Origin of the sequence: Nocardia sp. GTS18, from assembly GCF_013839555.1 — a bacterium.
Classification (GTDB): Bacteria; Actinomycetota; Actinomycetes; order Mycobacteriales; family Mycobacteriaceae; genus Nocardia; species Nocardia rosealba.
In genome coordinates this window covers 1-113,014 of record NZ_JACBIU010000004.1, presented here as the reverse complement: position 1 = coordinate 113,014, position 113,014 = coordinate 1, and the positions used below count along the sequence as shown (strand labels likewise).

Annotated in this window: 113 protein-coding genes and 1 pseudogene (1 of these 114 cut by a window edge); 51 read left to right on the top strand and 63 right to left on the bottom strand. The window is 67.5% G+C overall.

The window, feature by feature from the left end:
• Positions 1–1,267, bottom strand: partial view of a peroxidase family protein gene (locus tag HYG95_RS06780; RefSeq protein WP_181697132.1) — the 5' portion only. The gene continues 545 nt to the left of window position 1, outside the view; only the first 1,267 of its 1,812 coding nucleotides appear in the window; its start codon is at positions 1,265–1,267; its stop codon lies off the left edge, out of view.
• A 219-nt stretch (positions 1,268–1,486) separates the two neighbouring features.
• Between HYG95_RS06780 and HYG95_RS06775 the strand changes: the two genes are divergently transcribed.
• Positions 1,487–2,227 carry a hypothetical protein gene (locus HYG95_RS06775; protein WP_181697131.1) on the top strand — a complete coding sequence of 247 codons (741 nt, stop codon included), beginning with the start codon at positions 1,487–1,489 and terminating at the stop codon, positions 2,225–2,227.
• Positions 2,228–2,365: 138 nt separating this feature from the next.
• On the opposite strand, the gene HYG95_RS06770 is transcribed toward HYG95_RS06775, so the two are convergent.
• On the bottom strand, positions 2,366–2,770 hold the full coding sequence (locus tag HYG95_RS06770; protein ID WP_181697130.1) for a hypothetical protein: 405 nt from the start codon (positions 2,768–2,770) through the stop codon (positions 2,366–2,368).
• 209 nt (positions 2,771–2,979) lie between these two features.
• Here HYG95_RS06770 and HYG95_RS06765 point away from each other — a divergent pair, with 209 nt between their 5' ends.
• Positions 2,980–3,843 carry a caspase family protein gene (locus HYG95_RS06765; protein ID WP_181697129.1) on the top strand — a complete coding sequence of 288 codons (864 nt, stop codon included), beginning with the start codon at positions 2,980–2,982 and terminating at the stop codon, positions 3,841–3,843.
• Between the two features lie 35 nt (positions 3,844–3,878).
• Here HYG95_RS06765 and HYG95_RS06760 read toward each other — a convergent pair whose 3' ends face one another.
• The 8 genes from HYG95_RS06760 to HYG95_RS06725 all read right to left on the bottom strand — a co-directional run bounded on the left by HYG95_RS06760 (position 3,879) and on the right by HYG95_RS06725 (position 17,882).
• Positions 3,879–7,322 (bottom strand): hypothetical protein, encoded by a 3,444-nt coding sequence (locus HYG95_RS06760; RefSeq protein WP_181697128.1) that lies wholly within the window; start codon positions 7,320–7,322, stop codon positions 3,879–3,881.
• Entirely contained in the window at positions 7,315–9,402 is a 2,088-nt protein-coding gene (locus HYG95_RS06755) for a WD40 repeat domain-containing protein (protein WP_181697127.1), read from the bottom strand. Before HYG95_RS06755 ends, HYG95_RS06760 begins: the two co-directional genes overlap by 8 nt.
• The gene (locus tag HYG95_RS06750; RefSeq protein WP_181697126.1) at positions 9,399–12,269 is read right to left on the bottom strand and encodes a hypothetical protein; all 2,871 of its coding nucleotides are present in this window, start codon (positions 12,267–12,269) and stop codon (positions 9,399–9,401) included. The genes HYG95_RS06755 and HYG95_RS06750 overlap by 4 nt, the downstream gene beginning before the upstream one ends.
• A 26-nt stretch (positions 12,270–12,295) precedes the next feature.
• A complete protein-coding gene (locus HYG95_RS06745) occupies positions 12,296–13,519 on the bottom strand; it encodes a peptidoglycan DD-metalloendopeptidase family protein (protein ID WP_181697125.1) in 1,224 nt (407 codons plus the stop codon).
• 22 nt (positions 13,520–13,541) lie between these two features.
• On the bottom strand, positions 13,542–15,506 hold the full coding sequence (locus HYG95_RS06740) for a serine protease (protein ID WP_255495032.1): 1,965 nt from the start codon (positions 15,504–15,506) through the stop codon (positions 13,542–13,544).
• 105 nt (positions 15,507–15,611) lie between these two features.
• Positions 15,612–16,391 carry a M12 family metallopeptidase gene (locus HYG95_RS06735; protein ID WP_181697124.1) on the bottom strand — a complete coding sequence of 260 codons (780 nt, stop codon included), beginning with the start codon at positions 16,389–16,391 and terminating at the stop codon, positions 15,612–15,614.
• Positions 16,392–16,490: 99 nt separating this feature from the next.
• The gene (locus HYG95_RS06730; protein ID WP_067489596.1) at positions 16,491–17,066 is read right to left on the bottom strand and encodes a TerD family protein; all 576 of its coding nucleotides are present in this window, start codon (positions 17,064–17,066) and stop codon (positions 16,491–16,493) included.
• A gap of 132 nt (positions 17,067–17,198) precedes the next feature.
• Positions 17,199–17,882 (bottom strand): PAS and ANTAR domain-containing protein, encoded by a 684-nt coding sequence (locus tag HYG95_RS06725; RefSeq protein ID WP_181697123.1) that lies wholly within the window; start codon positions 17,880–17,882, stop codon positions 17,199–17,201.
• A gap of 116 nt (positions 17,883–17,998) precedes the next feature.
• Between HYG95_RS06725 and HYG95_RS06720 the strand changes: the two genes are divergently transcribed.
• The gene (locus tag HYG95_RS06720; RefSeq protein WP_220139154.1) at positions 17,999–19,363 is read left to right on the top strand and encodes an MFS transporter; all 1,365 of its coding nucleotides are present in this window, start codon (positions 17,999–18,001) and stop codon (positions 19,361–19,363) included.
• 123 nt (positions 19,364–19,486) lie between these two features.
• Positions 19,487–20,371 (top strand): bile acid:sodium symporter family protein, encoded by an 885-nt coding sequence (locus HYG95_RS06715; RefSeq protein ID WP_181697122.1) that lies wholly within the window; start codon positions 19,487–19,489, stop codon positions 20,369–20,371.
• On the opposite strand, the gene HYG95_RS06710 is transcribed toward HYG95_RS06715, so the two are convergent.
• From HYG95_RS06710 to HYG95_RS06695, 4 genes are all read right to left on the bottom strand, one after another.
• Positions 20,372–21,850, bottom strand: a complete 1,479-nt coding sequence (locus HYG95_RS06710; protein WP_370465703.1) for a sensor histidine kinase — start codon at positions 21,848–21,850, stop codon at positions 20,372–20,374.
• Positions 21,847–22,548, bottom strand: coding sequence for a response regulator transcription factor (locus HYG95_RS06705; protein ID WP_181697121.1), 702 nt, complete (start codon positions 22,546–22,548; stop codon positions 21,847–21,849). The genes HYG95_RS06710 and HYG95_RS06705 overlap by 4 nt, the downstream gene beginning before the upstream one ends.
• Positions 22,549–22,616: 68 nt before the next feature.
• Positions 22,617–24,650: a glycosyltransferase family 39 protein gene (locus HYG95_RS06700; protein WP_181697120.1), complete on the bottom strand. Its 2,034-nt coding sequence runs from the start codon at positions 24,648–24,650 to the stop codon at positions 22,617–22,619.
• Positions 24,647–25,873 (bottom strand): glycosyltransferase, encoded by a 1,227-nt coding sequence (locus tag HYG95_RS06695; RefSeq protein ID WP_181697119.1) that lies wholly within the window; start codon positions 25,871–25,873, stop codon positions 24,647–24,649. Before HYG95_RS06695 ends, HYG95_RS06700 begins: the two co-directional genes overlap by 4 nt.
• A gap of 209 nt (positions 25,874–26,082) precedes the next feature.
• On the opposite strand from HYG95_RS06695, the gene HYG95_RS06690 reads away from it, so the two are divergent.
• Positions 26,083–26,343 carry a hypothetical protein gene (locus HYG95_RS06690; protein ID WP_181697118.1) on the top strand — a complete coding sequence of 87 codons (261 nt, stop codon included), beginning with the start codon at positions 26,083–26,085 and terminating at the stop codon, positions 26,341–26,343.
• Positions 26,344–26,347: 4 nt separating this feature from the next.
• Here HYG95_RS06690 and HYG95_RS06685 read toward each other — a convergent pair whose 3' ends face one another.
• Positions 26,348–26,968 (bottom strand): hypothetical protein, encoded by a 621-nt coding sequence (locus tag HYG95_RS06685; RefSeq protein ID WP_181697117.1) that lies wholly within the window; start codon positions 26,966–26,968, stop codon positions 26,348–26,350.
• A 141-nt stretch (positions 26,969–27,109) separates the two neighbouring features.
• Positions 27,110–27,448, bottom strand: a complete 339-nt coding sequence (locus HYG95_RS06680; RefSeq protein ID WP_067489573.1) for an LGFP repeat-containing protein — start codon at positions 27,446–27,448, stop codon at positions 27,110–27,112.
• Between the two features lie 138 nt (positions 27,449–27,586).
• On the opposite strand from HYG95_RS06680, the gene HYG95_RS06675 reads away from it, so the two are divergent.
• The 3 genes from HYG95_RS06675 (at position 27,587) to HYG95_RS06665 (ending at position 30,507) form a co-directional block, all read left to right on the top strand.
• Positions 27,587–27,790, top strand: coding sequence for a hypothetical protein (locus HYG95_RS06675; RefSeq protein WP_181697116.1), 204 nt, complete (start codon positions 27,587–27,589; stop codon positions 27,788–27,790).
• Positions 27,791–27,978: 188 nt separating this feature from the next.
• On the top strand, positions 27,979–29,163 hold the full coding sequence (locus HYG95_RS06670) for a glycoside hydrolase family 76 protein (protein ID WP_370465702.1): 1,185 nt from the start codon (positions 27,979–27,981) through the stop codon (positions 29,161–29,163).
• A 72-nt stretch (positions 29,164–29,235) separates the two neighbouring features.
• Positions 29,236–30,507 carry a lipopolysaccharide assembly protein LapB gene (locus HYG95_RS06665; protein ID WP_220139153.1) on the top strand — a complete coding sequence of 424 codons (1,272 nt, stop codon included), beginning with the start codon at positions 29,236–29,238 and terminating at the stop codon, positions 30,505–30,507.
• Between the two features lie 4 nt (positions 30,508–30,511).
• Here the strand turns inward: HYG95_RS06665 and HYG95_RS06660 are convergent, their stop codons facing one another.
• Positions 30,512–31,114 (bottom strand): hypothetical protein, encoded by a 603-nt coding sequence (locus HYG95_RS06660; protein WP_181697113.1) that lies wholly within the window; start codon positions 31,112–31,114, stop codon positions 30,512–30,514.
• A gap of 92 nt (positions 31,115–31,206) precedes the next feature.
• Here HYG95_RS06660 and HYG95_RS06655 point away from each other — a divergent pair, with 92 nt between their 5' ends.
• On the top strand, positions 31,207–31,575 hold the full coding sequence (locus HYG95_RS06655) for a cupin domain-containing protein (protein ID WP_181697112.1): 369 nt from the start codon (positions 31,207–31,209) through the stop codon (positions 31,573–31,575).
• Positions 31,576–31,579: 4 nt separating this feature from the next.
• On the opposite strand, the gene HYG95_RS06650 is transcribed toward HYG95_RS06655, so the two are convergent.
• The 5 genes and pseudogenes from HYG95_RS06650 to HYG95_RS06630 all read right to left on the bottom strand — a co-directional run bounded on the left by HYG95_RS06650 (position 31,580) and on the right by HYG95_RS06630 (position 35,848).
• Positions 31,580–31,741 (bottom strand): hypothetical protein, encoded by a 162-nt coding sequence (locus HYG95_RS06650; RefSeq protein ID WP_181697111.1) that lies wholly within the window; start codon positions 31,739–31,741, stop codon positions 31,580–31,582.
• A 162-nt stretch (positions 31,742–31,903) separates the two neighbouring features.
• Entirely contained in the window at positions 31,904–33,451 is a 1,548-nt protein-coding gene (locus HYG95_RS06645) for an MFS transporter (RefSeq protein WP_370465701.1), read from the bottom strand.
• A gap of 50 nt (positions 33,452–33,501) precedes the next feature.
• Positions 33,502–34,398, bottom strand: a complete 897-nt coding sequence (locus tag HYG95_RS06640) for a D-alanyl-D-alanine carboxypeptidase family protein (protein WP_181697110.1) — start codon at positions 34,396–34,398, stop codon at positions 33,502–33,504.
• 77 nt (positions 34,399–34,475) lie between these two features.
• A pseudogene (locus tag HYG95_RS06635) lies at positions 34,476–34,702 on the bottom strand (DUF6480 family protein).
• A 60-nt stretch (positions 34,703–34,762) separates the two neighbouring features.
• Positions 34,763–35,848 (bottom strand): trans-acting enoyl reductase family protein, encoded by a 1,086-nt coding sequence (locus HYG95_RS06630; protein ID WP_181697109.1) that lies wholly within the window; start codon positions 35,846–35,848, stop codon positions 34,763–34,765.
• A gap of 111 nt (positions 35,849–35,959) precedes the next feature.
• Here HYG95_RS06630 and HYG95_RS06625 point away from each other — a divergent pair, with 111 nt between their 5' ends.
• From HYG95_RS06625 to HYG95_RS06605, 5 genes are all read left to right on the top strand, one after another.
• Positions 35,960–37,138: an NAD(P)/FAD-dependent oxidoreductase gene (locus tag HYG95_RS06625; RefSeq protein ID WP_181697108.1), complete on the top strand. Its 1,179-nt coding sequence runs from the start codon at positions 35,960–35,962 to the stop codon at positions 37,136–37,138.
• A gap of 10 nt (positions 37,139–37,148) precedes the next feature.
• Positions 37,149–38,087, top strand: coding sequence for a sigma-70 family RNA polymerase sigma factor (locus tag HYG95_RS06620; RefSeq protein WP_181697107.1), 939 nt, complete (start codon positions 37,149–37,151; stop codon positions 38,085–38,087).
• A gap of 87 nt (positions 38,088–38,174) precedes the next feature.
• Positions 38,175–39,356 (top strand): NAD(P)/FAD-dependent oxidoreductase, encoded by a 1,182-nt coding sequence (locus HYG95_RS06615; RefSeq protein ID WP_181697106.1) that lies wholly within the window; start codon positions 38,175–38,177, stop codon positions 39,354–39,356.
• 22 nt (positions 39,357–39,378) lie between these two features.
• Positions 39,379–40,269: an RNA polymerase sigma-70 factor gene (locus HYG95_RS06610; RefSeq protein WP_181697105.1), complete on the top strand. Its 891-nt coding sequence runs from the start codon at positions 39,379–39,381 to the stop codon at positions 40,267–40,269.
• Positions 40,270–40,468: 199 nt separating this feature from the next.
• Positions 40,469–40,849, top strand: coding sequence for a hypothetical protein (locus HYG95_RS06605; RefSeq protein WP_181697104.1), 381 nt, complete (start codon positions 40,469–40,471; stop codon positions 40,847–40,849).
• Here the strand turns inward: HYG95_RS06605 and HYG95_RS06600 are convergent.
• Complete coding sequence (locus HYG95_RS06600; protein WP_181697103.1) at positions 40,825–41,613, bottom strand: SDR family oxidoreductase; 789 nt, start codon at positions 41,611–41,613, stop codon at positions 40,825–40,827. The genes HYG95_RS06605 and HYG95_RS06600 overlap by 25 nt on opposite strands.
• A 60-nt stretch (positions 41,614–41,673) precedes the next feature.
• Between HYG95_RS06600 and HYG95_RS06595 the strand changes: the two genes are divergently transcribed.
• Positions 41,674–42,120: a hypothetical protein gene (locus HYG95_RS06595; RefSeq protein ID WP_181697102.1), complete on the top strand. Its 447-nt coding sequence runs from the start codon at positions 41,674–41,676 to the stop codon at positions 42,118–42,120.
• An 88-nt stretch (positions 42,121–42,208) separates the two neighbouring features.
• Here the strand turns inward: HYG95_RS06595 and HYG95_RS06590 are convergent, their stop codons facing one another.
• The 11 genes from HYG95_RS06590 to HYG95_RS06540 all read right to left on the bottom strand — a co-directional run bounded on the left by HYG95_RS06590 (position 42,209) and on the right by HYG95_RS06540 (position 51,172).
• Positions 42,209–42,589 (bottom strand): DUF4440 domain-containing protein, encoded by a 381-nt coding sequence (locus tag HYG95_RS06590; protein ID WP_370465700.1) that lies wholly within the window; start codon positions 42,587–42,589, stop codon positions 42,209–42,211.
• A gap of 77 nt (positions 42,590–42,666) precedes the next feature.
• A complete protein-coding gene (locus HYG95_RS06585; RefSeq protein WP_181697101.1) occupies positions 42,667–43,212 on the bottom strand; it encodes an HAD domain-containing protein in 546 nt (181 codons plus the stop codon).
• Between the two features lie 47 nt (positions 43,213–43,259).
• Positions 43,260–43,415, bottom strand: coding sequence for a hypothetical protein (locus HYG95_RS06580; RefSeq protein WP_181697100.1), 156 nt, complete (start codon positions 43,413–43,415; stop codon positions 43,260–43,262).
• Between the two features lie 59 nt (positions 43,416–43,474).
• Positions 43,475–44,548 (bottom strand): acyl-CoA dehydrogenase family protein, encoded by a 1,074-nt coding sequence (locus HYG95_RS06575; protein WP_181697099.1) that lies wholly within the window; start codon positions 44,546–44,548, stop codon positions 43,475–43,477.
• Complete coding sequence (locus HYG95_RS06570) at positions 44,545–45,723, bottom strand: acyl-CoA dehydrogenase family protein (RefSeq protein WP_181697098.1); 1,179 nt, start codon at positions 45,721–45,723, stop codon at positions 44,545–44,547. Before HYG95_RS06570 ends, HYG95_RS06575 begins: the two co-directional genes overlap by 4 nt.
• Positions 45,720–46,943: an acyl-CoA dehydrogenase family protein gene (locus tag HYG95_RS06565; RefSeq protein ID WP_181697097.1), complete on the bottom strand. Its 1,224-nt coding sequence runs from the start codon at positions 46,941–46,943 to the stop codon at positions 45,720–45,722. Before HYG95_RS06565 ends, HYG95_RS06570 begins: the two co-directional genes overlap by 4 nt.
• A complete protein-coding gene (locus tag HYG95_RS06560; protein WP_181697096.1) occupies positions 46,943–47,962 on the bottom strand; it encodes a phosphotransferase family protein in 1,020 nt (339 codons plus the stop codon). Before HYG95_RS06560 ends, HYG95_RS06565 begins: the two co-directional genes overlap by 1 nt.
• Positions 47,959–48,414, bottom strand: a complete 456-nt coding sequence (locus HYG95_RS06555) for a MaoC family dehydratase (protein WP_181697095.1) — start codon at positions 48,412–48,414, stop codon at positions 47,959–47,961. The genes HYG95_RS06560 and HYG95_RS06555 overlap by 4 nt, the downstream gene beginning before the upstream one ends.
• The gene (locus HYG95_RS06550; RefSeq protein ID WP_181697094.1) at positions 48,411–49,166 is read right to left on the bottom strand and encodes an SDR family oxidoreductase; all 756 of its coding nucleotides are present in this window, start codon (positions 49,164–49,166) and stop codon (positions 48,411–48,413) included. The genes HYG95_RS06555 and HYG95_RS06550 overlap by 4 nt, the downstream gene beginning before the upstream one ends.
• A 33-nt stretch (positions 49,167–49,199) precedes the next feature.
• Entirely contained in the window at positions 49,200–49,955 is a 756-nt protein-coding gene (locus HYG95_RS06545) for an SDR family oxidoreductase (RefSeq protein ID WP_181697093.1), read from the bottom strand.
• Positions 49,952–51,172: an acetyl-CoA C-acetyltransferase gene (locus HYG95_RS06540; RefSeq protein ID WP_181697092.1), complete on the bottom strand. Its 1,221-nt coding sequence runs from the start codon at positions 51,170–51,172 to the stop codon at positions 49,952–49,954. Before HYG95_RS06540 ends, HYG95_RS06545 begins: the two co-directional genes overlap by 4 nt.
• 154 nt (positions 51,173–51,326) lie before the next feature.
• Between HYG95_RS06540 and HYG95_RS06535 the strand changes: the two genes are divergently transcribed.
• Positions 51,327–51,920, top strand: a complete 594-nt coding sequence (locus HYG95_RS06535) for a TetR/AcrR family transcriptional regulator (RefSeq protein ID WP_181697091.1) — start codon at positions 51,327–51,329, stop codon at positions 51,918–51,920.
• Positions 51,921–52,127: 207 nt separating this feature from the next.
• On the opposite strand, the gene HYG95_RS06530 is transcribed toward HYG95_RS06535, so the two are convergent.
• The 3 genes from HYG95_RS06530 to HYG95_RS06520 form a co-directional block, all read right to left on the bottom strand.
• The gene (locus HYG95_RS06530; RefSeq protein ID WP_181697090.1) at positions 52,128–52,424 is read right to left on the bottom strand and encodes an MmcQ/YjbR family DNA-binding protein; all 297 of its coding nucleotides are present in this window, start codon (positions 52,422–52,424) and stop codon (positions 52,128–52,130) included.
• Positions 52,421–54,112, bottom strand: coding sequence for a dihydroxy-acid dehydratase (gene ilvD, locus HYG95_RS06525; protein WP_181697089.1), 1,692 nt, complete (start codon positions 54,110–54,112; stop codon positions 52,421–52,423). Before ilvD ends, HYG95_RS06530 begins: the two co-directional genes overlap by 4 nt.
• 78 nt (positions 54,113–54,190) lie before the next feature.
• On the bottom strand, positions 54,191–55,501 hold the full coding sequence (locus HYG95_RS06520; RefSeq protein ID WP_255495030.1) for a TerD family protein: 1,311 nt from the start codon (positions 55,499–55,501) through the stop codon (positions 54,191–54,193).
• A 176-nt stretch (positions 55,502–55,677) separates the two neighbouring features.
• Between HYG95_RS06520 and HYG95_RS06515 the strand changes: the two genes are divergently transcribed.
• Positions 55,678–56,559 carry a glucosyl-3-phosphoglycerate synthase gene (locus HYG95_RS06515; protein ID WP_181697088.1) on the top strand — a complete coding sequence of 294 codons (882 nt, stop codon included), beginning with the start codon at positions 55,678–55,680 and terminating at the stop codon, positions 56,557–56,559.
• Between the two features lie 50 nt (positions 56,560–56,609).
• Here HYG95_RS06515 and HYG95_RS06510 read toward each other — a convergent pair whose 3' ends face one another.
• From HYG95_RS06510 to HYG95_RS06480, 7 genes are all read right to left on the bottom strand, one after another.
• Complete coding sequence (locus tag HYG95_RS06510) at positions 56,610–58,454, bottom strand: ATP-binding cassette domain-containing protein (RefSeq protein ID WP_181697087.1); 1,845 nt, start codon at positions 58,452–58,454, stop codon at positions 56,610–56,612.
• Between the two features lie 9 nt (positions 58,455–58,463).
• On the bottom strand, positions 58,464–59,657 hold the full coding sequence (locus HYG95_RS06505) for a type III polyketide synthase (protein ID WP_370465699.1): 1,194 nt from the start codon (positions 59,655–59,657) through the stop codon (positions 58,464–58,466).
• Between the two features lie 45 nt (positions 59,658–59,702).
• A complete protein-coding gene (locus HYG95_RS06500; protein WP_181697086.1) occupies positions 59,703–61,169 on the bottom strand; it encodes a fatty acid desaturase in 1,467 nt (488 codons plus the stop codon).
• Between the two features lie 214 nt (positions 61,170–61,383).
• Positions 61,384–62,175, bottom strand: a complete 792-nt coding sequence (locus tag HYG95_RS06495) for an LppX_LprAFG lipoprotein (protein ID WP_181697261.1) — start codon at positions 62,173–62,175, stop codon at positions 61,384–61,386.
• A gap of 225 nt (positions 62,176–62,400) precedes the next feature.
• On the bottom strand, positions 62,401–62,799 hold the full coding sequence (locus HYG95_RS06490) for a hypothetical protein (RefSeq protein ID WP_067638695.1): 399 nt from the start codon (positions 62,797–62,799) through the stop codon (positions 62,401–62,403).
• A 391-nt stretch (positions 62,800–63,190) separates the two neighbouring features.
• The gene (locus HYG95_RS06485) at positions 63,191–64,000 is read right to left on the bottom strand and encodes an inositol monophosphatase family protein (RefSeq protein WP_181697085.1); all 810 of its coding nucleotides are present in this window, start codon (positions 63,998–64,000) and stop codon (positions 63,191–63,193) included.
• A complete protein-coding gene (locus tag HYG95_RS06480; protein ID WP_181697084.1) occupies positions 63,972–64,847 on the bottom strand; it encodes a DUF5919 domain-containing protein in 876 nt (291 codons plus the stop codon). Before HYG95_RS06480 ends, HYG95_RS06485 begins: the two co-directional genes overlap by 29 nt.
• Before the next feature lie 231 nt (positions 64,848–65,078).
• Between HYG95_RS06480 and HYG95_RS06475 the strand changes: the two genes are divergently transcribed.
• The 3 genes from HYG95_RS06475 (at position 65,079) to HYG95_RS06465 (ending at position 67,241) form a co-directional block, all read left to right on the top strand.
• Positions 65,079–65,372, top strand: a complete 294-nt coding sequence (locus HYG95_RS06475; protein WP_181697083.1) for a hypothetical protein — start codon at positions 65,079–65,081, stop codon at positions 65,370–65,372.
• Entirely contained in the window at positions 65,369–65,548 is a 180-nt protein-coding gene (locus tag HYG95_RS06470; protein WP_181697082.1) for a hypothetical protein, read from the top strand. Before HYG95_RS06475 ends, HYG95_RS06470 begins: the two co-directional genes overlap by 4 nt.
• Positions 65,549–66,419: 871 nt before the next feature.
• Positions 66,420–67,241, top strand: coding sequence for an SAM-dependent methyltransferase (locus HYG95_RS06465; RefSeq protein ID WP_181697081.1), 822 nt, complete (start codon positions 66,420–66,422; stop codon positions 67,239–67,241).
• Positions 67,242–67,362: 121 nt separating this feature from the next.
• On the opposite strand, the gene HYG95_RS06460 is transcribed toward HYG95_RS06465, so the two are convergent.
• The gene (locus HYG95_RS06460) at positions 67,363–67,701 is read right to left on the bottom strand and encodes a hypothetical protein (protein WP_181697080.1); all 339 of its coding nucleotides are present in this window, start codon (positions 67,699–67,701) and stop codon (positions 67,363–67,365) included.
• Positions 67,702–68,062: 361 nt separating this feature from the next.
• Between HYG95_RS06460 and HYG95_RS06455 the strand changes: the two genes are divergently transcribed.
• Together HYG95_RS06455 and HYG95_RS06450 are read left to right on the top strand one after the other, a co-directional pair.
• Positions 68,063–68,473, top strand: a complete 411-nt coding sequence (locus HYG95_RS06455) for a DUF4189 domain-containing protein (protein ID WP_181697079.1) — start codon at positions 68,063–68,065, stop codon at positions 68,471–68,473.
• Positions 68,474–68,662: 189 nt separating this feature from the next.
• Positions 68,663–69,025 (top strand): hypothetical protein, encoded by a 363-nt coding sequence (locus HYG95_RS06450; protein ID WP_181697078.1) that lies wholly within the window; start codon positions 68,663–68,665, stop codon positions 69,023–69,025.
• Here HYG95_RS06450 and HYG95_RS06445 read toward each other — a convergent pair.
• Complete coding sequence (locus HYG95_RS06445) at positions 69,019–69,327, bottom strand: hypothetical protein (protein ID WP_181697077.1); 309 nt, start codon at positions 69,325–69,327, stop codon at positions 69,019–69,021. The two genes, HYG95_RS06450 and HYG95_RS06445, sit on opposite strands and share 7 nt — an antisense overlap.
• A gap of 623 nt (positions 69,328–69,950) precedes the next feature.
• Between HYG95_RS06445 and HYG95_RS06440 the strand changes: the two genes are divergently transcribed.
• Together HYG95_RS06440 and HYG95_RS06435 are read left to right on the top strand one after the other, a co-directional pair.
• Positions 69,951–70,280 (top strand): hypothetical protein, encoded by a 330-nt coding sequence (locus HYG95_RS06440; RefSeq protein ID WP_181697076.1) that lies wholly within the window; start codon positions 69,951–69,953, stop codon positions 70,278–70,280.
• Positions 70,277–71,068, top strand: a complete 792-nt coding sequence (locus HYG95_RS06435) for a hypothetical protein (protein WP_181697075.1) — start codon at positions 70,277–70,279, stop codon at positions 71,066–71,068. The genes HYG95_RS06440 and HYG95_RS06435 overlap by 4 nt, the downstream gene beginning before the upstream one ends.
• 84 nt (positions 71,069–71,152) lie before the next feature.
• On the opposite strand, the gene HYG95_RS06430 is transcribed toward HYG95_RS06435, so the two are convergent.
• From HYG95_RS06430 to HYG95_RS25105, 4 genes are all read right to left on the bottom strand, one after another.
• Positions 71,153–71,425: a hypothetical protein gene (locus HYG95_RS06430; RefSeq protein WP_220139149.1), complete on the bottom strand. Its 273-nt coding sequence runs from the start codon at positions 71,423–71,425 to the stop codon at positions 71,153–71,155.
• 222 nt (positions 71,426–71,647) lie between these two features.
• On the bottom strand, positions 71,648–72,214 hold the full coding sequence (locus tag HYG95_RS06425) for a hypothetical protein (RefSeq protein ID WP_181697074.1): 567 nt from the start codon (positions 72,212–72,214) through the stop codon (positions 71,648–71,650).
• A gap of 195 nt (positions 72,215–72,409) precedes the next feature.
• Positions 72,410–72,757: a hypothetical protein gene (locus HYG95_RS06420; RefSeq protein ID WP_220139148.1), complete on the bottom strand. Its 348-nt coding sequence runs from the start codon at positions 72,755–72,757 to the stop codon at positions 72,410–72,412.
• A gap of 1,140 nt (positions 72,758–73,897) precedes the next feature.
• On the bottom strand, positions 73,898–74,593 hold the full coding sequence (locus HYG95_RS25105; RefSeq protein ID WP_220139147.1) for a TetR/AcrR family transcriptional regulator: 696 nt from the start codon (positions 74,591–74,593) through the stop codon (positions 73,898–73,900).
• 80 nt (positions 74,594–74,673) lie between these two features.
• On the opposite strand from HYG95_RS25105, the gene HYG95_RS06410 reads away from it, so the two are divergent.
• The 4 genes from HYG95_RS06410 to HYG95_RS06395 all read left to right on the top strand — a co-directional run bounded on the left by HYG95_RS06410 (position 74,674) and on the right by HYG95_RS06395 (position 77,918).
• Positions 74,674–75,579, top strand: coding sequence for an alpha/beta fold hydrolase (locus HYG95_RS06410; RefSeq protein WP_181697073.1), 906 nt, complete (start codon positions 74,674–74,676; stop codon positions 75,577–75,579).
• Positions 75,580–75,800: 221 nt separating this feature from the next.
• On the top strand, positions 75,801–76,580 hold the full coding sequence (locus HYG95_RS06405) for an aspartate/glutamate racemase family protein (protein WP_255495029.1): 780 nt from the start codon (positions 75,801–75,803) through the stop codon (positions 76,578–76,580).
• A 550-nt stretch (positions 76,581–77,130) separates the two neighbouring features.
• Positions 77,131–77,673, top strand: a complete 543-nt coding sequence (locus HYG95_RS06400; RefSeq protein WP_181697072.1) for a hypothetical protein — start codon at positions 77,131–77,133, stop codon at positions 77,671–77,673.
• Positions 77,673–77,918, top strand: coding sequence for a hypothetical protein (locus HYG95_RS06395; RefSeq protein WP_181697071.1), 246 nt, complete (start codon positions 77,673–77,675; stop codon positions 77,916–77,918). Before HYG95_RS06400 ends, HYG95_RS06395 begins: the two co-directional genes overlap by 1 nt.
• Before the next feature lie 356 nt (positions 77,919–78,274).
• Here HYG95_RS06395 and HYG95_RS06390 read toward each other — a convergent pair whose 3' ends face one another.
• A complete protein-coding gene (locus HYG95_RS06390) occupies positions 78,275–79,105 on the bottom strand; it encodes an SAM-dependent methyltransferase (protein ID WP_181697070.1) in 831 nt (276 codons plus the stop codon).
• A gap of 148 nt (positions 79,106–79,253) precedes the next feature.
• Here HYG95_RS06390 and HYG95_RS06385 point away from each other — a divergent pair, with 148 nt between their 5' ends.
• Positions 79,254–80,834: a serine/threonine-protein kinase gene (locus HYG95_RS06385; protein ID WP_181697069.1), complete on the top strand. Its 1,581-nt coding sequence runs from the start codon at positions 79,254–79,256 to the stop codon at positions 80,832–80,834.
• Positions 80,831–82,030: a hypothetical protein gene (locus tag HYG95_RS06380; RefSeq protein WP_181697068.1), complete on the top strand. Its 1,200-nt coding sequence runs from the start codon at positions 80,831–80,833 to the stop codon at positions 82,028–82,030. The genes HYG95_RS06385 and HYG95_RS06380 overlap by 4 nt, the downstream gene beginning before the upstream one ends.
• A gap of 1 nt (position 82,031) precedes the next feature.
• Here the strand turns inward: HYG95_RS06380 and HYG95_RS06375 are convergent, their stop codons facing one another.
• A complete protein-coding gene (locus HYG95_RS06375) occupies positions 82,032–82,523 on the bottom strand; it encodes a glutathione peroxidase (RefSeq protein WP_356982984.1) in 492 nt (163 codons plus the stop codon).
• A 162-nt stretch (positions 82,524–82,685) separates the two neighbouring features.
• Here HYG95_RS06375 and HYG95_RS06370 point away from each other — a divergent pair, with 162 nt between their 5' ends.
• A complete protein-coding gene (locus HYG95_RS06370; protein ID WP_181697066.1) occupies positions 82,686–84,173 on the top strand; it encodes an FAD-dependent oxidoreductase in 1,488 nt (495 codons plus the stop codon).
• Between the two features lie 144 nt (positions 84,174–84,317).
• Entirely contained in the window at positions 84,318–85,907 is a 1,590-nt protein-coding gene (locus HYG95_RS06365) for a GMC family oxidoreductase N-terminal domain-containing protein (protein WP_181697065.1), read from the top strand.
• 43 nt (positions 85,908–85,950) lie between these two features.
• On the opposite strand, the gene HYG95_RS06360 is transcribed toward HYG95_RS06365, so the two are convergent.
• The gene (locus HYG95_RS06360) at positions 85,951–86,295 is read right to left on the bottom strand and encodes a DoxX family protein (RefSeq protein ID WP_181697064.1); all 345 of its coding nucleotides are present in this window, start codon (positions 86,293–86,295) and stop codon (positions 85,951–85,953) included.
• 112 nt (positions 86,296–86,407) lie between these two features.
• Between HYG95_RS06360 and HYG95_RS06355 the strand changes: the two genes are divergently transcribed.
• The gene (locus HYG95_RS06355; RefSeq protein ID WP_181697063.1) at positions 86,408–87,262 is read left to right on the top strand and encodes a sigma-70 family RNA polymerase sigma factor; all 855 of its coding nucleotides are present in this window, start codon (positions 86,408–86,410) and stop codon (positions 87,260–87,262) included.
• 54 nt (positions 87,263–87,316) lie between these two features.
• On the opposite strand, the gene HYG95_RS06350 is transcribed toward HYG95_RS06355, so the two are convergent.
• On the bottom strand, positions 87,317–87,793 hold the full coding sequence (locus tag HYG95_RS06350; RefSeq protein WP_181697062.1) for an HAD-IIIC family phosphatase: 477 nt from the start codon (positions 87,791–87,793) through the stop codon (positions 87,317–87,319).
• 212 nt (positions 87,794–88,005) lie between these two features.
• On the opposite strand from HYG95_RS06350, the gene HYG95_RS06345 reads away from it, so the two are divergent.
• Positions 88,006–89,229 (top strand): CdaR family transcriptional regulator, encoded by a 1,224-nt coding sequence (locus tag HYG95_RS06345; protein ID WP_181697061.1) that lies wholly within the window; start codon positions 88,006–88,008, stop codon positions 89,227–89,229.
• A 60-nt stretch (positions 89,230–89,289) separates the two neighbouring features.
• Here the strand turns inward: HYG95_RS06345 and HYG95_RS06340 are convergent, their stop codons facing one another.
• The gene (locus tag HYG95_RS06340; RefSeq protein WP_067489443.1) at positions 89,290–90,465 is read right to left on the bottom strand and encodes a triacylglycerol lipase; all 1,176 of its coding nucleotides are present in this window, start codon (positions 90,463–90,465) and stop codon (positions 89,290–89,292) included.
• Positions 90,466–90,771: 306 nt separating this feature from the next.
• Entirely contained in the window at positions 90,772–92,115 is a 1,344-nt protein-coding gene (locus HYG95_RS06335; protein ID WP_181697060.1) for a lipase family protein, read from the bottom strand.
• Positions 92,116–92,453: 338 nt separating this feature from the next.
• Between HYG95_RS06335 and HYG95_RS06330 the strand changes: the two genes are divergently transcribed.
• The 4 genes from HYG95_RS06330 to HYG95_RS06315 all read left to right on the top strand — a co-directional run bounded on the left by HYG95_RS06330 (position 92,454) and on the right by HYG95_RS06315 (position 94,530).
• Positions 92,454–92,705, top strand: a complete 252-nt coding sequence (locus tag HYG95_RS06330) for a hypothetical protein (protein ID WP_067638753.1) — start codon at positions 92,454–92,456, stop codon at positions 92,703–92,705.
• Positions 92,706–92,772: 67 nt separating this feature from the next.
• The gene (locus tag HYG95_RS06325) at positions 92,773–93,252 is read left to right on the top strand and encodes a DUF2599 domain-containing protein (protein WP_181697059.1); all 480 of its coding nucleotides are present in this window, start codon (positions 92,773–92,775) and stop codon (positions 93,250–93,252) included.
• 33 nt (positions 93,253–93,285) lie between these two features.
• Positions 93,286–93,942 (top strand): SDR family oxidoreductase, encoded by a 657-nt coding sequence (locus HYG95_RS06320; RefSeq protein WP_181697058.1) that lies wholly within the window; start codon positions 93,286–93,288, stop codon positions 93,940–93,942.
• 348 nt (positions 93,943–94,290) lie between these two features.
• Positions 94,291–94,530, top strand: a complete 240-nt coding sequence (locus HYG95_RS06315) for a hypothetical protein (RefSeq protein WP_067638759.1) — start codon at positions 94,291–94,293, stop codon at positions 94,528–94,530.
• 57 nt (positions 94,531–94,587) lie between these two features.
• On the opposite strand, the gene HYG95_RS06310 is transcribed toward HYG95_RS06315, so the two are convergent.
• Both HYG95_RS06310 and HYG95_RS06305 read right to left on the bottom strand, forming a co-directional pair.
• Positions 94,588–95,472: a helix-turn-helix transcriptional regulator gene (locus tag HYG95_RS06310; protein WP_181697057.1), complete on the bottom strand. Its 885-nt coding sequence runs from the start codon at positions 95,470–95,472 to the stop codon at positions 94,588–94,590.
• A gap of 18 nt (positions 95,473–95,490) precedes the next feature.
• Positions 95,491–95,724: a DUF397 domain-containing protein gene (locus HYG95_RS06305; RefSeq protein ID WP_370465698.1), complete on the bottom strand. Its 234-nt coding sequence runs from the start codon at positions 95,722–95,724 to the stop codon at positions 95,491–95,493.
• Between the two features lie 351 nt (positions 95,725–96,075).
• Here HYG95_RS06305 and HYG95_RS06300 point away from each other — a divergent pair, with 351 nt between their 5' ends.
• The 5 genes from HYG95_RS06300 to HYG95_RS06280 all read left to right on the top strand — a co-directional run bounded on the left by HYG95_RS06300 (position 96,076) and on the right by HYG95_RS06280 (position 100,804).
• On the top strand, positions 96,076–96,309 hold the full coding sequence (locus HYG95_RS06300) for a hypothetical protein (protein WP_067638762.1): 234 nt from the start codon (positions 96,076–96,078) through the stop codon (positions 96,307–96,309).
• Positions 96,310–96,398: 89 nt separating this feature from the next.
• Positions 96,399–96,833, top strand: coding sequence for a CBS domain-containing protein (locus tag HYG95_RS06295; protein WP_181697056.1), 435 nt, complete (start codon positions 96,399–96,401; stop codon positions 96,831–96,833).
• Positions 96,834–96,882: 49 nt separating this feature from the next.
• Positions 96,883–98,112, top strand: a complete 1,230-nt coding sequence (locus tag HYG95_RS06290; protein ID WP_181697055.1) for a heavy-metal-associated domain-containing protein — start codon at positions 96,883–96,885, stop codon at positions 98,110–98,112.
• On the top strand, positions 98,109–99,500 hold the full coding sequence (locus tag HYG95_RS06285; protein ID WP_181697054.1) for a decarboxylase: 1,392 nt from the start codon (positions 98,109–98,111) through the stop codon (positions 99,498–99,500). Before HYG95_RS06290 ends, HYG95_RS06285 begins: the two co-directional genes overlap by 4 nt.
• Positions 99,497–100,804, top strand: a complete 1,308-nt coding sequence (locus HYG95_RS06280) for a pyridoxal-phosphate dependent enzyme (protein ID WP_181697053.1) — start codon at positions 99,497–99,499, stop codon at positions 100,802–100,804. Before HYG95_RS06285 ends, HYG95_RS06280 begins: the two co-directional genes overlap by 4 nt.
• On the opposite strand, the gene HYG95_RS06275 is transcribed toward HYG95_RS06280, so the two are convergent.
• Positions 100,805–102,298 (bottom strand): condensation domain-containing protein, encoded by a 1,494-nt coding sequence (locus tag HYG95_RS06275; protein ID WP_370465697.1) that lies wholly within the window; start codon positions 102,296–102,298, stop codon positions 100,805–100,807.
• 207 nt (positions 102,299–102,505) lie between these two features.
• Between HYG95_RS06275 and HYG95_RS06270 the strand changes: the two genes are divergently transcribed.
• The 3 genes from HYG95_RS06270 (at position 102,506) to ligD (ending at position 105,087) form a co-directional block, all read left to right on the top strand.
• Positions 102,506–102,889, top strand: a complete 384-nt coding sequence (locus tag HYG95_RS06270; protein WP_356983004.1) for a cold shock domain-containing protein — start codon at positions 102,506–102,508, stop codon at positions 102,887–102,889.
• A gap of 123 nt (positions 102,890–103,012) precedes the next feature.
• Positions 103,013–104,092: an ATP-dependent DNA ligase gene (locus HYG95_RS06265; RefSeq protein ID WP_181697051.1), complete on the top strand. Its 1,080-nt coding sequence runs from the start codon at positions 103,013–103,015 to the stop codon at positions 104,090–104,092.
• Positions 104,089–105,087, top strand: coding sequence for a non-homologous end-joining DNA ligase (ligD, locus tag HYG95_RS06260; protein ID WP_181697050.1), 999 nt, complete (start codon positions 104,089–104,091; stop codon positions 105,085–105,087). Before HYG95_RS06265 ends, ligD begins: the two co-directional genes overlap by 4 nt.
• A gap of 1 nt (position 105,088) precedes the next feature.
• Here the strand turns inward: ligD and HYG95_RS06255 are convergent, their stop codons facing one another.
• Positions 105,089–105,787: a hypothetical protein gene (locus HYG95_RS06255; RefSeq protein ID WP_181697049.1), complete on the bottom strand. Its 699-nt coding sequence runs from the start codon at positions 105,785–105,787 to the stop codon at positions 105,089–105,091.
• Between the two features lie 126 nt (positions 105,788–105,913).
• Complete coding sequence (locus tag HYG95_RS06250; RefSeq protein ID WP_255495028.1) at positions 105,914–106,459, bottom strand: TetR/AcrR family transcriptional regulator; 546 nt, start codon at positions 106,457–106,459, stop codon at positions 105,914–105,916.
• A 234-nt stretch (positions 106,460–106,693) separates the two neighbouring features.
• On the opposite strand from HYG95_RS06250, the gene HYG95_RS06245 reads away from it, so the two are divergent.
• Both HYG95_RS06245 and HYG95_RS06240 read left to right on the top strand, forming a co-directional pair.
• A complete protein-coding gene (locus HYG95_RS06245; RefSeq protein ID WP_181697048.1) occupies positions 106,694–108,124 on the top strand; it encodes an SDR family oxidoreductase in 1,431 nt (476 codons plus the stop codon).
• Between the two features lie 71 nt (positions 108,125–108,195).
• Positions 108,196–108,570 (top strand): DUF2784 domain-containing protein, encoded by a 375-nt coding sequence (locus HYG95_RS06240; protein ID WP_181697047.1) that lies wholly within the window; start codon positions 108,196–108,198, stop codon positions 108,568–108,570.
• Here the strand turns inward: HYG95_RS06240 and HYG95_RS06235 are convergent.
• Together HYG95_RS06235 and HYG95_RS06230 are read right to left on the bottom strand one after the other, a co-directional pair.
• The gene (locus tag HYG95_RS06235; RefSeq protein ID WP_181697046.1) at positions 108,551–109,297 is read right to left on the bottom strand and encodes an alpha/beta fold hydrolase; all 747 of its coding nucleotides are present in this window, start codon (positions 109,295–109,297) and stop codon (positions 108,551–108,553) included. The genes HYG95_RS06240 and HYG95_RS06235 overlap by 20 nt on opposite strands.
• A gap of 22 nt (positions 109,298–109,319) precedes the next feature.
• Positions 109,320–109,889: a TetR family transcriptional regulator gene (locus HYG95_RS06230; protein WP_181697045.1), complete on the bottom strand. Its 570-nt coding sequence runs from the start codon at positions 109,887–109,889 to the stop codon at positions 109,320–109,322.
• A gap of 108 nt (positions 109,890–109,997) precedes the next feature.
• On the opposite strand from HYG95_RS06230, the gene HYG95_RS06225 reads away from it, so the two are divergent.
• The 3 genes from HYG95_RS06225 to HYG95_RS06215 all read left to right on the top strand — a co-directional run.
• On the top strand, positions 109,998–111,209 hold the full coding sequence (locus HYG95_RS06225; protein WP_181697044.1) for an FAD-dependent monooxygenase: 1,212 nt from the start codon (positions 109,998–110,000) through the stop codon (positions 111,207–111,209).
• Positions 111,210–111,236: 27 nt separating this feature from the next.
• The gene (locus HYG95_RS06220; protein ID WP_181697043.1) at positions 111,237–112,277 is read left to right on the top strand and encodes a nucleoside hydrolase; all 1,041 of its coding nucleotides are present in this window, start codon (positions 111,237–111,239) and stop codon (positions 112,275–112,277) included.
• Positions 112,274–113,014 (top strand): amidohydrolase family protein (locus HYG95_RS06215; protein ID WP_255495027.1); only part of this gene is annotated, 741 nt, incomplete at its 3' end. The genes HYG95_RS06220 and HYG95_RS06215, both read left to right, overlap by 4 nt.

The window sequence follows — 113,014 nt, the reverse complement described above, 5'->3', positions numbered from 1 at the left end:
TCGGGGTTTCCGCGAGGCGCTGACGGATGTGGCGCACTCCGAGTGCGGGGAAGGGAAAGCGGGCGAGTTCCCTGTCGTCGGCGAGGCTGCGCACGGTCAGTTCGTCGGGGATCAGCGGATGCATCCGGTACACGGCGACGAATTCCTCGGTCAGCGAGTACGGGACGCCGTGGTCCTCGCAGGCCGAACCCGGTATGCCGCAGAGGACTTCGTTGTCGACGAGCCTGCCGAAGCGGCGCGCTATCCGTTCCCCGAGCAATCCGAACCAGTTGGCGCGCAGGGCCGCGACCGTGGTGGGGTGGGCGATCACGGCCGGTGTCCAGTCGACGGTGTGGATCTTGGCGATCAGGGCGGCATTGATGAGACGGGCCGTGTCGTAGAGCCACTGGTCGTCGCGGCGGTCCGGATAGCGGGCGACCAGGCGCTCACAGATCGCGTTGTGCTCGCGCAGGAACAGCGAATGCAGCAGCGCGAGCCCCACCCAGGCATTGGCGGCGGCGGGCGATCTGGCCACCAGGTTCTCCGCGTCCAGCGGTGGCAGTCCGAGTTCGTCGATGATGACCTGACCGAGTTTGCCCGAGCGCAGACGGCCCGCCGCTTCGGCTGTGCCGCCGTAGATCTGGGAGGCGTCCCACCAGTGCGATTCGCCGGTGACGAAGGTCGGTGGGCCGGTGGGATCGGGTGCGGGCACGGTTGCGGTGCGCGCGATGGTCATCGTGGGTTCGGGCCGATCACCGTCGGCCACAGTGACCGTGAACGGTTCGGCATCGGCGGGTCGGTGGCTGAACCAGTCGTGTACTTCGAACTGTATCCACGCCGCGGCAAGCAGGTTCAAGGTAGTTGCGGGCCGGAACTCGTCGCGGGCGAGCAGCGCGGTGCTGACCGTGCGGGGGTTGGGGTCGAGGATCCGGGCGCTGTCCTCGGGGCGGGTGTGATCGAGGGGAATGTTGCGGCCGAATCGGCAGCCGATCGAACCCGCGCGCGGGTCGCCAGGGGTGTTGTAGGTGCCGTCCAGGGTGCGCGTGCGGTGCTCGTCGGGCCTGCCGGGTGGGAGGGGACCGTCGGGGTGCGGGCCGGTGTCGAAGAGGTTGCGAGCCCGCAGTCCGGCCCGTAATCCGACGAGCACGGCAAGACCGAGTGGTGTCGGCAAACGGGACCAGCCGACGCGGCGATCGAGGGCTTCTGCCGCCGCGACCAGGGCGTTCGTGATGCGTGACCGGCCGAGCGCGGTGTCACGCGCGCTGGTCTGGTGAGTGGCGTCGACCATCGGGAACCTCCACGAACTCCACGCGTACGGGACCGGATCGACCCAGTGTCCGCCGCACCCACCGGGCTGTCACGAGTAGTCGACTACTTCAGCGTTATGGGTGAGCGGAGCGCGCCGTGATGGGGTAGCGGACTACGCGCGCGCGGCCCGGCCGGGGTGGGCGAGGCTGATCCGTGGACATCGCGTCGTGTCCGCTACCAGCGACCGAAGGGGCTCCGGGTGATCACGCCGATCGAAATCAAGGTCAACCTCGACACCGATGTCGCGCTTGCGCTGCGACACCTCGGCTGTGATTCGGCGGCGGCCGCTGTCCGCGACATCTGGTTCGCCGAACCCACCCTGGCCGGCTCACCGGACCTGTTGACAGGGCGGATGGTCATCCGATTGCGCAGCGGCGCCGACGACGACCTCACCGTGAAGCTGCGCCCGTGTACGCCCGCCCAGTTGACCGGCCGCTGGGCACGCCCGTTCCTCGACGACGGGGTGCGGTACCGCATCGAACGCGATTGGTGCGGTACCCGGCGCATGTTGTCGGCGTCGGCGATCAGTGGGTGGCCTGCCGGTTCGGTCGGTGCTTTCGTGGATCGCGGGGTGGATGTCACCGAGGCCCTCGCCTCCGCGCAGCGACAGTTTCTGGTGAGTTGCACGCCACCGGGTGTCGCGGTCGACCGGCTGCGTGCGCGGGGCCCGGTGACCGCTCTGCGGTGGACCGGTGTCGCGCTGGGCGCCCTGTACGCCGATGTCGAGCGTTGGCGGACGGGTGACCTCGACCTGCTCGAGCTCGCGATGAAAATCAGCGCGGCACCCGGAGATTCGCCCGTCGACCTGCATCTGCGCGCAGCCGCCGCGCAACAGGCACTCGAGGACGCCGTACACGGGCTCGGTCTGGCGATCGCGACAGGCGCCACCAAGACCGAGCAGGTTCTCGCCGCATCGGCCCGAACACGACCGAGGCCCTAGACGGCAGGACGTCGTGGCCCGCCTGCGATCGACCTCGTTGTCGGCTACAACCGCTGCCGCGACTGCCGCAGAACACCGGTGACCCGAAACCGACCACGCTGTCGGCCCGGCCCGGTGTACCGCGACACTGCCGGGTGTTCAATTCACGATGATGAAATTGAACAGCACCCTGATATTGCTGCTCCAGCCGACGTGATATCGCACCGAAATGGTGCCGTCGGCGTGCGGGACCACATTCAGCACCTGTGTGGTCGCCAATCCGAGAAACGGGGTGCCGTTGTTGTCCCGCTCGGTGAGGCTCACCGAGACCTGACTGTCGGCCCGTACCGTCGCATTCGGGAAACCGAATACCCAGGCGCCGGTGCCGTGGGTGAGCAACCCCTGCTGTGCCCAGAAGATCGAGGTGATGTTCGTTTCCCCGATGGCCCGGGTGCCCATCGCCTCGACGGCGGAGTATCCCGCTTTGGTCGACTCGAAATCCGCGTCTTCCACGGTGTCCGCGCTCGCCGCGACGACCGCGTCACTGCTGTCTTCCTGCAACATTTCTCTGCCCTTTCTCGGCGGGAAAATCTCTGTGCCTCAATGGTCGCGCGCGGACCCGGCCCGCCGAATGCGTAATCCACTACCCCACTGCGTCCCGCCGCATTCGGGTAGTCCGCCACGCTATCGGTGGCGGCGCCGCATCCCGAGGATGAGAAGCGCCGAATAATTCGGCGACTTTCGACGATTCCGGCTCGGATGGAGGAACGGCAGTGAGCGGATATTCGTTGCACATCGGTTTGAATCGGGTCGATCCCGCCGCCTATGGCGGTTGGGACGGCGCACTCGCGGGTTGCGTGAACGACGCGAATTCCATGGCGGCACTGGCCGCCGCACAAGGCTTCGCCACTTCGGTGACCTTGCTCGACAGCGCGGCCACCTCGTTCGCGATCATCGGCGAGATCGGTCAGCTCGCGACCAACGCGCAGCCGGGTGATCTCGTGCTGATCACCTATTCCGGGCACGGCGGTCAGGCGTGGGACGTCGACGGCGAGGAGGACGACAATCAGGACGAGACCTGGGTGGCCTTCGACCGCCAGATCGTCGACGACGAACTGTTCCAGATGTGGCGTCAGTTCACGGCGGGTGTGCGGGTGGTGGTGTGCTCGGACAGCTGTCACAGCGGCACCGTGGTGCGCGACGCCTTCACCCGTGACAGCCGCGCGGCCATCGCCGACGTGGCCGAGCGCGCTTACGCCGACGCACCGGCCGCGCCCACGGTGGTGCAGGGCAGTCCGAAGGCGATGCCGCGAGAGGTGCAGTCCGAGGACAACAAGCGGCGCAGGCAGCTGTACTCGTTCGTGCAGCGTTTGAGCGGCCCGCAGTCACGCTCGGACCTGCGCGCGAGCGTGGTGCTGTTGTCGGGCTGCCAGGATTCGCAGCTGTCCTACGACGGGCCGGTCAACGGCCAGTTCACGGGGTCGCTGCTCGAGGTGTGGGCCAACGGTGCTTTCGCCGGCGGGTACACCCAGTTCCATCGGCAGATCATGAACATCATGCCGCCGGATCAGGTGCCGAACCTGTACCCGCTCAACGCGGGTGCCGATTTCCTCGAACAACGGCCGTTCACGCCGTGAGAAGTGGGAGGTGCGGGGTGGCGTCCGCACCTCTCTCACACTCGATACCACTCCGGGGGGATCATCATCGTGGCGACGAAGACTGTGCGCATCCGCAATTCAGCGGGCACTTCCGCGGCTTCCGGTCCCACGAGGTTCTCGGTTTCCCACAGGCGAAGGCGCAGATGATCGGCGGTCGGGGGCAGCATCAGGGCCGCGATGCCGCCGTCCTCGGCCCGTTCGACCGACGAGCCGACCGGCCGCCACACCGCCAGGCCCTGCTGGTCGGCCGGATCGTCGACGACGAGGTCGACCGCCTCCGGTGTGAGGCCCGCTGGGCAGGATTCCAGGCGCAGCTCCAACCGGTTCAGCGGATTCGGTGACGTACCCGCCACACCGACGCGTAATTCGTTCCCCGACCGATCGACGACCACATGCCGGTCGGGCAGCAACGGCACCGTGTCGGTGACCACGACCGGTGACAAGCTCATTCCGTCGAGGCTGTGTCGCTGGTAGCGGGCGACCGCGAGCCGGATGAACGGGTGATAGGACTGATGTTCCTGTGGCACAGCGATCTCCACGTCGGCAAACCACCGGTCACCTCCGGGTGACACCGAATGTGGTGCGACAGCGACGAACTCACCGAGCGCGGGGATGATCACCTCCCCCGGTTCGACGGCCGCCGGGAACCACGAGAGCTGCGGGAACGAGGGCAGATCCGGTGTACCGAACAGCGGGTCGCGGCCGGCCCGGCTCACGGTGGCGGCCACCGTCGGAGTCGGATCCGTGGTCGGCGCGAGCACCACTGCCACTTGTTCCCCCTCGCCGGTTTCGTACCAGGGGCGAGCGAGCTCGACCCGGATGCGGCCGCTGTCCCTGCTGAATTCGAGTCGATCGGCGCCGGTCCTGGCGACGCGCGTCGCGAAGGCGGGGACGACCCCGAGCACCACCGGTGCCGTCGGTCGGGCGCTGGAGGCGACGACGACCGGGGCCTGCGCGCGGGCGACGGCGAAGTCGGCTTCGGGATCGGTGGCCGCGAAGTACTGCCGGTAACGGCTCACCGCCTCGAGGGTGTAGGTGATGGTGCGGTGGCGCGTGTCGCCGAATTCGTGCCGGAACCGCACCGTCGGCATCTCACCGGGCTCGACGACCTGGCTGTGGACATCGGTGAGTGTGGTCGGGGTGTGTGCGGTGGTTGCGAGGGTTCCGGCGTCGGTGACGTCGGTCCAGGCGGCGGAGAACCGGAGGCGGCCGGTGCTGTGCGGATCGAGACCGGTGTCGGTGAACATCGGGGTGAGCAACGCTGTCGGGTCGTTCGGTTCCCGATGGACCGCCTCCTCCGGCAGCTCCCAGACAGGCTCGCGCAGTGGACGTTTCACCGCGTGTACCACTTCGATGCGCACCGGGGGCGTGACGGCGGGATTGCGGCCGAGCTTGGTGCTGTCGGGCGAGATCGTCGGTTCCCCCGCACCGCCGGCGAGGGCGTCGCTGATGGCCAGATGATTGGACAGTTCGCCGTCCAGAGTGGAGCTCAGCTCGATCCTGGCCTGTTTGCCTTGGGCGAGCCCGACACTCAGCACGTCACCGTTCCAGCGCACGGTGATCGGTTCGGCACCCGGGTTGTCGTGCAGTTCCACTGTTTTGGGTGCGTACTGTGGCCAGGCGGGCGACCAGGCGCTGTGGTCGCCGATGGTTGCGACCAGTCCCGCCTCGCCTGCCCGGACCTGGGCACGCACCCCGCTGGCGACCGGGTCGGGCAGGCCCGCGCCGCTACCGTCGGTGTCCATGGCCCGCTGGGCGAGCTGGAAGGACTCCTCGTCGGTGCGTTCGTCGAGCATGCGGTGCTGTTCGACCAGCGACAGCGCGGCGGTGGGTGCGCGCAGGACACGCGTGTCGCGGACCGGGTAGTCCGGGTTCTCGGCGTGCAGGTCGGCGACGCCGCGATCCGCATCGCTGCGGATGACCAGTCGGGTGACCGCCGCGCCTGCCGCGAGCGCGGCGGGCCCGTGCACCTGAGGCGGCGGCACCGGGTCGTGCCGCAGATAGCTCACCGCCGTGCTCGCCACGGTGGCGTCGTCCAGTTCGGCGGTGGTCAGCCCGCCACCGGCCATGTCGGCGATGCGCACCCGCACCTGGTACAGGTCGGCGAAACGCAGCGCGGGCATGCTGCGCGGCGGCACCGTGTAGTTCCAGGTGAAGTCGAAAGGCAAGGGCTGCGCGGGGTTACGCGCGGGCCCGCTCGTATCGCCGCGCAGGTTCGGCGACGGAAGCGCGAGGCTCCATCCGTCCCAACGCAACACCACCTCGTCGGCGCGCAGCTGCCCGTCCGCGCCGCGAACGGCGGCGAACGGTTTCACATGCCCCTCCTCGCGGCCCGCGACGATATCGACACCGTTCACGCGGTAGCCGGCATCGCGGGCGCACACCGACAGCCACGGGGCGCCCTCGCGCCGGATGTCGACGCGGTAGCCGAGCACGAGGTCCTCGGCGGTGAACACGGCGTCACCGAGGTCGCGGGATCGTCGCGCACCGGCGCCGCTACGAGCGCGGTACGCCCGGCCGCGGCCGGGCTGGAGCAGGGTGATGCCGCTGGAGCGGACCGGGGGCAACACCGGATTCGCCGGGGTGTTGGCGGCGAAGTCGTGGGCGGCCTGGCGGAAACCGTCGGCACCACCGTCGATGTCGAAAGTCGCGATGGCCCAGCCACGCTGCGTGGCGGGCGCGGCGGGGTCGGTGAGCGAGACCGAGTCCGACAGGTCGAGCATGCCCGCGCGGATGCCGGAGGACGCCGCGGGATCGGGCGCGGGCCGGAAGTCGGTCGCGGTGAGTTCGTATCGGGTCCACGGGGTGGTGACCAGGTTGCGCAGGAACGGCGGGTCGACGCAGCGCACACTCAGCAGCGCGCTGCCCTCGGGCAGGTCGGTCGCGGAACAGCGAAGTTCGAAGACGAGGCCGAGCTCGAGCAGTACCGCCGGGTGTTCGCGCAGGTTGGCGACCGTGCGGTGGAAGTCGGCGACGAGCGGCGGGGGCGGTTCGTTGTCGTCGGGGACGGGTGGGGTGGCGGTGCCGTCCCAGGTGGCGATCTGCTCGCGCACCGCCGCCTCGGTCTCCTCCGATGGGCGTTCGGCGCCGGCGCGGGTGACGGTGCGCAAGGTCGCGGCGACCTTCGTCGCGGTCGCCGCCGTGTCGGACACCTGGGGCGGGCGCACCGTGCGCTCCTCCCACTGGCGCACGAAACCCGCTTCGCCACCGAAGAATTCGTGCCACAGCTCCGAACGGGCCCGCACGACCAGGCGCGGCGTCGCGGCGACGACCCGCTCCCCCGCATCGGTGCGCACGCGCAGTTCGAAACCGGTCTGATCGTTGAGCAGTGACGGCCAGTCCGCGAGTCCGAAGTCGACCAGGGTGCCTTCGGCGAGCCTCGGGACGACCAGTACCCGCAAGGCCAGTTCGGCGCCGTCCCGTCCGGAAGGCACTGCCACCCAGAGCATTTCACTCATGGTCCACCTCGTACACGCGCGCGACGTTGTCGGCACAGGCGCCGACGACCACCCGGCCGTCGGCACCTGCGGCCAGCCGGCTCATCGGCATGGGCTGCAGGAAACGGTCGATTTCTTGTCCACCGACCGGGTCGATCACGGCGACGACCGGGTCGTCGGCGGACACGATCAGGGTGCCGTTCGCCGCGAAGACCAGGTCGTTGACGGTGGCCCGCGCGGTGAGCCGGTGCACCAGGACCTCCCGCTCACCGTCGATACGCCACAGGTCGAGGACTTGCCCGCGCGCCGTGGCGAGCAGACCGGCATCGGGTGCGAGGGCGAGCACCGTCACCGGTCCCGGGTGCTCGATCCGCAGGCGCCGCACCCCGGTCGACACATCGATCACCAGGGTGCTGCCGTCCTCGCTCGCGGTGACGAGCGTGTTCGCGCGGGCACACAACCCCCGGATCTTGGCGTCGTGTTCGAACGGTGGATGCGCTTCGGTTCCGGTGGTCCCGGCCAGGAGTCGCACTTTGCGATCCAGGGCCACCGTGGCGACCCAGGCGGCCGCCGGACCGATCACCACATGGGTGACGGCGAGTGGATGCTGATGCGACCACAGCTCGGTGACATTCTCCGGATCGGCACCCGGTACCCGGTCGAACAAGCGGGCCGTGCGGTCGGCGCTCGCGGTGGCGATTCGGGTTCCGTCGTCGCTGAAGGCCACCGCGTTGACCGCCCCGTTGTGGCGCGCGGTCCACCGGGCGCCGGTCAGGGTGTCGAAGTGTCTGCACCGGCCGTCGCTGCTGCCGGTGACTACACCGTGTCCGTCGGGACTCACCGCCACAGCGCCGATCGGACCGGGGTGGACCCGTTCGAGCATCAGCTCACCGGTCGCGGCGCGGAAGACGACGAGTTTCGCTTCGGCCGCGGCGGCGACGATTCCGGCCGCACCCGCACTGGCGGCCACGGCGCCGATGCGGGCGCCGCAGTCACGCCGGGACCGCGCCGGGGTGCCCAATTCGTAGACACGGACCGAACTCTCACCGCCGGTGACGAGCCCGGTGCCGTCACCGGTGACCGCGAGGTGCCACACGGTGCGCCCCGGATCCGACCAGATCACCGACTCGCCGGTGGTCTCGATGACGCTGACCCCGGCCGGGTCCGTCGCGGGCGGGATCGCGACGTTCACCGCGAGCCGCTCGCCGCGCGGCAGGAACGCACCGGCGAACGGACCGTTCCCCGGAACCGGCAGCGTCCTGCGCACGCCACCGTCGATCACCGACAGCAGAGCGATGTCGTTGTTGCCCACGCGCACAAGGGTTTCGCGACCGGGGCTGTAGAACAGGCTCTCGAACCAGGTGTTGATGTTCGCCAGTTCCGGTGCGTCGACGGCGCCGCGCGCGACAGCGGCGCCGGTCGCGTCGACCTCGAGTTCGTAGGTGGTGATGGTGCCCCAGGTGGCGCTCGCGAAGATCACGCCGTCACCGCCGGGGGTGAAGTCGGCGGCCGACGGAATGTTCGTGTGATCGCCGAGCTGCCACCGCGGCGTTGCCGTCGCCAGGTCGACCAGCGAGGGGCATCCTGTGCACAGCAGCGTCGAATCGGACCGGAATCGGGGCCGAGTCATGGAGTTTCCCTGCCGGTAGAGCACCGCGCCGCTCGCCGCGTCGAACACGATGTTCTGTGCGAACTCGCCGCCCGCGCCGTCGTCGAGTATCCCGATGACGGCGAGTCGGGTGCCGTCCGGACTGAGTTCGAGGAAACCGCCACCCCGGTGCGACCACACCTCCTCGCCGCTCGCGGTGCGCAACAGCGACACCCACCGCTCCTCGGCGTCGTTCACACCCGTGAACACGAAGGACTCGCCGTCGGGTGTGAAGACCACATCGAAGCATCTGGCCCCCGCATTGCTCCAGAGCACCTGTCCCGTGGTTCCGTCGACCATGCTCGATCCCGGTGTGCCGCCGCCGTCGTTCCCGAACAGCGACCACCCTGTGCCCGCGAATACCCGCCGGCCGTCGCGGCTCACCGCAACCCGGCTCACCGGGTGGTTCAATGCCACATCGGCGACTACCCGGAAGTGCTCGGCTTCGTTCATTGCCCTACTCCTGCGAAGGCGGCCCGGTATTCGAGCCACTGAGCCAGTGCGGTGTCACGGTCGCGCAGTGCAGGCCTACGAGCCGCCCCGCCCGCGAGCACCCATTCGCCGCTGTCGATTTCCACGCTGTCGGACCAGAGGGTGAGGTCGACCTCGATCACCAGGGTGGCGCGGCCGACGAGGGCGTTGCGTTCGGATCGGTAGGTCAGCGACAGGCACAGTTCGATCGAGACGCTGATCAGCCCGAGGACCTCGACACAGCCGCCGATGCGCAGGTACCCGCACAGGGTGACCGCGCCGTCGGATTCGAGGGTGAACCGCACGCCGCCGAGCGCGTGCACCTCACCGGAGGCGACGACGAAGTCGACGGCGACGAATGCCCCGAATTCCAGGGCCGCTTCGAAGCGGCGCAGCCCGTCGCCGTCGAGCTGCATCTCGAGGTAGCCGCCACCACCGAACATCATCACCGCGAGCTGGAAGGGGTTCGCCCGGCTGGCGAAACCGAAGGTGAACCCGACCGGTCTGCCGTCGAACGGGATGTCGACGGCCGAGGTGAGGGCGATATTGCGCATCACGAACGCCCCGGCGGTGACCGGTGGCAACGGCAGGGCGTAGCGGACGGTGATGCCACGGGCGCTGACGTCGAGCATCTTGCCGGTGTCCCCCAGCTGAACCAGATCCTGGAGTTCCTTCAGCAGATTCAGGGCGCCGACGAACTCGACCCGGAGGCCGTCGACGGTGACCTCGGGTGCGGCGCCGCCGCGCTGGGTGAAGGTCAGAGCCGCGAAGCTCAGGCGCAGCACCCGCTTGGGGCCCGGCGGTAGTTCGAGGGCGAATTCCTTGACCGTGCACCAGGTTTCGTTTCGATCGGGCGCTGCGACGATGGTCAGGTCAAGCCGGGTGCCCGGTCCGGCGACGAACGTGCCGACCGACCGGAGGGCGATATCGCGCCAGTTCATGTGGACTTCCGGTGGTGCGCCGACCCGTGGTACGGCGGTGATCTCTGGTGGTAGTCGCAGCTGGGTCACCAGGGTGCGTAACAAAAAGCCCAGCAGCTGGGCCTGATCCGAGGGGAACAGGGCAACCGGGTCGATGAGTCCGGTCGCCGGGTTGGGCAGTGCCCGCAGGTTCACCGGGCCGAGCGTGCGAGAGATAGCGTCGGCGACGTACTTGGGGGTGAGCAGACCACCCGAGCGTGCGGCGTCGCCGGCGAAGTCGATATCGCGGGCCTGGTCCGGCAGCATTTCCATGAGCACGTCGGCGGTGCCGTCGCGTAGGTAGTTCTCCGCCAGGCGAACCGACGTGCGGCGGTCGTCTCCGCGCAGCACCCGCAGGGCAGGCAGCGCGATGTCGAGCTGGGTGAGCCCGGCGCGGTACCCGGCGGCCGGGGAATGCTCGGCCAGGCCTGCGAGGGTCAAGCCGTGAACCTCGTGGATGTCGCCGCGACCACGGCCACCGGCCCCGGCCAGATCCAGCGGTGTCGGTGCGATCGACACCGAGACGGTGCCGTAGTCGTCATGAAGCCGTTGCGCGAGACCGGGATCGGTGAGCGAGGTGCCGGTACCCAGGTCGATCTCGGCGACGAACAGCAGCGGTACCCCGAACGTCACCACCCCCGTCGCGGTGACACACCGGATCGGGAACCGCACCGGCAACCCGGCCATCGTGGTCGGCAGGAAGTGCGTGGCCTGTTCACCCACCCCGGGCAGACCCGTGAACTGCCAGCCCCCGGCATTCGGCGATTCGAGGTCGGTGAAGATCGTCTGTGCTATCTCCACGGCGCCGAGCGGGAACCGGCGGCGCAGGGCAGGGTCGTCGGGCGGGTGACGTACCGGTTCGAGAACGGTGAGCACCCCGATCCGCCGCAGCACCGCCGCCCCACCGGTCGACGCGTCGAACTCCCTGGTCACGATCTCGAGGTACTCGGCACGATGCCCCAGCGGGTACAGCGCTCCTTCGAATCGGGTGCGCACCAGCATGTCCCGGCCGAGCACCGCGCGCTGCTCCCATTCGAACGCCGCCCAGGTGCCCTTGACGTGCAGGGTGGCACCGAGGGAGCTCAGCTCCAGGCGGGAGGCGTCGGCTGGGCTGGTCGCAGTCTCGGCCACCAGGCGGGTGCGCGTCGCGCGCGGGGTGCCGAGGGAGTTGTCGGGCCCGAAGTCGGGATCGAGGCTGTTCGCGATGTCGTGGTCGACCACGCGCACCGACAACCGGGCATCCGAAAGAGTCACTGCCTCTGTTGCTTCCGCGGCTACCAGCCTGGTGCGCCAGAGCCCACGCACTCCGTTCGGCGCGGTGGCACCGGTGTGTCTGCAGACGACCGAGTCGTCACCGGACCTACTCGGGCCACGACCGGCGAGCCCGGCGCTGCCTCTGTCGGGAGCGGTCGGGGAAGTTTCCGGCAGCGACCCCGCACTGGGTAGCGCCCCATCAGCTGGGGTCGCACGGCTGCGCGAAACCTCTCGCGCCATCCTGCCACCAGGCACGAGGACGGTGCGCCAGGGAATCTCTATGGCGGTTGCGCCCGGGTCGACGACCAAGGGCACGGTGGCCACCGCATCCAGAATCCCCTGGGCAGTCAAGGGGATTCGTTGCCCCGATGGCACCCCCACGACGATCCGGCTCGGACCGGCGAGCACCCCGCGCCAACCGGGTACCGATGCCCCGGTCGTCCCCGCCGCCAGCACCAATGGTGCGTCCGAGAACGGTGGCGAGCACTCCTCCCCCACGTGTTGCGGCGGGAACAGCACCGTGAGCTGGGCGTTGTCACCAGCGGTGAGCATGCCGGTGCCGTCGGTGGCGCACCCGGTCCAGCGCACCCCGAGCACCAGGTGGTCCTCGGGGCGGATCAGCAGCACGTAGCGCATCGGTCGTCCCTCCGCTGACCCGTGCGCTAACCGACCGGCACGGATTCGGTGGGCCCGGCACGCAGACCCTCGCCCGGTGCCGACCCGTTCTGCGCGAAGGTCACCGTCACCACCGACCCCGGCTCGGAAGTCTCGAGCGCGAGAAGGGTCTGGTACAGATCGACGCCGACATACTGGCCGCCGGGCGCACCGCCGATGATCTCCACCAGCGCGAGATGCAGATGCGGCGGAATACCGCCGAATCCGAGCACCGCGCCGAGGAAGTCGCCGCGTGAGACCGTCGAACCCGGTCCGAGGCCCGCTGGCACATCGGTGAGGTGGGTGTAGAAACCACCCATCATGTCGTTGGGCGCACGCACGAAAATCTGTGCGCCGTAGACCTTTCCGCTGTCGGCGGCCGGGTTGTGCGCGGTGAACCGGGTGATGTGACCGTCGAAGGCCGCGAACACCGGCGTGCCTGCCACGCCACCGAGGTCCATGCCGTACTCGATGTACCAGTTCGGTCCCTGATGCCCGCCCTGATGGGGGCCGCCGTGCGCCTGGGTGTACCCCGACGGGTCGACCGGGGCGGAGATGTCGACGGTGAACGCCCCGCGGGCGAGCGCACGGGGACGGCGGACCCGCCGGAACGCCGGCAACTCGGCGGCGATCTCGGGTGGTACCTCTTCCGAATCCCAGGCCAGGCTGGCACCGGGCACCGCGCCCTCGATCTCCTGGATCTTGTCCTGCACCACCCGCATCTGATCGTCGTCGAGATCTCCGAGGCGGGTGTCGACGGAGATGCCGAGCGCGTTCGCGACCGCTTGGGCGTAGGTGGCGGGATCGTTGCCGTCGGAGGCGGGAGCGTAGCGGGCGAAACCGTCGAGGATCGACAGGTCGCGATACGACGCCGATCGCAGTAGCTGCGCGATCGCGAAATACCCGGCGCCCCAGGAGGGGAAGATTAGGAAATTGTGCCAGTTGAACTTGCCGGGGTACTGGCCGTAGTCGGGGCCGCCCGGCACACCGGTGATATTGCCGGGATTGTTGTTCAGCCAGGCGAAACTGCCCTCGTGATTACGCATATGTGGTCGGCCACGGGCGATTTCGTCGGCATGGATCACGTAGTGGAAGATCTCCTTGCCGTGTCCGCCGTAGTCGGTGGGATCGTGCGGGTTCGTGCCGGGAAACCATTGCGCCCGCGGAATGTTCTTGTCCGTCGACATCCGGCCGTTCCAGTACCAGACGTGGTCGCCGAGTTCGAGTGTCATGGTGCACCTGCCTTCGTGAGAGTTATGCGGACAGCGCGCCGCCGATGGTGGCGGCGACGGCGGCGTGCGCGAGATATTCCGCGATGTCGTGCGCGCGTTCCTTGGGGTTCTCGACCGGAACCTCGCGCAGCCCGGCACCCCACGCCCGGCTCAGCGGGCAGCCGATGGCGATGGGGTCGCCCGCGTACCAGGTGTTGAGCCACTCGCCGACGCGCTCGGGCCGGTTCGCCCCACCGGTGAGCAGCTTGCGGTACACCCCGTCGAGGCCGAGCGGGCTGCCCGCGGTGACCAGCATGCGCACGTTCACTTCTTGCGGCAGCTGGGTGAGCAGATCGAGGGCGACCACGGTACCGAGGCTGTGGCTCACCAGGACCAGCTCACCACCGCTCGGCACGTCGGCCAGCACCGCGTCGAGCACACTCTTGCGGACCCGTTCGTCGTCGAGATAGGCGGCGACGTCCTTGAAGATGGCGCCGATGAGCGCCGAATCGAGTCCGCTGCGGGCGGCGATCCAGCCGAGCTGGTCGTGCAAGCGGTCCAGCAGTACCGCACCGAAACCGCCGAACAGTTCACGGGTCTGCGGGTCGGCGGGCAGGTCGGTCGGCATCCCCGCGCGCTGGGCGGCCTCGGCGACCAGTTCTTCGTAGAGAGCGGGGCCGGTGTCGACGGCTTCGCGGGTGTCTATGCTCTCGACGAGCCGGTCACCGTAGAACGGAAAGTACGCGTCGGCGGGGTCGAGCGGGCCGAGGCCGGCGAGGGTGAGTCCCTTGTTCAGCCCGGCGGTCCAGGTGCGGCGCAGTTCGGCCGGGTCACGACCCTGCTGACCGCGACCGTGCAGGAACAGCACGCTGCGGCCGGCCGCCCCGACCGGTCGTCCGCGCAGCCCGCGAACGGTGCTCTCCCGTACCGGAACAGGCTGTGGCACAGACCTTGTCACGGTCTCGACGACAGGCAGAGCGGCGGTCGGCCCGAGTTCGTCGAGGAGGGCGCGCTGCACGGGGTCGAAGCTGCGGGAGCCCAGGTCGCGCAGCAGCACGCTCACCCGGGTGCCCTCGTTGGCGATCCACTCGATGGCGTCGTCACCGTCGCCGCGCTGCCACAGCTTGCCGTCCTTGCGCAGCACGCGGCCCTTGTCGTCCTTCTTCGGCACGCCGGCGTGATGCAGGGCGACGATCTCCCACTGGTCGTTGAAGACCGGCGAACCGGAATTACCCGGTTCGGTGTCGGAGTGGTAGTGCAGGAAGTGCTCGAGCTGCAGGTCGAGGCGGTTGTCGCGGATCGAGATCTCCTTGAGCCTGCCCGAGGGATGCCCGACGACGTTCATCGCCTCACCGATCACGATCTTGCCCGGCTCGGCGATCAACTTGTTCCAGCCGAACTCCCCACCCGCGAACGAACCGTCGGCATTCGGTGCGACCCGCACCAGGGTGTAGTCCAGGTGCTCGCTCGTGACGAACAGGTCCTCGGGCGCCAGCCGGTAGTGCACCGTGGGGCCCGGCACGTTGTTCGCCGCCACCTCGGCCCCGAACTCGACCACCACCGACGCGGCATCCGCCACCGTCGGCAACACGTGGTTGTTGGTGAGCAACAGCTGCGGCGACACCATCGAGCCGGTGCCGACGGGGATCTGGCGGCCGTTGTCGTTCAGCGAGATCCGGGCCACCGCCTGCGCCGCGCGGGCCCCACGGGTCAGGAAGTTCACCGCCTGTAACTCGTTGGCGAAGCCGATCACCCGCTCGAGGGAGCCGATGCCGTCGACGGGGTCGTGCCTGCCCAGTTCGATCACCGCGGTGGCGGGCACCTCCCCGGTGACGAGCAATCGGTCGGCGCGGGCCACGATCTGCTCTTTCGTGTCGACGACCACCGACTCGGTGGCGGCACGTCTGCGTTCTACCTCTTCGCGTTGCTCGGCAGTGTCGGCGAACCGCCGCGATGCGGCGTCCATCTGTTCGCGCCATGCGTCGGTGCGTTCGCTCTCGGTATCCATGGGGGTCACCTCGCCCGGGGAGTGTGTGCTGGTGTTGTCAGCGTGGGCGCCGGAGGTGGTGGTGGACACGAGTAGTGCACCACTCGAATTCCGCGCGCCCGCGGCTCAGCCGGGATAGATGGCGTGGACGGCGGCTACGTCGCCCGGTGAGAGCGCGGTGCGCTGGCCCATGCCGGTGCCCGGCGGCAACGGCACGCGCGCGACGATCGTTGGGCTGCCGTCGACGCTGAAAGCCGTTGTGGGGTAATGCATGATGGAGCCGAAGTCGTAGCCGCCGACATCGTCACCGTCGGTGATGTGCTGGGCGAAATTGTGGCGGTGCGCGGGGTCGACATGCGCGAGGCGCACCTCGACGAAGGCGTCGCGGTCCTGTCGGCTCTGTTCGTGCCAGAGTCCGAGCGCGTGCGCCATCTCGTGCACGACGGTGCCCACCGGGGCGGTCTCGGCGAGCTCGATCGTCTGCGGACCGCCCTGCCTGCCCACTGCCGAACGGCTCGCGGTGCTCGGGACGAAGCGTACGAAGTCCGGGTGCTGCGCGGTGCGTGGGACGAAGCGGATCCTGGTCCGCTCGTGCCACTGCGCGACCGCGTCGTGCACGCGGTGCGGGGCGGGCAGACCCGGATCGATCTCGAACGGCACCACCGCGCCCGGCCAGCGGAAGAACCCGCCGGTGACGACGATGCCTTCGAGTCTGCGGCGTTCGTCGATCTCGGCGAGGGTGCCGAGGACGATGTCGCCCTCGAAGACGGCCAGCTCGTCGACCGCCGCGTAGCGCAGTTCGCGCACACCGTGTCCGACACTGCCGATCGGGCTGGCGCCTGCCTCCGGGCCCGAGCGGAATTCGCCGGTGGCCTCGGTATGGGTGAAAGAGTTCTCGATAGTCATGCACTTCAGCGTGCGGCGGACTCACCGCCCTCGCGCGCGTAGCGCACTACCCGATCAACCGCCCGGGGCCGCGCCGTGCGGCCCCGTGCGGGAGGGGAATCAGAGGTTGACGCCGAAATCGCGGGCGATGCCCTCGAGGCCGGAGGCGTAGCCCTGGCCGATCGCGCGGAACTTCCACTCGGCGCCGTTGCGGTACAGCTCACCGAAGACCATGGCGGTTTCGGTCGAGGCGTCCTCGGACAGGTCGTAGCGGGCCAGTTCCTCGCCGTTGGCCTGGTCGACCACGCGGATGTAGGCGTTGCGGACCTGACCGAAGGACTGGTTGCGGGTGAGGCCGTCGTAGATCGAGACCGGGAAGACGATGCTCTCGATGGTCGGCGGGGTGTTGGCCAGGTCGACGTTGACGACCTCGTCATCGCCCTCGCCCTCACCGGTGCGGTTGTCACCGATGTGCTCGATCGCGCCCTCGGGGGACTTCAGGTTGTTGAAGAACACGAAGTGCTTGTCGGACACGACCTTCTTGTCGGCGCCGAGCGCGATGGCGCTGGCGTCGAGGTCGAAGTCCGTGCCGGTGGTGGTCCGCAGATCCCAGCCGAGACCGACCGCGACAGCGGTGAGGTTCGGCGCCGCCTTGGTCAGCGAAACGTTGCCACCCTTGGACAAACTGACACCCATACCGATTACTCCCATCGATCAACGCGGCACAGAGGGCGCCGACGATTCGCACACTAGCACTGAGTAGCGACGCGACGACGGCTCGCCGAGGACCCGAAAAAGTCTGGTATACAGCCGGATTCCGCTACCGGATCAGGTCTGATCGACCCGTTCGTGCGCGGTCAGCAGCAGGTGGTCGAAGCGGGTCCGGCAACCAGGCACCTGGGGTTCGAGGCCGCGGGCGTCCTCGACGAGCTGGGCGGCGAGGTCGCGGAGTTTGGTGTTCGTCTCCTGGGAGCGCCAGCGCAGCACCTTGAACGCCTGGTCGGGGCCGACGCCGTACATGAGGACGAGTACGCCCTTGGCTTGCTCGATGGCGGCGCGCGCCTCGATCAGTTCGGGCAGGGTCTCGTCGAGGGTCTCCTTGCGTTCCTCTTCCAAACGCTGGGTGACGTCGATGTAGTAGCCGGTGGTGCCGATCACCGTGCCGTCGTCGTCGGTGAGGTGGTCGCCGACGATGATCACCTCGTGCTCGGTGCCTCGGGTGTCGATGATGCGGTGCCTGCCACACACCGGTTCGCCCGCGTCGATGGCGCAGGTGATCGCGGTGCCGAGGTCCTGCTGGTCGTCGGGGTGCTTGTGCGACAGCAGCAGCTCGGTGGTCGGCTCGACCTCACCGGGGCCGTAGCCGTAGATCTCGGCGAGCTCGTCGGACCATTCCCAGCGCCCGTCGGCGAACCAGAACTGGAACGAACCGATGCCCGAGCAGGCCTCGGCGCCGATCACCTGGCTGATCGCGGTGACCGCGTCCGGTACTGATTGTTCACTCAACGTCACCTACGAAGTATCCCCTATCGCACCCGGTCAGGGAGCTATCGGGCCCGAATCCGCAGATTCGATACCCATACCCCCTAGGGGTTTACTTTAAGGCCGCGAAGTCGTACCTTCGGAGCATGATCACCTCGCTGTTCGCCAACCGCGACTACCTCCGGCTGTTCACCGCCCAGATGACGGCGCTGTTCGGCACCGGATTGACCACGGTCGCACTGGGTCTGCTCGCCTACGAACTGGCGGGCGCCGAGGCAGGGGCCGTGCTCGGCACCGCGCTCACCATCAAGATGCTGGTGTACGTGACCGTCGCCCCGATCGTCGCCGCCTATGCCGATCGTTTCCCGCGCAGGCTCTTCCTCGTCTCGCTCAACGCGGTGCGCGGTGCCGTGGTGCTCGCGCTGCCGTTCATCGACCAGATCTGGCACATCTACGTACTCATCGCCGTACTGCAGACCGCATCAGCGGCCTTCACTCCGACGTATCAGGCGGTGATCCCCGACATCCTGCCCGACGAACGCGACTACACCCGGGCGCTGTCGGCGGCCCAGCTGGCCGCGACCATGGAGACGCTGCTGAGCCCGATGCTCGCGGCGGCGGCGCTCACCCTGATCAGCTTCCACTGGCTGTTCGTCGGCACCGCCATCGGCTTCGTGGTCTCGGCCGTCCTCGTGGTCTCCACCAGGATTCCCGACGCGGGTGCGACCACCGGTGGCAGTTTCCGGCAGCGGATCGCGGTGGGAATGCGGATCTTCGCCGCGACGCCCAGGCTGCGCGGGCTACTCGGGTTGAACCTGGTGGTCGCGGCGGCGGGGTCGGTCATCATGGTCAACACCGTCAACTATGTGCGCGACACGCTCGGCGGTTCGCAGACCGGTGTCGCGATCCTGCTGGCCGCCAACGGTTTCGGCACCATGGTGGTGGCGCTGTCGTTGCCGCGGGTGCTCGACCGGGTCGGCCCCCGGCCGGTGATGCTGAGCGGTGCCACGACCCTGATGACCGGACTCGGCGCGGCCGTCGCGCTGTCGAATGCCGCGGCGGGACAGTGGCGCTGGATCGCGGCAGGCGCCGTGTGGGCGGTGATCGGGGCGGGCACTGCCGCCGTCCTGACCCCGACCGGGCAGATTCTGCGGCGGTCCTCGCAACCCGCCGACCGGGCCGCGTTGTTCGCCGCGCAGTTCTCGCTGTCGCACCTGGCGTGGCTGCTCACCTATCCGATCGCCGGATGGCTCACCACCGCAGCCGGTTTCACGACCACCTGGCTGGTGCTGCTCGGTCTGGCCGCCCTCGGAACCACCGTCGCGCTGCGGTCCTGGCCCCGCCATGACCCGGCCGAGATCACCCACCTGCACGAGATCGGAACCATCGATCCGGCCCGCCTGGCCGACGCCGTTCGCATCACCGACCGGCTCTACCAGCACACCCATCCCTACGTCATCGACGCAGCACATCAGCGGTGGCCACGCGACGCCCACGCCCTCGCCGCCTGAGACCTGCTCACGGACCTTCGCCACATCGCTGCCCGACGCTGCCCGGACCCGGGTTCGCTCGAACAGCGGTGTGGCGAAAGCTCTTGCCGCATAAGGTAGGGGTTCCGCGACGATCGGTGGTGCATGAACTCCTCGTTTCTTTCCACGGCGCTGCCGCCCGCGCTGGCCGTCATCATGTTCGGGCTCGGCCTGTCGTTGACCGGGGCCGATTTCACGCGGGTCGCCCGGGCGCCGAAGGCCGTCGCGGTGGCCCTGGTGTGTCAGGTGATCGTGTTGCCCGCGGTGGCGTTCGGGTTGGTGATGCTGTTCGACCTCGAGCCGTTGCTCGCGGTGGGGATGATGCTGCTCGCCGCCTCGCCGGGTGGGGCGACCGCGAATCTGTTCAGTCACCTGTTCCGTGGTGACGTGGCACTGAATGTGACGCTCACCGCGGTCAATTCGATGCTGTGTGTGGTGACCGTGCCGGTGGTCACCAATCTGGCCATCCACCAGTTCGCCGACAACGAGACCGGTCAGCTGGGGTTGCAGTTCGGCAAGACCGTGCAGGTGATCGCTATCGTGCTGATCCCGGTCCTGATCGGCATGCAGGTGCGGCGCCGGGCCCCGGAATTCGCGGGCCGGATGGATCTGCCGGTGCGGATCGCGTCGGTGCTGATCCTCGCGGTGATCGTGGCGGTCACGATGATCGCGGACCGGACGGCGATCGGCGGCTACTTCCTCGATGTCGGCGCGATCACCATGGTGTTCTGCGTCATCAGCCTCACCACCGGTTATCTGGTGCCGCTCGCGTTCGGGGTGAGCCCGCCGCAGGCGATCGCGTCGTCGATGGAGGTCGGCGTGCACAACAGCGCGATCGCCATCACCCTGGCGATCACCGTCCTCGACAGTGCGCGCATCGCGGTGCCCGCCGCCGTGTACGCCGTGTTGATGACGCCGCTGGCCACGCTGTTCGGCGCGCTCATCAGCCGCCGCGCGGTGCACCGAGAGCCTGCCCCGGTCACGGCCTAGTCAGCGCATGTCGTTGGGCAGCACCACGGTGAACGTGGCGCCGCGACCAGGTGTGCTCTCGACACCGACGTGCCCGCCGTGGGCCGCCACCAGTGCCGCGACGATGGACAGCCCGAGGCCGGAGCCGCCGCTGGACCGGGTGCGGGAGTTGTCGGTGCGATAGAACCGTTCGAACACCCGCGACGCGGCTTCCGCCGGCAGGCCGGGCCCCTCGTCGACGACATCGAAGGCCACCTCGTCCTCACCCGGGCGCAGACGCACGGTGACCGGGGTCCCAGGCGGGGTATGGGTGAGCGCGTTGCCCACCAGGTTCGCCATGACCTGTCGCAGTCGTGCTTCGTCCCCGACCACGACCATCGCTCCGTCACCGGCGACTTCCAGCTCGATCGCGCGAGCGACGGGCTGTCCGGCCTCGCGGGCGTGGGCGTCGCCGACCGCGTCCCGCGCCAGGGCCAGCAGGTCGACGGGCGCCCGCTCGAGGGGGCGGTTGGCGTCGAGATCGGCCAGCGTCAGCAGGTCACCGACCAGTCCGCCCATCCGGATGGACTCGGCCTCGATCCGGCCGAACAGGGTCTCGGGGTCGGTGCGGTGCCCGTGCCGGTACAGCTCGGCGAATCCCCGGATGGTGGTGAGCGGGGTGCGCAATTCGTGGCTGGCGTCGGCGACGAACTCACGCATCCGCGCCTCGGAACGCCGCGCCGCCGCCTCGGAGGCCTCGGTCGCGGCGACACCGTCCTGGATCCGGGTGAGCATCACGTTCAGTGAGCGGGCGAGATGATCGACCTCGGTGTCGACATCGCGCACCGGAACACGGCGGTGCAGATCACCGTCGGCGATAGCGGCCGCTGTCTCCTCCACCGCCCGCAACGGGCGAAGACTCCACCGCACCACCAGATAGCCGACGATGCCGAGCAGCAGCAACACGGCGACACCCGCGACAACCTGCACCAGAAGCAGGCCCATGATCGTCTGCCTGGTTTCCGACAACGACATGCCGACGGTGACCGAGCCGTGGCCGTTCGTGGTGGTCAGCACCCGCCAGTCTGTGTCGGGACCGCTGCGGGATCCGACTGTGCGCGGGCCGCGCTCGTCACCGGTGACGTCCGGCAGCCCGGACGAGCCGTCGGTGGCGCCGGGTGACTCGAGATAGACCTCGCCGTCGGGTCCGGTGCGGATCTCGGCGAACCGGCGCGGCTGCTCCCCTTCCATCGGCATGGCGTTCGGTGCGTCGGCGGGCACCCAGCGGGTGTTGCCCGCCGAGTCGGTGACCTGCTTCATCGCTCTCGGCTGTGCCCAGGTCCGCGCGGCGTCGATGAGCTGTTCGTCGACCCGGTCGGTGAGCGAGTTCGACATCACCGAGGTCACCACCGCTCCCACCGCGGTGAGCACCACCGTCGCGAGCGCGAGCAGCACGAGCACCAGCCCGACACGCAGCGGCACAGCGGCGAAACGCCGTGCGGCCCGAGCCGAGACGCTCACCTCGGTTCCCGCAGCACGTATCCGACGCTGCGCAGCGTGTGGATGAGTTTGGGTTCGGTGGTGTCGATCTTGCGCCGCAGATACGACACATACGACTCGACGATATTCGCGTCACCGCCGAAGTCGTAGTGCCACACGTGATCCAGGATCATCGGCTTGCTCAGCACCTTGCCCGCGTTGACCATGAAGTAGCGCAGGAGGGTGAATTCGGTCGGCGACAAGCTCACCGGCTCCCCCGCCTTCCACACTTCGTGACTCTCGTCGTCGAGCTCGATGTCGGCGACACGCAGCCGGGGGTTGCGTTGCGGAGCGGCCGCGCCCGCACGCCGCAGGATCACCCTGATGCGGGCGATCACCTCCTCGAGGCTGAACGGTTTGGTCACGTAGTCGTCGGCGCCGAGACCGAGGCCGGTCAATTTGGCCTCGGTCTGGTCGCGGGCGGTCAGGAACAGCACGGGCGCCCCGACACCGTCGGCACGCAACCTGCGCAGCAGGGTGAAGCCGTCCATGCCGGGCATCATCACGTCCACGACCAGGGCGTCGGGGCGGAAGCGGCGTACGGTGTCGAGCGCGGCCGCACCGTCGGCGGCCGTCGCCACCTCGAAGCCCTGGAATCGCAGGCTGGTGCTCAGCAGCTCGACGATCATCGGCTCGTCGTCGACGACGAGGATGCGGGCTTCGGGTGGTTCGACGGTCATGGATTCAGCATGGCTGGCCCACCGCACACGGACCTGGAAGGAAACTGGGCGTTTCCTGTGAACAGCTTTCAGCTGATCAGGTCGTAAACGGTGACGCCGTCGACCTGCACGGCGGTGAAGTTCGCCGCCACCCAGGCGGCGATCGCATCGTCGCCCCGCGCCCCGGGACCGCCTCCCGCGATGAAGTAGTGGATCCGGCCGTCGGCCACGTACTGCTCGAACTGAGCGAGCGTAGGGAACGAGTCGCTGCCGTTGAACCCGCCCAGCGACATCACCGGCAGTTCGGTGGCCAGTTGGTAGGTGGCGGCGGAGTTCGAGCCGGTGGCCGCAGCGATCCAGGTGTAGTTGTCCGCGTCGGCGGTGAGCAGCGCGATCACCTTGTCGCTCACCTGGCTCGCCCCACCGAGGAAGCCGCCGCCGTCGGCCCCGTCGTTCGGCCCAGCACCTCCACCAGCGCCCCCATCGGGCGCAGTTGTCTCGGCCGTCCCGCTCGGTGCACCGACCCGACCGGAACCGTTGCCGGGATCTCCACCTGCGGGCGCTGTGCTGCCCACTGGCGCGTAGTCACGACCTCCCATTGCGCCTCGCCCGTCCGGCATTTCGCCCCCGGGTCCTGGCATGCCCCGTCCGCCACGGACTTTCGGGCCCGCGCTGGGAATTGACCCGGCATTGACCGAGGCGATGGTCTCGGCGGTATAGGCGGCGGGCCCGCTCAGCGCGACAGTCCCGGCGAGCAGGGCCGCGAACGCCGACCGCTTCGGTGCGGGCGGCACCAGCAGCGCGAGCATTGCTCCGAGACCGCCGACCAGGATCACCCACCACAGCCAAGGTACGAAATCGCTGGTGCGCGAGAGCAATACCCAGGCGGTGGCCGCGGTAACGCCCATCGTCGCGGCGGCGCACACCCGTGCCGACACCCGGTCTCGATGCCGCCAGAGCAGGACAGCGCCGATCGCGGTCAGCGCGGCGACCGCGGGCGCGAGGGCGACCGTGTAGTACTGGTGGAAGATTCCTTTCATGAAGCTGAAGACCAGCCCGGTCACGAGCAGCCAACCGCCCCAGAGCATTACAGATGCCCGTCGCAGATCGGTGCGTGGTGCACGGCCGTAGACGACCAGTGCCACGACGGCGAGGATCAGCGCGGCAGGCAGCAACCACGCGATCTGCCCGCCCTGAGCGGAGTCGAACAAGCGGGTGATGCCGGTCTGCCCCCACATTCCGTTGCCACCGGCGGGAAGTTCACCACCGGGACCGACGCTGCCCGTCTCGTCACCGCTGAGCCGACCGAGACCGTTGTAGCCGAGGGTCAGCTCAATGATCGAATTGTTCTGGGAGCCACCGAAGTACGGTCTCGAGTCGACCGGCCACAGCTGCGCGATCAGCACCCACCAGCCCGCACCCACGACCATTGCCGCACCGCCGGCGAACAGTTGCAGCAGCCGGGTACCCAGCTTCGGCGGCCCCGCGAACAGGTACACCAGGACCAGCGCCGGGAGAACGAGCAACACCTGCAGCTGTTTGGCCAGGAACCCGAATCCCATGAACAGCCCGCACAGCACCAGCCAGCGCCAATGCCCGGATTCGGTGGCGCGCAACATCGCCCAGGCCCCAGCGATCATCAGGAACACCAGCAGTGCGTCTGGGTTGTTGAAGCGGAACATCAACGCCGCCACCGGAGTCAGAGCAAGGACGAGACCGGCGAGCAGACCGGCCGCCGCACCGTGGTAGCGGCGAACCGTCGCCCACAACAGCGCCACCGACGCGACGCCGATCAGTACCTGCGGTGCCAGCATGCTCCAGCTGCCGAATCCGAATACTCGCGCCGACAACTCCATCGGCCACAGTGCGGCCGGGGTCTTGTCGACCGTGATCGCGTTCGCCGCGTCCGACGATCCGAAGAAGAACGCCTTCCACGATACCGAGCCGGCCTGCACGGCGGCCGCGTAGAACGAGTTGGCCCAGCCGTTTGCGGTCAGGTTGCACAGATAAGCCACCGCCGTGCCGATCAGCAGCGCGGCAAGAGCGGGAAACTCCCATCGTGGTCGTATCAACGAGTTCTCGACTACCGATTCGGCCTCCGGCTTCGTCGTCAGCGCGGTCATCGGCGATCACCCGCACCACGGAAAACCCAGCGCAGCCCGACGAAACGGGCAAGCGTGGCAACACAATTCGCGACGACCAGCACAGCCAGCTCCACCTGTACCGACGCGCCCGACGCCCACCGATGCAATGCGAACAGCGACCCACTGGTGATCAGGAGACCGAACAGGAAGATCAGCAGCCCCTGAACATGCTGCGCGGCACGCCTTTCCGGGCCGCGGATGCCGAAGGTGAAGGCGCGGTTGGTCGCGGTGTTCGCAACCGCTGTCACCAGCAGGGCGAGCAGATTCGCCGCCTGCGCACCGACGGCCGGTTGCATCAGCAGATACAGCGCCACATAGGCCAGCGTCGAAAGCACTCCGACGAGGGCGAAACGCACCAGCTGCCCGACCATGCCCACCGGCACACCGGGGACCAGCGGTTCTCGCCCGATGGCGGCCCGCAGCTCCGCGACCGGCAGGCGCCCGCTCACCAGTTCCCGGCCGACCCGCCACATCCCCAGCAGATCTTTGCGCGCGGTGTCGAGGATGTCGACACGGCTGTCGGGATCATCGATCCAGTCGACGGGCACCTCGTGGATGCGCAGCCCCGCCCGCTCGGCCAGCACGAGCACTTCGGTGTCGAAGAACCACTCACGATCGCGCACCAGCGGCAGCAGCTCGCGGGCCACCTCGGCGCGCATGGCCTTGAAGCCGCATTGAGCGTCGGAGAACCGCACCTGCAGGCAGGTGCGCAGCAGCAGATTGTAGCCGCGGGAGATCAGCTCCCGTTTGGGCCCGCGCACCACCCGAGCCGCCGTGGCGAGCCGGGAACCGATCGCGAGATCGGAATGCCCCGACATCAGCGGCGCGACGAGCGGCAACAGGGCATTGAGGTCGGTCGACAGGTCGACGTCCATGTAGGCGACCACCCGGGCATCGGAGCCGCCCCACACCGCGTGCAGTGCCCGCCCGCGGCCCTTGCGGTCCAGGTGCACCACCCGCACACCGTCCAGTTCCGTGGCGAGGTGTTCGGCGATCACCAGCGTGTTGTCGGTGGAAGCGTTGTCGGCGATGGTGATGCGCGCGCTGAACGGGAACCCGTCATGCAGGAAGGCGTGCAGCCTGCGCACGCAGTCGGCCAGGTCGTTTTCCTCGTTGTGGACCGGGACGACCACGTCCACCCCGGGGGTGGTGATCACCTCGGCCACGGTTGCCGCGCAGGTGGCGGTCTCTGTGTCGGTCATGACACCGACGGTGACCGGCGAGACTGGAGCAGACCTGCGTCTGACCTGGGAATTTCCTGGACGCCTCGATCACGGGTCTGCCGAATGGCGAGGAGTGCCCGGAATCGGAGGGTTCAACCATCACGATTCGGGGTACAGAGAGCTGGATACCGCTCGCCGACCCGGCGCGCGGGACGTCAGACGGCGTTTTCACATACTGGGAGAACACAGTGCTGAAGTTGATCGAGCTCATCAGGGGAACCGGCGCGGCCGAGGACGCCGAAGGAGCACCCCGGTCCGCCGGGCACCTGCGCGCGGGTGACATCGTGCTCACCGCCAAACGCAGCTACCGGGTGGTGAGCACCAGCTTCGCCGACGACGCGCGGCGCGCCGGTCGCGTGGTCGCCGATACCGTCGACCTGGTCACCGGGCGGCTGCGCGTCCTCGACTACCCCAGCGCCGATACGGTGGTCACGGTCAAGACCGCCTGACCGCTCACACCGGGCGGTGCCGGATACCGCGCGTTCCGAACCCTCGGGTGTGCGCTCCCTCGGTGGGGACGACTTCTTCCTCCACGACGCGAGCCCGATCGTCGCCGACGACGCGGGTGCGTTCGGCGAAGGCGATGTCACGGGTGCTGCGCACCGACAGCCTGCCCAGCGAGCTCGCGGCGAAGAACAGGATCAGCGCGCCGAGCCCGTAGAAGAACGTCAGCTGCAGCAGTGCGCGCTTGACGTCCGATCCGGCCACGGGTTCACCCATGTCCCCGAGCCGGAACCAGGCGGCCAGGAACGGTCCGATCACGAACCAGGCGCCCGCCGCGACACCGAGCCAGGCGCCGAAGCTCGCGACCACCCGATTGCGGCTCATCAGCATGAGCAGGCCGCCCACGATGGCGACCACGCCGGGCAGCACCTGCAGCCAGCCGCGCGCCGTCGTCCAGACCCACGGTTCGTCCGGGGTGTAGGCGAAATCGAAGTACGGACCGATGAACGGTATGAGCGCGCCCCAGATACCGAGTAGCAGCACCGCCAGACCGCCCAGCGCGCCGCGACTGCGCGGGATGTGCAGCTTACCGCCGCGCCCGGCCGCGCCTTTCTCGTCGACATTCACCATGACGCCTCCCATCATCGACAACAGAGGTGGGTGGCGTGTACCCCGCGCCGGACCGAATACGCAGGCACCGGGCAATCACTACCCGGAGACGACGATGGGCACCGACCCGTCGGATCGGTGCCCACCTGTGCAGATCACACGCTAGGCGTTGATCGTCACCGCGTCGTCGGCGATCGAGTAGCTGATCGAACCGTTCTCGAAGTGGCTGATCTTGCCACCCTCGATGTCCTGCTCGTCGGAGGTCGGGTAGCCCAGACGGCCGCCCGCGCCGCCCTCGGCCTCCCACGCCTGACGGATCGCGCCGTAGACGGTCTTGGCTCCGGTGGGGAGCTTGAAGTAGATGACGCCGCCGGTGAACTCCTGGTACTTGCCGCCGCCCGGGGCGTCCAGTTCGGCCGAGATCGGCTCACCGAGGGGGCTCGACGCGCCACCGGCCTCGTTGTAGTGGTCGCCGATCGCTCCCGTGGCCTCGAATCCCATGAATCCAATTCCTTTCACACAGACAATCATTGGCAAAGCAGCCGCTAAGTTACCGCATCGCGGACGTTTTTGGGGAAGACTCGTACGAAGACACGACTTCGACACGAAAACTGCTGCTGTCGGCTACTTGTCAGCATCGTGCTCGTCACATCCTGGCTACCCCAACGACATCAGCACGCTACCGCTGCCGATCAGGACGAATACGCCGGTGTATCCGCACTGTCGAGCTCGGTATCGCTGCGATGGTTCTTCGACGCCGTGGCCTTCGAGCACCCGCACGATCAGCGGGCCGGTGGGACATCTCGTCCCTGCCACGGCACCACCGTAGCCGCCGTGGCCTGAAAATGGTGAGACATCTTGCGGCTGAACATTTCTCGTGTCGCGTATCGACGCCTCCCCCAGGCGGGCTGTCACGGTGTTCAACCGATCGATTCGTGCGCTACCCGCGCGGTTCAGCTGCTCGCCATGCCGACGCCGGACAGCAGCGATACGGTGCCGGACCCGGAGACGGTGTCCAGCAAGGGAGTCGAGTGGAACGGCGTGGCGACGGGATCAGCCGACGTCGGGTGCTGTGGGGTGCGGGCGCGGCGGTGGCGCTCACCGCCCTGGCCCAGCCGACCAGGACCGCGGCGATCACGCGCGGCGCCGCGGCCGTGCCCGGGGAGTGTGAGCGGCGCGCGGATCTGGCCGAGCGCGCGATCGTCGCGCGGCATGTGCGGTCGCTGTGGGGGCTGCCGCAGCGACAGCTCGGCACGCTGGTCTGGCCCGCGTCGCTCACCGATCAGTCGTTCGGGCGCTGGTGCTATTGGTGGCAGGCCCACCTGGTCGATTGTGCGATCGACGCCGCCCATCGCGCCCGCACCCCCGAGCGGGTCGACCGGGTGGTCGCGCTGGCACGCGGCATCCGGACCCGCAATGTCACCGGGTGGACGAACCGGTACTACGACGACATGGCGTGGTTGCTGATCGCGCTCGAACGTGCGCAACGGTTGCTCGACGTGCGGTTCGACGACGCGCTCGCCGACCTGCGCTCCGCGGTGGTCGACGGCTGGAATCCGGTGCTCGGCGCGGTACCGTGGCGCTCCGGCGACGACTTCTACAACACACCCGCGATCGGCCCGACAGGTATCGCGTTGGCCCGGCTCGGCGATCTCCCCCGCGCTGTGCGGCTCGCGGAGTTTCTGCACACCCGGCTGCGTGATACCGCCAGCGGGCTGATTCTCGACGGTGTGCACGAGCCGAGCGGCTCGATGGACCGCACGGTGCACACCTACTGCCAGGGTGTCGCGATCGGCCTCGATACCGAATTGTTCGCGCGGACAGGTGAATCCGGGTACCGCGAGCGTGCGCGGGACCTGGTGCGTGCCGTCGGCGAACTCCTCACCGACAACGGAGTGATCAGTGGTGCCACCGATGACGACTCCGGGTTGTTCATGGGTATCCTCGCGCGCTATCTCACCGAAACCGCACTGGTGCTCGGCGATACGACCGCAGCGGGGATCGTGCATGCCTCCGCACGGGCGGCGTGGGAGCATCGGGCCGAGGTCGACGGACTGCCGCTGTTCGGATCGGACTGGTCTCGTCCGGTCGCGGTGCCTGCCCGACTGAACCGGCTCGGCGACTCAGGGACCGAGCCGCCCCAGGACCTCTCGATCCAGTTGAGCGCATGGATGGTGATGGAAGCGGATTGCCGGTTGACAGCTGCCGGGGTCTGAGAATTCATCGAGACACCGTTCGGAGGCGAATCCCAGTTGCCGCCGACTCGCTTCTCACCCAGGATGGTGGCGATGACAATCGAATTGAACGAAGCTCGCGAGTTGCTCGCCCAGGGGGATCTCGGCGGGTCCGTGCGTTCTCTGCGGCCGGTCGCCGAGCAGCTTCCGCTCCCCGAACTCGTGACCTTCCTGATCGAGCTGGCCGACGCCGCCGAGCTGGAACCGCTGGCGACCAGCGCACGGGCGGCACTCCCCGACGCCACCGATGCACGCGCGCTCACGATGCTCGGCTACGACTGTGTGGAGTACGGCCTGTCGTTCGCCGCGGTCCCGGTTCTGCACGAAGCGTTGCGGGTGGATTCCACTGTGCGCCAGGCGCTCGCGGAGCTGGTCGCCGCGCTGGAGGACGAACACCGTCATGCCGAAGCCGTCGAGGTGTTGGGGCGGTATGCCTCGAGCCCGCGCGAGTGGGCGGAACACTATCTGCTGGTGTACAACTCGATCCTGGCGGGTGATCCGGCCACCGCCCGCGCCGAGTTCGCCGACCTGCCCGAACCCGACGACGACTGGGTGTTCGCCCGTGATCGGGTGAGCCGCATGCTGATTCGCGCCGATCGTGCGGCCGCCGTGAGCGCCCTGGACCATCGGGATCTGCGTGGCTGGCAGTTCACCCTGACCGGCGGCTACCTCGCGACGATGTCGCCGTACGGATTCGACGCCGGAATGACCGGGCGCTGGGCGTATCTGGGCGACAACGCCGCCCTGTGCCGATACAGCATCCACCGCGTGGGTCTCGCACTGTCGGCGGCCGACCGTGCGCCACGTACGGTGTCGCTGCTCCCCGATCGGGCGGATCGCATCCTCGGTCTCGCCACGGCCCGCGTCCTCGACCTCCCCACCCAGGACTACGAGCCCGGCGCCGAAGACACCCTCGTCGTCGCCTACGACCTGCGCACCGTCGACCCCGACCTGGTCGTCACCCTGCACGAGCGCGCCCCCGGTCAGATCCTGTTCGAACACGCCACCTGCTGGACTCAGCCTCCGCCGGTGACAGCCGACATCAGCGGCCTGCTCCACCAGACCGTCATCGCGCCCTGGGCACCCACCCAGCGTGTCGGCGAGAACGGCCTCGAACCGGTGCCTGCGGACGCCCGCCCCGAATCGGAGATCGCCGCCGAGATCGCGGCCGCCGACCCCACCCCCGACACCGGAGACGGCGAAACCCCACCCGACCTCGACCCCACCTTCACCACTTTCGTCACCACCACCGCCGACAGCTGGCTCCTCGGCCCCCGCACCCCCGTCCGCTCCCCCGGCCCTGTCCGCAGTTCCTTCTTCGGCTGAGCCGTTATCCGCACTGGCCCAGCCACCACCACCCGTCACCCAATTCGATGACCGGACACAGCTGGTCCCCGAACACCTCGAACGGCTCGGCGGGTGGTTCACCGTCCAGGTGCGCGTAACCGACTGCGCCGTCGGGAATCCCGACATAGTCGGGCACGAAGCGCGCCGTGTGGTCGTCGGCGGTCCGCACCACGGCCACCTTGCAATTGGCCGACACCCAGCAAAGATGCGTCGGCAGGTCGGTCCCGTAGTAGTCCCGCACACTCAGATCCCTGGCCACCGCCGCGTCGAATGCGGGACGCTCGAGCTGAAACCGTGCCCACACCCGCGCTTGCGGCCAGAGGTAGAACATCACCGGCACACCGATACTCACGACGGCCGCGACACCGGTGACGACCTGTGGCCATCGCCGTCCACCCCTCGTCGTGCGCCACACCGCGGTCACCGCGACAACCACCAGCGCCAACCAGAACGCGGCGAGCAACGGCAGCGCCAGAATCCACAGCACGGTCACGACCCATCCCGAATGCAGGCTCGTCACCACCGCCGCGATCATGACGCCGACGCTCACCACCGGCCACACCCACACCCGTTTCCGCTCGCTCACACCGGAAACCTATCCGGCCGATCCGCCGAAAACGTGGGGAGAATGTAGCGATCCGTTGCGAATCCAGGTCCGTCGAGTGCCAGGATCGGTGTATGGCGAACAAAGTAGTCGACGTGGCGGCCACTCTGTCGGCGTTTTCGGAGCGGTGGTCGCCGAAAGTGGTCGCACGAGTCAACGATTATGAGATCAAGCTGGTGAAGCTCGAGGGTGAGTTCGTGTGGCACAAACACGACGAGACCGATGAGCTGTTCTTCGTCGTCGCGGGCGAACTGACTATTCGGATGCGAGACGGTGACATCGTGCTGCGGTCGGGGCAGATGTTCGTGGTGCCGCGAGGGGTCGAGCACTGTCCGGTTGCGGACGGTGAGGTGCACGCGATGCTGATCGAGCCTGCGGGTGTTCGCAATACCGGTGATACAGCAGGGCCCCTCACCGCGCAGATGGACGACTCGTTCCTCTGAGGGGTCAGCCCTCGAGTGCGTGGATGCGGAGCACCGGGCGGGCGCGGGTTGTTGTGCCGGGAGCGGGGCGATCGGACAGGGCGGCTGTCCAAGGGGTGGGCAGGGCGCGGCGCATCTGGCCGAAGTTGCGCTGGAGAGGGGTGCTCGGAGCTCGGTGGGCGGTCATGGCCTCGTCCTTTCGGGGCGGGGAATGATGCGGTGCGACCGGGTCTGAGATCACTGTATGGGACGGATTTGCGCAGGTCATGGGTCGGCGCGAGGATTGGGGGTGCCTCAGCGCGGAGTTAGGGGGACTAGGGGTTGGCGCCCATTCCCACCGGTGATGTGCTCAGACGGTCTCGGCCAGCTGCTGTCGTTTGCGGGGTCGTTCGTCGACGGCGGTGAAGACCGCGGCGGCGAGGATGAGGATCGCCGAGGCGAGCAGGGCCGCGTCGAGGCCTTGGTGGAAGGCCGCCTTGCCCGCGTCCATCACATCCCTGATGTAGGGCAGGTACTTGAACGGGTTGGCACCCTCGGGCAGGCGACCGCGTTCGACGGCCTCCACGGCATCGGGCTGCAGGGTCGTCGGCACGCCCAGCTCGGTCATCTTGGCCTTGAGGTCCGCGGAGAGGAACGAGCTCACGACCGCGCCGAGGATCGCCACCCCGAACGCGGAACCGACCTGGCGCATCGTATTCGTCACGGCCGCAGCCATTCCCGAGTGCTGCGGTGGCACGCCCGTCATCACTGCCGAGGTCAACGGCACGACGGCGATTCCGAACCCGATGCCCGCCACCGCCATCGCCGCCGCGATCGTCGGATCGTGCAGTGTTCCGCTCATCGCCTGACGGGTGAGCAGAATGCCACCGGCACCGACCACACAGCCGAGGATCATCGGCACGCGGGCACCCCGGCGCGACACCCAGAACCCGGCGGCCAGCGACCCGATCACGATGGTCCCGGCCATCGGCGCGAAGATCGCGGCCGTACGCGCGGCCGAATACGACTGCGTCACCTGCAGATACATCGCGGTGAAGAAGAAGATCGAGAAGATCCCGAAGTACACGGCGAACGCGACGACGAGCGCGCTGCGCACCACGGGCATCCGCAGATACTTCAGGTCGAGCATCGGTGCGCGAGCGCGGGTTTCGACGAAGACGAACGCCACCAGCGCCACGGCACCGAGCGCGAAGAAGCCCAGCACCGGCGGGGATGTGTACCCACGATCCTGACCGACGGTCGCGGCGTAGATCACCGCACCGAACGCGGTGGCACCGAGCACGGCACCCGCCCAATCGATGGGTTCGGGACTCGGGTCGGAGCTCTCGGGCACCGACCACAGCGCCGCGACGAGCGCCACCGCGCCGATCACCAGGTTGAACCAGAAGATCGACCGCCACCCGTACGCGTGCACGAGCACACCGCCGAGCACCGGCCCGGCCGCCAACGCCAAACCCGATACCGCGGCCCACACACCGATCGCCTTCGCGCGCGCCCGGTCGTCGGGGAAGATGTGGCGCAGCACCGACAGGGTCCCCGGCTCCGAAGCCGCCGCGCCGAGCCCCATGATCGCCCGCCCGGCGATGAGCATGCCGACGGTGCTCGCCATCGCCGAAACCACCGATCCCGCACAGAAGATCACCAGACCGGCGATCATCACCTTCTTGCGCCCGAACCGGTCACCGAGCGATCCGCCGGCGAGCATCAGCCCGGCGAAAACCACCGTGTAGGAGTTGACCACCCACTGCAGCAGTGTCACATCGGTGCCGAGTTCGGTCCGGATCGCGCCGAGCGCGACACTCACCACTGTCGTATCGAGGAAGGTTACGAACACCACCGTCACGACCGCGGCCAATGCCGTCTTCGGCCGAGCCGCGCCTTTGCCCAACGTGATCACGGGCAAAGGTTACTGGCGATCGTGCGACCGCGCCGACCCTCGCTCGGCCCTCAGCGCACGCCGATGGGCTCCAACACACTCAGGACGGGGTCGTAGGCCCAGTTCAGGATTCGGGTGGCGTCTTCGCGGGCGACCGCGCTGCTGGTGTCGGAACTGTGCAGCACAACCCCGATCAGCGGGATGCCCGCGCGCACCGTCTCGAACAGCAGGCAGTGCCCGGCCGCGTTGGTGTTGCCGGTCTTCAGGCCGATGGCCCCGGGGTATTCGTGCAGCAGCTTGTTCGTTGTCTCCCAATGGTGTTCACGGTTGTCGTGGTCGGCCGGGACGTGGTGGTCGCGCGCGGCGACGATCTCACGGAAGGCGGGCAGTGCCATCGCGCGCACGCCGAGCGCGACGAGCGCGGCCGGGGTGGAGTGCGTGGAATTGTCCGTCGGGTTGGGCAACCCGCTGGGATCGGTGAACTGAGTGGCGCCCAAGCCCATCACCCGGGCGGCGTCGTTCATGCGGCCGATGAAACCGGCCTGGCCGGGACCGAAGGACTCGGCGATGGCATAGGCGGCGTCGCAACCCGAGGGCAGCAGCAGCGCGTAGAGGAGCTGGCGGGCGGTGAGCACCTCACCCGCGGTGAGTCCGGCGGTGCTGCCGTTGTGCTGGGCGCAGTAGGCGCCCGCCTCGGCCGGCACGGTGACCGGTCGTTCGAGGTCACCGGTGCTGATCGCGACCACGGCGGTCATCACCTTGGCGATACTGGCGATCGGGACCGGGGTGTTCGCCTCGCGACCCCACAGCACCGTGCCGGTGAATCCGTCGGCGAGCGCCGCTCCCGCGGCCTGCACGCCCTCGGGTCCGCCCGCCCACGGCGCCTCGGCGCTCCCGGACGGTGCGGCGCCCGCGACGCCGTGACCAGCCGCGACGACCAGCGCCCCGGCCACAACTGTGTGCAACACCCTGGCAAATGTCGGCATGCGCACAGTCTGGCGCACAAATCCCGCGACCTGCGGGATTTCCGCGCGTCGCGGTGTCTCTACATCGCGGCGATCACCCCGACGATCACGGCCGCGAACACGGCTACGAGCACCAGCGTGACGACCACGGCACCGATGCCGGTGATCGGGAAGTGGTGGCGGGTGCTCGGTTCCGGCGCCGACAAACCGGAGGTCTGCGGCGATTCCGGCGGGGTGGAGCCGGCGGTACGCCCCCACCCGGCTCGAGGTCGGGGGTATTGCGCGGGTCGGGATCCATCGAGGTCATGGGGTCACCTGCCTTCCTGACACGGCGCGCTTACCCTGGGTCGGCGTCCTCAATCGCCGCTCAGGCGGGCCGTGGCGCCGGGAAGGGCCAACTGATGTCCCCACCGGGGATCGACAGCAGGAAGTCGGCGCCGAGCGCGTTCGCGGGGGTGTGCGCGCCGGGTGGAGCGGGCCGGGAGTGCAGGGTGATCGCCGCATGCACCATCGAATGCGCGGTGAAGGCGTAGGTGTTGGACACGTCGACGGCGAGCGAAAGGCCGCTGCCGTCGGCTCGGTAGACGCGGGCCCAACCGGTGCTGCGAGTGGCGTCGCGGGTCGCCTGGTCGGGAACCGGAATACGGTCGATCACCAGGTCGGTGACGGTCCGACCGACCCCGCTGGCCGTGACGAACCGCAGCGGCGTGCTCAGCGCCCGCACCACCGGCGACAACGGAACGGCGGTGAACGTGGCCACCTCGGTGAGCCCGTAGCCGTAGCCCGCGCTGCACACATCGCCCAGTGGCGTACTCGCGACACCGACCGGACGACCTCGGCCCACATCGATCGTCAGGGCACGGTGCGCGTGCGGCACCGCGACCAGGTCACCGCCGGAACGCACCAGATTGCCGCGGGCGATGCCGTCGACCGCCGTACGCAACGTGCCCCGGCTGAAACCACCGCGGCTGATCATCGCCACGTCGGCGCCGACCGCGTCGGGCACGTCGCCGACCAGGCGAGCCACGAGATGGTCGGTCGGGACGATGTCGAAGCCGACGCCGGGGATCACGGTGATCCCGGCACGCACCGCGTCGTCGTGGCGGGCGTAGATCGCGGCGAATACCTGCGTCTCGCCGGTCACGTCGAGATAGTTGGTTCCGCTGGCCAGACAGGCCTCGAGCATCGGTGCGTAGGTGTGGACGAACGGTCCGGCGCAGTGCAGCACGATGTCGACGTCGGCGAGTTGCGCGGCGGCGTTGTCGGGGTCGGCGAGGTCGAACGGGCGCGCGGTCAGGCCGTGCCGGGCGGCGACTTCACCGACCCGCTCGGCCGAGCGACCCGAGATCAGCGGCCGTAATCCGCGCGAGAGTGCTTCGGCGACAACGAGTTCACCGGTGTATCCGTAGGCGCCGTAGATGAGCACAGTCGGCTCGCCGTCCAGGTGTGACATAGGGGAACACTAAGCGCTCGATCAGCGTGTGGTCCAGTTCACTCGATCGCGCTGTCAGGAATTCGGGAGCTGTCTCGTTCAGGGTGTACGCGAACCAGACAGGAGCGAATCATGAAGCACCGCATCGTTGTTCTCGGGGCCGGATACGCCGGGGCCTTCAGCGCCGGTTTCCTTGCCCGCCAGTTGCACGGCGACGACGTCGAGATCACCGTCGTCAATGCCGAACCGGACTTCGTGGAGCGGTTGCGGCTGCATCAGCTCGCCGCCGGACACGACCTGCCGCATCGTCCGCTGACCGAGGTCTTCGCCGGCACCGGCATCCGGTTGCGGGTGGCCAGGGTGACCGCCCTCGACGTCGACCGGCGTCGGGTCACCCTCGCCGAAGGCGGCCACCTCGGCTACGACACCCTGCTCTACACGCTCGGCAGCACCATCGCCGACCACGGCGTCCCGGGCGTCGCCGAACACGCCTACAACGTGGCCGCGCGGCCCTCGGCGCTGCGGCTACGCGCCCGCCTCGACGACTTGGGGGCGCACGGCGACGTGCTGATCGTCGGCGGAAATCTCACCGCCATCGAGGCCGCGACGGAGATCGCCGAGGCCCGTCCCGGCCTGCGGGTCACTCTCGCCACCAGCGGCGAGGTGGGCGGTTGGCTCGGGCCGAAAGCGCGCAGGCATCTGCTGCGAGCCTTCGACCGGCTCGGCATCGCCGTGCACGAGCACACCACGGCCGAGCGCGTCGAACAGCGCGCGGTGTTCGCGGCCGACGGCACCGCCTTCGTCTCCGACGCGACGGTGTGGGCGGCCGGATTCGCCGTCCACCCGATCGCCGCCGCCAGTGGACTCGCGGTGGAACCCGACGGGCAGATCACCGCGGATCGCGAGCTGCGGTCGGTGTCGCACCCGAATGTGATCGTCGCGGGCGACAGCGCGTTCGTCATCGGCGGGAACGGTCAGCCGCTGCCGATGTCGTGCGCGTCGGCCGGGTTCACCGGACAGCAGGCCACGGCGACGATCATCGGTGAACTCACCGGACGCGCGATCAAGCGGACCTCGCTGAGCTACGTCGGCAACCACGTCAGCCTCGGGCGCAAGGACGCGATCTTCCAGTTCGTCGACGGCGATGCCCGCGCCAAGCCGGGCGCGCTGTGCGGCAGGCCCGCCGCCTGGGTGAAGTCGGCCATCGTGGGGACCAGCGGCTGGGCGATCAGCCACCCGACGTTCGGCAAGCTCGACCACCACTACCGTGCGGCCGCGGGCGCACCGTCGCGCGGGGTTATCGCCGCCTAGAGTCGTGCTCATGGACACCGCGACCGTCGCGCGTTTCGAGGCCAACCGCGACCGGTTGGCCTCGCTCGCGTATCGCCTGCTCGGGTCGGCCGCCGATGCCGAGGACACGGTGCAGGATGCCTTTCTGCGGTGGCAGGCCGCGGATCGCGACCACGTCGAGGTACCCGAGGCCTGGCTCACCAAGATCGTCACCAATCTGGCTCTCGACCGTCTGCGCTCCGCCAAAGTGCGTCGCGAACGGGCGGTGGGCGCGTGGATGCCCGAACCGCTGCTCGACGGCGACCCGATGCTCGGGCCCGCCGACACCGCCGAACAACGGGAGTCGGTGACGCTGGCGGTGCTCATGCTGCTCGAACAGCTGACACCGGTGGAACGCGCCGTTTATGTTCTGCGCGAAGCGTTCTCCTACAGCCATGCCGAGATCGCCGACATTCTCGGCATCAGCGAATCGGCTAGTCAGCAGCACGCGCATCGCGCCAAGCGCCGGATCACCGCCGCACGCAACGGAACCGGCACCGACCACGTGGCGGCGCGACGCATCGTGGAGGCGTTCGTCGCGGCCGCGTCGTCGGGGCGCACCGAACAGCTCGTCGCCCTGCTCACCGCCGACGCCACCGGTACTTCCGACGGTGTGGGCGGAACCGCCCGCAAGCTCGTGCGGTTCAGCGGCCCGTCGCGGCTGGCGATCGCCATGCGGGCGGGTTTGCGGCCCGACACGATCAGACGCCACCTCGACGGTCGCGTGCCCGATCTCCACGCCGCCCTGGTCAACGGCTGCCCGGCCCTCGTGTTCACGCTCGACGACCGGGTCCTCGGCGTGGCGATCATGGAGGTACGCGACGACCGGATCGCGGGTCTGCGCGCCATCGCCAACCCGGCCCGGTTGGCTCGTTTCGCCCAGCGGTGGCAGCGCACCGACCACGACAGCCCACTTATCGAGGCTTGGTAGACCCGCTGGTGATCTGAGTCACATCGTGTCAGGATCTTCGCCCGTGCGGTGTCTTGTGCTCGAACCCCTCGGAGCGAAGGAGACACCATGAACACCAACCACGTGGTCGTGATCGGCGGCGGATACGCCGGGGTGATGGCGGCCAATCGGCTCAGCGCGCGCCAGGATGTGCGGATCACCGTGATCAACCCGCGCCCCGTCTTCGTGCCCCGGCTGCGCCTGCATCAGCTGGTCGGTGGAACCCACGACGCGATCGTCGACTACCGAGACGTGCTGGCCGAGGGTGTCTCGCTGGTCGTCGACAGTGTCACCGGGATCGATGCGGGCGCCCGCCGCGTCGCCCTGGCCGACGGCGCGGACCTCGACTTCGACTACCTCGTCTACGCCGCCGGTAGCGGCGCTGCGGAACCGCAGGTGCCCGGTGCCGCCGAATTCGCCTATCCGGTCGCCACTTTGGAGGCAGCGCAGCGGTTGCGGTCGATCCTGTTCGACCGGGCCATGTCTGCGCCGGTGACCGTGGTCGGCGGCGGCCCCACCGGGATCGAGACCGCGACCGAACTCGCCGAACAGGGCCGTTCGGTCACCCTGGTCTGCGGCGGCACGCTCGGCCCGTACCTGCATCCCCGTGCCCGGCGAACCGCCCGCAAGTACCTGACGAAACTGGGTGTCGGGTTGCTCGAAGGCCCCGAATCGGTCGTCACCGAGGTGACGCAGACGTCGGTGCGGCTGGCGACCGGAACGGCCCTGCCCAGCGAGATCACCATCTGGGCAGCGGGTTTCGGGATACCGCAACTGGCGGCACACAGTGGACTGCGTACCGATGCCGCCGGGCGGCTGCTCACCGACGAGACACTGACCAGCGTCGACGACGACCGGATCGTCGCGGCCGGTGACTCGTCGGCACCCTCGGACCTGCCGTTCCGGATGAGCGCCTATGTGGCCGGTTGCCTCGGCGCGCACGCCGCCGACACCATCGCGCACCGCATCGATGGGACCGAACCCACCTCGATCGACCTGGCCTTCCAGGCCATGTGCATCAGCTTCGGCCGCCGAGCGGGAATCTTCCAGCTCGGCCACAAGGACGACACCGCGATGGGCCTGTACTTCACCGGCCCGGCCGGTCGCGCGCTCAAGGAGTTCTCGTGCGCGGCGAGCGTGAAGCACCTGGTCACCGAGGCGAACAAGCCCGGCTCGCACTCCTGGCCGAAGGACGGCAAACACCGTCCGCAGGTGTTGCGCGACCGCCGCGCCACGATCACCACAGTCTGAGCCACGGACAGGAGAACCGACGATGACCACTCCCGTCGACGCGACGGAAACCTTTGTGCAGCATCGCAATCTGCTGTTCACGGTGGCCTACGAGATGCTCGGCTCGGCGGCCGACGCCGAGGACGTACTGCAGGAGACCTGGCTGCGGTGGGTGAAGGCCGACCTGGAGCAGGTGGAGGACCGGCGCGCGTACCTGGTGCGCATCACCACCCGCCAGGCGCTGAACCGATTGCGCTCGCTCAAGCGGCGACGGGAGTCCTATGTCGGTTCGTGGCTGCCGGAACCGCTGCTCACCGCACCGGACGTCGCCGCCGATGTCGAACTCGCCGACAGCGTGTCGATGGGATTGATGCTGGTGCTCGAGACGTTGACCCCGACCGAACGCGCGGTGTTCGTGCTGCACGAGGCGTTCGGCATCAGCTACGCCGAGATCGCGGCGGCGGTCGACAAGTCGCCCGCCGCCGTGCACCAGATCGCCAGCCGCGCCCGCCGGCACGTGGAGGAACGCAAGCCGAGGCGCACGGTGAGCGCACAGCAGGCCGAAGCCACGATCGAAGCGTTCCAGCGAGCGCTGGAAACCCGTGACCTGCAGGGATTGCTAGATGTTCTCGCGCCGGACGTGGTTGCGGTCAGCGACGGGGGCGGAATCAAGCAGGCCAATCCGCGCCCGGTTGTCGGCGCCGACAAGGTGTCGCGCTTCATCGTCGGCGGCCTCACCAAGCACGCTGTCGACCTCGTCGTCGAGCCGACGCTGGTCAACGGCGGACCCGCGCTCGCGGTGTCCATCGACGGCGAGCGCGACGGTGTGCTCGCCGTCCGCGTCGAGGACGACCGGATAACCGGCATCTACTACGTGCGCAACCCGCAGAAGCTGACGCACATCGACGCGGCGACCCCGCTCACTCTGCGATGAGATGCACGTAGGTGTTCCTGCAGCCACCTGCACCCATCCACCACTCCCCCACGCACGAATAGTGTGCGGGCGGGTCGGCACCGCACTACCCGCACCACCCACTCCCTGGAGCCGGCCCGCCCGCTTTCGTTCTCGTGTGTTTTCGCACTCGCCGTGGGGGTACGCGGCGAACATCCAGCCCTTCTCTGTGAGGAGTGCGATGTCCGCCGACGATCGTTCGACAAGGCCGGCTCCAGCCGCGGCTCTCGCCCGCGCGCACGGCGCCTTCAACGTTGTCGGCGGCGTATGGCCGCTCCTCAACAGACGCAGCTTCGAGGCGATCTTCGGCCAGAAGTACGACCGCTGGCTGCAGTTCACCGTCGCCGGGCTGCTCGCGGGCAACGGCCTCGTGCAGCTGACGGCAGCGCGCACACCGGCAGGTCTGGCGAGCGCACGTCGGCTCGGTCTCACCACAGCGGGATGGTTGCTGACGATCGACTTGATCTATGTCCCCAAGGGCACGATCCGCATCGACGCGGCGATGGAGATCGGCTGGCTCGCCGCCTGGCAAGGGCGTTACGGCAGGATCGAATCGACATAGCCGCCGTCGACGCGCAGGGCTCCGCCGGTCGTCGCCGATGCCAGCGGCGAACTCAGGTACACGACCATGTTCGCGATTTCCGACGGTTCGATCAGCCGCTGGATCAGGGACTGCGGGCGGTGCACGCGCATGAACTCGCGTTGCGCCTGGTCCCACGGCAACGACCGGTCGACCAGCTGGTACACGAACTCCTCCACGCCACCGGTGTGGGTGGGTCCGGCGATCACCGAATTCACCGTGACGCCTGTCCCCGCAGCATCTTTGGCGAAGCCACGGGTCACCGCGAGCAGCGCGGTCTTGGATACGCCGTAGTGGATCATCTCGGCGGGAGTGACCACGGCGGAATCGCTGGCGATCTGCAGGGCGCGACCCCACCCGCGCTCGGTCATGCCGGGCAGGTACGCCCGGATCAGCCGCACCGCCGACAACACATTCACCTCGAAGAACGACCGCCACTGCGCGTCGGTGATCTCGCGCGCGGGCACCGCCTCGAAGATGCCGAGGTTGTTCACCAGAATGTCGACGTCGGGCAGTTCGCGCAGCAGCTGCTCGGCTCCCTCCTCGGTGGTGACATCGGCGGCGACACCGAGCGCGTCCCCACCGGTAGCGCGTATGTCGGCGACCGCCGCGTCCACCCGGTCGGCGGTGCGCCCGTTGACCACCACGCGGGCACCCGCGTCGGCGAGACCCTGTGCGATGGCCGCGCCGATGCCCTGGGTGGAGCCGGTGACCAACGCTGTCTTCCCGGTCAGATCGATTCGCACGCGCACCACTTCCTCAGAACGGTCCGGCGGCCACCGGACTCCGACAAGAAAGAACGCCGTGTGCACCTTATCCCCGTATCGGCGTCGCCACCCGACAGCACCGGCGCCGATTTCGCGGCCGAGTTCCTCGAACGACACGGCATCACCGACGCCCGGGTAGAAACGGTGTGGGACGCCATCGCCGGACACACCTCCGGCTTCAGCGACTCACCGGTCTTCCGCAGGCGCAGACCGGCCGAGATCTGGATCGCAGTGGAGGGCATCGGCATCGATATCGGTGGCGGCCCCGGCGATCTGCCGCCCGGCTACGCCGACGCCGTGCACGCCGCCTACCCGCGCCACGGCGGAACCCCGGCGATCACCACGATCATGGAGAACCAGATCCTCGCGAACCCCCGAAAGGCATTCCCGGCCAGGCTCGGGACCGAGCTCGTGCGCCTGCACCACCCGGAGGTGCCGTTGCCGAACTGGGACAACCTGATGAGCCACAGCAGCTGGCAGGACTGACCCCCGACCGAGCGGGGCTGAGGCGACGGGCGCCGCCGGGGCGGCCACTTCACGTCGGAATCCGCGGATCTGGTGGCCTCGGGGAAGGTCAGTCGGGGACGTCGGTTTCTTGGAGAGTCGACCAGCGCAATGATTCCCGCTCCGACCGCAGAACCGCGAGCACACGGCGTCGGGAAACCGTGCCCGCATGGTGGTGTGATTCGAGGAAGCGGACCACCGTGACGGCACCGTCCGTCGCCAGCACTTCGATCTCGCTGATGGCGATGCGCAACCCCGGCTGGGCATTACGCGCCGCGCGCAGCCCGGTCAGCAATTCGTCGCGGTGCAGGACCTGGCCCGTTGTCGTCACCATGGAGAACGAAGGATCCTGCGCTGCGGCGAAGCGGTCGAAGACCGAATCCGGTGCCTCGGACCCGAGCCAGTCGGCCAGGTCGTCGTGCAGCGCTTGTATCGCACCCTCGAGATCCACGCTCAGTCCTCTCCTCACGATCACTGCCGTGCTCGGTCCACGAACTGCCCCGTGCGGCAAGGGCATTCAGGTCCATCCTATGGTCCTAGGGTGCGGGCCCAGGACGTCAGGGCGGCGAAGTCGTCCTCGACGAGACCGGCGGCCGGGTGGACGAATCGCAGGAGGGCGGGTGCGGTGTGGCGGGCATTGATGTACCGGCGATCCGGTGTCGTGATGTCGTCGTCGACCCAGGCGAACGGTCTACCCGCCGCGTGTTCGACCAGTTCGGCGGTCTTCCAGAACGTCCCCTCCGGACCCTGGCACCCGGGCGATTTCCACTCGACCACCGGTAACTCCGGCAAGCCGAGGACCGGGGCGATGTGGGTGTTCGCGTCGTGCTCCCACGTTGTCGCCCACCACAATTCGAAGTCCTCCGCCAGCTCGGTCAAGGTGCGGCCATGGGACGGGTTCAACCACACGCGCAACGGCTTCACCCGCCGCACGGGGATGTCGCGGTGCCGTGCGATCCACGACTGCGGCAGCAACCGGTGCGTCTCGTATCCACGCGGACGTTGCTCCGGTTTCGCGCGGTACGGGTTGAGCGGACCGTCGACATCGAGGTAGAGCAGGGGGCGGTCGACCATTGTCGCGTTCCCCGTCCCGCCGATTGCGAATCCTCTTGCCCGACAGCTTATCCGCTGCGTTCGGAGTGCGGCTGCTCGTCCTCTCCTTCGGCCTGACTCGGCTGCGGGGTGAGGCGGTCGGGTGGCTGGATCATTTCCGGGTCGGCGTCCGGGTCCTCGGCGGGGTCGTAGCGGTCACCGGACGGTTCCTTCGACGCGTGCATCAGGTCCTCCTTTCCTCTGCACCGCGCCTACCCGGTGTGGGGGCGGGAAAACGGCGACCTCAGGCCGGCAAGGCGATCAGTTCGGCGAGGTGGGCGCGGTGCGTACCTGCCGTGCCGAAGGCGATCTGATCGGCCTTGGCTCGTTTGAGGTAGAGGTGGGTCGGGTGTTCCCAGGTCATACCCATGCCACCGTGCAGCTGCACCGCTTCCTCGGCCGCGAGCACGGCCAGGTCACTGCAATAGGCCTGCGCGACACCCGCCGCCACGGGGGCATCGGGGTCGGCGGCGGCGAGCGTGGCCGCGGCGTAGCGGGCGGTGGCGGTCGCCGATTCCACGCCCGTGTAGAGGTCGGCGAGCCGGTGCTTGATCGCCTGGAAGCCGCCGACCACCCGGCCGAACTGACGGCGTTCCTTCAGGTAGGCCACGGTTTCCTCGAGACACCACCGCGCCGACCCGCACTGTTCCGACGCCAGCAGCCCGGAACCGGCGAGCAGGGCGCGGCGAACTGCGGCTTCGCCGTCGGCGACGAGCGGCTGTCCCGCGAACCCGTCGAAGGTGATATCGGCGAGCTGACGGGTCATATCCAGCGACGCCACCGGGGTGATCCGTGCGGCGTCGGCCGCGACCGCGTGCAGTGCGATGCCCTCCGGACCGGCAACAGGAACCAGCAGAACATCCGCCTCGAGCGCCCCAGCGACACTGGTGACGGTGCCACCGTCGGCGACGGCCGGAACCGGCGCATGCGCGGCCGTGGAGAACGGAACGACAAGGGCTGCGGTCCGCTCCCCTGCCGCGAGCTCACCGAGCAACGAGCTAGCCGAGCCGAGCAGTGCGGTGGTGGCCACGACGGAACTGGTGAGGAACGGTACCGGTGCGACGAAACGCCCGAGCTCCTCGAGCACCACCGCGGCCTCCCGCGCCGACGCCCCCGCACCGCCGTGCTCCTCGGGGACGAGTAACCCCGCGAGACCCAGGTCGACAGCGATGTTCTTCCACAGCCCCGCGACCAGCGACCGGTCGCCGTCGTAGAGTGCGGTCACCGACGACGGGTCGCAGTGGGCGCTCAGCACTGCGCGCACGGTGGCGCGCAGGTCGTCCTCGACATCGGTGTAGAGCAGGTTCAGCTCGGTCATCGGGCGACCTCCTTCCAGGGACGGTCCTTGTCGGTGCGCGCCTCGGCGGGCAACCCGAGAATGCGTTCGGCGACGATATTGCGCAGGATCTCCGAGGTGCCGCCCTCGATGGAATTGCCCTTCGCCCGCAGGTACCGGTAGCCGGCGTCGCGGCCGGTGAAGTCGACGTGATCGGGTCGGACCATGGTCCACTCCGAATAGCGAAGACCCTGCTCACCGAGCATCTCCACCTCCAGGCCGGACAGCTGCTGGGCCACGCGGGCGAAGATCAGCTTCATCGCCGACCCCTCCGGGCCCGGCATACCCTTTGCCAGTTTCTGCTGCAACCGCACACCGGTCTGCCTGGCCACCTCGGCATCGACCCACAGCCGCAGTAGCCGATCGTGCAGCTCGGGGGTGCGCAGGTCGGGATTGTCGCGCCAGGTCCGGCTCACCACCCCGATCATTCCGGTCTCCCGGGCGGTGTCGCGGCCGCCGATCGCCACCCGCTCGGTGTTGAGCGTGGTGTTGGCGACCCGCCACCCGTCGCCCTCGGCGCCGAGGCGCTGGGTATCGGGAACCCTTGCCTCGGTGAGGAATACCTCGTTGAACTCGGCCTCACCGGTGATCTGGCGCAGCGGCCGCACCTCGACGCCGGGCTGGGTCATGTCGATGAGGAAGAACGTCAGGCCGCGGTGCTTGGGCACGCCCGGGTCGGTGCGGGCGAGCAGGATCGCGAACTGCGCCAGGTGGGCGCTCGACGTCCACACCTTCTGGCCGTCGACCACCCACTCGTCGCCGTCACGGACCGCGCGGGTGCTCACATTCGCCAGGTCCGATCCGGCGCCCGGTTCGCTGAACAGCTGGCACCAGATCTCCTCGCCCGTCCACAGCGGACGCAGGAACCGCCGCTTCTGTTCCTCGGTACCGCACGCGAGGATCGTCGGCGCCGCCATGCCGAGGCCGATGGTGTTGGCACCCGGGTTGTTGTCGGGCGCAGCGGCTTCGGCGAACAGGCGCTCTACCTCGCCCTGCCATTCCCGGGGCAGCCCGAGCCCACCGTGACCGGCCGGGTAGTGCACCCAGGCCAATCCCGCGTCGAAGCGGGAGCGCAGGAATTCCAGGCGGTCGGTGGTGTCCGGATCGTTGGCGGCGAGGAATTCCGCTATGGCACGGTGCAATTCGTCGCGCGTCACCGGGCCTCCCGCTGCTTGCGCAGCTCGCTCTTGGCCAACGCGTTCTTGTGCACTTCGTCGGGACCGTCGGCGAAACGCAGCGTGCGGATACCGGCGTAGGCGGCGGCAAGGGGGAAGTCCTGGGACAGCCCGCCCGCACCGTGCACCTGGATCGCCTTGTCCAGAATCCACTGCACCGTGGCCGGGGTGGCGATCTTGATGGCCTGGATCTCGGTGTGCGCGCCCTTGTTTCCGACGGTGTCCATCAGCCATGCGGTCTTGAGGACGAGCAGCCGCAGTTGCTCGAGCCGCACCCGCGACTCGGCGATCCAATCCCGGATCACGCCCTGGTCGGCGAGCGGCCTGCCGAACGCCACCCGGTCCTCGGCGCGCGCGCACATCAGTTCCACGGCGCGCTCGGCGACACCGATGGAGCGCATGCAGTGGTGGATGCGGCCCGGCCCCAGCCGTGCCTGGGCGATGGCGAAACCGGCGCCCTCCACCCCGATCAGGTTCGACGCGGGCACACGCGCGTCGGTGAACGTCATCTCGGCGTGGCCACCGTGGTCGTGGTCGTCGTAGCCGAAAACCTCCATGCCCCGGTGGATTTCGACACCGGGGGTGTCACGGGGCACGAGGATCATCGACTGCTGCTGGTGCCTGCTCGCGGACGGGTCGGTCTTGCCCATCACGATGAAGATGCGGCAGTTGGGGTTCATCGCCCCGGTGATCCACCATTTGCGCCCGTTGAGCACGTAGTCGTCACCGTCGCGTTCGATGCGGGTGGCGATATTGGTGGCGTCCGAGGACGCCACATCCGGTTCGGTCATGGCGAACGCCGAGCGGATGGTCCCGTCGAGCAGCGGCTCGAGCCACTCTTTGCGCTGCTCCTCGGTGCCGAACTGGGCGAGCACCTCCATATTGCCGGTGTCGGGCGCGGCGCAGTTGAACACGGCGGGCGCGAGTCCCGCACTGCGCCCGGTGATCTCGGCCAGCGGCGCGTACTGCAGATTCGTCAGGCCCGCGCCGTGTTCGCCCGGAAGGAACAGATTCCACAGCCCACGGCTTCGTGCCTCGGCGCGCAGTTCCGCCAGCACGGGAACCGAGTCCCAGGCCCAGCGGTTGTCCAGCTGCCCGAGCTGCGCACGGAATACCGCTTCGGCCGGATAGACGTGGCTTTCCATGAAGTCGAGCAGCGTGGCGCGCAGTTCTTCGGTGCGCGCGTCGTAGGCGAAGTCCATCAGGAATGCTCCTTCAGTGCGGTGAGGCCGGTTTCCAGCAGGGGCTCGATCGCCGAACCGATGACATCGAAGCCCTCGCCGACAGTCTGGCCCCGCAGGTAGCGGAAGTGGATGCCTTCCAGGATCGCGGCGAGTTTGAACGCGGCGAGCCCGAGGTAGAAGCCGAAGCGGGACATGTCGCGGTCACTGCGGGCGGTGTATCGGGCGATGATCTCGTCCTCGGCGAGGAAGCCGGGCGCCAGCGACGCGTCGGCCACGGCAACCTTGCCGTTCGGCAGGGCGGCGAGGCGGCCGTAGACGACCATCAGGGCCAGATCGGTGAGCGGGTCGCCCAGAGTCGCCATCTCCCAGTCGATGACGGCCGCGAGCCGGTCGGAGTCGTCGACGAGGACATTGTCGAGGCGGTAGTCACCGTGCACGATGCCAGCCGCCGACTCGACGGGGACGTCGGCGGCCAGACGCGCGTGCAGTTCGGTGGCCAGCGGCAGGTCACGGGTATGGGAGGCATCGAGTTGCTGCTTCCATCGACGCACCTGCCGTTCGAGGAATCCCTCCGGCCTGCCGAAATCGGCCAGTCCGACGGCCGCCGGGTCGACGGCGTGCAAGTCGGCGAGGGTGTCGACCAGGGCGGCCGAGATGCGCTGTGTCCGTTCCGGTCCCAGCTCGGCCAGGGCGGCCGCGTCCCGATAGGGCGTGCCCTCGACCCGTTCCATGACGTAGAACGGCGCACCGAGCACGTCGGTGTCCTCGCACAGCCCGTACATGGCAGGCACGGGTACCGAGGTCGGCGCGAGCGCGGCCATCACCCGGTACTCGCGGGCCATGTCGTGCGCGGTGGCCAGCACGTGCCCGAGCGGCGGGCGCCGCACGATCCACGACGACGCACCGTCGGTCACCGTGTAGGTGAGATTGGACTTGCCACCGGCGATGAGCGTGGCGTCGAGGTCGGTGCCGACGCCGGGCAGCGTGGCCCGCAACCAGTGCCCGAAACGGTCGAGATCCAGACCGGGCACGGTCATTTCGCGACCGCCAGGGTGACCGTCTCCACCACACACACCGGCTTCTCACCGCCCTCGCGCTCGACGACGACGGTGTTGGTGATCAGGTGCCCGCCGCCACCCGGCGCCACCGACCGCAACTCGAGTCCCGCGCGCAGCCGCGACCCGACGGGCACGGGCGCCGGGAAGCGCACCTTGTTGGAGCCGTAATTCACCGCCATCGCCAGGCCCTCGATCCGGTACACCTGGGCGACGAGCATCGGGACCAGCGACAATGTCAGATACCCGTGGGCGATCGTCGTTCCGAAGGGCCCTTCGGCCGCGCGTACGGGGTCGACGTGGATCCACTGGTGGTCACCGGTCGCGTCGGCGAAGGTATCGATCTGCTCCTGGGTCACCGTGTGCCACCCGGAGTAGCCGAGATGGGTGCCGACTGCCGCCTCCAGCTCGGCGATCCCCTGGAATGTCCTCATGCCTTCGGCCCGCCCGCCACGTACAGCACCTGCCCGGACACGAAGCCCGCGCCTTCGCTGACGAAGAACGACACGGCGTGCGCGATATCGTCGGGCACCCCGGTGCGCGCCACCGGGATCTGCGACGCCACACCGGCTTTGAAATCCTCGAACGGAACCCCGAGCCGTTCGGCGGTCGCAGCGGTCATCTCGGTCTCGATGAAGCCCGGGGCGATGGCGTTCGCGGTGACCCCGAACTTGCCGAGTTCCAGAGCCAGCGTCTTGGTGAAACCCTGCACACCCGCCTTCGCGGCCGAGTAGTTGGCCTGGCCGCGGTTACCCAGCGCCGAGGTGCTCGACAGGTTGACGATGCGGCCGAACTTCGCCTCGGTCATGTGCTTCTGGACCGCGCGGGTCATCAGGAACGCCCCGCGCAGGTGCACGTTCATCACCGTGTCCCAGTCGTCGGTGCTCATCCGGAACAGCATGTTGTCGCGGATGACACCCGCGTTGTTGACCAGCACGGTCGGCGCGCCGAGCTCGGCGACGATCCGCTCGACGGCCGACTCCACCGCGGCCTCGACCGCGACATTCGCCCCGACCGCGAGGGCCCGCCCACCGGCGGCCTCGATCTCGGCGACGACCGGCTTGCAGGCGTCCTCGTCCAGATCGAGGACGGCCACCGCCATCCCGTCGGCGGCGAGCTTCTTCGCGACGGCGGCACCGATTCCCCGGGCGGCGCCGGTGACGACAGCGGTTCTCGTCGTGTTCATAGTCTTCTCCTGAAAGTCTTGCGGCACAGTGTTTTACAATCCGCCGGTCAAGGTCACGCCGCCGTCGACGACGAGCAGCTGACCGGTGACCCATGCGGCGTCGGGCGAGAGCAGAAACGTCACGGCACCGGCGATGTCCTCGGGCACACCGAGCCGCTTCATCGGGTAGGTATCGGCCACCTGCTTTTCGCGGCCTTCGTACAGCGCGGTGGCGAATTTCGTCTTCACCACGGCGGGCGCCACCGCGTTGACCCGGATGTCGGGGCCGAGTTCGACCGCGAGTTCCTGGGTGATGTGGATGAGCATCGCTTTGCTCGCACCGTAGAAGCCGATGCCTGGTGCGCTGCGGATCCCCGCGATCGAGGCGACGTTCACCACCGCGCCACCGTGTTCGGCCATCCAGCCCTTGTGGACCTGCTGCGTCCACGAGAGCGCGCCGAGGCAGTTGACCTCGACGATCTTGCGCGCGGCCTCGAGATCGAGGTCGATCATCGGACCGAAGACCGGATTGATGCCGGTGTTGTTGACCAGCAGGTCGGCGCTGCCGAAGGTGGTGATCGCGCGCTCGACGGTGTCGGCCTGGTGCTCGATGTCGTCGGCGCGACCGGCCACGCCGAGGGCGTGCTCGGGGCCGCCGAGCTGGGCGACCGCCGCGTCGAGCGCGTCCTGTTTGCGGGCGGTGACAACGACTTTCGCGCCGTCGTCGACGAGGCGCTGCGCGATGCCGAGGCCGATGCCACGGCTGGCGCCGGTGACGATCGCGGTCTTGCCCGCGAAACGGCCGGTCACGAGAGCCGCTCCAGCACCATGGCCATACCCTGGCCGCCGCCGACGCACATGGTCTCCAAACCGAACTGCTTGTCGTGGAAACGCAAGGAGTTGATGAGCGTACTCGTGATGCGGGCGCCGGTCATGCCGAACGGATGGCCGACCGCGATCGCGCCACCGTTGACGTTCAGTTTGTCCTCGGGGATGCCGAGTTCGCGGGCCGAGCCGATCACCTGCACCGCGAAGGCCTCGTTGATCTCGACCAGGTCGATGTCGTCGATGGTGAGACCGGAACGGCGCAATGCCTGACGCGACGCCTCGATGGGGCCCAGGCCCATGATCTCCGGCGACAGGCCCGAGACACCGGTGCTGACGATCCGCGCCAGCGGGGTCAGGCCGAGCTCGCGCGCCTTGGTGTCGGACATGATCACCAGGGCGGCGGCGCCGTCGTTGAGCGGGCAGCAGTTGCCCGCGGTGACGGTGCCGTCGGGACGGAAGACCGGCTTCAGCTGACTCACCGCCTCGAGGGTGACACCGGCACGCGGGCCGTCGTCGGCGCTGACCACCGTGCCGTCGGGCAGCGTCACCGGGGTGATGTCGGTGGCCCAGAAGCCGTTGGCGATGGCCTTCTCGGCGAGATTCTGCGAGCGGACACCGAATTCGTCCTGTTCGGCGCGGGTGATCCCGGTGTGCTGGGCGACATTCTCGGCGGTCTGGCCCATCGCGATGTACACATCGGGCAGGTCACCGGCCAGGCGCGGATCCGTCCACGCGGGTGCCCCCGCGTCGGTGCGCGCGGTGGTGCGGGCGAGCGCCTCGGCGAAGACGGGGTTCTTGGTGTCGGGCATGCCGTCGGCGCTGCCCTTGCCGAAGCGGCTCACCGTCTCGACTCCGGCCGAGATGAACACGTCGCCCTCGCCCGCCTTGATGGCATGCAGTGCCATTCGCGTGCTCTGCAAGCTCGACGAACAGTAGCGGTTCACCGTGGTCCCGGGCACCGTGTCCAGCCCGGCGAGCACCGCGACCACCCGGGCCATGTTGAAACCGGACTCTCCCGCCGGCTGCCCGCAGCCCAGCACCAGGTCCTCGATCTCGGTGGGGTCGAGGGCGGGTACCTGCGCCAGGGCCGCACGCACCATCTGAACGGTCAGGTCGTCGGGGCGGAGGTCTTTGAGCGACCCCTTGCCCGCCCGACCGATCGGGGAACGAGCGGCGGCGACGATCACGGCTTCCGGCATCGGAGCTCCTTTGCTGAATAAGCGCTTGCTTAGACGCATAGTGCTGTAGATCGCACGCCACCGTCAATAGAACACCGAACGCGGAACCTTGTTAGCCACATCACACAGCCCCACCACCGGGCGGAATCCGCCGAGGCGAGATAATGGCCCGGAAATGACCGAAACCATCGAGCCCCGCGGCGACGCCACCCGCGCACGCCTCCTCGAGGCTGCCATCGACGCGTTCGCCGAAAAGGGCTTCAACGGCACGACCACGCGCGATATCGCCTCGGCCGCGGGCATGAGCCCGGCAGCGGTCTATGTGCATCACAAGTCGAAAGAGGAACTGCTCTACGTGATCTCGCGCGCGGGGCACGAGCAGTCACTCGACCTGGTCCGCGCCGCCATCCGGTCCACCGAGGATCCCACGCTCGCCCTGCGCACCGTGGTCCACGATTTCGCGGCACACCATGTGCGCGGCCACACCAGGGCGCGCATCGTGAACTACGAGTTGTCCGCGCTCACCCCCGAGCACTACGCCGAGATCCGGGGCCTGCGCCGACAGATCGATCAGGAGATCCGCGACCTCGTCGAACGCGGCGTGGCGACCGGCGCGTTCGAGGTGCGCGACCCCCGCATGGCCGCGGTCGCCCTGCTCTCGCTCGGTATCGATATCGCCCGCTGGTATCGCGACGGCGGCGACTGGAGCCCCGAAGACATCGCCGAGGGCTACGCGGACATGGCATTGCGCATCGTCGGCGCGCGCTGACACCGACCCGGTTACGGCCGGCCAGCCGACCGCCTGAGCAGCGGGGTCAGAACAGCTCGCTCTGCGCCCACACACCGCCACGCCATGATCATCGCGGCGCCCGCCCTGGCCAGGAATCCCTTGACGCGCAACGTGAACCACAGGGCGACGACCGAGGCGATCACGATCGATGCCGCGACGATGCGCAAGCTGATCGCAGGTTTCGGATCAGCCGTGGGCGTCCCATGCGTCACCCAGCATTTCGGCGACGAGTTCGGGCGAGGCGTCCGCCAGCGTCACCTGCACCGCCGCGAGCTTTCTGCCCCACCACGACTCGGCACACCAGGTGGGTGATTCCGCGACCGCCTCACGAATGCCTTCCTCAGGGAGCATCACGCGCAGGTGTTGGTCGTCGGGAAGGGTCGCGAAAATGGTTCGCCTGCGAAACGAGGGGCGACCGTGGTGGTCTCGTTCGGTCGCGCCCTCGAATCCCAGCGCCAGTAGGCGGGCCTCGGCCGGCGTCATCCCGTGACGGCTCCGTGTGCCGCCGAGCTGACCAGCTTGCGGTACTTGGCGAGCACACCGGTGGTGTATTTGGGGGCCGCGGGTTGCCAGCCGACCTTGCGGGCGGCGAGGTCGGCCGGGTCGATTTCGACATCGAGGCGCCGGTTGGCGACATCGAGGACGATCGGGTCGCCGTCGCGGACGAACGCGATCGGACCGCCGTCGACCGCCTCCGGTGCGACGTGCCCGACGCACAAACCCGTTGTGCCGCCGGAGAATCGGCCGTCGGTGAGCAGCAGGACATCCTTGCCGAGACCCGCGCCCTTGATCGCCCCGGTGATGGCGAGCATTTCGCGCATTCCCGGACCGCCCTTGGGACCTTCGTTGCGGATGACCACCACATCGCCTGCGACGATGCTGCCGTTCTCCAGCGCGTCCATCGCGGCGCGTTCCCCGTCGAACACCCTTGCCGTTCCGGCGAATACATCGGAGTCGAAGCCCGCGCTCTTCACCACCGCCCCTTCGGGAGCCAGCGTGCCGTGCAGGATGGTGAGCCCGCCGGATCGGTGGATGGGCCGGTCGAGCGGCCGGATGACGTCGCCGTCGAGGCCGAGTTCGATGTCGGCGAGGTTCTCGGCCATGGTCTTGCCGGTGACGGTCATGACGTCGCCGTGCAGCAGGCCCGCGTCGAGCAGTGCCTTCATCACGACGGGGATCCCGCCGACCCGGTCCACATCGGTCATCACGTAGCGGCCGAACGGTTTCAGGTCGGCCAGATGCGGCACCTTGTCACCGACCCGATTGAAGTCGGCGAGGGTGAGGTCCACCCCGGCCTCGCGGGCGATCGCCAGCAGGTGCAGCACCGCGTTGGTCGATCCGCCGAGTGCCATGACCACGGTGATGGCGTTCTCGAAGGCGGGCTTGGTCATGATGTCGCGCGCGGTGATCCCCTTGCGCAGCAACTCGACGACGGCCTCCCCGGATCGGTGCGCGTACACGTCGCGACGGCGGTCGGGGGCCGGCGGCGCCGCCGACCCGGGCAGGCTCATGCCGAGGGCTTCGGCTGCCGAGGCCATCGTGTTGGCGGTGTACATGCCGCCGCATGCCCCTTCGCCCGGACAGATCGCGCGCTCGATGCGGTCGACCTCTTCGCGGCTGATGAGTCCCTTGATGCAGGCGCCGACGGCTTCGAAGGCGTCGATGATGGTGACGTCCTTGCCGTCGAGATTGCCCGGCAGCGTCGATCCCGCGTAGAGGAACACGCTGGCCAGGTCGAGCCGGGCGGCCGCCATCAGCATGCCGGGCAGGCTCTTGTCGCACCCGGCGAGCAGCACCGACCCGTCGAGGCGCTCGGCCATCATGACCGTCTCGACGGAGTCCGCGATGATCTCGCGGCTGACCAGCGAGAAGTGCATGCCCTCATGCCCCATCGAGATACCGTCGGACACCGAGATGGTCCCGAATTCGAGCGGGTACCCGCCGCCCGCGTGCACGCCTTCCTTCACGGCGTCGGCCAGCCGGTCGAGCGACAGGTTGCACGGGGTGATCTCGTTCCAGCTCGACGCCACCCCGATCTGGGGCTTCACCCAGTCCTCGTCCCCCATGCCGACCGCGCGGAGCATGCCGCGGGCGGCGGTCTTCTCGAGCCCGTCGGTGACATCGCGTGAGCGGGGCTTGATATCGAACGATGAATCGGTGTCGGATGCCATGGCCCAAGCCTACGACTCACCAGCGAAAACGCCGACGCCCCGCCCGCGTGGCAATCTCCGGCGGAACTACCGGACAGCTCAGCGCGGTGCGGGGCACTGACCTTCGTAGCGGCTGAGGCCGAGGCCGTTGCTGGATTTGCTGCGGCCGACGGGGCCGTTCTTGGCGGCACGGACCCAGGTGCCCGCAGTGTCGAGGACGGGCATGCGTTCGCTGAAAGCCCGGCTGTACCTGGTGGTTCCGTCGACGGTGAGGATGCCGTCGCGGACGTCGATGTGGGCGACGGTCGCCCAGAAGGAGTTCTTGCCGTTGCCGATGACGACGGTGATCTGATCCGCGTCGGGACCGGGCAGTCCGTCGGGCCCGGGGCGGCCGTAGCGCACCCGGACACGCGGGCGGCCGAAGGTATCGATGGCACCTGCACCGTTGTCGACGGACTGGTACACGTTGAGCAGCAGGTCACCGTTCTCGGTGGGACGGACGACCACCTGTTCGGTGGCGGGCAGGCCACCGGCCCCGGGGCCCCGGCTGTCGCCCTGGTGGTGGATGTGCGGCCAGATGTTCAGATCGCCCTGGTGCCCCTTCTCACCGCTGACCACGACATAGTCGCCGGTGAGTTCGTTGCGGCAGAAGAAGTACACATCCAGGTCGCCGGTGCCGAACTCGGTCGGCTTGCCGTTGCTGTCGTATTTCGCGCCGCGCCCGTCCCATTCGAGGCCGACGGTGAGCACATGGCCCGCACCGCCCTTGCGGAGATCGATGGTGGCCCGCTTGTCCGGCGAATCCTTGGTGAGCACCACATCGACTTTGCGCAGATCGATGGTCGGGTTCTGCTGCGCCGCAACGGGTTGCGGTGAGGTAAGCGCAGGCGCGGAATCCTCCACCGCCTCCTCGTCGACCGTGATTCCGTGCTCGGTCGCGAAGGCCGCGAGACCCGCGCTGTAGCCCTGGCCGATCGCGTCCAGCCGCCACCCGCTCCCCCGCCGGTACAGTGCGACCGCCTGCAGGACGGTCTCGGAATCGAGCCCGGCCGGCGTGAAGCTCAACCCCTGCCCGCTACCGTTCACCGACACCCGCAGCCCCGCCACCTCACCGAACCGGATACCCTGCGCCTCGGTACTTCCCGCGATGACCACCCGGTGGATCTCGGCCGGAATCGTCGAAAGGTCGACGGAGACAACGGCATCCGATTCGAGCTGGACACCGGGAGCGGACGGGTTGTTGAAGAAGACGAAGTCGGCGTCGGAGCGCACCTTCCCGTCGGCGGTCACCAGGACCGCGGACACGTCGACCGCACCCGCGGGGCCGTCGAGATCCAGGCGAACGGTGTAGCGTCCGTCGGTGAGATCGGTCTTCGATCCCTTCGCCACTTCGACCATCGTCGCACTCATGACGTCCGCTCCTCCACTCGCCGGTCGTCGCCGTCGACGGCGAACAGTCCAACCGTACCGGTCCGCGGCGCCGCGCTGTCCGTTTCACCAGCGACCCCGACCTCGGCGTTGGCTCCGGTCACAAGATGTCACCGCATCGCTGGCAGGCGCGCGGTCGCTGACGTTCACTGATCGATATGGACGTCCGTGAGCTCATCGACCGCAAGTCGGGTCGCCGGGTCTCGGTGGTTGTCCCCGCCTTGGACGACGAGGACACCGTGGCCGGGGTCGTGGCGTCGGTGCGACCACTGCTCGGTGGGCTGATCGACGAACTGATCGTGCTCGACGCCGGCTCGACCGATCACACCGTCGCCCGGGCGCGGGCGGCGGGCGCGGCCGCCTACACCCTCGAGGAGGCGATGCCGGGAGTGCCGCCCAGGCCCGGCAAAGGCGAGGTGGTGTGGCGCTCGCTCGCGGTGGCGACCGGCGATCTGCTGGTCTATCTCGACGCCGACCTCGTGGCACCCGATCCGCTGTTCGTGCCCGCCCTGCTGACCCCCCTGCTCACCGAACCCGGCATCGCGCTGGTGAAGGGCTTCTACCGGCGGCCGATCACCACCGGCGCGCAGCTGGACGCCGACGGCGGTGGCCGTGTCACCCAACTGGTCGCGCGACCGCTGCTCACCGCGCTGGCACCCGCACTGGCCGAGATAGTGCAACCCCTGGGCGGCGAATACGCCGTCACCCGGGCCTTCCTCGGCGATGTGCCCCTCGCGGGTGGATACGGCGCCGAGATCGGGATCCTGCTCGACTGCTGGCAGCGCCACGGTCTGTCCGCCATCGCCCAGGTCGACCTCGGCATCCGTGTGCACCGCAACCGCCCGACCCACGAACTGGCGGTGATGAGCCGTCAGGTGGTCGCCACCCTGCTCGACCGCCTCGGTATCCGCGACTCCGGCATCGGCCTGGTCCAGTTCCTGCCGAGCGAAACCGGCTGGCGCCGAACACCTTCGGAGGTCAGCCTGGTCGACCGCCCGCCCATGCGTCGGGTCGTCACCGCGCACCGCGAGATCGCCTGAGCCCGGACACACCTGTGCCCCGGTCGGCGAACCGACCGGGGCACGGGCGATTACGCCGCGACCAACCCGAAGTCGAGCTTTACCAGCTGATCGGCACAGTCGAAGTACCGGTCGTCGTGGGTGATCACGATGACGGTCTTCCCGCGCCGTTTCAGGTCGGTGAGGATCTCGCGGTAGAACACCTCACGGAACCTCGGTTCCTGATCGGCGGCCCACTCGTCGAACACGTAGATCTGCCGGTCCTCGAGCAGCGCGGTGAGCAGCGCCAGGCGTTTGCGCTGCCCCTGGGACAGGTCGACGGTCGACAGGCGCCCGCCCACCACACTCACCTTGTGCGCGATCTGCAGTTCCTCGAGATACCGCCGCACCTCGGCGTCGATTCCCGGCCGGTCGAAGCCCAGGTAGTCCTCGAACAGATGGAAATCGGTGAACACCGCCGACGAGTTCTGCCGGAACCATTCGATGTTGTCGTGGTCGATCCTCTCCCCGTTGAGCGACAACGACCCCGTGCGCGGCACATACAGACCGGTGATGATCTTGGCCAGCGTCGACTTCCCGCTGCCGTTACCGCCGACGACGAAGGTGATCTGGCCCGGCTCGAAGACCAGGTCGATCGGCCCGAGCCGGAACCCGCCCTCACCGGACTCGTCGAGCCCGGGCGGCGGACCCAAGGGCACCGGCCGCACATCGGTGGCGCCGTGGTCGACCCAGTTCTTACCGTTCACATCGGGACCGGCCGAGGGCCGCGCTCCCGGATGCGCCGGATGCGGACCACCGGGATGCCCGTTGCCCCCGCGCGGCGGAACACCGGGACGCGGCGGATGCGCCGGCATCCCGCCCGGGTGTGTGCCGGGCGGCGGTGGCACCGGCGACGGCGCCTCGGAGCGGTACACGTAGGTCACGTCCGACAGTTCGAGCTTGGCCTGTCCCACCGGCGGACGCTCGACGTAGGGCAGTTCGTCCTCGTTGTGCATCGTCGTCATCGACAGGTTCATCGCCCGGATCTTGGCCAGCGCCACGTCACCGCGCAGCAGATCGGGAATGCGGTGCATGAAGTTCTGCATCGGCATCGCCAGGAACGTGGTCACCAGCACGTACCCGAACATCGTCTCGCGCGGCAGGTCGAGCGCCGCGGCGAGGACGAACAGGATCAGCGCCATCGTCGCCAGCTGCAACGCCTGACCGAAACCCTGTGCGTAGGAGAACTTCGACCCGGCGTCGGTGTTCTGATCACGCAAGGTGCCCGCCGAACCGAGCAGATGCCGGTCCATGAAATCGCGACGGCGACCACGGTGCAGCTTGAGTTCCTTGATGCCGAGCGTCACCGCCTGGAAAGAGCGCAGCAGCGCGTCCTCGTTCTCCCGAGCCTCACGGTAGATCCCGCGCACCCGCTTGAGAACCATTTCGACACAGGCGATCCCGACCAGCGTACCGGCCACGGTGACCGCGAAGATCGGTCCCGACACCACTGCCAGGAACACGAAGCAACCCACGATGGTCGCCACGTCGACGCAGATCGCCGGAATGGCGGTGACCGCCTGCGACAGCGAACGCACGTCCTCGGTGAGCGTCGCCATCAGGCGATGCATGCCGAGCCGTTCCAGGTGCTCCAATGGAGCGGCGACGATCCCGGAACTCAGATCGCTGCGCAACCGGTAGATGGCGTCCTGCGACAGCCGGATCAACAGCACCTGCGACAGCACGCCGCTGACCAGGATCACCAGACCGGTCAGCACGAATCGGGCGATCAGGTCGTCCGGCGGCGGTTTCGGCGAGACCGCCGCGTTGATCAACGTCACCAGATAGGTGTTGGCGACGCCGCAGATCAGGCCCGCGACCACCACGGCCGCGATCCTGGCCGGCGACAGCGCGGCGAGAAAACGGAGCAATTGCATGATGGACTCTCAGCTGCGGATGACATCGAACACGATGCCCTCGAGGGTGACACCGGGCGCGAACGAGAACGCCACCCCGGTGGAAATCGGTGCCGCCGAATCGGATTCGCGGATCATGCGTTCGAGCACGAAGATCAGCGACACACTCAGCATGTTGCCGTGCTCGGCGAGCACCGCCCAGCTCGGCGCGGCCGACTCCGGCGCGATACCCAACGACCGGGCCGACTCCTCGATGATGCGCGGACCACCGGGGTGGATCGCCCACAGCTCGACATCGGCCTTGCCGAGACCATTGCGCGCCAGCACCTGCGTCACCACCGGGTCGACACCGCGGTAGATGTAGTCGGGCAGGCTCGCCGCGAGCTCGCAGGTGATGCCCGCGTCCTTCACCCCGAGCACGATGCCGTCCTCGGCGTCGTCGAAGAGGTGGCTGAAGCTGTCGCGGATCACGACACTGCCGGGCGCCAGCGGCTGATGCACCTGATTGGCGCCGATCACCACCGCACCGCACCCGTCACCGAAGAGGCTGTGGGTGATCACATCGTTGACGTCGTCGTCGAAAACCGCGTTGACCGAACTCAATTCGATGCACAGCACCATCGACTTCTTGTCCGGATGGGCTCGCACGAAGTCGACGGCGGTCCGGATGCCGTTCATCGCGGCGGCGCAACCCATGAAGTTCACGATCATCCGGTTGACCGTCGGCGAGAGGCCGAGTTCCTTGACGACCGCGACGTCCACACCCGGGGCGATGAATCCGGTGCTGGTCACGAAGATCAGCTGACCGATGTCCTCGGCCGGGTTCGCCAAGCCGGCCACGGCGCGGCGCGCCACGTCGACCGCCAGCGGGGCCGCGTGCTCGAAGAACAGATTCATCCGCTCCCGGATGGTGCCGGGGCGCCTGCTGAACTCGAGGAAATCGGGAGCGAGTGGATCGATCGCCAGATGTCGGGTGTCGATCCTCGTCTTCTCGTAGATCCGTGGAATGCGCTGCCGCTGAACGGGATCGGAGAACAGTTCCGCCACGCGTCCGGCGTTGACAGCCTGCTCGATCACTCGCTGCGGCGAGCCCGTCGCCACGGCCTCGATCACACCGACGGTGGTGGGCGGCGTCGGAGGTAGCAGATCGTGCCCGCGATCGACGTCGGCCGTCTTCAGCGGACCGTGTGGTCGACGCACACCTTCATCAATGGAAACAGACACGGGCACAATTCCTTTCGAGACAGAGAAGACGTGGCAGCGGCCGGGTCAGACGGTTCCGATGCCGGTGAAGCCCTGCACCGTGTAGGTGACGCAGGTCTTCAGCGCTGTGGGTGCGCAGTGTTCACGCACCAGTCCCCACCGGTTCTGCTTGGCCTCGTCCGAGGGCGCGAGCAGATAGGTCCGGCACAGCTTGGGAAGTCGATCACCGAAGAAGCTCTTCGCGGGCAGCCACTGCACCCCGAATTTCGCGGCTTCCTCACGCACCACGTCCTCGGTGGCGATATTGGCGAAACCGCTGCGCTGGAACGGAAGAACGTGATGGACGCGGTGCGAGCTCAAGCCCGCCGACAGGAAGCAGTCGACGTACTTGTTGCCCACCACGGTCAGGTCGTAGGCCTGTTCGAGCTGGTTGACACCCCAGTCCTCGGTCTCGGTGTGCAGTTCCTCGGTCGGCACCTCGAAGTCGTGGCTCGCGACCACCATGAAGGTGCTGATCCACAGGGTGATCACGAATTGCAGTGTCCAGGCGAGCAGGTCGCCCGCGACGGCGAAGGCCACGAACTCGGCGACCAGCAGGAACCGCATGCCGAACGACCCGATGAAGTGCGGCAGCGCACCACGCCAGGTGCCGTACATGTCCTTGATGCCCACCTTGCGGGTGAGCCGGCAGACATCGAGCAGGCGAATGATCATGCCCGTCAACAGATGCCCGAACTTGTGCACGGTGTGGATCGGCACCCGGTACAGGCGCGGGACCTGCATCATCATCGTGAAGACGTTCTTCTTGATGTCGACTTCACTCTGGGTGTGCGGGTGGTGCAGCAGGGCGTGGCCGTCGGCGGTGACGAAAGACAGTGCGACATAGTTCATGTCGAAGGCGTTCACCGCGTACTTGTTCCAGCCCTTCTGCGCGCGGTGGATCGCGTAGTGGCCGAAGCCGGCCAGCGAACTGCGCAGCAGCACCATCGCGATCACGAAGACCGGCAACGGCATCCAGCTGGTGTCGTAGAGCCGCAGGCCCTGCACCGCGATGTAGGCGAAGATCAGGAACGCGACGACGATGTCGAACGCGCGGTCCATGCGCTTCAACCGCGCGGCCAGCTCCGGCTCCTTGATCCGGGCCTTCACCGCGTGCAACAGGTCGTTCTTGTCGTCGAACTTGTACTTCGGGGTGTCGTCCCAGCTGTTGAAGCCCTCTTTGAAGAGGAAGTCCGGGGCGTTGTTCTTCGGATGGATGTCCTCGGGCGTGGCATTACGATTGAGGCTGTAACGCTCGATCATGCGCGCGATTTTTTCCGGATCACGATGGTAGGAACCGATGATCGAGGTGATGTCGCGGTTTTTCGTGCGGCCGATGAAGAATTCACCGCCCGGATGCTTGGAGATCCACTCGCTCAGGTCGTAGGCTTTGCCGTTATACACCCACACGTTGTTGACGGGCGGTCGCCCTCCGGGGCCGGGTGGTGGCGGGAGCTCGCGCTCCTGTTCATCAGGTCGATCATCGATCGTCATCAGTGCTTCCTTCGTGTCCGAACGGCGGTCGATGCGTGTGCCTGCCGACCAGCGTCCCGACACGTATAGTCCTTGCGGCGCCTTGCATCTCGCTGAAAGTTCTCTTATCGAGTGACCCAACGACACACCGGTCCGGGTCGGCGGAGCGGCACGGTGTGCCGGATTCCGCGATCCCGGACCGGTGTGGGCTGTCGGGTGCGTGTGCGGGTGAGGATCAGCCCGCGGGCTTGACGATGTTCACCGGCTTGGCCCAGTTCGACAGGCCGACGGTGACCTCGCCCTGGTCCTTCTTCACCACGGCGCGAACGAGATTGGGGCCCTCACCGGTGGAGGCGGCCTCCGACGGCTTGGTCGAATCCGAGGCGGGCGGGGCGACGTCCTGGATCCACACGGTGATCGGCATGGTGCCGGCGTTCTGGCCGATGCGGGGCACGATCGGGTCGATCACCGCGGCGTCGATGGTGCCGCTGACCTTGACGGTGTTGATGCCGTCGATGACCTCGCGGGCCTCGGCCTTGGGGTTCTGGATGTTGGCGATCACGTTCGCGATGCCCTTGTCCTTGTCCAGGATGACGCCCGGATCGTAGACCTTCTCGGCCGGACCGGCGGGCACGTAGCGACCGCTGACCTCGGTGTAGAGAACCTTGTCCACCACAAGGAATTTCGCCTCGGTGAACGGGTCCTCCGGCTTGATCTTGACCTTCGCCTCACCCATGGCGGCGCCCGTGCCCTGGGTCTCGTTGGTGACGTCGGCCGAGACGGTTTCCACCGGCAGGTCGGGCAGGTTCTTCACGTCGATGTTCAGGTGAACGGTGCGCAGGGTCTGGGTGGTCTTGGCCGACTCCTTCACGATCTGCGCGCCGTCGGGCAGTGCGCCGGTCGGCGGAGCCGCGGTGGTGGTCGAGTCGTCGGTCGAGCAGCCGGTGACGAGGGCGGCGCACAGTGCGGCGGCCGCGACGACCGCGGTCACGGCGGACCGGCGACGCGGGGTGCGGTGCGGTGTGATGTCGATCAAGGTTCATCCCCTGGAGATGGTCGTAATTCGCTTGGTGAGGCAGCCGAAGCTGCCGTCGCCTGCGACATACTAAGCAGACCATCGGACATCTCGCGCTCCCCCGCGGTGATCGTACCCGAGGATTGCATTTTCGTGAGTTATCTAGTTGTGCTAACGATTTCGGGCTCGTACAGCTTCGCTGGAGCCCCAGGCGGAACGCGAATGCTCCGCGGGCTGTTACCGATCAGTTCTCGGCAGAGGCGAGGTGTCGGCGACGGTTTGTTTCCCCTCGCCGGACCCGACGCGACGCGGCATCATCTTCGGCCGGGTACCGCGCGCCGAATCCCCCGACCGCTTGCGCCGCGACGCCGCGAGGTCGATGACATCGGCCTCGTGTGCGGGGCTGCCGTCGACGGGATGCTGCGACTCCGCGTCGGCCGACCACGTTCCGGTTTCGGCTTGCAATTCCGCACGGGTCACCGGGCGGGTAGGCGCCGGATCGTAGACGGGCGGTGAGTACCAGGGGCGACGACGCGGATCATCGAGGTCCTGCGGGCTGTGCCGTGGTCGTCTGGGCAGCCGGACGACTTTCGAGGCCGCGCCCTCGGCACTGGATCTGCCCTCGGTGCCCTTCACATCTACTCTCTTCCGACGCAGCGGCTGTGCTGCGCAGCGAATCGCCTGGCAACCACACAGGTGGTCTCCGCAGCCTACCGCATGCGCGACGCGTCATGGAGGCACCCTTCGCCGGATTCCTCAATGCCCGGCGGCGACGTATTCGTGAGGTGAATAGACAGTGTTGCCGAACCGCGTTTCGACCTCGGCGTCGACGGGATAAGGGCCATATGCGCCAGAACCGCGCAGCCGAGAAGGGGCGTCAGCCGCTTCGTGCGCCGCGAACCCACTCCCCCCGTAGCGCACTCGCGGGCGGCCCAGCTGCCGACTACCCTCCCCAGCTGTCATCGCCAAAGAGACAAGGGCTGCGTAAGCACAGGACTACCTGGGCAACCGACAACCCCGACGATTGTCAGCCCGCTTCGGCGTGTGCTTGCCCCACCAATGCGACGAGTTCCTTTGCTGTCAGGTCGTTCCCCGCGATCGTGTGACGTGAACTCGAATTATGTGCGCTGCCGTCTGAGTCGTAGACCACGCCACCGCTCTCGCGCACGATGACCGCGCCTGCGGCGATGTCCCACGGATTGTTCGACAGAATGACGCATCCGTCTGTGCTGCCGTCGGCCACACAGGCGAGGTCGAAGGCGGCCGATCCGAACATCCTGATCCGCTCGGCGCGAGCGGCCAGTAGCGCCGTCAGTGAAAGTCGTGGACGGTTTCGCTGTGCCGCATCCTGCCCTACGGCATAGTCGCCGATCGAAATGATCGATTTCGAGAGTCGTGATGACGTCCCGACGTGGATACGTTCGCCATTCCGGTAGGCGCCCATTCCCGAAGCCGCATAATATTCGCGTTGCAACGTGGGCATGCTGATAACACCGATCGCCGGTTCATGATTTTCGAACAGTGCAAGGGATATGCCAAAGAGTGGTATTCCATGAATGTAGTTCGACGTTCCGTCTATGGGATCGAGAGCCCAGAAGGCTGTCTCATCCAAACGGTGGTGTTGGTGGTCGCCCTCTTCGCCGAGGAATGCTATGTGCGGAGCTTCTACAGCGAGAAACCGGCGAATGTGCTCCTGTATCGCTACGTCAACATCCGTAACAAAGTCGCGGTCACCTTTCGACGAAACCGAACCCACCCTTCTCGACTCCAGAATCGACACACCGCCGGAGACTGCACGGCGTGCGATATCAAGCAGTGACTCCCTGGTTGTACTCAATTGCGGGTTCCGTTCCCTTTCTCCACATTTCCTCGAATACTGTTGCGAAAGTCTGGAAGGTTCCTTCGACCCCCTTCCTCTTGGACACAAATGTAGGCGATTCAAGGCCACGAGCGAAAGGCAGGTATGGCTGCATCACGCATATTTCCGAGTCGATAATACACAAATTGAAGCGTACCGGTGCATCGTAAACGCGGATCTCGATCCCACCGCCCGTCTCGGTTGTCCGACTGGACTGAACTCGCTGCAACATATGAATGTTGAGTCTCGTCAGATTCACCAACGCGCCTGATGTATGGCCTTCCTCATGTTCTCTTTCGGTGATATTCGACCCGTTCGGATCGAGGAACAAGCAGCGTATCGTGGTTCCATTCAGCATCATTCGTCGCATTTCGGTATCCGAGCACTGTTGACAAAGGATGTTCAAAGACAGGCCGACGAGATCAATCGTGCGGGCTTCACGGAACAGCTCTTGCGGTGGGATCGCTTTCAAGAAGTCGGCGCGTCGCGCAAAGACGCTCTCGATGTCAGAGATTTGGCGAGCGCCGGAACTGGATGGTGGTGCGACCGTCATCTTATGTGGGGACAGATCGGTGCCCTCCGCGTAACCAGAGAACAACTCTTCGATGCTCCACCCGGGAAACATCTCCTGAAGAACTCGGCAATGGTGCGGATACGGCAGGGTCGAGATATTTCCCGACAGCCATCGATAGAACTGCGCCTTTTTCGGTCCGGCTCCGATGGCGGATGAGTCGATCTTCGAGGCTGCCGCGTCGTACTCGCGGTTGAATGCGGAAACCGTCTGGATGTGTCGTTGCTGAAGTAAAGCCTTGAGCACTGTCCCCACGCTATACCCCTCGTCATACTGCGGCTGTTTGCGCTGATCGTAGCGGAGATGAGCCATAGAAGAAACCAGATCATACAAGCACGGTGCAGATAAGACAGTGCAGGCGTCGACACCATACCGACCGGGCCGACAAAGTTGACTCCGAGTTGGCGCCAACGACCGAAGTCATATGACCGACATCCCGTCTGCTAGCCGAATCCGAACGACACATCGGCCGCAAGGAGGACACGTATGCAGCAGCCCACCAGCACCGGCCGCACTGACCTTATGCCTGAATTTTTCAGGCGCTTCCGGCACCGATATGGACCGATGACTGACACTCTCGAAACCGATGTTCTCGCTTTGCTTCAGCCGGGCGGGATGTTGACCGCCGACACGATCGCTCACAACCTGAACGCGCCGAAATGGCGTGTCGCCCGCGTACTGAACGCCTTGCGGGACAAAGGGGACGCTTTCCGCAACCGGCGCGGGGAGTGGCAGATTTCGGCCGGGAAACGCCGCCCAGAACGGCAGGTGATCCGATGAGCAGCAGCCTCGCTCCCCCAACTCCCGGGCGTCGGCCGGCTGTGGCCGACCTTGTGGCGTTGCTCGAGGCGATGCGGGAAGCCGGATGGGTCGCTACTGCGCCCAGCCCGGCCGAGGGCGCCATGCCAACCGAGGCGACCTCCCTGCCCATCGACGTGCCGGGTGGCCTCTTATGAGCCAAATGCACTCTGTTCCTTCATCATTCGTTGAAACGCCCCGCGCGCGATGCGAGTTCTATCGGCGCGTGTGCTCGCTGCCGACCGTGGTCGACTCCGAGACGGGCCGGATAACGATGCGAGCAGGAATGGTCGGCGCAGTGATGATGCCTGCCGATCTGGCACGACGAGTGAAAACCGCACTCGATATCCGCGGGGTCACACCGTTGCCGATCATCGGCCACCCCCGGGCTGGAATGTGGACATTCCTCGTGCGATCGGATATCCGACCTACCAGCGACCCCACCGAGGTCGCCCGGCTTTGGACCGCGCGCGTGGTCGTGATCCGTGAAGGTGACATCGCCTTGCCTTCCCCGGTGCCGGACGCACTGGTGGTCCGTACATGGATCTCACCGGCTATCAGCGCCTTCCGGCCGTCCGGAGCGGTTGTGATCGAATGCGCTCGTGCGTGCCTACCCGGGCGGCGGCACCCCCGATGAACACCGGCGGCAGGTCGCCACACCCTCATGAGCCCGATATCAGGCTTACGGTCCAGTTCGCCAGTGTACGAATAGATTTCGTGGCTTGCCTGACCGCCGCCTTCGTGTTTGTTCAAGACATCGCCGTCCGCCGGTCTTGCACCGTCGCTGTCGACTCCGGCCGCTGCACCGGGCTTCCGCGGCTTCCGAACGAACGCTTGTATCTACTGCCCTGACCTGCACGCCCGCACCGAAACACCGACCGATCGAATGGCCTTCGCGCCGCCCCTGTGAGACCACACGACACTCACCCGGCCTGGCAGCACGAAGGCGGCCCCCGAATCGAACCCCCGGTAATGCCGCAATCTCCGGGGCCCAAAACTTGCCGACCGCGCAGGAGGAAGCAACAACAAGTGAGCACAACAGACCGCCCACAGCGCGTCATGTGGGACCAGTCCAGTCCCAACAGCGCTCGCGTTCACTCCGCCTTGCTCGGCGGTAAGGACTACTACCCCGCCGATGACGTGATCGCCGAAAAACTTGCGGGCAACAAGATCACACCCGCGATCACCGAATCCCGCCGATTCGCCCGCCGCGCCGTCACCCATCTCCTGAACCACCAGCGGGTCACCCAGCTCGCCGAACTCGGGTGCGGGTTCCCACACACCCCGAATATCCACGACCTCGCAGAAGATCACACCAGCAGCGCGCGCACGCTCTACATCGACAACGATCAGCTCGCGGCCAACCACGCCCGCGCCCTGATGGCGGGGCACCACACCCGCACCGCCGAAGTCGACCTCACCGACACCACCGCCGTAGTCGAGGCCATTGCTACAACCTTCGACATGTCGGCACCGATAGCGTTGATACTGTCCGGCACCGCCGAACTCATCGATGACGCACCGACGATGATCGCGGCGTTGACCCACGCGCTACCGGCCCGGACCTGGCTGGTGCTCACCCACATCACCGCCGATGTTTTCGGCCACGACATCACATCGGCCGCGCAGGCCCTGCGCGCAGCCGGGATCGCTTACCACCCACGCACGCATGACGACATCGCGTCGATGCTCACCGGCTACCACCTACACACACCAGGGTTGGTCGCCCCGCACCGATGGCGACCCGAATCAATCGGATCGGACCGCTACGGTCACGTCAGCGAACCAATGCACCCCGAAGCGTGGGACCTCAGCGCTTACGCCGCCATCGGACAGCGGTGTCAGGCATGAACCGACCCTCGTGAACGCACGGGTCGCGGCAATAGCGGATGGTTCGACGTGCTACGTGCCGCCATGCAGCGCCGCCTAACCTACGACGAATACGGTGTGTGCTCGGCGGCTCCGTGCGCCGTCAGCGATGGTCCGAGGACTGCGCTGCGTGTATCGCGGCTGCGACGGATGAAGCATGGAGATCGACCACCATGTCTTCGCCGTCGCGGCGGCCACGTTCAGAGAATGCCAACCCGATCAGTGCCAGCTCCGCAGCGCGGTCGCGTAAAGCATATTGGTCGGGGGTTTCCTCCCCGATCTCACCGCTTTCGTCACGATTCCAGGCAGCCACGGCTGCTTCGGCCAACTCGAGGGGCAAACGAACGGAGACCGGCTGAACCCGAGGGGCGATCCATTCGCCAATAGCGGCAAGCACTTTCGAATCGTCGAGGTACCTGGTGTTCGGCTCTTGCTCGGTCATGAATGGGAGCGTATGCAGCTGGTTCACAGCGTGTCCACTTATCCTTTATCCGCCACCACCTCGGGCGATCTCGGCCCAAGCTCGCACATCGGCAAGGACCGAATCCACCGCAGCCACGGCTCTGGCCCGGGCCGCACGTCGTCATAGGTTGACTGCGTCCGTCTCTGTGCGAGGCGATGGCCGCCTACGGGGGCGCTCCCGCAGCGAAGGTGCGACTACATCGGTTTCGGCAGCTGCGTCACCGCAGTGCGTGATGATCTTTGCCGTGCCCCCAAGACTTGGGGCGATCTCGAGTCCATGCGCTGCGGTATCTTCCATGCGATCGCCGCACCCTGGTCGGCGCGCAGAGGAAGCACGCCACATGTTCAACAAATCCCTTGCGGCCGCGGCGCTCTCGGTGAGCGCCGCTGCCGTTCTTGCGGCACCGCCCGCCGCCGCCGACCCGGTCAACTGGGGCGCCATTTCCCTCAGCGTGTGGGGCAACGTCTACGCGTTTTCGATCAACCACCCCACGGAAACCGACGCCATCCAAGCCGCCGACCGAGCGTGCAAGGGTCAAGGCATCATCGACTGCCGGATGATGGTGACGTTCGCGAACGGCTGCGGTGCAGTCGTGACGAGTCCGCTCGCGATCGTCGCAGGGTTCCCGATCGTGGGCTTCGGTAAGGGGGCGACCCCGGGAGAGGCATACGCAGACGCCACCCGCAACCTCCCCACCGGCACCGGAAGCGTCGGCTCGTTCGATCGCGAACATGCCTGCACCCAGCCTTGATCCAGTTCCAGCACGGTCCTCGGCAAGAGCGATACTCGTGTGCTGATGTGCTGTAGCGGTGCAATCCGGCCTGGGCGTCCACTCCTAGCCGGTTCGAACAGCGCGGCACTCTGCATACCGGGCATTTCATTCGGCGATCTCAGCCGGCAAACTGGTCGCTAGGCTCGATCGCTGATCGACACTCTGTTCATGGGAAAGAAGACTGGCCAGAGCTGCGACCACACCGATTCGGCCGACCGATCCCTGGTATCAGCGGCGGCCAACTCTGCGCTTCTGCTCGAAGAAGCGACGTCGGTCCCCGATCACGCCGTCAGCATCGCCCTCGACCCAGTCATTGCATTGGATGGCGGGCTCTTCATTCGCCGTACGCCGCTGCGGGATCGCATACTCCGCGTCGTAGAAGACCCGGTTCACGGAAATCGGCAGTCGAGTGGATTCGTCAGCTGTGCTGCGACCCTCGGGATCGCGCGGGCGGCGCGGCAGATGCAGACTTTCGAGACCGCCCGCCCAGCGGCATTACCGTGCATTCAGCCCAGGACGCGTGGTCAGTAGAGTTCGACTTCCCAGGCCTGCAGGTCCACTTCTCCCGGCGGGAGTTCGCCTTTGCAGTACTTATAGAGCCACAGTGCGGCGCGGCGTTCGGCGTACTTCTCGTTGAGGGGCTCACCTTGGTCATCGAACTCGAGAACGTTGGCGAAGATGGCGAAGCAGATCTCCATTTGCGAAGGTGAGTTCTTCAACTCGTCCCAATAATTGATCCCGTCCAGCACCGGATGACCGACCGATCCACGGGCTACCCATCCGGCAAAACGGCGAAGCGCTCCCGATGCGCCGTTGCTCAGTCGATCCGACATGCGCGGAGGGTATCAACGTCATTGGTCGCGGGCATCCCGATATTCGTCAGGTGCGAACGTTCAGACTCAGGCGTCCTGTAATCCGAAGTGCCAGAGGATCATCGACGGGACGCCGACGTTCGCGGCTCGAGCTACTTCCGACCAAGGCCAGACCCTCCCAGGCGCCCGGCTCCTCCGCCCGGTAGGCGAATGGCGGGAATCCGGCCACGTGAGACCTGTTCGGGATGGACGACTGCGCGTAGACGACCCCACCTGCGCCAGTCTCGGAAACCACGCTTGTATAGAGCAGTGTCTCTGGTGTCCGAGATCGTGCTATCGCAGGTACACAGCAGGAGCAGCAAGCATTCGATTCAGCGGGGACGTCGTTCACCAGCCTTTTCTGCCGCCGAGAGTCGTCGGCCCACAGGAGACCAAGTGTCGGACAACACTTTTCGCGCGAACCATGGACAGCGTACGATTACGGCGCCGACAGAGAGCTTCGCGACAGACAGGACCTGATGTGCTCGGGAAACAGGTGCGCCCGTTTTCTGTCGGGGCCATGTCGCCGCACGGCGATCGCACGCTTTCCCGTAGATCTCGGGACGGGCTGTGCGCAGAAGTGACGGAAGCGGGGCGGAATCGCGATGCGGGATTTGGCACCGACGTCACTGTGGCATCTTCCTGACTCCGAACTCGACAACGATTCCCTGTTCTGGCGATGGGCGACTCTCAGCGGCGCAGTGCTGTTCTTCGTCGAGTTCCTGTGGTTTCTGACTGTATGGAACATGCTCGGCTTCGACCGGGTAGTAGCGGCGGTGGCGGTCACGGCGGGATCCGCACTGGCGCCGCCCGTTGTGCTGACGGTCGGGCGGCACAGGCACCGAGTACACGCCATGCTGGTTGGTGGAACCGCTATGAGTCTGCTGTGGCTGCTGGTGCTGCTCATCGTCGTCGGCTTGGTAGGCCACCTATGAACAAGTTGCCGCGACCGCGGTCGGGCTGGTTCGGCCCGCCGACGCTCGCCGCCCTGTCTATCGCATTGTTCGTGTACTCGGTGCTGCTGCTGATCCCGTACCTGATAGCTCTCTGGTTGGTGCTGTGCCCGCTCCAGTTGCTGACCGGATTGGGACTGCTCGCCTTCGGCGGAACCAAACGCCAGGTGGGCGTTGGCCTACTTATTCGCCACACTGATCGCGGTAGTGACCCTGGTCGCCTATGGCGCGCTCGCGCCCTCACCGTGAGGAGGGTCGACGATGAAGTTGCCCCAAGAACGCATTCTCTCCGCAACGGTTACTTCGTGAGGTGGAAGACTTCCGCAGTGGACATGCGTAGAGTGCGGTCTCGTGCCGAGCGGTCGGGCGGGTACCGCCGCGTTCTGGAAACCCGGGAACCCGAAACCCTGCCGGATAGGTTGCGTGAGCTCGCTGTCGACACGGTTCGGCCGGTGCGGCTGTGGACCGCACGAAATCCGAACACCCCACCGGATGCCCTGGCTCTCTTAGTGATTGATCAAGACGAACACGTTCGGTGGAATGCGATCCTCGACCCTGGCGTGCCGACCGACGCGCTGCGCCCTGCTGCGGAGCTCGAGGCCAGAATGTATGGAGACGCGTCCATTTTGTTCCGCGAGTTGGTTGCTCATCACCCGAATGTCAGCGATGAATTGCGTGCTGAGTTGATCGAGGCCGGAACGTGCCGTCGCCCTCGGAGGTGTCCGAAGCCGTGGTTCTACCGCAACTTCTTCGAAGCTGCCCGACCCTGAGCGCGGCAGCAGCGGCAATCAGTTGGGGAGCGCCTAAAGCACGCTCATCGACATGAGCGCTGATAGTCGCAACGTCCGCAGCCCCTACTGGACGAGCGGTCGCTGATGCCCGCATTGCAGCTCAGCACCGGATTGATCGCGGACAAGAGCGAGCGCGCCCGACCAGACTTCCAGGTCCCCTCCTGGGAACCACGAGACATCGAAATGCGCCCCGCACATGGACTCGGAGTATTCGCTCTCGTTGAACTCGACCGTGAACGCTTCCTTGGGGCGCATCCAATAGTCCTCGCCGAGAGGCTCCAGCCACATCGTGATCATCTTGTCGTCGAATGGATTCGTCAGTCTGAGCTTGAGCATGCGGGAAGCGTAGTGCAGTCCGAGTCCTTTGCTTATCGGCAGTTGAGCGCGTTCGTCCCCACGACCCTCGCTATGCACGCCCAGCGGCATGCCAGGACATCTCGACCGTGTCATCGCCTAGCGTCCCGGAACAAAACTCGCATCGCCGGTTGATCGGCGTCAAGACTGGCCGGTCACCGGGAAGGCGGTCCTTGTCGACCCTTGATTGATATAGACGATCCCTCAGCGTTGCCCATCGGAATGCTTGGTACGGGCGCCCAGGAGCCGTGCCTGCTCGCCTTTCAAGAACATGAACCGGTCCCGGGTGTACTCACGAAGTTCGCGCCCAGGGAAGGGAATCAGCGATAGGTGGTCCTCATAGTCTCCCTGTGCCCAGCCCGCCGCGGTGATTTCGTATCCAGAGGTGTGCGCGCAAAGTTCGAGCAGGACACGCGGCATCTCCTTCTCGATGAGCAGGTCGGCTTTGGTCACCACCACATCGCGCATCGCCTGGATGTTCGGTATGAAGACCGCTGTTGCCCACGTACGCCATTCGGCGAGCTCGCCCTCGGTCGGCGGGATATCGTGGCGAAAGGGGTCACGACCATCGGGCCGAACGTATTTCGCCGAAAAGGTGTCATAGACCCGGGTGTTGGCTTCCATCAGTGCGAACAAGGGCCCGTAGAAGTCGCTCAGCTGAAGATTCACCCTCGTCAACCGGGCCTGTCTCTGAGCCAGCCGCACGCTGTTGAGATATGTCGCTAGGTAGCCGACAAACGCCAACGCGACGGTCGTGATCAAGGCAGCCATACGGGTGATCGTAGGCCGGATCGCCCGATAAGACACGAACTCTGTTGGTAGTCAGCGGGTTTCGTCATCTGTCAGCCATCCGCCAGCGCGGACTCGCGTACCTCCCTAGCGGGGCTAAGGCGATCTGACACGCCGTAATCGGCTGTTGAGCGCGTTCGCCGGCCGACGCTGCATCAGCTTGTATGCGATGGGATTTCATGTGCCCGAGGCCATGTAGGCGGCGAGGATGTAGTTGGCGTGCCGGTCGAGGTCGTTTCGAGCGCGGTCGTAGCGCATCGTGTGGGGGTCGGCGTGGCGCGCGGCGATCTGCACATCGCGTAGATCGACACCGGCATCGAGCAGGTCGTGACGAAGGTGTGGCGCAGCATATGCGGATGCATGTGAGGCGGGCCGAACCACCGTGACTGCGGCCAGGGCGCGTAGACGCTTTGTGGCGCAGTGGCGATCCATACGTCGGCCGCGGGTGTTGAGCAGGATCGGCCCGAGGTCACGGTCGGCGATCGCGCGGTCGATACCGCGTCCGACCGCGCAATACGAGGTCATCGTCAGTGAAGGCGACGTCGATGTCAGCTGAAGTACTCATGGATAGCGATGCCCACGCGCAGACGGCTACGGCTACCGGACAGCCGGAGTCGATCTCGTTTTCATCGATCGCGTAACGCTCGGGTTGCGGCTTGAGCGGACATGTAGATCAGCGACGGCCATACAATACATCCGGCAGGGCGCGGGCGAACTTGCGTTGCAACCGGCGAAGTGTACGAACAGTCTCCTCGTCCCGGAGCCCGGTGGTGATCGACCACTCCACGCCAGAACGAAAACATCGCTCGCGAAGACGAACTCGGTCGCCAACAATGCGCGCCGCCAATCTCGCGCACTCAGCACTTCTCTCGCCTCCAACGCCAAACGCAATCGCCGCTCCTGTTCGAGTAGGTCGGCCACGCTTTCGAAGTCCATCGCGATCGCTAGATTCTCACTGCAGTTCGCCGGGCCGGACCACTCTCCTAGACCCCACCACAGCAGTCGGCGCTCGTCGGTCGATAGTTCAATCTCTACAAGGTCATCTGGTTCCACCGGTTAAGGGTGAACTTCCTGCACCGGAACGGCCAAAACGCACGATAATCGGCATGTGCGTACGTTCGCCTCGCGCGATCATGGCAAGAGGCGCTGCATCTCGCGGGTGGTTGCCGGTCAGGACAGGACAGGCGGCACGTCGCGCCGGATCACCCGAAGCTGAGCTGCTGCGATCACTCCTGGAAAGTAGTAATGGCCCTCCGGTGACAACACAAGATCATCGGTCCGGATTCCGCGGACTTCCCACACGTCCACGGGTCCTCCGGTGTTGTTCATGCGTACGAACCAGTCACACTCGAAGTCGTTGAGCGCAAGGAAGCAGCCGGCCTGCTCGGGTCGGTGGCTTCCGGCAATCCCCCGCGCTGCGCCCATACGCCGCCAGTCCAAACCGAATCTCGCGATGGAGGCGCGGTTCAAGACTGACGTCACGTGATAAGACGGCGGCACTCGCCGACCATAGCAACCGCCAGCCGGGCGTTGATCACCGCGACAAACACTGCACCTGCCGATTACGGGCAAGCCTTCTGGTCGATCGCTGCCGCCAGGGTCGTCGTCGCGGTCGTCGTGATGGCGCTACCAGCGCATCGCGTCCAAGACGCTTAGGCGTTGCGGTCAGTCCGGTCTGAGCAACCCCTGGAGCACTCGGCGCAGCACGAGTTCGAACATGTCATCCGGTGCGTCTCCGTCGCGGCCCGATTCCTCTAGTGCTGCCGCGAGAAGCCGGTGGCCGCCTTGCTCGGCGGTCTTGTGGAGATAGGCCGCCTGGGAGATGCGCCGCGACCGGTCCGCGGTCCGGTCACCCACCTCGGCGCGAGCGAACTGTTGTGCGAGTGCGTTCAACACCGCGATTACCTGTAGTTTCACCGGCCCCGGCACGTCGATGCCCGCCATGGCCCGCAGCGCGCACTCGAGGTAGGCGATCCCGCGTGGTCCCACCCGCAAGGGCTCGACAGGGATGTCCAATAGCCACGGATAGCTGACGTGGGCGGTCTTCGCGCGGACCGCCAAGGCTATGAGGTCGTCGATCACCGCACCACTGGGTGCCATGTCGAGATCGATCTGGCCGGCAGCGAAATCGACCATGAGGTCGAGTACATCGTCACGACCCGACACGTAGCGGTACAGCGCCGACTGGCTCACGCCGAGTTTCTCGGCGATCCGACGAGTGGAGACAGCGGCCAGACCACCCTGGTCGGCCAGTTCGATCGCGGCGGCCGTGAGATCGTCGCGGCTGTGCGCCGGAGCCGGCCCGCGCCTGCCTTCCGCGCGTTCCCACACCGTCGGCGTCACCTTCGCGGACTGCGCCACTCGTTGTACCCCCTATCGCCCGGTGTCCGTCATGCCCTATCTTAAACTGCGTTCACTGATCACAGTTTGGGAGGTTCGAGATGTCACCCGATGCGAAATGGGGACCGCGACGATGGGCGCACAACGGAGCGGTACGCCTGTCGTTCGACGAGTTCATGCCACACGCAGGCGGAGAACCGTTGCTTATCGCCACCGGGCTTGGCGCGAACCGGCACTGGCTTCCCGACGGGTTCTGCGCGCAATTGGCCGAATTCGGTTTCGCCGTAGCGCGATACGACCAGCGTGACGGCGGTGAATCGACACATCTGCCACCCACGGCAGTGCGGAACCCGATCACCGCGCTGCTGGCTCGGCGCGGTTCGGCCTACACCGCCGAAGATATGGCCGACGATGCCGTGGCGGTGCTCGACGAACTGGGCTGGCGTTCGGCGCATGTGCTCGGCGTCTCCCTCGGTGGTGCGGTCGCCCAGCGGGTCGCCCTTCGACACCCCGCCCGCGTACGCACCCTCACCTCGGTCGATGCCATCCCGGGGGATGTCATCGGACTGCGCGCACTGCGCTACATCCGGCTGGGCACGCTCGCGAAGTTCGCCCGGGTGAAGTTTCCCGACACCCGAGCGGGCGCGACCGATGCGGGCGTCGCGGTGGCGAAACTCCTCGCCTCTCCCCGTCACGAATTCGACGAGGCGGCCGTGCGCGCCCGACTGGAACACAACCCCGACAGCGGAATTCACGACCGGGAGGCACAGAGCCGGCAGATCGGGGCCCAGTGGAGCGGGCCGGCGATCACCGAGATCACGCGGCCGACCCTGGTCGTGCACGGCGAAGACGATCCGCTGATCAAAACCAATGCCGCTCATGCCATCGCGTCCCGGATTTCCGGCTCTCGGCTGCTCCTTCTTCCCCGAGTCGGACACGACCTACCCGAACACGCATGGAAACCACTGGCAGCCGCAGTCCGGGAACTCGCGGACACCAACGACTGAACCACCCTCACGCACAGAATGCCGAACCACATCCTGGCGGCACTCGCGTCCACCATCATCGTTTCCGGAACGAGCATTGCTGGCAGAGAACGGTACCGGCGTTCCCGACGTCAACCTCCGACTGCCTTCCGGCTCGAACAGGCTGAAAACCGGGTCCTCCTCCAGCGGCTCCGAAAGGTAGCGGAGCGGTCCGCAGCGCGGTGGGCCGAAACGGGTTCATTATGAACGCTATTCGGGAAATGGACGGCGCTATTCGTGCTGACAAGGAGCAACGTATGAGACACGTCGGGATCTTGGCGCACAGTATCGAAGGAGCGTCGCTGTGCTTGCGGACCCTCTCCCAGGAGGGCGCCCGCGAACTCGGACCGCACCAGCACGCAGATGTGACCCTGGACTGCATCGCCATGGGCCGCAGCATGCCCGCCTGGGAAGCCGGCGACCACAGTGCGATTCGAAAGACATTGGCTACCAGCGTCGACCGCCTCGCCAAGGCCGGGGCAGAGTTCTTCGTCTGCCCCGACAACACCGCGCATATGGCCCTGGAGTCCGCCGGCGACAACCTGACCCTGCCGGGCCTCCACATCGCGGAAATCGTCGCGGAAAAGGCGGCTGCGGAAGGCTACCAGCGAGTTGGAGTGCTAGGTACCAAGTACACGATGACCAGCCCGATGTACCCGCGCGTATTCGCGGCCAAAGGGATCGCCGCCGAGATCCCCGACTCCGACGAACGCCGCTCGATCGACGACATCATCTTCACCGAACTCTGTGAAGGAGTGTTCACCACCGCATCCCGGCAGCGCTACCTCGATATCATCAACCGGCTGCACGGTCTGGGCTGCGACGCCGTCGCTCTGGGCTGCACCGAGATCCCCCTGTTGATAACCCCGGACGTATCCCCTCTACCCACACTGGATTCCACCCGCCTGCTCGCCGAGGCCGCCCACCAGGTCGCCGCCGGGACACGCCCGCTTCCAACCTGGCACGGCGGTCCCCTCGACTGAGTCGCATGGTCATCGCCCGTACGCGGTGGTGTCGCTCCAGCCGACAGACGCTGGCTGTACGATTTCGTCCGACGAGCTCCCCACCACCAGAAACGAACCATCAGCGAACGTGCCCCCAGCCAGGGGCTTCTGCGGCAAATCCGTGCGAATCCCGCTCGGCTGTACATTGACCGCGGAGTACACCGTCTTCGGTGTCAATCCCCGGCTCAACAACCAGTTCGAAGTAGACCCCATCACGAACTCCACGCTCTCCATCCGTCGATGAGCACGCTACTGTGACGCTCCGACACGCAGGACAGACAGCCGCGAGTGGGCCGAGCTCTTGGGAGAAGACCACTTCAACACCGTGGAATCGGCAAGAGCAGACATTCGACTGTCTGACAAGCCCTAGCTGCGCATCGAAGACGATCCGTCGAGGAGCGGCGATGTTGTCGTCTCGAACCCGATCCTGGTATCCAGGCGGCGCTGGTACCCGGATGGGTGGCTATGCCTATGACGATGGGGACAGTAGACTAGCCATGGCTCCGTTCAGGGGTCCGTTGGGGGAACGATGACCGCAGCATTCTTCGCCGCGTTGGCCGGCCTGGTCGGAGTCATGATCGGGCGCTTGTGGGACACACGATCCGAATCGACTCGCTGGCGTCGTGATCAGAAGACTGCTAGTTATCAGCGTGTCATCGAACAGTTCCAAGTCACCTATGAAGCGGTTCGTGTCGTTGCCCTGACCGGCGCTGATGCCGCGTCGTTCCAAGCCCTCGTCGAGCACACTCGTTCAGGCGGGTTCGCGGCGTGGGATAGCGCAGTCGCCGCCGTGTGGCTCCACGGGTCTACCGATGTTGTCGTCGCGGTTACCCAACTGGACGAAGCTCTCGGCGCCCTGTTCACCGCCGCGACCGACCGCCGAATCCAGGACCGCACCGAGTGGAATCAGGCGCGCGAGCCGGCCGGAGCCGCATTCGAACAATTCGTCAGCGCGGCACGCAGTGAACTAGACCTGCCGCCAGTGCCTGTACGAGTGTTTCACTCGACACAGATGACTCCTACAACCGCGCACCAACCCGCGGAGATCAACGAACAGCGAGGAGCCTATTGATGACCGCCGCACTGCTGGCGGCGTCAGCTGCTGTGGTCGGCATTGTGATCGGCCGCTTCTGGGACCAGCGTGCCGAAATCACCCGCTGGCAACGGGATAAACGCGCCGACAGCTACCAGCAACTCACCGGCGCCTTCCGCACCAGCTACGACACCATTCAACAGATTGCGCTGGCCGACACACCGGATGATCACATCGCAACGGTCGATAACCACGTCTGGCACGAAGCGCTCTGTAGTGTCTGAATTTACGGCACTCCAGAGGCTGTGCTGGCCGCCGCCCGCCTCGACAGGATCCTTACCTAGACGTTTACCGCCGCGAAGAACCGTCAACATAGCGCAAGCGAATGGGCAGTGGCTCGTGTGCCTGCCCGTCACGGATTCGAGCAATTCCTCGCCACTATCCGCGCTGAGGTCTCCCGCCAGGCGATACCCTCCACGTTCTACGACAACATATCTTCGATCGAACCACGCTAATTATTCGGCGAGGCATCAAATTCCGTTAGTTCAGCCTGCCGACAGCCACGCGACCAGATGCGCCGGACAGGCATGGGGCTGGTTGATCACCGAGCCGGCCCGCTCCCGCCAATGTCGCCAGATCGCTAGCGCTTCTGGCCGACGCCGCCGAGGATGCAGTGGCGGACGTCGGAAAGGGGGGTGAGGTGGGGGCCGTCGGGCCACCAGTCGTCGCAGCGGACGAGGCCGGGTTCGATCAGGGTGGTGGTGCCGAACATGGCCTGGATTTCGGTGCGGGTGCGGAAGCGGCCGCTGCCCATGGGGCTGTGGATGAACTTCTCTTCCATCTTCTTGGCCAGTTCGCTGTAGTCCGGGGTTTCGGGGTCGTGGAAGTGGGCGATGGCGACGAAGGAGCCCGCGGGGAGGGCGTCGATGTAGGTCTGCATCAGGGTGGGGGCGTCTTCACCGAGGTAGTGGTGCAGGGTGCCGATGTGGAACAGCCCGATCGGGCGGGTGAAGTCGAGTTCTGTCCGCACGGTCTCGTTGCCGAGCACATCGAGGGGCGCGAAGATGTCGGCCTCGGCGATGTGGGTGCGGCTGTTGCTCGCCAGTAGTGCTTTCGCGTGCGTCAGCACCGACGGGTCGTTGTCGACATAGACCACGTGCGATTCGGGATTCACCCGCTGCACCACCTGATGGGTGTTTTCCGCCGTGGGTAATCCCGAGCCGAGATCGAGGTATTGGTCGATCCCCATTCTGGCGAGGAAGCGGCACACGCGGATGAGGAAATCGCGGTTGGCCCAGGCCAGATCGTTCACCTGCGGCGCGACGGTGCGGACCTGGGCCAGCACGGCGCGGTCGACCTCGTAGTTGTCCTTGCCGTTGAGGGCGGCGTCGTACACGCGAGCGATACTCGCCCGAGTCGTATCGACTCCGACGGGCACGGAGCTGGGGTATGCGGCAGAAGCGTGCGACATCGGATTCCTCCGTGATTTCGGACGGGTGCCTTTCCGAAATCAGCCTAGATGATCTATTCGCTTGGTAGGGAACGTATCTCGACGGCGCGGTGGCGGGGTCCTGGGCGTCGGCCTCCGAGGTGGCGGTCCCTGAGCTAGGTTTGCAGGCATGCACGAGCTCAGGGCCGGGGACATGTTCGCCGGTTATCGGATCGAGCGGGTGCTCGGGTCGGGTGGGATGGGCAGTGTGTACGCGGCCGGGCACCCCCGGTTGCCGCGCCTGGTCGCGCTGAAATTGCTGCATTCCTCGTTCGCGGCGGATCCAGTTTTCCGCGGGCGGTTCGAGCGGGAGGCGGAGCTGGCGGGGCGGCTCGACCACCCGAATATCGTCGCCGTGCACGACCGGGGCAGCGACGGCGGACGGTTGTGGATCGCGATGCAGTACGTGGCGGGGTCCGACGCGGAAACCGTGTTGCGGACGGGGCCGGTGGCGCCGGAGCACGCGCTGCACATCGCGCGGTCGACGGCGGCGGCACTCGACTACGCGCACGCGGCGGGATTGCTGCACCGCGATGTGAAACCGGCGAATATCCTGCTGCGCGAAGGTGTTCCGGGGTCACAGCAGGTGTTGCTCACGGACTTCGGTATCGCCAAGGCGGTTGACGAGGCCACCGCGCTGACCCAGACCGGCGCGGTGGTGGCGACCCTGCGTTACGCCGCACCAGAGCACCTCGACGGGCGGGCGGCCGGTCCGCGCGCGGACCAGTATTCCCTCGCCTGCACGCTGTTCCACCTGCTGACCGGACAGCCGCCCTACACCGCGACTACGGCGGGCGCACTGATCGGCGCACACTTGATGCAGCCGGTGCCGAGGGTTACCGAACGGGCGCCGGGCCTGCCGCCTGCGATGGATTCCGTCTTCGCCAGGGCGCTGGCGAAGGATCCTGGACAGCGGTTCGCCACCTGTACCGAGATGGTCGACGCCGCACAAGCAGCACTCATTCATGGGGTCGCCCCGTCAACCGATCCGAGTGCACAAAAGCGTCCCTATTTCAGCGGTACACCACTCGACGAAAACTCCGCACCGCATCTCCCCACACCCTTCCGTGATACCGGCACCACCCCGTTTGTCGGCGCACAACACTCTCCCCTGCCGACCGGCTCGAGCGCGTCTCCCGGCACATCCAGGCGAGCGCGCGTCGGATGGTCCGCCGCCGCGTTCGCGGTGATCGCCGCCGTCGTTGCCGGAGTCCTCTGGTCATCCCGCGATACCACCGGCACCACCACACCTCCCAGCACCACCACCGCCGCGCCGACGACAACCACAACGGACTCCTGGGCGGCAGGTCGCCCCATCATCGCCCTGTTCCCCGAGCTGCTCCCGGCCGGTCCGGACAGCACCGGATATCGGGACCTGCGGTGCAGTTTCGCGACGAAGAATCCGGATGCCCTGTGGGACAACGGGTTCAACTGCACCGACCGGGAGAAGCTGGAAGTGCAGGTGCTCGCCTACCCCGACGCCGCGACGGCCGACCGGTATGTCGCCTCCCTGCCGAACGGCGCGAACGAACAGGTGCGGTCGCGGTACGGCAGGCCGGTGACCGTGCGGAAATTCAACGGGTCCGACGGGCCGTGGCTGCTGGTGCAGTTCGACGCCGCACCTCATTCGAGCGTGTTACTTCAGGTGTACTGGCCAGGGCACACCCATCAGGAGATGATCGACCAATGGCTCGCCACCGCACCACTGTGACAACACGCGTCGCCCTCGGCGCGCTCGCCACCCTCCTCACCGGCTGCGCGACCGTCTCCGGCACCGCGACTCCCGGCGAACTCGACGTGCGCGGCCTCGACGTGGGCAGCTACACGACCACGCCCGCCGATGTGGAGATCGGACGCACTGCGGCGGACGGCCCGATCCTCGAAGGGTTGCGGATGGGCGGCGCGGTGGTGTTTCCCCAGGATCTCGATCCGGCGCTCACCTACAACTGGGGCACCGACGTGCTCGACACCCCGCGCCGCGTGGTCGACACATCGGCCGCCTCGAACGTCAATCTGCCCACGCTGGAACGACATCGGATGATCGTCGCGTTCGATATCGCCCAGGGCAGCCGGGCTTTCGACAAGAACGTGCCCGCCATCGACACCGACGCGAAGGTGACCCGGGTGGTCCTGATGCGGTTCCCCGGGAAGAGCACGGCCGCCGATGCCGCACGCGATCTGGCCGCGACCGATTTCGCGGTGAGCCCGGACAACCGGCCGGTGCCGATTCCGGGATACCCCGGCGCACACGCACATTGGCGGCCGGGCATCAAGACGATCGGCGCGCTCTTCGCGCACGGTGAGATCGTGGTCAGCCTGTTCCTGCAGCACCCGACCCCCGATGTGGACGCGCTGGCCCGCCGGGTGGCCCAGGTCCTCGACGCGCAGGTGCCGCTACTCGATGAGTTCACCCCGACCGCGCCCGAACAGCTCGCCGATCTGCCCCGCGACCCCGACGACCTGTTGCGCCGCACCCTGATTCCCGGTCCGCCGAACCAGCGCATCGCCATCTCCTCACGCGAATACGCGGCGTGGACCGGCCGCGCCAGCAGGCACTACCGGGCGAGCGAACCGGCCGAACTGGCCGCCGCATGGGATCGGGGTGGCGTCGACAGCGTCGCCCACTCCTACACCACCACCCTGTTCCACTTCCGGGACCAGGCGGGCGCAAGCGCCTTCGGCACGACCTGGCGCGACACACTCAGCGACGCCGCGCGGGAGATCCCGGGGCCGGACGCGGTGCCCGGTGCGTATTGCGCCGAGCGCCGGGCGTCCGGCAGCGCGCCCGCGGTGACTCGCTGCTACGTGAGTTACCGGAATTACGGCGGGTTCGTGAGCGGGCCGGAAGCGGGAACCGTGCGCAAGCAGGCGGCAGCGCAGTACGCGCTGCTCGCCAACGCGCAGTAACTCAGAGCTGGGCTTCGACCGACCGCACGACCTCGGGGTCGTCCGGGGTGGTGCGGGGACGGAACCGCGCGGCCACCGAGCCGTCGCGGGCGATGAGGAACTTTTCGAAGTTCCACTGCACGTCACCGGCCGCACCCTCGGCGTCGGGCGTCTCGGTGAGCACCTGGTACAGCGGGTGCCGGTCGTCGCCGTTCACCGAGGTCTTCGCCAGCAGCGGGAAGTCGACACCGTAGGTGACCGAGCAGAATTCCTGGATCTCCTCGGCGCTGCCGGGTTCCTGGCCCATGAACTGGTTGCACGGCACACCGATCACGGTGAAACCGCGCTCGCCGTAGCTCTTCTGCAGTTCGACCAGGCCGCTGTACTGCGGGGTCAGCCCGCATTTCGAGGCCACGTTCACCAGCAGCACGGCCTTGTCGCCGGCCAGTTCGCCCAGCGTGGTCGGCTCGCCGGCCAAGGTCTCTACCGCGATGTCCCGAATGTTCGCGCTCACGTGTGCACCACCAGATTCTTCTCGACGTGGGTTCGATCGCCACCGTACCGGAGCCGCGGGCCGAATTCCGTGTCCCGCTGGACGGGAATTCTGTAACACGTTCTTGTTTTGTGGGCGTCCACGCGGCACCATTTCGGTACACACCCACCATCGGAGGCAGCCGTGACCGACAACAGCCCGCGTACCGACACCGTCCGGCCTCTGCGCGAGAACGCCGTCGACCAGTGGGATTTCGAGGTCGACGTGGTCGTCGCCGGCTACGGCATCGCGGGGGTGTGTGCCGCCATCGAAGCCGCGCGCGCGGGCGCGAAGGTGCTGATCCTGGAACGCACCGGCGGCTGGGGTGGGGCCGCCGCGCTGGCGGGCGGCTTCGTCTACCTCGGCGGCGGGACCGCGCTGCAGCGTGCGCTCGGCTTCGACGACACCCCCGAGAACATGGCCACCTTCCTGACCGCCGCGCTCGGCCCCGGTGTCGATGCCGCCAAGATCGCCGACTACTGCGCGGGCAGTGTCGAACACTACGACTGGCTGGTGAACTGTGGTGTGCCGTTCAAGGAGGAGTTCTGGGGCGAGCCGGGCTGGGAGCCGCCCCACGACGAGGGCCTGATGTATTCCGGCGGCGAGAACGCGGCGCCGTTCCTCGACATCGCCAAACCCGCACCGCGCGGGCATGTTCCGCAGCTGGCGAACAAGAAGATCGGCGAACGCAGCGGCGGCTACATGCTGATGAAGCCACTGGCCGACACCGTTGCCGAGCTCGGTGTCGCCGTCGAATACGACACGCGCATCCGGCGGCTGATCGTCGATGCCGACGACCGGGTTGTCGGCCTCCTCGCGACCCGGTTCGGTAAGCCGGTCACGGTCCGGGCTGCCCGCGGTGTGGTCCTGGCGACCGGCAGTTTCGCTTACGACACCGAGATGATCGATCGCTACACCCCGCAGCTGAGCGGACGCCCCGGCGCGGCCATCGAAGAGCACGACGGCATCGGCATCCGGTTGGCGCAGGCACTCGGCGCCGAACTGGCCCACATGGACGCCAGCGAGGTCGCGATCTTCGGTGACCCACAGATGATGGCGCGCGGCATCCTCGTCAACGGACGCGGACAGCGCTACATCGCCGAGGACACCTACCCCGGCCGGATCGGACAGGCCACCCTGCTGCGGCAGGAGAACCAGGCCTTCCTGATCCTCGACGAACGTTCCCTCGAGGAGGCGCTCGCCACCGAGAGTTCGACCCCGTTCTTCCGGTTCCCGCCCAAGTGGGTCGCCGAGTCGGTCGCCGAACTCGAGGCCGAGATGGCTCTGCCGGAGCAGGCGCTGCAGACGACGGTCGCCACCTACAACCGGCACGCCGCCAACGGCAGCGATCCCCTGCTCGGCAAGAAGCCCGAGTGGGTGCGCCCGATCGAGGGCTCGCTGGCCGGGTTCGATCTGCGCGGTTTCACCGCCGGATTCACCCTCGGTGGGCTGCGCACCGACCTGGATTCGCGGGTGCTGCATGTGAGCGGCGAGCCGATTCCGGGGCTGTTCGCCGCCGGTCGGTGCACGTCAGGGCTGTGCGCGGGCGGTTATGTCAGCGGCGCATCGCTCGGTGACGGCAGTTTCTACGGTCGCCGCGCGGGTCGTGCCGCGGCGGCCGGGACCTACTGAGTCCCACCGCACGCCGACTGTCAGTACGCTGCTTGCAGCACCCGGCCCGACGCCGAGTCAGGCTGTGCTCGCGGTGTTTTCACGCGGGCCCCGGGTGTATCCGTGTTGGCTACGACAGATGCAGTGCAGGATCGGAGTTGGACAGTGCAAGCAGGTGGGACGTCCGCGGATTACGTGATCGTCGGCTCCGGGTCAGCGGGGGCGGTGCTCGCGAACAGGCTCAGCGCCGACGCGGGCACCACGGTCGTACTGTTGGAGGCGGGGCCCGCCGACGACGACAAGTTCGCCCATATTCCGGCGGCGTTCTCGAAACTGTTCCGCAGCGAACGGGATTGGGACTACTCCACCGAACCGCAGGCCGCGCTCGGTGACCGCCGGATCTACTGGCCGCGCGGCAAGACCTTCGGCGGCTCGTCGTCGATGAACGCGATGATGTGGGTGCGCGGTTTCCGCGCCGACTACGAGGAATGGGGGCTGCTGGCGGGCGAGAAGTGGAACTTCGCTTCGGCCGTCGAACAGTTCCGCAAGATCGAGAAGGTGCAGGACGCGCAGTTCCCCGACGAGGGTGCGAAGGGGCCGCTGCACGTGCAGCGCCAGCGCAGTCCGCGTGCCTCCACCCACGCCTTCCTCGAGGCGGCCCGGCAGGCGGGGCACAAACTCGAGGCCGCGAATCGTCCGGCGCCCGAAGGTTTCACCCAGACGATGGTGACCCAGCGCGACGGCAGGCGCTGGAGCACCGCCGACGCCTACCTGCGGCCCGCGATGAAGCGCGCCAACCTCACCGTGCGGGCCGAGGCCCTGGCCACCCGGGTGCTGTTCGAGGGCACCAAGGCCACCGGGGTCGAGTTCCTGCACGAGGGGCAGACCCATGTGGTGACCGCCGCGAAGGAAGTCATCCTGTGCGGCGGCGCGGTGAACAGCCCACAGCTGCTGCAGCTTTCGGGTATCGGTGACCGTGAACAGCTCACCGAGCACGGCATCGATGTGGTCGCCCACTCCCCCGAGGTCGGCGCCAACCTGCAGGACCACCTGATCGCCGCGCTCGGCTACAGCGTGGAGTCCGATTCGCTGTACACCGCCGAGAAGCCGCTGGAACTGCTGAACTACGTGGTGCGGCACCGGGGCATGCTCACCTCCAATGTCGGCGAGGCGTACGGCTTCGTGCGCAGCGAACCCGAGCTCGAGCACCCCGACCTCGAGCTGATCTACGCGCCCGCGCCGTTCTATCACGAGGGTCTCGTCGAGGCGACCGAGCATGGTGTGGTCCTCGGGTCCATCCTGTTGCGTCCGCGCAGCCGTGGCCGGATCGGTCTGGCCTCGGCCGACCCGACGGCCAAGCCGGTGATCGATCCGCGCTACCTGTCCGACCCCGACGGCGCCGACCTGGCCGCGCTGACCGCCGGTCTGCGGGTGTGCGCCGGGCTCGCGGGCCAGCCGGCGCTCAAGAGCACGCTCGGGCCGCTGATCTACCCGCCGCAGGCACCCGACGATCTCGAGGCCACGATCGCGCTGACCATCGAGAAGTTCTCGCACACCCTGTACCACCCGGTCGGCACCTGCCGGATGGGCACCGACGCCGCCAGCGTCGTCGGCCCGGATCTGAAGGTGCGCGGGGTCGAAGGTCTGCGCGTGGCCGACGCCTCGGTGATGCCGTTGATCATCCGTGGGCACACCAACGCGCCGGCGATCTTCATCGGCGAACAGGCCGCCGACTTCATCCTGGCGAGCGCCTGAGACGACGGTGGTGGCGCGCCGGCACGGCACGCCACCACCGCTCTCACGCCACGGCCAGCGCCAGCGAGGCGCCCGCGAGCAGCAGATACGGCAGCGGATAGGCCACGTGCGAGTAGCAGCGGGTGAGCAGCACGGTGATCTCGGCGCCGATGAAGTACAGCACCAGCCCGGCCGCGGCGGCTACGGCCAGTGGCCGGTAGGCCAGCCCCGCGAGCAGACCGATACCGCCCGCGGCCTTGATGACGGCCAGCGGTGGCAGCGCCCAGGTGGGCAGCCCGTACTCGCGCATGTTCTCGCGCACCCAGTCGGCGCGGAACACGTCGATTCCCGAGGCGAGCAGAGCGGCCAGCGCGGCGAGCACGGTGACGACGACATAAGCGGTGTTCATGGATTCCTCCGTTTTCGGCGGACGAGCGCCTCTGCCACAGTGGAGACAGCACGGCGACGACGGCGGAGTGCCGTCTTTCCCGGTGACGACCGGCGAACCAGAAAGGTGACCGATGCGCGCGGATTCGCTCGCGCTGATGTTCGAGCAGCGCCGTGACCGGCTGCGCCGTCTCGCGCACCGGATGCTCGGTGCCACCGCCGAGGCCGAGGACGTGGTGCAGGAGGCGTGGTTGCGCCTGGCGAGGACCGACGCGGTGATCGCCGACCTGGACGGCTGGCTCACCACCGTCGTGTCCCGGCTGTGCCTCGATCTGTTGCGGGCCCGTGCGCGCCGCCCCGAGACCCACGCCGACGAAGTGGAACTCCCGACCACCGATGCCGGTCCGGAAGCCGAAGCGCTACAAACCGATTCGGTGGAGCGTGCGGTACTGGTGGTGCTCGACGCGCTGGGTCCGGAGGAACGGGTGGCGTTCGTGTTGCACGACCTGTTCGCGGTCCCGTTCGCCGAGATCGCGCCGATACTCGGGCGCACCCCCGCGACGACCAAGAAGCTCGCCAGCCGGGCCCGGCACCGGGTCAACGCACCGGCCGCGATGAGCACGGCCGACCTCGTCGAGCAGCGCGCGGCCGTTGCCGCGTTCCTGCGGGCCGCCCGCGGCGGTGACCTCGTCGCGCTGCTCGAGATTCTCGCGCCCGACGTGGTCCGCACCGCCGATCCGGCGGCGCTCACACCGGGGATGGCCGCGGTGGTCCGCGGCGCCCGTGCGGTGGCCGAGGGCGCGGTCGCGCTGCGGCAACGCTCGCGCGAGGCGGTCCTGGTTCTCGTCGACGGCAGGCCCGGCCTGGTGCTGGAACGGGCGGGCAGGCCGGTCTTCGTGCTGACCTTCCAGGTGCGCGAGGGCCGGATCGCGGCCTACGACGTGTCCGCGACTCCGGAGCGGTTCACGCTGTCGCTGCTGACCTCATGATTCCGGCAGTCGATGCACGTTTGCCGTCAGTGCGAAGTCCCGGATTTGCGCTGGTCAGAAGGCCGGAACCCGCTCGAACCCCAGTGGCGGTGTCGGCATCGGACCCGAACGCAGGTCGTGCCGGAAGTCGGGAAGCAGCGGCAGCATGTCGACATTGCGTGCCGCGTAGCAGCGCACCATCGGCAGCGAGCGCGAGACCTCGGCGCGCTCGACGGGTTCGGCGTCGATGAACGCCATGCCCTCGAGCCCGAGCCCAAGGGTGCCCGCGATCCGCACGATCGCGGCCGATTTGCGTCCCCAGCCGATCTCGACCGCCGAGAACATGTCGTGGAGCCCGTGCCGATACAGCGTGCGCATGGTGCGTGCGCGGTCGCCGCGGGCCGCGACGGCATGCAGCACGCCGCGGTCGCTCAGCATCGTCAACGTGCGCAACGCCGGTGGGCGTGGCGCGGCGCTGGTCCCGTCGTGGACCACACCGTCCCACAGGGTTTCGTCCAGTTCCCAGACCAGACAACGGACGGCAGGTCGCATGGTGGTGCCCCTATCGGTTCGTTCCGGCGCGCTGAACTCTACAACCTGTGATGCCACCGGGACCACCCTTGTGACCGCCCACCAACATCGGGTGGTGGACACGCGAACGTCACCCAGAACCCGGCGTTTCATTCCGGATCGGGCCTGCCTTGGCTAGGGTGAACAGGCTGGACAGCGGGGGGACAGCCGAAATCAGGCGAAGGGAACTTCAGATGTCCGTACACAATCCACCACGACAATCGCTCACGATCTCGGGGCGGCCGATGTCGTCTCCCCTCAAAGACGTCCGGGCGTTGTCACGGCAGATGGTAGGACATTTCGTCGAAAACGTCGCCCCGTGCGGCACGCTGCCGGGCGACGCGATCACCGGCGACGTCACGACCATCACCCGCATCTGCCTGGAATTCGCGGTCAGCATGCTCGACGGCCGCGACATACCGAGCACCTTGCAGCGACTGCAGGACGCCGCCAGCGGCTGGGCCCGCGAGGGCGTGCCGATCGACACCATCCACCACTCCATCGCCGAGGGCTTCAAGATGGGCCTGGACCTGGTGGTCTCGAGCGCGTCGGTGAAGGACTACGACAACCTCGTCGACGGCGTGAAGATGGTGATGGAAATGCTCGACACCATCACCTGCCAGGTCTCGCTGGCCTATGTGCGCGAATTGCGCGGTGTGGTCAGCGAGCATCACACGGCGGTGCACACCCTCACCTCCGCGCTGCTCGGCGGGCACAGCACCTCGACCATGGCCCGCGAATGCGGCATCGCCATCGCCGAGCAGTACGCCGTGCTCGCGCTGTCCATTCCGCCGCACCGCGAAGAGGCGAACCCGGCCCTCGATCAGAAGGTGGTGGCCCGGCGCAAGCTGCGCCGCGTGCAGGCCGAGCTGGCCAAGCGCTGCGGTGATACCGCGCTGTCGTTGCTCAGTGTCGACGGCGGCACCGTACTCATCCCCGCCGACACCTTCGACCGCGACGGCCTCACCGCTCTGGTCGCTCAGCTCTCCCAGGCCGCACAGGTCGGCATCACGGCCGCGCTGGTCGAGACGAGCACCACCGGCATTCCCGATGCAGCCGATCAGGCCCACGAACTGCTCGACATGGTCCAGCGCCTCGAGGTCACCTCGGGGCTGTACCGCTTCGACGAACTCGCGCTCGAATACCAGCTCACCCGGCCGGGGCCGGGTCGCGAATTCCTCGGCTCGCTGCTCGACCCGCTCGACCAGTTCCCCGAACTGCTGGAAACCCTGCAGCGCCATATCGCCAACAACCTCAACCGGCAGCGCACCGCGCGGGTGTTGCACGTGCACACCAACACCGTCGACTACCGACTCAAGCGCATCGGTCAGCTCACCGGTTTCGACCCCACCCAGCCGTCGGGACTGTGGTACCTGCGTTCGGCACTGGTCGCGCGCAGCTACCGCACCACCGTCTGATCCACGAAAAAGGCGCTGCCCGGAGATGATTCCCCGGGCAGCGCCCGTTTTCACTCGGGGTCAGAGGCTGCCGCCACCGCCGACCAGCCAGGGGTTGAAGGTGCACACGATCTGATGACCGGGGTCGATGGCGTTGAGCGCGATCGACAGGGCGCGCGGCGAGTACATCATCGTGAGATGGTCGGAGACGTCCTGCTCACAGCCTTCCTGCAGGGTGATGTTGCGGACGGTGGAGCCCGGGCCCTGCTTCAGGAAGGTCAGATCGTAGGGGTTGGTGACCTCGTCGTACCGGGTGCCGACGATGGTGTAGTCGATGCCGGGGACGGTGTCGCCGTTGGCGTTGAGCTGGTTGACGAAGTCCGAACCGATGGTCTGCTGGATACCGGCGTGCCCGACGAAGATCTCGATGAAGCCGAGGATGTCGATACCCAGGTTGTTGATCATGCGGCCCAGGGCGCCGATGCCGTCGAGGCTGGTGCCGTGGTGGGTGGCACCGTAGGTGATCAGGTTCTTCACCTTGTCGGCACCGCCGTCGAACTTGGTGTACCAGTTCGACATCGAACCACCCTGCGAGTGGGCGACGATGTCGACTTCGTCGGCACCGGTGGCCGCGAGCACCCGGTCGACGAACAGGGCCAGCTGATCGGCCGAGTCCTGGATGTAGCCGGTGCCCATCACGCCGGGCAGCACCGAACCGAGACCGCCACCTTCGATCAGGTTGGAGCGACCGTAGTTGAAGGTGAAGGTGCACAGCCCGGCGTTCTTGAACTCCGGGCCCATGAACGCGTAACCGTTGTAGGCGTTCATCCAGGTGCCGTGCACCATGACCAGCGGGCGGTCGCCGTCGGCGGGCTTGCAGTTCCAGTCGTTGGCGCCGGGAGGCGCCGCGTCACCGTTGCCCAGGCCGTAGGCGAAGGCCGCGAGGAACGAGGTCTGGGCCGGGCCGACGCCGACGGTGTCGCTGGAGTAGCCGCCCGAGGAACCCGAGCTGGAGCCCGAGCCGCCATAGCAGTCGCCGGAGCCGTTGCCCGAGCCGGTGCCGCTACCGGAGTTGCAGGCCGAGCCGCTGGGGCCGGCCACCGAGCGGCCCGCGGCGATGATCTCGGCGAGAGCCTGTTCGGTCGGCGCGTCGTTGGGGGCCGCGCCTGCCCCTGGGCCGGTGAGCGCCACGGCGAGCGCGCTGACGCCGGTGAGCATCGCTGTCTGCAGCGTGCGTCGGCGACTGGGAGATTTCATCGTTGGCGTATCTTCCTGTGCGATTCGATAATTCGTGTCCCCTTTTTCGATCGGGAATACGAATGGCTTGTCGAAACCGCACCGAACATAAGCCCGGGAATTCACGGCATTTCGTTTCTCCGTGGTGTTCTGGGTAGTTCACCACCCGTCCACGACGGGCCCCATGACGGCACACAGGAACTTTTCCCCACGACGATCCCGCAGGTCGGGACGCCAAACTGGCGAAATAGTGATACTTCCCAGAACATTCGGCCGTTCACACTGACCGAGCACTGAAACACCGACATTTCGGCCGGAAAAAGGGCCTCAGCATTCGCTGTGCGCGGGAATCCCCCGTAGCCGCTCGTCGAGCCACAGCATCGCCTCCGGATATCCCGTCACCGCACCGACGATGTGCTCGCCCAGCACCCCGCGATACACCGCCGTCGCGCCCAGTTCGCACTGTTCCTGATAGAGATTGCGCGCACCCTCGGCCGGGATCCAGAACTCCTGCTCCCCGTTGTAGACGTAGAGCGGTGTGGCCGAACGCATTCCCTCCATCCGGGTGACCTCGTAGATCCGGGCGGCCAGGTCCGAGTGCAGTGGGTCGGCGATATTGGCGCCGACATCGATGGGCAGGTGCAGGATGCCGGGCAGCGCGAAGATGCTCACGCACTGGTCCTTCATCGCCGAGGTCGCCACCCAGCGGCCGAGATTGTTCATGGCGGCCAGGATTTCGGGCCGCTCGCGCCCGACCGCGAGGGTCGCTGCCATGAAGATGCCCGAAGCCAGATTGGCGTTCATGCTGCGCGCGAGGATCTCGAAGTCAGCGGGCACGCCGCCGAGGGCGGCACCGACGATCACCTCGGCCAATTCCGGTGCGTAGGAGGCGATCAGCTTCGCGGCGCCGTGCGTGGCGATGGCACCGCCGGAGTATCCCGTCATCGCGAACGGGCTGGCACCGTAGGTGTGCGGCTCGACATTCCTGGTGGCCCGGATCGCGTCCAGCACTGCGTGTCCGGCGACATACGGTTCGGCGTAAGCCATTCGGGGGCCCTGATGGTCGGGGATCAGCACCGCGTATCCGCGGAGCACCGCCAGCTGGGTGGTCGGTGGCAGGAACTCGGTGGCGCTCGATTTCGGCGAAAGCCCGTGTGTGAACGTGTAACCGGGCGTGCAGGACAGGCCGAGCGCGTCGATGGGCAGGTTGTTCACCAACACCGGGCGGTCGCCGGGACCGGTCCACTCGGTGGCGGGCACGATCAGTGTCGCGGTCGCGAACGACGGGCCACCGTGGGCGTCGGAGGTGCGGAACTTGAGCAGATGCGCGGACCGCACGGGAACCAGGGTCAGCGGGCCCGCGACGGCGGTGATGTCGCGTACCTCGACGAGGTCGCCCGGCGCCAGCTCGGCCAGGCCGTCGGGCCAGTGATCGAAGGTGGGATCGCCCACGGGAGAGGGCATTACGGCCGCCCGCAACGCGGCGAGCTCGGCGGCGGGGTCGGTGTCCGCACCGGACGGGATCGGCGAAGGCAGCACCTGATCGATCCAGCGTTGCAGATCGGGCAGGATTCCCGGCGCGGCCGGGGGCAGAGGTTCGGCGGTTGCGGTGCCGACGGCGAGCGGACACAACAGCAGTAGCGAACAGAGCAGGACACGCACAGATCTCATGGCACTCACACGCCTTCGGGTGGCACATCGGACTCGTGACCTGACACCCGGCGATGCGGTACTCGAAGCCGCGGCGAAACCTCCCCTGCGCGCCGTCGTCAGTGTTCTCACGGTACGTCCCACCGCATCGGCGCACGGCCGTCGTTCCCGACTCGTGCACGCCCCGCGTCCGGATCGCAACAACCGCGCGTACTCGATACTTCGGAGAAAGTACCGGCTCCGGACCAGGCGGTTTGTGAATTCTCCAGCCGCGTCCGGAACATGTTCTCCTTCATGGTCGAGCGCCCTACCGTCGAGTAGCAAGGCGCCCACCAGCGCCGGGGCAGAAGGAGCACGCCATGATTCCCATCGACGCGAACATTGCCGCCGCCGGTCACCCCCTCGACCACACCGACATACCGACGCGGCGGATCACCGTCTACTTCGATGGCCCGACTCCGCAGGACGCGATGGTCCTCGAATACGCCGCAACCCAGTCCGAGGCTTGGGAATTCACCACCGCCGCTGTGCACGCGGGTCTGCTGGTGACGGTCGACGGACGAGTGGAACCCGGCCTGCGCCGGCTGCCGTGCCGTTCGCTGTGGCACTGAACGCTGGACCGTCGCACTAGGCTGGTGCGGCGGTCGTGTCCCGATCGCAGGGACACAGGAGGCGCGCGTGACACGGTGGCGGTACCCGGTCGCCGTGGCCGTCGCGGCACTGGCCGTGGCCGGTTGCGGTTCGCAGGAAGCCGAGCAGGCCGCGCCGACCACCGCCGCACCGACCACGACCGCCCAGCGCACCGCCGTCACCCTCGCACCGCCGACCACCACGGTCGACCCGTACGCCGGACTGCCGCTCATCGACGAGGTCCGCTGGACGAGCAATGTCGACGGCCCCCGCCTGCTCGTGTTCCCCACCGTGGCGGGTCGCAAGACCGCCGCACCCGGCACCGACGAGACGGCTTGGCAGGAAGTGCTCGCCCTCGACTCCTCCGCCGACTCGCCGGGAATGCGTGACCAGTTCCTGTGCCACTGGGTGTGGGCGAGGATGGTTGCGCCGGACAAGACGAGCTGGAACCTCGAACCGTGGCGACCGGCCGTCGGCTATTCGGCCACGGTCTCGGCGAACTGCAATCCCGGCGGCCCGGAACGCTGAGGTCCGCGCCGCGCGGCGAAAGGAGCACAGGTTATGCGCGTTGTCATCGCAGGCGGACACGGCAAGATCGCCCTGCTACTGGCCGGGCTACTCACCAGGGACGGCCATCAGGTGCACGCCCTCATCCGCGATCCCGCCCAGGCCGCCGACATCACCGCGACCGGCGGCGTCCCCGTGATCCACGACATGGAACGTGACGACCCGACCGATCTCGTCGGCGCCGTCGCCGGGTCGGACGCTGTGGTGTTCGCCGCGGGCGCGGGGCCGGGCAGCGGCGTGGACCGCAAGTACACCGTCGACCTGGGCGGCTCGGTCCAGCTGGCCGACGCGGCAGACCGGGCCGGGGTGCGCCGGTTCGTGCAGATCTCGACGATGGGTGCCGGTCAGCCGCCCGCGCCGGGGACCGACGAGGTGTGGGCCGCCTATATCGATGCCAAGACCAAGGCCGAGGACGATCTGCGGGCGCGCGCGCTGGACTGGACCGTAGTGCGACCGGGCATGCTCACCGACGCCGAGGGCAACGGTCTGATCACGCTGGGACCACCGCCGGTCGGGCGCGCCGAGGTGCCGCGTGCCGATGTGGCCGCGACGCTCGCGTCGATCTTGGTCGCCGACAACACTTTTCGGCGCACCCTCGAGTTGGTTTCGGGGCAGGATCCGATCGAGGCGGCCGTCGCCGCGATTCATTAGCCGAAAATTAACCAGGTCAAGACTTTTCGGGCCGATGGGCGTGCAGGCCGGGTGCTTGGCACCGGCTGCCGCCCACCGGTACGCCGCCGAAGCGCCGGTCACGCCACTGTTCGGCGCGGACGGTGTGCGAATCCGGTGGCGCCGAGCCGGATTCGCCGCCCAGAAGCCGGGGTGAGCACCGAATCGAGACCTAATCGATCGTGCAGATGTGCTTGCATCTGAAAGTGTCTCCGTCCTAAACTCAGGGCCGCAACACAATTCAGGGGATAGTCAGGGGAGGCCGCGAGCGGCACACCTGGGGCTATAGTTGCCTCGGGTTTGCCACTGCCTAGACACAGGGGCGTTCACATGAACCACACCACCGGCCGTTTCGGCCTCGCTGATCGCGCAGCGATCACCCACCCCTCGAGGGAAACCGCGGTCGCTTTCGTCATCGACGCCGTCGAATCCACCGGCGCCGCGACCCGCAACGATTTCGACATCGAGCGCATCGTCACCACGGCCCACGAACTGGCCGACGACTGGGATCTGCAGGTGCTGACCCCGGACACGTTCTGGCGTATCGCATCCGGCTGCATCCGCTACTGAGTCGGCCGGCCGCCGCTTCCGGCGACCGGAAGCGGCGCTGCGGCCCGCCTGGCGTACTCAGGCCCGCTCGGCGTACTCCCGCAGGATCTCGCGCGAGCGGTCCGGGTGCGCGGCCTGCACGCTGAGCTGATCCATCACCGACAGGTACAGCGCGAGATCCTGCCTGCGCTCCAGGTAGAGGGCGCTGGTGAGTTGCTCCAGGTACACGATGTCGGGCAGCTCCGGCTCGGCGAAGCGAAGAATGCTGAACGAACTGCCCGCCGCCGCGTGCCCGCCCGCCGAGTACGGCAGCACCTGCACGGTGACGTTCGGCAGCAAAGACAGTTCGATCAGATGACGCAACTGATTCCGGTGCACCTCGCGCCCACCCACCGGCCGGTGTAGCACGGCCTCGTCGATCACCGCCCACACCACCGGCGGGTCGACCCGCCGCAGCACGTCCTGGCGCAGCTGACGAACCTGCACGCGCCGCTCGGTCTCGGCATCGTCGAGGCCGACGGTGACGATCGCCCGGGTGTACTCCGGGGTCTGCAGCAGGCCGGGTACCAATTGGGTCTCATAGGTGCGGATTTGGCTCGCGGCCTGTTCGAGCCCCAGGTAGGTACTGAACCATGACGGCAGCAGATCGCTGTAGCGGTGCCACCAGCCCGGCTCGTTGGCCTGCCTGGCCAGATCGAAGAACGCCTCACGATCTACGGGGTCGGTGACTCCGTAGAGCGTGAGCAGATCGCGGATATCGCGTTCCTTGAATCCGGTGCGGCCCAGCTCGAGTCGGCTGATCTTGGCGTGGGAGCCGCGGATCGCCTCCCCCGCGGCCTCGCGGGTGATGCCCTTGCTCTCCCGCAACCTACGCAGTTGCCCACCGAGCGCGATGCGCAGCACAGTGGGACCACGGTCGACGATCGGTTGTACACGACCGATCTCGTGGGGTTCAGCCGTCATGACTCGCGATCTTACCGATCAGCAGGTCAAGTCGTCGAACTCTCCGGCCTTGGCGCCGCGGATGAATGCATCGATCTCCGGGCGTGTGTAGTAGATGACCGCGCCACGCGGGTCGCGCGAGTTGCGCACAGCTACCGACCCGTCGGACACGGCGGCAACCTCTACGCAATTGCCGCTGGCGTTGCTGTACGTGCTCTTGCGCCAGGCGTGGTCGGCGGGCCGTTCGCGCTGATCATGGTGCATTGCGGACATGCATTACTCCCTGTTCTCGTGTGATGTCCATCGGAGTGAAAGTTGCAGATGCACGCACAAACGTTCTTGCATCCGCTTCGCGCGATGCGGACATTAACACGCAGCCTGCGGTTGCGCACCGGTCGGTACTTACTCGCGCTCAGGGGACGGGTGGCGTTCGCAAAGTGACGTCCAGTCCCCTGAATTCGCAAGGGCCACAGAGCCATCGGCCGCCGCAACGCCCCGAATGAGATCTCCGATGTGCTTGCATCTGCAATCACCGCGCCCATAGACTCGGGGCAAGATCAACCCCGGGGCCCGCTCGTCAAGAGCTGGGGCAGGCCCGGGCCCACCGGACACGAGGGGCCTGCGATGAGCATTCCGTATCGACCACCCCGCCGGGTCTCGGCCGGCACCGCCGGGCTCGAGCTCCCGCGCAGCCTCGCGGCAGAGGTAGCGCCGGTTTCCGCGTGTAGCGACGAGCCCTACGGGCTCACCTATCGGCAGGCTCGCGAGATGCTGCGTCAACACGACATCCACGGCCCACAGTGCCGCCAATGGCTGGCCGCGGCGGCCTATCTGTCTGCGGGCCTGGACGACGAATAGCGCGGTCGTGACGTCTTCGTGCTGGTCACAGCCGTACAAGCGGGGCATGCTTGGAGACGGACGGTCGGCGCGAGCACAGGTGGCGGCGTATGCGGATTGCGGAGATTCTGCGAAGCAAGGGCACAGCGGTAGCGACAGTGCCACCGGACACCACCGTGCGCGCGCTGCTGACGGTGCTGGCCGACCGCAATATCGGTGCCGTGGTCGTCTCCCCCGACGGCGCGACGATCGAGGGCATCGTGTCCGAACGCGACGTGGTTCGCCGCCTCGCGGTGCACGGCGCCGACCTGCTCGACCGCCCGGTCGCCGAGATCATGACCGCCCGGGTACGCACCTGCGGGCCCGACGACCACGTGTCCTCGCTGCGTGATGTGATGACCGAGCACCGCATCCGGCACATGCCGGTGGTGAGCGAGGACCGGTTGATCGGCATCGTGAGCATCGGTGACGTGGTCAAGAGCGAGATCACGGAGCTGGCCACCGAACGCGAGCAGCTCGTCGACTACCTGCAGGGCCGGTACTGATCGTCGCGCTCGCGGCCGAAAACCGTTGTCCGCGCGTATCGTTGACGAGGTGCACCCCGCGCAGCAGTACGACCGCCGTGTCGCTTCGCAGGTCCTCGCCCGGCTCGCCGCGCCCGGAATCTTCACCGGCGTCGAGACCGCGCCGGTCCGGATCACCTTCCGCGCACGGGCTTTACAGCCCGAGCCGGGCGGGCGGCTCACCCAGTCGCAGCGGATGTATCTCGAGCGCTTCATGCGCCCGTGCCGCCCGGAACAGGTGACCAGCGCGACGCATCGCATCACCTGGACCGACAGCGCGGGCATTCCCAATACTGCGCACTACCGCCGCGACGGCGCCGGACCGGAGCTGGCCGTGGTCGCCAGGGAAACCGTACTGGCACTGTGGGATTCATTGGCACGATCGGGTCTTCCGGAGCGTGCCGCCGAGCTGAGCGAGCACGAACGGTCGGTGCTGGCAGCGACCACCACCGACCACGAACCGCACGAGATCTTCCGGGTCGGCATCGAAGCCGCCGGGCGGGCCCTGGTCCAGCACGGCCTCCTCGCCGCCGACACCCCATATCGCGACATCACCGAATTCGCATGTGGAATGCGCGATTCGGGAATCTTCGCGGCGGTGGCGACCCGGTGGTTCTGGGAGTTGCAGGCCTCGACCTATCGGCGGGGCATGATCCCGGTCCGCTTCACCACCTCGCCCGACGGCACCGTGCGGTACACACCCGAGTCGGTGGCGGTTCTGCGGGCGATGAAGGAGGCGACCATCGCCGACGCGCACGCGGTGATGCGCAAGGCGACCACCGAGGAGGGCCTCGATGTCGAGCAGGCGGTGGCCAAGTACCACGACGACCTCGATCTGATCTCGCGGCAGTACGCGCTGCTGCCGCCCGGCACCGGGCCGACGTGTCTCGCGACGCCACCGGCAGCGGACGGGTCGTCGGTGCTTGGCGCGGTCGCGAATCAGTTCGTCGAGACGTTCGTGGCGCTCACGGGGCTCGTGGAGGCCGTCGAAGACGTCACCGAGGTAGCGGCCGGCAACGAACCGCTCGCCGACGACAGTGTGTTCGCGGTGCCGGACATGAGTTGCCGCCACTGTGTGCGGACCATCGGCGCCCTGCTCGAGTCGATGGACGTTGCGGTGATCGACATCGATCTGGCTTCCAAACGGGTGATCGCCCGGATTCGCAGCCCGCGCCATCGGTTACGGGTGTTCGAGGCGTTGCGCGACGGCGGGTACAACCCCGTCGACGAGGTGCCCTCGCCCGGCACACCGGTGGAATGACCCCGCCTGCCGTTCCCGCTGCCCTGCACCCGGTCGTGGCGGCGTTCCTCGAGGACCGGGCGGCGGTGCACGCGGCGCTGGAGCGATTCGGCTCACCGCTGCACCTGGTCTTCCCGCAGGTGTTCGACGACAATCTCGCCGCGCTCACCGGGGTGCTGGACAGGGCACGGTGCAGGTCTCGGATCTACTACGCGCACAAGGTGAATCGGTCCGCGGCCTTCGTGCGCTCGGCCGCGCGGGCGGGGATCGGTATCGACGTCGCGTCCGGGGCGGAGTTGTGGTCGGCGCTGGACGCGGGCTTCGCGCCCGACCGAATCGAGATCACCGGGCCCAAAGGGTTGTCACTGTTGCGGACGGCCGTCGCGGCGGGAGTGACGCTCAATGTCGACAACCTGTGGGAGTTGGCACGTATCGCCGACATCGCGGATACGCAAGTGCCGGTGCTGCTGCGTCTTTCGGGGTTTCCGGGAAGTGCGCCGAGCCGGTTCGGCATCGATCTCGGCCAAGTGGGCGAGGCGTTCGATCTGCTCGCCCGGCACCCCGATCGGCTGGCACTGCTCGGTGTGGCCTTCCACCTCGATACCGCGTCCACACAGGAACGGGTACGGGCCGTCGGCGAGTGCCTGACGGTGATCGAACGGGCCTACGCGCGCGGGTTCACACCGTCGGTGCTCGACATCGGCGGCGGGCTACGTCAGGTCTTCGTGGCCGACTTGGCCGCCTACGACGCCTACGACCAGGCGCTGCGGGCCGGACTGCTCGGCCAGGGGCCTGCCCTGCACTGGGGTACGGGCAGTTTCGGCTATCACGTCGCCGACGGTGTCGCACACGGCACGCCGGTGTTCCACAAATACGCCAATACGGAATCGGCCACCGACATCCTGACCGAACTCCTCGACGCTCCCCTGCCGGGGCACGGCGGCCGGGCGCTGAGCGCGGTGCTGGCGGACAACCTCCTGGACCTGTGGCTGGAACCCGGTAAGGCGCTGGCCGATCGCGCGGGGATCACCGTGGCCCGGGTCGAATTCGTGAAGCGGGCGGGGTCCGGGGCGACGCTGGTACATCTGGATCTGAGCCGCGACACCGTCACCGCCGCCGACCAGGAGGTGCTCATCGATCCCCTCGTGCTGTCCGAGTCCGGCGAATCCGCGCCCGCCGGAGTGTTCTTCGCCGGTCATCTGTGTTTGGAACGTGACCTGGTGACCCAGCGGCAGGTGCGGGTGCCGCGGATCCCCGTCCCCGGCGACCCGGTGGTGTTCCCCAATACCGGCGCCTACCACATGGATCTGTCGGCAGCCAACGCCGCCATGCACCCCACGCCACCGAAAGTGGCTGTGCTGCATCGTGACAGCCGATTCGAGCTGTGCGGCGATGAGGTGTGGCGATGATCTACTCCCACATCACCGAGCTGATCGGCAACACTCCCTTGCTCCGCCTCGACCCGCGGGTGCACGGGCTCGCTGGGGTCGAGCTGTATGCGAAGCTCGAGTCGCACAACCCGTTCGGGTCGGTGAAGGACCGCATCGCCTGGTCCATGATCCGCGACGACATCGAGGCGGTGGCGGCAGGCGGGCAGTCGTTCATCGAGGCATCCAGCGGCAATACCGCCAAGGCGCTGCGGGTGCTCGGCGCGCTGCACGGGGTTCCCTTGCGTGCGGTCACCAACCGTATCCGGGTCACCGAGGTACGCCAGTTGCTGCAGTTTCTCGGCACCGACATCGTGGAGCTACCCGGTCTGTCCGAATGCCCGGATCCGCATGCGGCCGATGATGTTTCGGCGGTCATCGAGCACACCACCGGGCAGACGCCCGAGCGCTGGTACCACCCGTCCCAGTACACCAACGAGCGCAATGTCGAGGCGCACCGCGACGGTACAGGCGCCGAGATCGCCGCCGACCTGGCCGCGGCGGGCATCGAACACCTCGACTACCTCGTGGGTGGGCTCGGCACCACCGGGTCCACCCGTGGCACCGCCACCGCGCTGCTGGCCGCCCACCCGGCGCTGCGCACGATCGGCGTGGTGTCGGACCGGTTCGATTTCATTCCCGGCATCCGCTCCGAACGCGAGATGTGGGACGTGGGCCTGTTCCGCCCGGATTTCTACCACGACATCGTCACCGTCGACTCCGCCACCGCCATCGATGCCACGCTCGATCTGGTGCGCGGATACGGCGTACTCGCGGGTCCGACCAGCGGTGCGGGCTATGCCGCCGCTCTGCGTACGCTCGCCGACGCTCCACGCCCCGAGGACCGCCCGCTGGTCGCCGTGCTCGTCGTCTGCGACCGGCTCGAGCCGTACCTGTCCTATTTCGCCAAGCGCCGACCCGACCTGTTCGGTGCGCCCGAGGCCCCACCAGCACCGGACACCGGCTCCGCACCGGCGCTGACGCCTGCGGAGCTGGCCGAACTCGACCGCATCGGCCGCCCGATGGTCGTCGATACGCGCGGCGCGATGGCGTACCGGGTGGGCCACATACCGGGCGCCGTCAACCTGCGCGACGACCAGCTCGACGACATGCTCGGCCAAGGGATGCCGTTCCCGCGCTCACGGCCGATCGTGTTCGTGTGTCCGGTCGGTGAGGCGTCGCTGCGTTTCGCGGCCCTGACCCGGCAGGCCGGATACGAGGCCTTCAGCCTGGCAGGTGGGATCGTCGCCTGGCGCGACGCGGGACTGCCGCTCGAACGTGGCTGATCACACCAGCGCCCGCATCGCCCGGCGCGGCGACGGTGCCCGCCTGCCGGTGGTCGCCAGCAGCGGCGGCAACGGGCCACGGTAGCCGTCGGCGAGCAGCGCGACCACCGCGCGGAACCGGTCGACGAAACGCGCGGCGACGGCGGGGTCGAAGCGAGCGAGGGGATACAGGAAAGACCCGTCGATCCCGGCCGGAGCGCCGTGGGTTTCATAGTGCGCGGTGAGGCCGAACTCGAGATCGTGCTTGGCGCGCACCACACCGGTCGGCACATCCGTGATCGAGAACGCCTGCGCGGCGGACGGTTTTGTTCGCGTCGACTTCTGCAGGATGAGCGTCGCCTGGAACAGCGGCAGCGCGGCGTCCTGCGGCAGACACCGCTTCAGTCGCGGATTCGGAGTGTCGGGGTGGGCGTAGGCGGCCAGGGCGACCCGGCGGACCTGGTCGATGAGTTCGTCGATGTCGGCCGCACGGTCCAGGCGCACCCGCATCAGCACATCATCGGAGAAGTTGCCGACGAGGTCGTCGAGCAGTCGGTGGTCGCGGCCCGAAACCGCCGTCGCGACAGTCACATCGGCACAGCGCGCGAACGCGCCGACGGTCACCGCGAACGCCGCCTGCAGCACCATGAACAGGCTCGCCCGCCGATCCTGGGCCAGCCGCAGCAGACCCGCGTGGGTGGTGGCGTCGAAGGCGAGGGGAATCAGCGCGCCGACGGTGGGGTCGGTCGGCGGCGCCGACTGCGGCCGCGCCGGGAATTCGAGCGATGCGGGTCGGCCTGCCAAAGCGTTGGCCCAGTAACGCAATTGGTGGGTGGCCCGGCTCCACTCGTCGGTGAACTCGCCGAGCTGGGCGTGTTTCCACAGCGTGTAGTCGGTGTAGGTGACCGGCAGCGGCTCCCAGCGCGGGGCCGTGCCGGTGTGGCAGGCCAGGTAGGCGGTCACGAGGTCGCGGGTCAGCGGGGCCATCGACCGTCCGTCGACCGAAATGTGGTGCACCACAAGGGCGAGGACGACGTCGTCGGGAGCGAGGACGAACAGCCGGGCTCGCAGGGGCAGATCGCGGGCCAGATCGAACGGCCGGGCCGCCAGGTCGGCGATCTCGGCGCCGACGGCATCCTCGCCGACGTGTCGCACCGCGATGTCGAGCACGACCTCGGCCGGGTCGAGCGCCTGCTGGGCCGGCCCGTGCTCGGTCACCGGGTAGCGGGTCCGCAACGGTTCGTGCCGCGCGACCAGCAGCGCGAGGGCGTCGCGCAGAGCGTCCACATCGATATCGGCGCCACGAATGCGCAAGGCGCGGGCCACATTCCAGTCCGCGGAACGTCCCTGTTCTGCCGCATGCCACATGCGCTCCTGCGCGGGCGCCAGCGGCACGTGCGCGGGTCGGAGGCGTGGCTCGAGCGTCACCACTGGCGGCGCCGGGAAACACACCGCCTCGGCCCGCGTCGTCGCCACCGCGACACCACGACCGAAGCCCCCCGACCTGATCCCCACACCGGGATCCACCACAGACCGCCAACCTCCGCCCGTCTCGAAACAGATGTGGGACGCTAACGAGCCGATGTGAACAAACAGTTACCGCATCGTGACCAGGCCTGGGCCACCCCGCGCCGGGCCGTCGCCGACTATCCACTTTCCGGAGAAAACACCCAAAAGCCGCGTTAGAGTGGGCGACGGGAAAGCGGAGCGAGGAGCTGGTCGGTGTCTGTCGGGAAATTGGTGTCTTTCGATGGTTCGCGGGGTTTCGGGTTCATCCGCCCCGAAGACGGTGGGCCCGATGTGTTCGTCCACGTCAACGACATCGGTCTGGACGAGGACGAACTGCGCCAGGGCAGGCTTTTCGAATTCGAGGTCACCGAGGGCGATCGCGGCCCCAAAGCCGTCAACCTGACCGCCGCCGGGCACAGTGCCCCGAGCGCCCGCAGCCGCAAGGGCGGAGGCGAACGGCTCGGGTCCGAGGAAATGCGCAGGCAGATCACCGAACTCCTGCTCGAGGCATCGCCCGCCCTCACCGCCGCCGAGATCATCACCATTCGCGACCGGTTCACCACCTTCGCCGACGAACACGGCTGGCTCGACAGCTGATCCGAACGCGCTGATCACGATCCGCGTGTGTGTCGGTCCCCCGGCCTACGATCGCATGGCACCGATTAATCGGGTGCGCTCGCGACGTCGATACGGGTGACAGGAACCCGCGAGGAGGATCGGATGGATCTACCGGTGATGCCGCCAGTGCGCCCGATGCTGGCCAAATCCACACCGTCGCTGCCCCGCGAACCCGGGCTGAGCTACGAACCCAAATGGGACGGCTTCCGCTGCATCGTCTTCCGCGACGGCGACGAACTCGAACTGGGTTCGCGCAACGATCGTCCGCTCACCCGGTATTTCCCCGAATTGGTCGACCTGCTCAAAGCGGCACTGCCGCAACGGTGTGTGATCGACGGCGAGATCGTGGTCGTCACCGAGAACGGTTTGGATTTCGACACACTGCAGCAGCGCCTGCATCCGGCCGCCTCGCGGGTGAACAAGCTCGCCGTCGAGACCCCGGCCAGTTTCGTCGCCTTCGACCTGCTCGCCAACGGCGATCGCGACCTCACCGGTGAACCGTTCTCCGAACGGCGCCGGGAACTGGAAACGCTGCTGCAAGCCGCACCCGGCCGTATCCATCTCACCCCCATCACCCAGGACCCGGACACGGCCCAGGACTGGTTCACCCGGTTCGAGGGCGCGGGTTTCGACGGGGTGATGGCCAAGGCCGACGACCTGGCGTACATGCAGGACAAACGGGTGATGCTCAAGATCAAACACGAACGCACCGCCGATTGCGTGGTCGCCGGCTACCGGATGCACAAGGACGGCGAAGGGGTCGGCTCCCTGCTGCTCGGCCTCTTCGACGACAAGGGCAACCTCCACCACGTGGGCGTCGCGTCGAGTTTCACCGCCGCCCGGCGCCGCGAATTGCTCGGGGAGCTGGCACCGTTACGCGAGAACGCGCTGGTGGACCATCCGTGGCGCGACTGGGCCGACGCGGTGGCCCAGGCCAATGCCGACGGCAAGATGCCCGGCGGGGTGAGCCGGTGGACCGGCGGCAAAGACCTGTCCTGGGAGCCGTTGCGGCCCGAACTGGTCGCCGAGGTGCGCTACGAACACGTGCAGTCGGGGCGGTTCCGGCACGGCGGGCGGCTGGTGAGGTTCCGGCCCGACCGCACACCCGAATCGTGCACATACGCCCAGCTCGACGAGGTGGCCCCGGCCGAACTCGACGCGATCTTCGGGGTGCGGTCATGAGCGCGGGGGTCGAGATCGAGGCCGACGGGCGCACGCTGACCATCAGTCATCCCGACAAGGTGTACTTCAGCAAACGCGGTGAGACGAAGCTCGACCTGGTGCGCTACTACCAGGCCGTGGCCGAACCACTGCTCGGCGTCATCGGTGACCGGCCGCTGCTGCTCGAACGCTATCCCGACGGTGCCTCCGGCAAATCGTGGTTCCAGAAGCGCGTCCCCAAGACCGCGCCGGACTGGTTGCAGACCGTCGAAGTCACCACCCCGAACGGCACGACGAGCGACGCGCTGGTCGCCCACGATCTGGCACACGTGCTGTGGGCGGTGAACCAGGGCTGTCTCGGTTTCCACGTGTGGCCCAACCACGTGCCCGACCTGCGGATCGCCGACGAACTACGCATCGACCTCGACCCCTCGCCCGGCATCACCTTCGACGATCTGCGCGGTGCCGCCGTGCGCACCCGCGAACTGCTCGCCGAACTCGGCATCGATGCCCTGGTCAAGACGTCCGGCTCACGCGGCCTGCACATCTACGCGATGCTCGAACCCCGATGGGACGGCTACCAGGTGCGCGCCGCGGCCGTGGCTCTCGCCCGCGAACTCGAGCGCCGCTTCCCCGAGGAGATCACCGCCCAGTGGTGGAAGGAGGAACGCGGCAGCCGGGTCTTCGTCGACTACAACCAGAACGCACCCCACAAAACCGTGTTCGGCGCCTGGTCCGTACGCCCCAAGGTGGGCGGCCAGGTCTCGACCCCCATCGCCTGGGACGAACTCGACACCATCGTCCCCGACGAACTCACCCTCGCCACCGTCCCCACCCGACTGACCGAACGCGGCGACCCCTGGGCCGACCGCACCCCACAGTCGATCGAACCCCTCCTCACCATGTCCGACAAGGACATGGCCGCAGGCCTGATGGACGCCCCCTGGCCACCCCAATACCCGAAAATGCCCAACGAACCACCCCGCGTCCAGCCCAGCCGAGCAAAGAAGGACTGACCTACTCGGTCCAGGGGACCCAGGTGCCGGTGTTCGCTTTGCCTTCGCAGACCAGGGCGTGGTTGTCGGTGGTGCGGCCGGTTTTGTCGACCGATGGGTCGCAGGGCTCGCCCTCGGTGTAGTAGGAGCCTGCTACGCGGTGTGGGCCCGACCAGGTGTGGCCCTTGTCGGAGCGCAGGCACAGCAGGGTGGCGCCGTCGGCGGCGACACCGAGCAGGCCGAGCTGTTCGGCTTGGCAGGGTGTGCCTTTTTGCACCACACTCGCGGCGGGCTGGCTCAGGACCGGGGTGGATCCGACCGATGTCGGGGCACCGACCGACGGCACCGCCTCGGTGGTGGTCACCGCGACCGGTGTCGTGGCCGCCTTGCTCGCCAACGCAGGCATCTCGAGTTCCAGTCCGCCGAAGAGCACCATTCCGGCCACCGCCACCGCGGCGACCTCGGCGATGCCGAGCAGCAGTGCGAGCATCGCGATCCCCCGCCCCCGCGGATGCCCGTACGACAGCAGCGCGAAGACGATCGCGATCGGGAACAGCAGGACGAGGGCTGCGGCCAGCGCCACCATCGCGTACGGATTCACCCGTGGCTGGTCGTCGCGCGCGGAGTCCTCCGGTGTGGCGTGTGGCCAACGCTGACCGTTCCAGCGCCGGTCTTCGAACTCCTCATCGGGGTCGTCGTTCCACTGCTCGTATCGTGCCATCAACCCCGGGTCCCTCTCGATCTCCCCGGCCGCGGAAACGAAACAGCGTGCGGCGCGGGGTTACGCGAAGAGGATAGGGACTCGCGCGCCGCCGGGCAGCGCAACCGGGAAAGAGTGGGCTAACTCCTAATCGGCCGAGGACGACTTCACGTGGGGGATCGTGCGATCGATGAGGGTGAGCAGGGTGTCGGTGAGCAGCCGGTGCACCTGGGGGCGGGTGAGTGTGCCACGGGTGAGCCATTCGCGCCCGGCCACTTTCACCATGCCCGCGTAGGAAACGACCAGTGCGCGCAATTGTGCATCGTCTGCCATATCGGAGCGGCCGATCATCAGCAGCATGCGCTCGGCGGCGGCATCGTCGGCCTGGTCGAGGATCTGCTGTACCTCGGGGTCGTCGCCGACGCCTTCGTGGCTGGTGACCTTCACCCAGGTGCTGCCGTGCTCGGCGATGGTGTCGAGCAACCACGACACGATGGCATCGACCCGTTCGACCGGGCTGCCCTGCGGAATGGACACCTTCTCGAGGCGGGGCAGCGTGACCATCCGGCGGACAACCGCCAGGTACAGATCACGCTTGTTGCCGAAGTAGTGGTTGATGAGCCCGCGCGCGACCCCGGCACGCTGGGCGAGTTCCGCGGTCGACACCGCCGCGTACGGGCGTTCACCGAACATCTCGATGGCACATGCCAAAATCTGCGCCCGACGCTCGTCGGGTTCGAGCCGGCGCCTGCGCGGCGGGTCTGCTGTGTCGGTGTCGAACGGGGAAATCGGGGCGCTCCGTCGGGTTCTGCGGCCGCCGCAGGGTTGCGGAGGCGGTGCACAACGATACCCAGCGGGTCCGTCGCACGGCTAATGAGACAATATTTCCGACCACCGCTCCCGCACGAAGGAATGCCGCACTCCCCGATGACCGAGAAGACGATCGATCCGGACGAGTTGGCAACCTGCCTGCGGGTGCTCGAACAGGCCGGGCAGCTGGAAAAGGAACACCCCGATTCGATCGCGGTGCAGCGCGCGGTGGGCCACATGTTCAAAAAGCTCAAGCAGCGCCGCCGGATCGAGGCCAGGCAGCAGGTCGCCGAAGCCGACCGCGCCGTGATCGCCTCGACCGCGACCGGTTCGCCGCAGCGCATCGACGACGAGACCGCGGGCATCCCGATCAAGTCCGCCGCCGACGGCGAAACCGCGGGAACGCTGGTGCGGGCACGTCCCTGCTACATCTGTAAGCAGCGCTACACCCAGGTCGACGCCTTCTATCACCAGCTGTGCCCCGAGTGCGCGGCGTCGAGCCACGCCAAGCGCGATGCCCGCACCGACCTGTCCGGCAAGCGCGCGCTGCTCACCGGCGGCCGCGCCAAGATCGGCATGTACATCGCGCTGCGGCTGCTGCGCGACGGCGCCCACACCACCATCACCACCCGGTTCCCCAACGACGCCATCCGCCGCTTCGCCGCGATGGAGGACAGCGGCGACTGGCTGCACCGGCTGCGCATCGTCGGGATCGACCTGCGTGACCCTGCCCAGGTGGTCGCCCTCGCCGACGATGTCGCGGCGCAGGGCCCGCTCGACATCCTGATCAACAACGCCGCCCAGACCGTTCGCCGTTCGGCCGGTGCCTACAGCGCGCTGGTCGAGGCCGAGTCCGCGCCGCTGCCCGTCGGGATGCTGCCGGAGATGGTCACCTTCGGCAAGACGATGCAGGCGCATCCGACGGCGCTCACCGCCTCGCTCACGCCATCGTTGTCGGCCGTCGACGTGGCCGAACTGGCCTTGGTCGCGGGTTCGGCGACGCCGGAGCGGATCGCGGCGGGCGTGGCCATCGACGCCGGTGGGCTCGTGCCCGATCTGGCGCACACCAACAGCTGGGTGCAGACCGTCGGCGAGGTGGACGCCACCGAGCTACTCGAGGTGCAACTGTGCAATTCGGTGGCACCGTTCATCCTGGTGTCGCGGTTGCGGCCGGCGATGGCGGCGGCGCCGGGCAGGCGCAAGTACGTGGTGAACGTGTCGGCGATGGAAGGCCAGTTCAGTCGCGGCTACAAGGGTCCCGGTCACCCGCACACGAACATGGCCAAGGCCGCGTTGAACATGCTCACCCGCACCAGCGCGCTCGAGATGTTCGAGTCCGATTCGATCCTGATGACCGCGGTCGACACCGGGTGGATCACCGACGAACGTCCGCACTACACCAAGGTCCGCCTGGCCGAGGAGGGCTTCCACGCACCCCTCGATCTGGTCGACGGCGCCGCCCGCGTCTACGACCCGATCGTGCAGGGCGAGAACGGCGTCGACCTCTACGGATGCTTCCTGAAGGACTACCGGCCGTCACCCTGGTGATCACCTGGTCGATGCCGAACCGGAATGTTGATCATGATTCCGATCGGCGGGCGGCCGCTTAATCTGGATATGTGCCGTTCCGGGTGTTGGCCGATCTGATCGCCGTCACCCACGTCGCGTTCATCGCGTACGTGGTCGCCGGCGGTTTCGTGGCGTGGCGGTGGCCGCGCACCATCGGGGCTCACCTGCTCGCCGCGTCCTGGGGTTTCGGCACCATCCTCATCGGTTTCGACTGTCCCCTGACCTACGCCGAGAACTGGGCCCGCGCCCGCGCGGGCGTTGCCGGCCTCCCTGAAGCCGGCTTCATCGACCATTACCTCACCGGCGTGATCTATCCCGACAGCGCCCTCGGACTGGTCCGGGCCGTGGCCGCGACCGCCGTCCTGGTCTCCTGGCTCGGCTACCTGCGTCTGCACCACCGCTCGTTCACGTCAGACACCGCGTGAGCTGCTCGGCGACCGCGCCGGGATCGCCGTCGAAGTAGAAGTGCCCGCCGGGGAAGGTGTGCAGGCTGAACGGTCCATCGGTCACCGTCTGCCACTGCTCGGCCTGAGCTCGGCTCGTGGTGGGATCCTCGGTGCTGACGAAGGCGGCCACCGGGCAATCGAGAACCGGGCCCGGCCGGTGGCGATAGGTCTCGACGGCCTGGTAATCGGCCCGGACACCGGGTAGAACCAGGTCGGCCAGGCTCGGCTCGGTGCGCAGCAGCCGCACCGGCACCGGATCGGCGGCCAGGCGCTCGAGGTTGTCGATGAGGTCGGCGTCGGAGGCCTTGTGCAGGAGTCCCGTCTCGACGAAATCCGGTGCGGGACGGCCGGAGACGATCAGTTCCAGCACCGGTTGCCCGCCGGACGCGAGTCGCCGCGCCACCTCGTAGGCGACGGTGGCGCCCATGCTGTGACCGAACAGGGCGCGCGGGGCGGGTGGCTGCCGCAGCAGATCGGCGGCGATGCGGTCGGCCAGCTCGTGCAGGTCGGTGATGAGCGGGTCGCCGAAGCGGTCCTGGCGCCCCGGGTACTGCGCGGCGAGGACCTCGATGCCGGGACCGAGGTGGCGGGCGAGGTCACGATAGAACGCGGCGGACGCACCACCGGGCGGTAGGCAGACCAACTGCCTGCGCCGGGCCGCATCGAGACGTAGAACCCGAATCCATTGCGTTGCAGCAGTGGTCACTCGCACTGTTCCCTTTCCCCGGTCAGCTGCCTGCGAGGGCACGCACGGCGGTCGACAGCTGGTCGCCGTCGAGGAGAGTTTCGCCGGGTTTCAACAGCCACAGCACACCGAGGCCCTGCGCGAGGACGAAGTACAGGCGGCCGATGGCTTCGGCCTGCCCTTCGTCGAGGTCGGGATGGGCGGCCCGGAGATCGGCCGCGAGATCACGGTAGGCCTCGTCGAGCTGGTCACCGAGCTGGGAGCGCGCTTCCTCGGAGCGCACGATGCGAACGATGTTCTCGAGACTGGCCAGCATCGCCTCGTGGTTGTCGGCGAAGACCGCGGGCATACCGTTCCACAGGCGGGCGAGACCGGACAGCGGTGAGCCGCCCGCACCCTCCTCGATGAGTCCGCGCATCCCCTCCCCCAGCGCGTCGCCGAGCGCCTCACTGAGCGCCTCGGTGACCAGACGATCCTTGGAGCCGAAGTGATAGCCGATGGCGGCCAGGCTCACCCCGGCGGCGGCGGCGATATCGCGTGCGGTCGCCTTGGCCACCCCGCGCTCCATGATCACTTTGCGCGCCCCGGCCAGCAGATCTTCTCGGTTGCCCATGACGGCGAGACTACCCGACCGTCTTAGACATTTGTACTAGACATCCGTGCAAACCTCTGTTAGACATTGGTCTAAGACATTCGTTCAACTTCTCGAGGCGGACATACTATGACCACCACTGCACTGCACGTTCTGGTCGCCGGCGGCGGCATCGCGGGCAACACGGTCGCACTCCAGTTGCTGCGCAAGGGCATTCGCACCACGGTCGTGGAACGGGCGGCGGTCCCCCGGCCCGGCGGGCAGGCGGTGGATCTGCGCGGACCGAGCAAGGAAGCGGTCGAACGCATGGGGCTGATGGAGGGCATCCGCAAGTACCAGCTCGACGAACGCGGTATGGCCTACGTCGACGGCGACGGCCGGGTCTATGCCCGAATGGCGATGGAGGACTTCGACGGCAAGGGCGCCGTCGCCGACATCGAGATCACCCGTGGCGATCTCAATCAGGTATTGCTCGACGCGGTGACCGCAGCCGACGACGGTCACCTCGACTACCGATACGGTGACTGGATCGAGCGCGTCGAGCAGGACGACACCGGCGTCGAGGTCACCTTCGCCTCGGGCGCGACCGGGCGCTTCGATCTGGTGATCGGCGCCGACGGTGTGCATTCGGCGACCCGCCGCCTGGTGTTCGGCCCGGAAGACCGGTTCGTCACCAACCTCGGCGCCTACGGCGCGTTCTTCACGATGCCGACCCCCGCCGACGCCGAACCGGGTTGGTTCGCCATGCGCCTGCTGCCCGGAGCGATGCTCGGCATCCGGCCCGACGGTGACCCTGCCACCGCGAAGGCCATCATCATGGTGCGCACCGACATCGATCCCGCCCTGCGCCGCGACCCCGGAGCCCAGCGCGCGCTCCTGCGAGGAGCCCTGCGTGACGCGGGCTGGCGGGCCCCGGAGATCCTGGCCGCGATGGAGACGACGCCGGACTTCTACTTCGACGACCTCGCCCGCGTCGACGTGCCCGAACTGGCCGTCGGCCGGGTCACGCTGGTCGGCGACGCCGGGTATTGCGGTTCTCCGCTGACGGGCATGGGTACCGCGATGGCGATCGTCGGCGGGTATGTGCTGGCCGCCGAGATCGCCGCCACTCCGCATGATCTGCCTGCGGCACTGCGCCGCTACCAGGACGCGATCACCCCATTCCTATCCAAGGCCAAGGAGATTCCTGGTGGCGGCATCGACATGATGGTTCCGCGCAGTGCCTTGATGACCCGGATGATGCGGGTCAGTGTGCGGCTGCTGACATCGCGGCCGATGCGCCCGATCACCGCGAAGCTGTTCTTCGCCGACAACGAGGACTTCGCCCTGCCGCGCTACTGAGTGCGGGCACCTGGTTACTCTCGAAACGTGGCGCAGCCGATCATCCTCGACGTCGATACCGGAATCGACGACTCCCTGGCCATGCTCTATCTGCTCGCCTCACCGGAGGCCGAGATCCTCGGGATCGCGGCCACGGCGGGCAATGTGCCTGCCGCGCAGGTGGCGGCCAATACGCTCGCCGTGCTGGATCTCGGCCGGGCACCCGAAATCGAGGTGGCACTGGGAGCGGCCGAGCCGCTGGCGATACCGCTGCGCACCACCGAGGACACGCACGGTCCGCAGGGACTCGGGTACGCGGTCCTGCCGCTGTCGCCACGCGAGGTTTCGGAGCGGTCGGCGGCGCGGATGTGGGTGGAGCTGGCGCGCGCGAATCCCGGTGCGGCGATCGGGTTGTGCACCGGCCCGCTCACCAACCTGGCGTTGGCCTTGCGAATGGAACCCGAGCTTCCTCAGCTGTTGCGCAGGCTGGTCGTGATGGGTGGGGCGTTCAATCACCCCGGCAATACGACGCCGACCAACGAGTGGAACATCCACGTCGATCCGGAAGCGGCCAAGGAGGTGTTCGACGCCTTCTCCGCCGCGCCACCGGATCGTCGCCCGCTGGTGTGCGCGCTCGACATCACCGAGAGAATCGAGATGCGGCCCGAGCATCTCGTCCTGCTGGCCGAGGCCGCGGGTAGTACCTCGCCGGATCTGGTCGCGGCGGGTCATCCGGTCGAATGGCGTTCGGCCGCAACCAATCCGATTGTGCGGTACCTCACCGACGCGGTGCGTTTCTATTTCGACTTCCACCACCAGTACGACCTGGGGTACCTCGCGCACATGCACGACCCGTTCGCCGCCGCCGTCGCGCTCGACCCCACCCTGGCGACCACCCGGCCGGCGACCGTGGACGTGGAGCTGGCCGGCACCATCACCCGGGCCACGACCGTGGCCGACTGGGCGGGCATGTGGGGCCGGGAACCCAACGCCGACATAGTGATCGGCACCGACCCGGCCGTGTTCTTCGACCGTCTCGTCACCCGCGTCGGAGCGTTCGCGCGACGCCTGTACCCGGAGCACTCATGACCATCGACACCGTCACCTATCTCGCCGATTTCCGCCGGAGGCTGGAGCTTCCCGCGATCGTCGACGTGCACACCCACTTCATGCCCGATCAGGTGATGCGCAAGGTGTGGGCCTACTTCGACACGGCCGGCCCCCTCACCGGCCGCCCCTGGCCGATCACCTATCGCGACGACGAACAGGTGCGTCTGAAAACGTTGCGCGACTTCGGTGTTCGTGCGTTCACCTCCTTGGTGTACCCGCACAAACCGAACATGGGTGCGTGGCTCAACGAGTGGACCGCCGAGTTCGCCGCCCGCACCCCCGATTGCCTGCATACCGCCACCTTCTACCCCGAACCCGACGCACCACGTTATGTGGCCGAGGCGATCGAGCGCGGTGCGCGAATCTTCAAGGTGCACATCCAGGTCGGCGGGTTCTCCCCGCTCGACCCGCTACTCGACCCGGTCTGGTCGATCCTCGCCGACAGCGGCGTCCCCGTCCTCATCCACTGTGGTTCGGGCCCCGCCCCCGGCGACGTCATCGAATCCCTGCCCATCCCAGAACTGCCCGAGCTCGCCGCCGATCCCGGCCCGACCATCGAAGCACTCGCGGGGGAGTCGGTGATCGACAACGAATACCGCCGCCTCGGTGGTCCCGGCAGTTCGATCGGTGCCCCCATCGGCCCGGAGATGCTGCTGCCCCAACGCGCGGGCACCTACCGCCTGTACACCAACGGCGTCATCGTGGCGACGAAAACC

What these genes read in the sequence shown, in the direction of transcription:
- HYG95_RS06770 (WP_181697130.1), bottom strand. Translation starts at nt 2,770, where the DNA reads ATGTTGCAGGAAGACAGCAGTGACGCGGTCGTCGCGGCGAGCGCGGAC.
- HYG95_RS06760 (WP_181697128.1), bottom strand. Translation starts at nt 7,322, where the DNA reads ATGAGTGAAATGCTCTGGGTGGCAGTGCCTTCCGGACGGGACGGCGCC.
- HYG95_RS06755 (WP_181697127.1), bottom strand. Translation starts at nt 9,402, where the DNA reads ATGAACGAAGCCGAGCACTTCCGGGTAGTCGCCGATGTGGCATTGAAC.
- HYG95_RS06750 (WP_181697126.1), bottom strand. Translation starts at nt 12,269, where the DNA reads ATGCGCTACGTGCTGCTGATCCGCCCCGAGGACCACCTGGTGCTCGGG.
- HYG95_RS06745 (WP_181697125.1), bottom strand. Translation starts at nt 13,519, where the DNA reads ATGACACTCGAACTCGGCGACCACGTCTGGTACTGGAACGGCCGGATG.
- HYG95_RS06740 (WP_255495032.1), bottom strand. Translation starts at nt 15,506, where the DNA reads ATGGATACCGAGAGCGAACGCACCGACGCATGGCGCGAACAGATGGAC.
- HYG95_RS06735 (WP_181697124.1), bottom strand. Translation starts at nt 16,391, where the DNA reads ATGACTATCGAGAACTCTTTCACCCATACCGAGGCCACCGGCGAATTC.
- HYG95_RS06730 (WP_067489596.1), bottom strand. Translation starts at nt 17,066, where the DNA reads ATGGGTGTCAGTTTGTCCAAGGGTGGCAACGTTTCGCTGACCAAGGCG.
- HYG95_RS06720 (WP_220139154.1), top strand. Translation starts at nt 17,999, where the DNA reads ATGATCACCTCGCTGTTCGCCAACCGCGACTACCTCCGGCTGTTCACC.
- HYG95_RS06715 (WP_181697122.1), top strand. Translation starts at nt 19,487, where the DNA reads ATGAACTCCTCGTTTCTTTCCACGGCGCTGCCGCCCGCGCTGGCCGTC.
- HYG95_RS06705 (WP_181697121.1), bottom strand. Translation starts at nt 22,548, where the DNA reads ATGACCGTCGAACCACCCGAAGCCCGCATCCTCGTCGTCGACGACGAG.
- HYG95_RS06700 (WP_181697120.1), bottom strand. Translation starts at nt 24,650, where the DNA reads ATGACCGCGCTGACGACGAAGCCGGAGGCCGAATCGGTAGTCGAGAAC.
- HYG95_RS06695 (WP_181697119.1), bottom strand. Translation starts at nt 25,873, where the DNA reads ATGACCGACACAGAGACCGCCACCTGCGCGGCAACCGTGGCCGAGGTG.
- HYG95_RS06685 (WP_181697117.1), bottom strand. Translation starts at nt 26,968, where the DNA reads ATGGTGAATGTCGACGAGAAAGGCGCGGCCGGGCGCGGCGGTAAGCTG.
- HYG95_RS06680 (WP_067489573.1), bottom strand. Translation starts at nt 27,448, where the DNA reads ATGGGATTCGAGGCCACGGGAGCGATCGGCGACCACTACAACGAGGCC.
- HYG95_RS06665 (WP_220139153.1), top strand. Translation starts at nt 29,236, where the DNA reads ATGACAATCGAATTGAACGAAGCTCGCGAGTTGCTCGCCCAGGGGGAT.
- HYG95_RS06655 (WP_181697112.1), top strand. Translation starts at nt 31,207, where the DNA reads ATGGCGAACAAAGTAGTCGACGTGGCGGCCACTCTGTCGGCGTTTTCG.
- HYG95_RS06650 (WP_181697111.1), bottom strand. Translation starts at nt 31,741, where the DNA reads ATGACCGCCCACCGAGCTCCGAGCACCCCTCTCCAGCGCAACTTCGGC.
- HYG95_RS06630 (WP_181697109.1), bottom strand. Translation starts at nt 35,848, where the DNA reads ATGTCACACCTGGACGGCGAGCCGACTGTGCTCATCTACGGCGCCTAC.
- HYG95_RS06625 (WP_181697108.1), top strand. Translation starts at nt 35,960, where the DNA reads ATGAAGCACCGCATCGTTGTTCTCGGGGCCGGATACGCCGGGGCCTTC.
- HYG95_RS06620 (WP_181697107.1), top strand. Translation starts at nt 37,149, where the DNA reads ATGGACACCGCGACCGTCGCGCGTTTCGAGGCCAACCGCGACCGGTTG.
- HYG95_RS06615 (WP_181697106.1), top strand. Translation starts at nt 38,175, where the DNA reads ATGAACACCAACCACGTGGTCGTGATCGGCGGCGGATACGCCGGGGTG.
- HYG95_RS06610 (WP_181697105.1), top strand. Translation starts at nt 39,379, where the DNA reads ATGACCACTCCCGTCGACGCGACGGAAACCTTTGTGCAGCATCGCAAT.
- HYG95_RS06605 (WP_181697104.1), top strand. Translation starts at nt 40,469, where the DNA reads ATGTCCGCCGACGATCGTTCGACAAGGCCGGCTCCAGCCGCGGCTCTC.
- HYG95_RS06585 (WP_181697101.1), bottom strand. Translation starts at nt 43,212, where the DNA reads ATGGTCGACCGCCCCCTGCTCTACCTCGATGTCGACGGTCCGCTCAAC.
- HYG95_RS06580 (WP_181697100.1), bottom strand. Translation starts at nt 43,415, where the DNA reads ATGCACGCGTCGAAGGAACCGTCCGGTGACCGCTACGACCCCGCCGAG.
- HYG95_RS06575 (WP_181697099.1), bottom strand. Translation starts at nt 44,548, where the DNA reads ATGACCGAGCTGAACCTGCTCTACACCGATGTCGAGGACGACCTGCGC.
- HYG95_RS06565 (WP_181697097.1), bottom strand. Translation starts at nt 46,943, where the DNA reads ATGGACTTCGCCTACGACGCGCGCACCGAAGAACTGCGCGCCACGCTG.
- HYG95_RS06560 (WP_181697096.1), bottom strand. Translation starts at nt 47,962, where the DNA reads ATGACCGTGCCCGGTCTGGATCTCGACCGTTTCGGGCACTGGTTGCGG.
- HYG95_RS06555 (WP_181697095.1), bottom strand. Translation starts at nt 48,414, where the DNA reads ATGAGGACATTCCAGGGGATCGCCGAGCTGGAGGCGGCAGTCGGCACC.
- HYG95_RS06550 (WP_181697094.1), bottom strand. Translation starts at nt 49,166, where the DNA reads ATGAACACGACGAGAACCGCTGTCGTCACCGGCGCCGCCCGGGGAATC.
- HYG95_RS06540 (WP_181697092.1), bottom strand. Translation starts at nt 51,172, where the DNA reads ATGCCGGAAGCCGTGATCGTCGCCGCCGCTCGTTCCCCGATCGGTCGG.
- HYG95_RS06535 (WP_181697091.1), top strand. Translation starts at nt 51,327, where the DNA reads ATGACCGAAACCATCGAGCCCCGCGGCGACGCCACCCGCGCACGCCTC.
- HYG95_RS06530 (WP_181697090.1), bottom strand. Translation starts at nt 52,424, where the DNA reads ATGACGCCGGCCGAGGCCCGCCTACTGGCGCTGGGATTCGAGGGCGCG.
- ilvD (WP_181697089.1), bottom strand. Translation starts at nt 54,112, where the DNA reads ATGGCATCCGACACCGATTCATCGTTCGATATCAAGCCCCGCTCACGC.
- HYG95_RS06520 (WP_255495030.1), bottom strand. Translation starts at nt 55,501, where the DNA reads ATGAGTGCGACGATGGTCGAAGTGGCGAAGGGATCGAAGACCGATCTC.
- HYG95_RS06515 (WP_181697088.1), top strand. Translation starts at nt 55,678, where the DNA reads ATGGACGTCCGTGAGCTCATCGACCGCAAGTCGGGTCGCCGGGTCTCG.
- HYG95_RS06510 (WP_181697087.1), bottom strand. Translation starts at nt 58,454, where the DNA reads ATGCAATTGCTCCGTTTTCTCGCCGCGCTGTCGCCGGCCAGGATCGCG.
- HYG95_RS06500 (WP_181697086.1), bottom strand. Translation starts at nt 61,169, where the DNA reads ATGACGATCGATGATCGACCTGATGAACAGGAGCGCGAGCTCCCGCCA.
- HYG95_RS06475 (WP_181697083.1), top strand. Translation starts at nt 65,079, where the DNA reads ATGCAGCAGCCCACCAGCACCGGCCGCACTGACCTTATGCCTGAATTT.
- HYG95_RS06470 (WP_181697082.1), top strand. Translation starts at nt 65,369, where the DNA reads ATGAGCAGCAGCCTCGCTCCCCCAACTCCCGGGCGTCGGCCGGCTGTG.
- HYG95_RS06460 (WP_181697080.1), bottom strand. Translation starts at nt 67,701, where the DNA reads ATGACCGAGCAAGAGCCGAACACCAGGTACCTCGACGATTCGAAAGTG.
- HYG95_RS06455 (WP_181697079.1), top strand. Translation starts at nt 68,063, where the DNA reads ATGTTCAACAAATCCCTTGCGGCCGCGGCGCTCTCGGTGAGCGCCGCT.
- HYG95_RS06450 (WP_181697078.1), top strand. Translation starts at nt 68,663, where the DNA reads ATGGGAAAGAAGACTGGCCAGAGCTGCGACCACACCGATTCGGCCGAC.
- HYG95_RS06445 (WP_181697077.1), bottom strand. Translation starts at nt 69,327, where the DNA reads ATGTCGGATCGACTGAGCAACGGCGCATCGGGAGCGCTTCGCCGTTTT.
- HYG95_RS06440 (WP_181697076.1), top strand. Translation starts at nt 69,951, where the DNA reads ATGCGGGATTTGGCACCGACGTCACTGTGGCATCTTCCTGACTCCGAA.
- HYG95_RS06435 (WP_181697075.1), top strand. Translation starts at nt 70,277, where the DNA reads ATGAACAAGTTGCCGCGACCGCGGTCGGGCTGGTTCGGCCCGCCGACG.
- HYG95_RS06430 (WP_220139149.1), bottom strand. Translation starts at nt 71,425, where the DNA reads ATGCTCAAGCTCAGACTGACGAATCCATTCGACGACAAGATGATCACG.
- HYG95_RS06425 (WP_181697074.1), bottom strand. Translation starts at nt 72,214, where the DNA reads ATGGCTGCCTTGATCACGACCGTCGCGTTGGCGTTTGTCGGCTACCTA.
- HYG95_RS06420 (WP_220139148.1), bottom strand. Translation starts at nt 72,757, where the DNA reads ATGACCTCGTATTGCGCGGTCGGACGCGGTATCGACCGCGCGATCGCC.
- HYG95_RS06410 (WP_181697073.1), top strand. Translation starts at nt 74,674, where the DNA reads ATGTCACCCGATGCGAAATGGGGACCGCGACGATGGGCGCACAACGGA.
- HYG95_RS06405 (WP_255495029.1), top strand. Translation starts at nt 75,801, where the DNA reads ATGAACGCTATTCGGGAAATGGACGGCGCTATTCGTGCTGACAAGGAG.
- HYG95_RS06400 (WP_181697072.1), top strand. Translation starts at nt 77,131, where the DNA reads ATGACCGCAGCATTCTTCGCCGCGTTGGCCGGCCTGGTCGGAGTCATG.
- HYG95_RS06395 (WP_181697071.1), top strand. Translation starts at nt 77,673, where the DNA reads ATGACCGCCGCACTGCTGGCGGCGTCAGCTGCTGTGGTCGGCATTGTG.
- HYG95_RS06390 (WP_181697070.1), bottom strand. Translation starts at nt 79,105, where the DNA reads ATGTCGCACGCTTCTGCCGCATACCCCAGCTCCGTGCCCGTCGGAGTC.
- HYG95_RS06385 (WP_181697069.1), top strand. Translation starts at nt 79,254, where the DNA reads ATGCACGAGCTCAGGGCCGGGGACATGTTCGCCGGTTATCGGATCGAG.
- HYG95_RS06360 (WP_181697064.1), bottom strand. Translation starts at nt 86,295, where the DNA reads ATGAACACCGCTTATGTCGTCGTCACCGTGCTCGCCGCGCTGGCCGCT.
- HYG95_RS06355 (WP_181697063.1), top strand. Translation starts at nt 86,408, where the DNA reads ATGCGCGCGGATTCGCTCGCGCTGATGTTCGAGCAGCGCCGTGACCGG.
- HYG95_RS06350 (WP_181697062.1), bottom strand. Translation starts at nt 87,793, where the DNA reads ATGCGACCTGCCGTCCGTTGTCTGGTCTGGGAACTGGACGAAACCCTG.
- HYG95_RS06345 (WP_181697061.1), top strand. Translation starts at nt 88,006, where the DNA reads ATGTCCGTACACAATCCACCACGACAATCGCTCACGATCTCGGGGCGG.
- HYG95_RS06340 (WP_067489443.1), bottom strand. Translation starts at nt 90,465, where the DNA reads ATGAAATCTCCCAGTCGCCGACGCACGCTGCAGACAGCGATGCTCACC.
- HYG95_RS06335 (WP_181697060.1), bottom strand. Translation starts at nt 92,115, where the DNA reads ATGAGATCTGTGCGTGTCCTGCTCTGTTCGCTACTGCTGTTGTGTCCG.
- HYG95_RS06330 (WP_067638753.1), top strand. Translation starts at nt 92,454, where the DNA reads ATGATTCCCATCGACGCGAACATTGCCGCCGCCGGTCACCCCCTCGAC.
- HYG95_RS06320 (WP_181697058.1), top strand. Translation starts at nt 93,286, where the DNA reads ATGCGCGTTGTCATCGCAGGCGGACACGGCAAGATCGCCCTGCTACTG.
- HYG95_RS06315 (WP_067638759.1), top strand. Translation starts at nt 94,291, where the DNA reads ATGAACCACACCACCGGCCGTTTCGGCCTCGCTGATCGCGCAGCGATC.
- HYG95_RS06310 (WP_181697057.1), bottom strand. Translation starts at nt 95,472, where the DNA reads ATGACGGCTGAACCCCACGAGATCGGTCGTGTACAACCGATCGTCGAC.
- HYG95_RS06305 (WP_370465698.1), bottom strand. Translation starts at nt 95,724, where the DNA reads ATGTCCGCAATGCACCATGATCAGCGCGAACGGCCCGCCGACCACGCC.
- HYG95_RS06300 (WP_067638762.1), top strand. Translation starts at nt 96,076, where the DNA reads ATGAGCATTCCGTATCGACCACCCCGCCGGGTCTCGGCCGGCACCGCC.
- HYG95_RS06295 (WP_181697056.1), top strand. Translation starts at nt 96,399, where the DNA reads ATGCGGATTGCGGAGATTCTGCGAAGCAAGGGCACAGCGGTAGCGACA.
- HYG95_RS06285 (WP_181697054.1), top strand. Translation starts at nt 98,109, where the DNA reads ATGACCCCGCCTGCCGTTCCCGCTGCCCTGCACCCGGTCGTGGCGGCG.
- HYG95_RS06280 (WP_181697053.1), top strand. Translation starts at nt 99,497, where the DNA reads ATGATCTACTCCCACATCACCGAGCTGATCGGCAACACTCCCTTGCTC.
- HYG95_RS06265 (WP_181697051.1), top strand. Translation starts at nt 103,013, where the DNA reads ATGGATCTACCGGTGATGCCGCCAGTGCGCCCGATGCTGGCCAAATCC.
- ligD (WP_181697050.1), top strand. Translation starts at nt 104,089, where the DNA reads ATGAGCGCGGGGGTCGAGATCGAGGCCGACGGGCGCACGCTGACCATC.
- HYG95_RS06255 (WP_181697049.1), bottom strand. Translation starts at nt 105,787, where the DNA reads ATGGCACGATACGAGCAGTGGAACGACGACCCCGATGAGGAGTTCGAA.
- HYG95_RS06250 (WP_255495028.1), bottom strand. Translation starts at nt 106,459, where the DNA reads ATGTTCGGTGAACGCCCGTACGCGGCGGTGTCGACCGCGGAACTCGCC.
- HYG95_RS06245 (WP_181697048.1), top strand. Translation starts at nt 106,694, where the DNA reads ATGACCGAGAAGACGATCGATCCGGACGAGTTGGCAACCTGCCTGCGG.
- HYG95_RS06230 (WP_181697045.1), bottom strand. Translation starts at nt 109,889, where the DNA reads ATGGGCAACCGAGAAGATCTGCTGGCCGGGGCGCGCAAAGTGATCATG.
- HYG95_RS06225 (WP_181697044.1), top strand. Translation starts at nt 109,998, where the DNA reads ATGACCACCACTGCACTGCACGTTCTGGTCGCCGGCGGCGGCATCGCG.